Origin of the sequence: Psychrobacillus sp. FSL K6-4046 (genome assembly GCF_038624605.1) — a bacterium.
GTDB lineage: Bacteria > Bacillota > Bacilli > Bacillales_A > Planococcaceae > Psychrobacillus.
The window spans coordinates 1,843,999-1,959,341 of sequence record NZ_CP152020.1 but is presented as its reverse complement, the minus strand read 5'-3'; the positions used below and the strand labels follow the sequence as shown (position 1 = coordinate 1,959,341).

The 115,343-nt window shown below is 36.5% G+C and carries 124 protein-coding genes, 2 pseudogenes and 1 other annotated feature (1 of these 127 running past the window's edge); of the genes and pseudogenes, 34 read left to right on the top strand and 92 right to left on the bottom strand.

Translation table 11 applies throughout. The features are described from left to right. On the top strand, positions 1 to 109 hold the final stretch of the coding sequence (locus MKY09_RS09700; protein ID WP_342566587.1) for an MFS transporter. Its footprint begins 1,094 nt before the window's first position; 109 of the gene's 1,203 nt are visible here — the last part of the coding sequence; the start codon falls outside the window, past its left edge; its stop codon occupies positions 107 to 109. On the opposite strand, the gene MKY09_RS09695 is transcribed toward MKY09_RS09700, so the two are convergent. After that, entirely contained in the window at positions 91 to 315 is a 225-nt protein-coding gene (locus MKY09_RS09695) for a hypothetical protein (protein WP_251553138.1), read from the bottom strand. The genes MKY09_RS09700 and MKY09_RS09695 overlap by 19 nt on opposite strands. Positions 316 to 467: 152 nt before the next feature. Between MKY09_RS09695 and MKY09_RS09690 the strand changes: the two genes are divergently transcribed. From MKY09_RS09690 to MKY09_RS09670, 5 genes are all read left to right on the top strand, one after another. Continuing rightward, on the top strand, positions 468 to 1,004 hold the full coding sequence (locus MKY09_RS09690) for a copper resistance CopC family protein (protein WP_342566586.1): 537 nt from the start codon (positions 468 to 470) through the stop codon (positions 1,002 to 1,004). Next, positions 1,001 to 2,107 (top strand): CopD family protein, encoded by a 1,107-nt coding sequence (locus MKY09_RS09685; protein ID WP_342566585.1) that lies wholly within the window; start codon positions 1,001 to 1,003, stop codon positions 2,105 to 2,107. The genes MKY09_RS09690 and MKY09_RS09685 overlap by 4 nt, the downstream gene beginning before the upstream one ends. Before the next feature lie 124 nt (positions 2,108 to 2,231). Beyond that, entirely contained in the window at positions 2,232 to 2,738 is a 507-nt protein-coding gene (locus MKY09_RS09680; RefSeq protein ID WP_342566584.1) for an N-acetyltransferase family protein, read from the top strand. Between the two features lie 123 nt (positions 2,739 to 2,861). After that, complete coding sequence (locus MKY09_RS09675) at positions 2,862 to 2,957, top strand: putative holin-like toxin (RefSeq protein ID WP_222123056.1); 96 nt, start codon at positions 2,862 to 2,864, stop codon at positions 2,955 to 2,957. Between the two features lie 183 nt (positions 2,958 to 3,140). Next, positions 3,141 to 3,608 (top strand): GNAT family N-acetyltransferase, encoded by a 468-nt coding sequence (locus tag MKY09_RS09670; RefSeq protein WP_298467424.1) that lies wholly within the window; start codon positions 3,141 to 3,143, stop codon positions 3,606 to 3,608. Between the two features lie 13 nt (positions 3,609 to 3,621). On the opposite strand, the gene MKY09_RS09665 is transcribed toward MKY09_RS09670, so the two are convergent. Beyond that, on the bottom strand, positions 3,622 to 4,029 hold the full coding sequence (locus MKY09_RS09665; protein WP_298467426.1) for a DUF2809 domain-containing protein: 408 nt from the start codon (positions 4,027 to 4,029) through the stop codon (positions 3,622 to 3,624). Positions 4,030 to 4,187: 158 nt separating this feature from the next. Between MKY09_RS09665 and MKY09_RS09660 the strand changes: the two genes are divergently transcribed. From MKY09_RS09660 to MKY09_RS09645, 4 genes are all read left to right on the top strand, one after another. Then, a complete protein-coding gene (locus tag MKY09_RS09660) occupies positions 4,188 to 4,679 on the top strand; it encodes an RDD family protein (protein WP_342566583.1) in 492 nt (163 codons plus the stop codon). Positions 4,680 to 5,295: 616 nt separating this feature from the next. Further along, on the top strand, positions 5,296 to 6,747 hold the full coding sequence (locus MKY09_RS09655) for a carbon starvation CstA family protein (RefSeq protein ID WP_342566582.1): 1,452 nt from the start codon (positions 5,296 to 5,298) through the stop codon (positions 6,745 to 6,747). 279 nt (positions 6,748 to 7,026) lie between these two features. Next, a complete protein-coding gene (locus MKY09_RS09650; protein WP_342566581.1) occupies positions 7,027 to 7,344 on the top strand; it encodes a hypothetical protein in 318 nt (105 codons plus the stop codon). 72 nt (positions 7,345 to 7,416) lie between these two features. Next, positions 7,417 to 9,048 (top strand): UvrD-helicase domain-containing protein, encoded by a 1,632-nt coding sequence (locus MKY09_RS09645; protein ID WP_342566580.1) that lies wholly within the window; start codon positions 7,417 to 7,419, stop codon positions 9,046 to 9,048. On the opposite strand, the gene MKY09_RS09640 is transcribed toward MKY09_RS09645, so the two are convergent. Beyond that, positions 9,040 to 9,762: a MerR family transcriptional regulator gene (locus MKY09_RS09640; RefSeq protein ID WP_298467438.1), complete on the bottom strand. Its 723-nt coding sequence runs from the start codon at positions 9,760 to 9,762 to the stop codon at positions 9,040 to 9,042. The two genes, MKY09_RS09645 and MKY09_RS09640, sit on opposite strands and share 9 nt — an antisense overlap. 293 nt (positions 9,763 to 10,055) lie before the next feature. Between MKY09_RS09640 and MKY09_RS09635 the strand changes: the two genes are divergently transcribed. Both MKY09_RS09635 and MKY09_RS09630 read left to right on the top strand, forming a co-directional pair. Further along, entirely contained in the window at positions 10,056 to 10,541 is a 486-nt protein-coding gene (locus MKY09_RS09635; RefSeq protein ID WP_251553128.1) for a tetratricopeptide repeat protein, read from the top strand. 1,473 nt (positions 10,542 to 12,014) lie between these two features. Next, entirely contained in the window at positions 12,015 to 12,425 is a 411-nt protein-coding gene (locus MKY09_RS09630; protein ID WP_342566579.1) for a hypothetical protein, read from the top strand. 442 nt (positions 12,426 to 12,867) lie between these two features. Here the strand turns inward: MKY09_RS09630 and MKY09_RS09625 are convergent, their stop codons facing one another. The 6 genes from MKY09_RS09625 to MKY09_RS09600 form a co-directional block, all read right to left on the bottom strand. Beyond that, on the bottom strand, positions 12,868 to 13,740 hold the full coding sequence (locus MKY09_RS09625; RefSeq protein WP_342566578.1) for a DMT family transporter: 873 nt from the start codon (positions 13,738 to 13,740) through the stop codon (positions 12,868 to 12,870). Between the two features lie 223 nt (positions 13,741 to 13,963). Then, the gene (locus tag MKY09_RS09620) at positions 13,964 to 14,539 is read right to left on the bottom strand and encodes a lipoprotein BA_5634 family protein (RefSeq protein WP_251553122.1); all 576 of its coding nucleotides are present in this window, start codon (positions 14,537 to 14,539) and stop codon (positions 13,964 to 13,966) included. Between the two features lie 180 nt (positions 14,540 to 14,719). Beyond that, positions 14,720 to 15,952, bottom strand: coding sequence for a transglycosylase SLT domain-containing protein (locus MKY09_RS09615; RefSeq protein WP_298467447.1), 1,233 nt, complete (start codon positions 15,950 to 15,952; stop codon positions 14,720 to 14,722). A 123-nt stretch (positions 15,953 to 16,075) separates the two neighbouring features. Next, positions 16,076 to 16,588 (bottom strand): hypothetical protein, encoded by a 513-nt coding sequence (locus MKY09_RS09610; protein ID WP_342568185.1) that lies wholly within the window; start codon positions 16,586 to 16,588, stop codon positions 16,076 to 16,078. Beyond that, on the bottom strand, positions 16,581 to 18,311 hold the full coding sequence (locus tag MKY09_RS09605) for a sensor histidine kinase (protein WP_298467449.1): 1,731 nt from the start codon (positions 18,309 to 18,311) through the stop codon (positions 16,581 to 16,583). Before MKY09_RS09605 ends, MKY09_RS09610 begins: the two co-directional genes overlap by 8 nt. An 11-nt stretch (positions 18,312 to 18,322) precedes the next feature. Continuing rightward, the gene (locus tag MKY09_RS09600; RefSeq protein WP_298467451.1) at positions 18,323 to 19,003 is read right to left on the bottom strand and encodes a response regulator transcription factor; all 681 of its coding nucleotides are present in this window, start codon (positions 19,001 to 19,003) and stop codon (positions 18,323 to 18,325) included. Between the two features lie 259 nt (positions 19,004 to 19,262). Here MKY09_RS09600 and MKY09_RS09595 point away from each other — a divergent pair, with 259 nt between their 5' ends. From MKY09_RS09595 to MKY09_RS09580, 4 genes are all read left to right on the top strand, one after another. Next, on the top strand, positions 19,263 to 19,772 hold the full coding sequence (locus MKY09_RS09595; RefSeq protein ID WP_342568184.1) for a hypothetical protein: 510 nt from the start codon (positions 19,263 to 19,265) through the stop codon (positions 19,770 to 19,772). Positions 19,773 to 19,936: 164 nt separating this feature from the next. Further along, entirely contained in the window at positions 19,937 to 20,803 is an 867-nt protein-coding gene (locus tag MKY09_RS09590; RefSeq protein WP_251553207.1) for an SDR family oxidoreductase, read from the top strand. Positions 20,804 to 20,897: 94 nt separating this feature from the next. Beyond that, positions 20,898 to 21,062 carry a hypothetical protein gene (locus tag MKY09_RS09585; protein WP_251553117.1) on the top strand — a complete coding sequence of 55 codons (165 nt, stop codon included), beginning with the start codon at positions 20,898 to 20,900 and terminating at the stop codon, positions 21,060 to 21,062. A gap of 27 nt (positions 21,063 to 21,089) precedes the next feature. Further along, entirely contained in the window at positions 21,090 to 22,589 is a 1,500-nt protein-coding gene (locus tag MKY09_RS09580) for a serine hydrolase domain-containing protein (RefSeq protein WP_342568183.1), read from the top strand. 54 nt (positions 22,590 to 22,643) lie between these two features. Here MKY09_RS09580 and MKY09_RS09575 read toward each other — a convergent pair whose 3' ends face one another. The 6 genes from MKY09_RS09575 to MKY09_RS09550 form a co-directional block, all read right to left on the bottom strand. Then, on the bottom strand, positions 22,644 to 23,336 hold the full coding sequence (locus MKY09_RS09575) for an AIM24 family protein (RefSeq protein WP_251553114.1): 693 nt from the start codon (positions 23,334 to 23,336) through the stop codon (positions 22,644 to 22,646). Positions 23,337 to 23,406: 70 nt separating this feature from the next. Then, positions 23,407 to 23,826 (bottom strand): serine hydrolase domain-containing protein, encoded by a 420-nt coding sequence (locus MKY09_RS09570; protein ID WP_342568182.1) that lies wholly within the window; start codon positions 23,824 to 23,826, stop codon positions 23,407 to 23,409. Further along, positions 23,807 to 24,532: a serine hydrolase domain-containing protein gene (locus MKY09_RS09565; protein WP_342568181.1), complete on the bottom strand. Its 726-nt coding sequence runs from the start codon at positions 24,530 to 24,532 to the stop codon at positions 23,807 to 23,809. The genes MKY09_RS09570 and MKY09_RS09565 overlap by 20 nt, the downstream gene beginning before the upstream one ends. Positions 24,533 to 24,612: 80 nt before the next feature. Beyond that, a complete protein-coding gene (locus MKY09_RS09560) occupies positions 24,613 to 24,792 on the bottom strand; it encodes a hypothetical protein (protein ID WP_169359146.1) in 180 nt (59 codons plus the stop codon). Positions 24,793 to 24,898: 106 nt separating this feature from the next. Further along, a complete protein-coding gene (locus MKY09_RS09555; RefSeq protein ID WP_169359145.1) occupies positions 24,899 to 25,984 on the bottom strand; it encodes a DUF2812 domain-containing protein in 1,086 nt (361 codons plus the stop codon). Further along, positions 25,971 to 26,273: a PadR family transcriptional regulator gene (locus MKY09_RS09550; protein ID WP_342568229.1), complete on the bottom strand. Its 303-nt coding sequence runs from the start codon at positions 26,271 to 26,273 to the stop codon at positions 25,971 to 25,973. The genes MKY09_RS09555 and MKY09_RS09550 overlap by 14 nt, the downstream gene beginning before the upstream one ends. A 220-nt stretch (positions 26,274 to 26,493) precedes the next feature. Here MKY09_RS09550 and MKY09_RS09545 point away from each other — a divergent pair, with 220 nt between their 5' ends. Beyond that, positions 26,494 to 28,164: a ribonuclease J gene (locus MKY09_RS09545; RefSeq protein WP_342568180.1), complete on the top strand. Its 1,671-nt coding sequence runs from the start codon at positions 26,494 to 26,496 to the stop codon at positions 28,162 to 28,164. Positions 28,165 to 28,220: 56 nt separating this feature from the next. On the opposite strand, the gene MKY09_RS09540 is transcribed toward MKY09_RS09545, so the two are convergent. The 8 genes from MKY09_RS09540 to MKY09_RS09505 all read right to left on the bottom strand — a co-directional run bounded on the left by MKY09_RS09540 (position 28,221) and on the right by MKY09_RS09505 (position 37,847). Beyond that, a complete protein-coding gene (locus MKY09_RS09540) occupies positions 28,221 to 29,036 on the bottom strand; it encodes a ZIP family metal transporter (protein ID WP_342568179.1) in 816 nt (271 codons plus the stop codon). A 142-nt stretch (positions 29,037 to 29,178) separates the two neighbouring features. Continuing rightward, the gene (locus MKY09_RS09535; RefSeq protein WP_342568178.1) at positions 29,179 to 29,721 is read right to left on the bottom strand and encodes a GNAT family protein; all 543 of its coding nucleotides are present in this window, start codon (positions 29,719 to 29,721) and stop codon (positions 29,179 to 29,181) included. Positions 29,722 to 29,849: 128 nt separating this feature from the next. After that, positions 29,850 to 30,902 (bottom strand): LacI family DNA-binding transcriptional regulator, encoded by a 1,053-nt coding sequence (locus MKY09_RS09530; RefSeq protein WP_169359141.1) that lies wholly within the window; start codon positions 30,900 to 30,902, stop codon positions 29,850 to 29,852. A 100-nt stretch (positions 30,903 to 31,002) separates the two neighbouring features. Next, complete coding sequence (locus MKY09_RS09525; protein WP_342568177.1) at positions 31,003 to 32,667, bottom strand: alpha-glucosidase; 1,665 nt, start codon at positions 32,665 to 32,667, stop codon at positions 31,003 to 31,005. A gap of 81 nt (positions 32,668 to 32,748) precedes the next feature. After that, complete coding sequence (locus MKY09_RS09520; protein WP_342568176.1) at positions 32,749 to 34,287, bottom strand: alpha-amylase family glycosyl hydrolase; 1,539 nt, start codon at positions 34,285 to 34,287, stop codon at positions 32,749 to 32,751. Between the two features lie 28 nt (positions 34,288 to 34,315). Next, on the bottom strand, positions 34,316 to 35,158 hold the full coding sequence (locus MKY09_RS09515) for a sugar ABC transporter permease (RefSeq protein WP_169359139.1): 843 nt from the start codon (positions 35,156 to 35,158) through the stop codon (positions 34,316 to 34,318). A 1-nt stretch (position 35,159) separates the two neighbouring features. Continuing rightward, entirely contained in the window at positions 35,160 to 36,440 is a 1,281-nt protein-coding gene (locus tag MKY09_RS09510; RefSeq protein WP_169359138.1) for a sugar ABC transporter permease, read from the bottom strand. Positions 36,441 to 36,554: 114 nt separating this feature from the next. After that, complete coding sequence (locus MKY09_RS09505) at positions 36,555 to 37,847, bottom strand: extracellular solute-binding protein (RefSeq protein ID WP_342568175.1); 1,293 nt, start codon at positions 37,845 to 37,847, stop codon at positions 36,555 to 36,557. Positions 37,848 to 38,159: 312 nt separating this feature from the next. On the opposite strand from MKY09_RS09505, the gene MKY09_RS09500 reads away from it, so the two are divergent. Further along, positions 38,160 to 39,911 (top strand): glycoside hydrolase family 13 protein, encoded by a 1,752-nt coding sequence (locus tag MKY09_RS09500; RefSeq protein WP_342568174.1) that lies wholly within the window; start codon positions 38,160 to 38,162, stop codon positions 39,909 to 39,911. A gap of 161 nt (positions 39,912 to 40,072) precedes the next feature. On the opposite strand, the gene MKY09_RS09495 is transcribed toward MKY09_RS09500, so the two are convergent. The 3 genes and pseudogenes from MKY09_RS09495 to MKY09_RS09485 form a co-directional block, all read right to left on the bottom strand. Next, the gene (locus MKY09_RS09495) at positions 40,073 to 41,110 is read right to left on the bottom strand and encodes a Ger(x)C family spore germination protein (RefSeq protein WP_342568173.1); all 1,038 of its coding nucleotides are present in this window, start codon (positions 41,108 to 41,110) and stop codon (positions 40,073 to 40,075) included. Beyond that, positions 41,110 to 42,156: a GerAB/ArcD/ProY family transporter gene (locus MKY09_RS09490; RefSeq protein ID WP_342568172.1), complete on the bottom strand. Its 1,047-nt coding sequence runs from the start codon at positions 42,154 to 42,156 to the stop codon at positions 41,110 to 41,112. The genes MKY09_RS09495 and MKY09_RS09490 overlap by 1 nt, the downstream gene beginning before the upstream one ends. Beyond that, positions 42,153 to 43,691: pseudogene (locus MKY09_RS09485) on the bottom strand (spore germination protein). The gene MKY09_RS09490 and the pseudogene MKY09_RS09485 overlap by 4 nt, the downstream one beginning before the upstream one ends. Before the next feature lie 336 nt (positions 43,692 to 44,027). On the opposite strand from MKY09_RS09485, the gene MKY09_RS09480 reads away from it, so the two are divergent. Next, positions 44,028 to 44,918: a hypothetical protein gene (locus MKY09_RS09480; protein WP_342568171.1), complete on the top strand. Its 891-nt coding sequence runs from the start codon at positions 44,028 to 44,030 to the stop codon at positions 44,916 to 44,918. A 28-nt stretch (positions 44,919 to 44,946) separates the two neighbouring features. Continuing rightward, a complete protein-coding gene (locus MKY09_RS09475) occupies positions 44,947 to 45,147 on the top strand; it encodes a hypothetical protein (RefSeq protein ID WP_298467500.1) in 201 nt (66 codons plus the stop codon). 11 nt (positions 45,148 to 45,158) lie between these two features. Here MKY09_RS09475 and MKY09_RS09470 read toward each other — a convergent pair whose 3' ends face one another. The 7 genes from MKY09_RS09470 to MKY09_RS09440 all read right to left on the bottom strand — a co-directional run bounded on the left by MKY09_RS09470 (position 45,159) and on the right by MKY09_RS09440 (position 50,569). Further along, positions 45,159 to 45,347 (bottom strand): hypothetical protein, encoded by a 189-nt coding sequence (locus MKY09_RS09470; protein WP_251553101.1) that lies wholly within the window; start codon positions 45,345 to 45,347, stop codon positions 45,159 to 45,161. Between the two features lie 731 nt (positions 45,348 to 46,078). Continuing rightward, entirely contained in the window at positions 46,079 to 47,035 is a 957-nt protein-coding gene (locus MKY09_RS09465; RefSeq protein ID WP_342568170.1) for a tyrosine recombinase XerC, read from the bottom strand. A gap of 208 nt (positions 47,036 to 47,243) precedes the next feature. After that, entirely contained in the window at positions 47,244 to 47,831 is a 588-nt protein-coding gene (locus MKY09_RS09460) for a hypothetical protein (protein ID WP_169359131.1), read from the bottom strand. Positions 47,832 to 48,171: 340 nt separating this feature from the next. Beyond that, entirely contained in the window at positions 48,172 to 48,756 is a 585-nt protein-coding gene (locus MKY09_RS09455; protein ID WP_342568169.1) for a hypothetical protein, read from the bottom strand. A gap of 166 nt (positions 48,757 to 48,922) precedes the next feature. Continuing rightward, on the bottom strand, positions 48,923 to 49,054 hold the full coding sequence (locus tag MKY09_RS09450; protein ID WP_342568168.1) for a hypothetical protein: 132 nt from the start codon (positions 49,052 to 49,054) through the stop codon (positions 48,923 to 48,925). A gap of 53 nt (positions 49,055 to 49,107) precedes the next feature. Next, positions 49,108 to 49,506, bottom strand: a complete 399-nt coding sequence (locus MKY09_RS09445) for a hypothetical protein (protein WP_340883480.1) — start codon at positions 49,504 to 49,506, stop codon at positions 49,108 to 49,110. Between the two features lie 163 nt (positions 49,507 to 49,669). Then, positions 49,670 to 50,569, bottom strand: coding sequence for an aminoglycoside phosphotransferase family protein (locus MKY09_RS09440; RefSeq protein ID WP_342568167.1), 900 nt, complete (start codon positions 50,567 to 50,569; stop codon positions 49,670 to 49,672). 167 nt (positions 50,570 to 50,736) lie between these two features. Between MKY09_RS09440 and MKY09_RS09435 the strand changes: the two genes are divergently transcribed. Continuing rightward, entirely contained in the window at positions 50,737 to 51,216 is a 480-nt protein-coding gene (locus tag MKY09_RS09435; protein ID WP_342568166.1) for a GNAT family N-acetyltransferase, read from the top strand. 333 nt (positions 51,217 to 51,549) lie between these two features. Here MKY09_RS09435 and MKY09_RS09430 read toward each other — a convergent pair whose 3' ends face one another. From MKY09_RS09430 to MKY09_RS09405, 6 genes and pseudogenes are all read right to left on the bottom strand, one after another. Then, positions 51,550 to 52,335: a DUF4097 family beta strand repeat-containing protein gene (locus tag MKY09_RS09430; protein WP_342568165.1), complete on the bottom strand. Its 786-nt coding sequence runs from the start codon at positions 52,333 to 52,335 to the stop codon at positions 51,550 to 51,552. Between the two features lie 57 nt (positions 52,336 to 52,392). Beyond that, positions 52,393 to 52,812 carry a DUF5391 family protein gene (locus tag MKY09_RS09425; RefSeq protein ID WP_342568164.1) on the bottom strand — a complete coding sequence of 140 codons (420 nt, stop codon included), beginning with the start codon at positions 52,810 to 52,812 and terminating at the stop codon, positions 52,393 to 52,395. A gap of 101 nt (positions 52,813 to 52,913) precedes the next feature. Continuing rightward, entirely contained in the window at positions 52,914 to 53,507 is a 594-nt protein-coding gene (locus MKY09_RS09420; protein WP_169359125.1) for a lysophospholipid acyltransferase family protein, read from the bottom strand. Positions 53,508 to 53,683: 176 nt separating this feature from the next. After that, positions 53,684 to 54,469: pseudogene (locus MKY09_RS09415) on the bottom strand (aminoglycoside phosphotransferase family protein); the annotation flags it as partial. 175 nt (positions 54,470 to 54,644) lie between these two features. Next, the gene (locus MKY09_RS09410) at positions 54,645 to 55,142 is read right to left on the bottom strand and encodes a hypothetical protein (protein WP_342568163.1); all 498 of its coding nucleotides are present in this window, start codon (positions 55,140 to 55,142) and stop codon (positions 54,645 to 54,647) included. Positions 55,143 to 55,219: 77 nt separating this feature from the next. Continuing rightward, positions 55,220 to 56,089 carry a GNAT family N-acetyltransferase gene (locus tag MKY09_RS09405; RefSeq protein ID WP_342568162.1) on the bottom strand — a complete coding sequence of 290 codons (870 nt, stop codon included), beginning with the start codon at positions 56,087 to 56,089 and terminating at the stop codon, positions 55,220 to 55,222. Positions 56,090 to 56,358: 269 nt separating this feature from the next. Here MKY09_RS09405 and MKY09_RS09400 point away from each other — a divergent pair, with 269 nt between their 5' ends. Further along, on the top strand, positions 56,359 to 56,664 hold the full coding sequence (locus tag MKY09_RS09400) for a hypothetical protein (protein WP_342568228.1): 306 nt from the start codon (positions 56,359 to 56,361) through the stop codon (positions 56,662 to 56,664). A 139-nt stretch (positions 56,665 to 56,803) separates the two neighbouring features. Here the strand turns inward: MKY09_RS09400 and trpA are convergent, their stop codons facing one another. The 6 genes from trpA to MKY09_RS09370 form a co-directional block, all read right to left on the bottom strand. Further along, a complete protein-coding gene (trpA, locus tag MKY09_RS09395) occupies positions 56,804 to 57,592 on the bottom strand; it encodes a tryptophan synthase subunit alpha (protein ID WP_342568161.1) in 789 nt (262 codons plus the stop codon). Beyond that, positions 57,585 to 58,784, bottom strand: a complete 1,200-nt coding sequence (trpB, locus tag MKY09_RS09390; protein WP_298467542.1) for a tryptophan synthase subunit beta — start codon at positions 58,782 to 58,784, stop codon at positions 57,585 to 57,587. Before trpB ends, trpA begins: the two co-directional genes overlap by 8 nt. Beyond that, positions 58,781 to 59,395 (bottom strand): phosphoribosylanthranilate isomerase, encoded by a 615-nt coding sequence (locus MKY09_RS09385; RefSeq protein WP_342568160.1) that lies wholly within the window; start codon positions 59,393 to 59,395, stop codon positions 58,781 to 58,783. Before MKY09_RS09385 ends, trpB begins: the two co-directional genes overlap by 4 nt. After that, positions 59,392 to 60,183 carry an indole-3-glycerol phosphate synthase TrpC gene (trpC, locus tag MKY09_RS09380; protein ID WP_342568159.1) on the bottom strand — a complete coding sequence of 264 codons (792 nt, stop codon included), beginning with the start codon at positions 60,181 to 60,183 and terminating at the stop codon, positions 59,392 to 59,394. The genes MKY09_RS09385 and trpC overlap by 4 nt, the downstream gene beginning before the upstream one ends. Continuing rightward, on the bottom strand, positions 60,180 to 61,208 hold the full coding sequence (gene trpD / locus MKY09_RS09375; protein ID WP_342568158.1) for an anthranilate phosphoribosyltransferase: 1,029 nt from the start codon (positions 61,206 to 61,208) through the stop codon (positions 60,180 to 60,182). The genes trpC and trpD overlap by 4 nt, the downstream gene beginning before the upstream one ends. Positions 61,209 to 61,276: 68 nt before the next feature. Continuing rightward, positions 61,277 to 61,493: a binding site (T-box leader), on the bottom strand. 130 nt (positions 61,494 to 61,623) lie between these two features. Next, a complete protein-coding gene (locus MKY09_RS09370) occupies positions 61,624 to 63,645 on the bottom strand; it encodes a right-handed parallel beta-helix repeat-containing protein (protein ID WP_342568157.1) in 2,022 nt (673 codons plus the stop codon). A gap of 655 nt (positions 63,646 to 64,300) precedes the next feature. On the opposite strand from MKY09_RS09370, the gene MKY09_RS09365 reads away from it, so the two are divergent. Both MKY09_RS09365 and MKY09_RS09360 read left to right on the top strand, forming a co-directional pair. Next, on the top strand, positions 64,301 to 64,516 hold the full coding sequence (locus MKY09_RS09365; RefSeq protein ID WP_342568156.1) for a hypothetical protein: 216 nt from the start codon (positions 64,301 to 64,303) through the stop codon (positions 64,514 to 64,516). Continuing rightward, positions 64,516 to 64,863, top strand: a complete 348-nt coding sequence (locus tag MKY09_RS09360) for a hypothetical protein (protein WP_342568155.1) — start codon at positions 64,516 to 64,518, stop codon at positions 64,861 to 64,863. Before MKY09_RS09365 ends, MKY09_RS09360 begins: the two co-directional genes overlap by 1 nt. 118 nt (positions 64,864 to 64,981) lie before the next feature. Here the strand turns inward: MKY09_RS09360 and MKY09_RS09355 are convergent, their stop codons facing one another. Both MKY09_RS09355 and MKY09_RS09350 read right to left on the bottom strand, forming a co-directional pair. Next, positions 64,982 to 65,737 (bottom strand): class I SAM-dependent methyltransferase, encoded by a 756-nt coding sequence (locus MKY09_RS09355; RefSeq protein WP_342568154.1) that lies wholly within the window; start codon positions 65,735 to 65,737, stop codon positions 64,982 to 64,984. 52 nt (positions 65,738 to 65,789) lie between these two features. After that, entirely contained in the window at positions 65,790 to 66,626 is an 837-nt protein-coding gene (locus MKY09_RS09350) for an alpha/beta hydrolase (protein ID WP_342568153.1), read from the bottom strand. Between the two features lie 397 nt (positions 66,627 to 67,023). Between MKY09_RS09350 and MKY09_RS09345 the strand changes: the two genes are divergently transcribed. Next, positions 67,024 to 67,416, top strand: coding sequence for a hypothetical protein (locus MKY09_RS09345; RefSeq protein WP_342568152.1), 393 nt, complete (start codon positions 67,024 to 67,026; stop codon positions 67,414 to 67,416). A gap of 110 nt (positions 67,417 to 67,526) precedes the next feature. Beyond that, positions 67,527 to 67,742, top strand: coding sequence for a hypothetical protein (locus MKY09_RS09340; RefSeq protein ID WP_342568151.1), 216 nt, complete (start codon positions 67,527 to 67,529; stop codon positions 67,740 to 67,742). A 238-nt stretch (positions 67,743 to 67,980) separates the two neighbouring features. Here MKY09_RS09340 and MKY09_RS09335 read toward each other — a convergent pair whose 3' ends face one another. From MKY09_RS09335 to MKY09_RS09290, 10 genes are all read right to left on the bottom strand, one after another. Then, a complete protein-coding gene (locus MKY09_RS09335) occupies positions 67,981 to 69,177 on the bottom strand; it encodes an MFS transporter (RefSeq protein ID WP_342568150.1) in 1,197 nt (398 codons plus the stop codon). 23 nt (positions 69,178 to 69,200) lie between these two features. Then, positions 69,201 to 69,782, bottom strand: coding sequence for a TetR/AcrR family transcriptional regulator (locus tag MKY09_RS09330; protein WP_251553078.1), 582 nt, complete (start codon positions 69,780 to 69,782; stop codon positions 69,201 to 69,203). Positions 69,783 to 69,897: 115 nt separating this feature from the next. After that, on the bottom strand, positions 69,898 to 70,941 hold the full coding sequence (locus tag MKY09_RS09325; protein WP_342568149.1) for an LCP family protein: 1,044 nt from the start codon (positions 70,939 to 70,941) through the stop codon (positions 69,898 to 69,900). A 116-nt stretch (positions 70,942 to 71,057) separates the two neighbouring features. After that, positions 71,058 to 71,501 (bottom strand): NUDIX domain-containing protein, encoded by a 444-nt coding sequence (locus MKY09_RS09320; RefSeq protein ID WP_169358297.1) that lies wholly within the window; start codon positions 71,499 to 71,501, stop codon positions 71,058 to 71,060. Beyond that, positions 71,488 to 72,036 (bottom strand): histidine phosphatase family protein, encoded by a 549-nt coding sequence (locus MKY09_RS09315; RefSeq protein ID WP_342568148.1) that lies wholly within the window; start codon positions 72,034 to 72,036, stop codon positions 71,488 to 71,490. The genes MKY09_RS09320 and MKY09_RS09315 overlap by 14 nt, the downstream gene beginning before the upstream one ends. Before the next feature lie 21 nt (positions 72,037 to 72,057). After that, positions 72,058 to 72,675, bottom strand: coding sequence for an NUDIX hydrolase (locus MKY09_RS09310; protein ID WP_342568147.1), 618 nt, complete (start codon positions 72,673 to 72,675; stop codon positions 72,058 to 72,060). 227 nt (positions 72,676 to 72,902) lie between these two features. Next, entirely contained in the window at positions 72,903 to 73,976 is a 1,074-nt protein-coding gene (locus MKY09_RS09305; RefSeq protein WP_342568146.1) for a metallophosphoesterase, read from the bottom strand. A 41-nt stretch (positions 73,977 to 74,017) separates the two neighbouring features. Continuing rightward, positions 74,018 to 74,557 (bottom strand): GNAT family protein, encoded by a 540-nt coding sequence (locus MKY09_RS09300; RefSeq protein ID WP_342568145.1) that lies wholly within the window; start codon positions 74,555 to 74,557, stop codon positions 74,018 to 74,020. Positions 74,558 to 74,641: 84 nt separating this feature from the next. Beyond that, complete coding sequence (locus MKY09_RS09295; RefSeq protein WP_342568144.1) at positions 74,642 to 75,061, bottom strand: universal stress protein; 420 nt, start codon at positions 75,059 to 75,061, stop codon at positions 74,642 to 74,644. Between the two features lie 16 nt (positions 75,062 to 75,077). Next, on the bottom strand, positions 75,078 to 76,511 hold the full coding sequence (locus MKY09_RS09290) for a SulP family inorganic anion transporter (RefSeq protein WP_298467656.1): 1,434 nt from the start codon (positions 76,509 to 76,511) through the stop codon (positions 75,078 to 75,080). 578 nt (positions 76,512 to 77,089) lie between these two features. Here MKY09_RS09290 and MKY09_RS09285 point away from each other — a divergent pair. Next, the gene (locus tag MKY09_RS09285; RefSeq protein ID WP_298467595.1) at positions 77,090 to 77,548 is read left to right on the top strand and encodes a hypothetical protein; all 459 of its coding nucleotides are present in this window, start codon (positions 77,090 to 77,092) and stop codon (positions 77,546 to 77,548) included. A gap of 97 nt (positions 77,549 to 77,645) precedes the next feature. Here MKY09_RS09285 and argH read toward each other — a convergent pair whose 3' ends face one another. Further along, positions 77,646 to 79,019, bottom strand: a complete 1,374-nt coding sequence (gene argH, locus MKY09_RS09280) for an argininosuccinate lyase (RefSeq protein WP_342568143.1) — start codon at positions 79,017 to 79,019, stop codon at positions 77,646 to 77,648. Then, positions 79,016 to 80,224: an argininosuccinate synthase gene (locus tag MKY09_RS09275; protein ID WP_169358287.1), complete on the bottom strand. Its 1,209-nt coding sequence runs from the start codon at positions 80,222 to 80,224 to the stop codon at positions 79,016 to 79,018. Before MKY09_RS09275 ends, argH begins: the two co-directional genes overlap by 4 nt. Before the next feature lie 203 nt (positions 80,225 to 80,427). Between MKY09_RS09275 and MKY09_RS09270 the strand changes: the two genes are divergently transcribed. After that, on the top strand, positions 80,428 to 81,453 hold the full coding sequence (locus tag MKY09_RS09270; RefSeq protein WP_169358286.1) for an NADH:flavin oxidoreductase/NADH oxidase: 1,026 nt from the start codon (positions 80,428 to 80,430) through the stop codon (positions 81,451 to 81,453). A gap of 87 nt (positions 81,454 to 81,540) precedes the next feature. Here MKY09_RS09270 and MKY09_RS09265 read toward each other — a convergent pair whose 3' ends face one another. The 3 genes from MKY09_RS09265 to MKY09_RS09255 form a co-directional block, all read right to left on the bottom strand. Next, complete coding sequence (locus MKY09_RS09265) at positions 81,541 to 81,996, bottom strand: OsmC family protein (RefSeq protein WP_342568142.1); 456 nt, start codon at positions 81,994 to 81,996, stop codon at positions 81,541 to 81,543. Between the two features lie 81 nt (positions 81,997 to 82,077). Next, the gene (locus MKY09_RS09260; RefSeq protein WP_342568141.1) at positions 82,078 to 82,542 is read right to left on the bottom strand and encodes an SRPBCC family protein; all 465 of its coding nucleotides are present in this window, start codon (positions 82,540 to 82,542) and stop codon (positions 82,078 to 82,080) included. A gap of 23 nt (positions 82,543 to 82,565) precedes the next feature. Further along, a complete protein-coding gene (locus MKY09_RS09255) occupies positions 82,566 to 83,036 on the bottom strand; it encodes a GNAT family N-acetyltransferase (protein ID WP_342568140.1) in 471 nt (156 codons plus the stop codon). Between the two features lie 236 nt (positions 83,037 to 83,272). Here MKY09_RS09255 and MKY09_RS09250 point away from each other — a divergent pair, with 236 nt between their 5' ends. Beyond that, positions 83,273 to 83,734 carry a MerR family transcriptional regulator gene (locus MKY09_RS09250; RefSeq protein ID WP_205963948.1) on the top strand — a complete coding sequence of 154 codons (462 nt, stop codon included), beginning with the start codon at positions 83,273 to 83,275 and terminating at the stop codon, positions 83,732 to 83,734. A gap of 34 nt (positions 83,735 to 83,768) precedes the next feature. Next, on the top strand, positions 83,769 to 85,070 hold the full coding sequence (locus MKY09_RS09245) for a hemolysin family protein (RefSeq protein ID WP_169358283.1): 1,302 nt from the start codon (positions 83,769 to 83,771) through the stop codon (positions 85,068 to 85,070). A 97-nt stretch (positions 85,071 to 85,167) separates the two neighbouring features. Here MKY09_RS09245 and MKY09_RS09240 read toward each other — a convergent pair whose 3' ends face one another. Then, on the bottom strand, positions 85,168 to 85,299 hold the full coding sequence (locus tag MKY09_RS09240; protein WP_298467659.1) for a hypothetical protein: 132 nt from the start codon (positions 85,297 to 85,299) through the stop codon (positions 85,168 to 85,170). 198 nt (positions 85,300 to 85,497) lie between these two features. On the opposite strand from MKY09_RS09240, the gene MKY09_RS09235 reads away from it, so the two are divergent. After that, positions 85,498 to 86,310 (top strand): STAS domain-containing protein, encoded by an 813-nt coding sequence (locus tag MKY09_RS09235; RefSeq protein ID WP_169358282.1) that lies wholly within the window; start codon positions 85,498 to 85,500, stop codon positions 86,308 to 86,310. A 110-nt stretch (positions 86,311 to 86,420) separates the two neighbouring features. After that, positions 86,421 to 86,621: a YqaE/Pmp3 family membrane protein gene (locus tag MKY09_RS09230; RefSeq protein WP_298467623.1), complete on the top strand. Its 201-nt coding sequence runs from the start codon at positions 86,421 to 86,423 to the stop codon at positions 86,619 to 86,621. Positions 86,622 to 86,748: 127 nt separating this feature from the next. On the opposite strand, the gene MKY09_RS09225 is transcribed toward MKY09_RS09230, so the two are convergent. From MKY09_RS09225 to MKY09_RS09185, 9 genes are all read right to left on the bottom strand, one after another. Further along, entirely contained in the window at positions 86,749 to 88,704 is a 1,956-nt protein-coding gene (locus MKY09_RS09225; RefSeq protein ID WP_342568139.1) for a S9 family peptidase, read from the bottom strand. A 73-nt stretch (positions 88,705 to 88,777) separates the two neighbouring features. Continuing rightward, the gene (locus tag MKY09_RS09220) at positions 88,778 to 89,188 is read right to left on the bottom strand and encodes a GNAT family N-acetyltransferase (RefSeq protein ID WP_298467629.1); all 411 of its coding nucleotides are present in this window, start codon (positions 89,186 to 89,188) and stop codon (positions 88,778 to 88,780) included. 150 nt (positions 89,189 to 89,338) lie between these two features. After that, positions 89,339 to 89,521 carry a hypothetical protein gene (locus MKY09_RS09215; protein ID WP_169358279.1) on the bottom strand — a complete coding sequence of 61 codons (183 nt, stop codon included), beginning with the start codon at positions 89,519 to 89,521 and terminating at the stop codon, positions 89,339 to 89,341. A 29-nt stretch (positions 89,522 to 89,550) separates the two neighbouring features. Further along, the gene (locus MKY09_RS09210) at positions 89,551 to 90,255 is read right to left on the bottom strand and encodes a class I SAM-dependent methyltransferase (RefSeq protein ID WP_342568138.1); all 705 of its coding nucleotides are present in this window, start codon (positions 90,253 to 90,255) and stop codon (positions 89,551 to 89,553) included. A gap of 1 nt (position 90,256) precedes the next feature. Then, positions 90,257 to 90,823, bottom strand: a complete 567-nt coding sequence (locus MKY09_RS09205) for a DUF4825 domain-containing protein (protein ID WP_342568137.1) — start codon at positions 90,821 to 90,823, stop codon at positions 90,257 to 90,259. Further along, positions 90,801 to 91,481 carry a permease prefix domain 1-containing protein gene (locus MKY09_RS09200; protein WP_298467640.1) on the bottom strand — a complete coding sequence of 227 codons (681 nt, stop codon included), beginning with the start codon at positions 91,479 to 91,481 and terminating at the stop codon, positions 90,801 to 90,803. The genes MKY09_RS09205 and MKY09_RS09200 overlap by 23 nt, the downstream gene beginning before the upstream one ends. A gap of 1 nt (position 91,482) precedes the next feature. Then, entirely contained in the window at positions 91,483 to 91,827 is a 345-nt protein-coding gene (locus tag MKY09_RS09195; protein WP_342568136.1) for a PadR family transcriptional regulator, read from the bottom strand. 215 nt (positions 91,828 to 92,042) lie between these two features. Next, on the bottom strand, positions 92,043 to 92,276 hold the full coding sequence (locus MKY09_RS09190) for a hypothetical protein (protein WP_342568135.1): 234 nt from the start codon (positions 92,274 to 92,276) through the stop codon (positions 92,043 to 92,045). Between the two features lie 61 nt (positions 92,277 to 92,337). Then, positions 92,338 to 92,715 (bottom strand): nuclear transport factor 2 family protein, encoded by a 378-nt coding sequence (locus MKY09_RS09185; protein ID WP_342568134.1) that lies wholly within the window; start codon positions 92,713 to 92,715, stop codon positions 92,338 to 92,340. Between the two features lie 662 nt (positions 92,716 to 93,377). On the opposite strand from MKY09_RS09185, the gene MKY09_RS09180 reads away from it, so the two are divergent. Then, on the top strand, positions 93,378 to 93,506 hold the full coding sequence (locus tag MKY09_RS09180; RefSeq protein WP_277347061.1) for a hypothetical protein: 129 nt from the start codon (positions 93,378 to 93,380) through the stop codon (positions 93,504 to 93,506). A gap of 85 nt (positions 93,507 to 93,591) precedes the next feature. Here MKY09_RS09180 and MKY09_RS09175 read toward each other — a convergent pair whose 3' ends face one another. Then, on the bottom strand, positions 93,592 to 94,236 hold the full coding sequence (locus tag MKY09_RS09175) for an SDR family oxidoreductase (protein ID WP_298471044.1): 645 nt from the start codon (positions 94,234 to 94,236) through the stop codon (positions 93,592 to 93,594). A 188-nt stretch (positions 94,237 to 94,424) separates the two neighbouring features. On the opposite strand from MKY09_RS09175, the gene MKY09_RS09170 reads away from it, so the two are divergent. Beyond that, entirely contained in the window at positions 94,425 to 95,996 is a 1,572-nt protein-coding gene (locus MKY09_RS09170) for an IS1182 family transposase (RefSeq protein WP_144542062.1), read from the top strand. A 104-nt stretch (positions 95,997 to 96,100) separates the two neighbouring features. On the opposite strand, the gene MKY09_RS09165 is transcribed toward MKY09_RS09170, so the two are convergent. From MKY09_RS09165 to MKY09_RS09075, 19 genes are all read right to left on the bottom strand, one after another. Continuing rightward, entirely contained in the window at positions 96,101 to 97,720 is a 1,620-nt protein-coding gene (locus MKY09_RS09165) for a catalase (protein WP_298471045.1), read from the bottom strand. Positions 97,721 to 97,870: 150 nt separating this feature from the next. Further along, entirely contained in the window at positions 97,871 to 98,272 is a 402-nt protein-coding gene (locus tag MKY09_RS09160; protein ID WP_298471046.1) for a VOC family protein, read from the bottom strand. 307 nt (positions 98,273 to 98,579) lie between these two features. After that, entirely contained in the window at positions 98,580 to 99,563 is a 984-nt protein-coding gene (hpaD, locus tag MKY09_RS09155) for a 3,4-dihydroxyphenylacetate 2,3-dioxygenase (RefSeq protein WP_342568133.1), read from the bottom strand. Positions 99,564 to 99,580: 17 nt separating this feature from the next. Further along, a complete protein-coding gene (gene hpaE / locus MKY09_RS09150; protein WP_342568132.1) occupies positions 99,581 to 101,092 on the bottom strand; it encodes a 5-carboxymethyl-2-hydroxymuconate semialdehyde dehydrogenase in 1,512 nt (503 codons plus the stop codon). 18 nt (positions 101,093 to 101,110) lie between these two features. Beyond that, positions 101,111 to 102,037, bottom strand: a complete 927-nt coding sequence (hpaI, locus tag MKY09_RS09145) for a 2,4-dihydroxyhept-2-ene-1,7-dioic acid aldolase (protein WP_342568131.1) — start codon at positions 102,035 to 102,037, stop codon at positions 101,111 to 101,113. A gap of 40 nt (positions 102,038 to 102,077) precedes the next feature. Continuing rightward, positions 102,078 to 102,539 carry a flavin reductase family protein gene (locus tag MKY09_RS09140; protein WP_251553204.1) on the bottom strand — a complete coding sequence of 154 codons (462 nt, stop codon included), beginning with the start codon at positions 102,537 to 102,539 and terminating at the stop codon, positions 102,078 to 102,080. A 47-nt stretch (positions 102,540 to 102,586) separates the two neighbouring features. Then, positions 102,587 to 104,071 carry a 4-hydroxyphenylacetate 3-monooxygenase, oxygenase component gene (gene hpaB / locus MKY09_RS09135; RefSeq protein ID WP_251553054.1) on the bottom strand — a complete coding sequence of 495 codons (1,485 nt, stop codon included), beginning with the start codon at positions 104,069 to 104,071 and terminating at the stop codon, positions 102,587 to 102,589. An 84-nt stretch (positions 104,072 to 104,155) separates the two neighbouring features. Beyond that, positions 104,156 to 104,536 carry a 5-carboxymethyl-2-hydroxymuconate Delta-isomerase gene (locus MKY09_RS09130; RefSeq protein ID WP_251553053.1) on the bottom strand — a complete coding sequence of 127 codons (381 nt, stop codon included), beginning with the start codon at positions 104,534 to 104,536 and terminating at the stop codon, positions 104,156 to 104,158. Positions 104,537 to 104,554: 18 nt separating this feature from the next. Then, the gene (locus tag MKY09_RS09125; protein ID WP_251553203.1) at positions 104,555 to 105,313 is read right to left on the bottom strand and encodes a fumarylacetoacetate hydrolase family protein; all 759 of its coding nucleotides are present in this window, start codon (positions 105,311 to 105,313) and stop codon (positions 104,555 to 104,557) included. After that, on the bottom strand, positions 105,310 to 106,092 hold the full coding sequence (locus tag MKY09_RS09120) for a fumarylacetoacetate hydrolase family protein (RefSeq protein ID WP_342568130.1): 783 nt from the start codon (positions 106,090 to 106,092) through the stop codon (positions 105,310 to 105,312). The genes MKY09_RS09125 and MKY09_RS09120 overlap by 4 nt, the downstream gene beginning before the upstream one ends. A 12-nt stretch (positions 106,093 to 106,104) precedes the next feature. Beyond that, the gene (locus MKY09_RS09115; protein WP_342568129.1) at positions 106,105 to 106,902 is read right to left on the bottom strand and encodes an ABC transporter ATP-binding protein; all 798 of its coding nucleotides are present in this window, start codon (positions 106,900 to 106,902) and stop codon (positions 106,105 to 106,107) included. Further along, positions 106,880 to 107,929 carry an ABC transporter permease gene (locus tag MKY09_RS09110; RefSeq protein ID WP_342568128.1) on the bottom strand — a complete coding sequence of 350 codons (1,050 nt, stop codon included), beginning with the start codon at positions 107,927 to 107,929 and terminating at the stop codon, positions 106,880 to 106,882. The genes MKY09_RS09115 and MKY09_RS09110 overlap by 23 nt, the downstream gene beginning before the upstream one ends. Positions 107,930 to 107,946: 17 nt before the next feature. After that, a complete protein-coding gene (locus tag MKY09_RS09105; RefSeq protein WP_251553049.1) occupies positions 107,947 to 108,921 on the bottom strand; it encodes an ABC transporter substrate-binding protein in 975 nt (324 codons plus the stop codon). A gap of 68 nt (positions 108,922 to 108,989) precedes the next feature. Continuing rightward, positions 108,990 to 110,426 carry an FAD-dependent oxidoreductase gene (locus MKY09_RS09100; RefSeq protein ID WP_251553048.1) on the bottom strand — a complete coding sequence of 479 codons (1,437 nt, stop codon included), beginning with the start codon at positions 110,424 to 110,426 and terminating at the stop codon, positions 108,990 to 108,992. After that, a complete protein-coding gene (locus MKY09_RS09095) occupies positions 110,427 to 111,629 on the bottom strand; it encodes a dihydrolipoamide acetyltransferase family protein (protein ID WP_342568127.1) in 1,203 nt (400 codons plus the stop codon). A gap of 12 nt (positions 111,630 to 111,641) precedes the next feature. Further along, positions 111,642 to 112,658: an alpha-ketoacid dehydrogenase subunit beta gene (locus tag MKY09_RS09090; RefSeq protein ID WP_342568126.1), complete on the bottom strand. Its 1,017-nt coding sequence runs from the start codon at positions 112,656 to 112,658 to the stop codon at positions 111,642 to 111,644. A gap of 3 nt (positions 112,659 to 112,661) precedes the next feature. Then, entirely contained in the window at positions 112,662 to 113,717 is a 1,056-nt protein-coding gene (gene pdhA / locus MKY09_RS09085; RefSeq protein WP_342568125.1) for a pyruvate dehydrogenase (acetyl-transferring) E1 component subunit alpha, read from the bottom strand. A 20-nt stretch (positions 113,718 to 113,737) separates the two neighbouring features. Further along, positions 113,738 to 114,877, bottom strand: a complete 1,140-nt coding sequence (locus MKY09_RS09080) for a Glu/Leu/Phe/Val dehydrogenase (protein ID WP_298471060.1) — start codon at positions 114,875 to 114,877, stop codon at positions 113,738 to 113,740. 38 nt (positions 114,878 to 114,915) lie between these two features. After that, positions 114,916 to 115,311 carry a thioesterase gene (locus MKY09_RS09075; protein WP_169358255.1) on the bottom strand — a complete coding sequence of 132 codons (396 nt, stop codon included), beginning with the start codon at positions 115,309 to 115,311 and terminating at the stop codon, positions 114,916 to 114,918. Positions 115,312 to 115,343 lie beyond the last annotated feature (32 nt).

The following is a 115,343-nucleotide window of genomic DNA, read 5'->3' as shown; positions in this document are numbered from 1 at the left end:
TCTTCCGTACATGATGGTCATATTCGGTGTATTTAGTATAGGGTTAACAACTATTTTTCTGTTGCAAATTCAAAAAAGAAAGCTATCGTTTCAGATACCAACTGCATGAACATAATAAAAAGCATTTCCATCGGGGTATAAACCTTGTTGGAAATGCTTTTTATGTTTGTTATGAAGGTGATGCAATTTTTCCTTTTTAGTTTTAGTTTTTCTAACATGAGTGCTGAATTCAATGTCATTTCTCATCGATGATACATCTTTTCCAGTTGTTCTTAGCTGATGAAGTCTTTTTTTCTTGGCATGTGATTTAGCCATATGAATCTCTCCCTTTATAATAGTTTACATCTTCCATATTAGAGAAATTGATTGTAAAATTCAATCTTTATCGTAATTCTATAGAATGTGGTATAAGTAATAGAGAGCACTATATTTATTTAAGCATACATACTACTTTGGAGGTCAAACTTATGAAAAAAATATTAAGCTTAATTGCGATCTGTTTATTTCTATTTGGAGGGAAAGCTTTTGCTCATACAGGTTTAGAAAGCTCAAATCCTTCGGATGGAAGTACAATCACAGATCCAATAGAAGAAATAACACTTACTTTTTTAACTAAGATAGAACAAACTAGTTCTTTTAAGATAAAAGGAACAAATAATAAAGAGATTCCGGTAAAAGACATTGTTGTTGTCGATGATCTAATGACTGGAACAGTAGAAGGTATGGATAATGGAGAGTATACACTAACATGGAATATCATAGGTGCTGATGGACATCCGATTCAAGGAGACCTATCATTTACCGTAAATCTTCCTGTTGTTGAAAATCCAGCGGAGATAACTGAAGAAGCTAAGACTGATGTTGAAGAGGCTGCTCCTATCGTAGAGACAAACGAGGTGGAAAGTGACTCATCCTCCAACGGTTTCTTTACATGGATGATTATCGGTTTAGTAATTGTTTTAGCTGCTAGTTTCTGGGTGATAAATGGGCGAAATAAAAAATGATGATGCTTTTATCAACCATTAGCGAAGCCTTTCTATATGCCTGCTTTGCATTGTTAATGGGGAGCTTTATATTTTCACTCATCCCAGAAGATCTAAAGCCAACAATTGTAGTTTCTAAAAAGGCAAAGTTAATTGCAGTTGCTGGTATAGCAGTATTTTCCTTTATGCCAGTATTCAATATAATGATTTATTTGCTAGAGGAATACAGTTTTCTCTATGTATTAGAATCAGTATTATTGACGTTTGAAATAGGTAAGGCTTGGATCGTATCGATTGTGATCACCATTTTTCTAGCAGTCTTTATTTGTTTATTTGACGATAGAAATTCACCTGCCTATCCTATTTTGGGGATTGGATTACTGCTTGCGATGGTCGCAGCAATGAGCTGGACTACTCACTCACACGCTGTTTATGGTATACAAGGCTATATCACTCATTTTATCCATTTTGGGACTGTGATCGTTTGGATAGGTGTTTTAACAATGGTAGCTTGGTTTTCTATTAACAAAGAGAATTGGATGGCCTTTTTAAGTTGGTTCCATACAATGGCTGTTTTTTGCTTTGCAATTATCTTTGTGACAGGTCTTACGTTAATGTCATACTCGATGACTATCACGGAATATCCGAATTCATGGATACAGCCTTATGGTCAAAGCCTTCTGATCAAACATTTACTTATCCTTCCCTTAATAGGCTATGCATTCATTAATGGATTTTTGATGAAAAGAAAGCTACGTGTAAAAGAAAATATAGATCCGCGACCTTGGACTCGGTTAGAATCTGTTATTGTATTATTTATCTTTGCAGCAACAGGTGCTATGAGCCAGCAGGAACCACCACACAACAATGTGTTGCTAAGAAATGAAACACTTTTACAAGCCTTCGGTATCTTCCCGTCTAGTGAAGGCTCTTTAGTTCCTTTAACAGTGGAGCTTGTGGCAAATTACAAAGGTATTTCTTTTGGTATTCTAGCTATGGCCTTTTTAGCTATTAGCATCTATTCCTTTATCAAAAAAATGCCACCAATATTCTCATTTATTATGAGTATCTTATTAGTCCTATGTGCGTTGTTTGCCATCTCATTTAGCGTAATAGCGTATTAACTAAAAAAGCACTTCTTACAAGGAATTTCTCCTTTGAAGAAGTGTTTTTTATTATATTTATATATAAACTCATAATTACTTGTCGTATAATATGAGAAAACATGGAGAAATGAAGGGATTAGGCATGATTCATAAAGAGATAGCTATCAGGAAACTGATAGAGAACGATTGGGAAAAGGTGCGCGCGATTTTTAAAGAGGGTATTCAAACCGGAAACGCAACCTTTCAAACGGAGGCTCCTACATGGGAGGAATGGGATGCTAGCCATACAGCCAATTGCAGATATGTAGCGGTGTTGGAGGATCAAGTCGTAGGCTGGGTTGCCCTAAGCCCAATTTCAAGTCGAGAGGCCTTTTCTGGAGTTGCTGAAGTAAGCATTTATATATCTGGTTCCGCGACCGGCATGGGGATTGGCGGAAAGCTTTTAAAGCATTTGATCGAAGAAAGTGAAGAACAAGGATTTTGGACAGTTCAATCCATGATCTTTCCAGAAAATGAAGGAAGTATTCACTTACATAAAAAATATGGGTTTAAAACAGTCGGTACGCGCAAACAAATGGGTAAGCTAAACGGTGTCTGGAGAGACGTCGTATTATTAGAAAGAAGAAGCTCTACATTAGGAAAGGATTAAAGTTTATATATGGGAGAGTTATGAGATATAATAGAAATCAAATAGATTAGTAATCTCATGGGTGGTTGGCACAATGATCCCTTATGTCACGGCAAAGCGAGACAGGAGGGAGGTGCTGCCTTTTTGACTGTATTTGAATCCCTTGTAATTATGATTAGCTTTGGTTCGCTAATTATTGCTTTAATTACTTTGGCACTTTCAATGACACAAAAAAAGTAACCCACCTGTGAGTTAGCGCTCGGATGGGTTACTTTGCCTTAAGAGCCAATCCCCATTGAAGGGAACTAGTCTATTTTGCCGCTCGGATGCTACCAACATCTAAGCGGTTTTTTTATTTTATACATTTCTTAACACGAGTATACCAATATTTTATGCTAGTATCAATCTAAAGGGAGTGATGAAATGAATATGAAACTGGCTGAAAGAAATGATCTCGTTTCCATTATAAATATTCTAGACAAAACGACGCTGAAACTATTAAGGAAAGGAATTGAGCAATGGTCTTATCCGTGGCCATCATCCATTGTGGAAGAGGAAATAAAGCAAGGCTTAGTCTTTAAGATGGAGCTAGATAATGAGATAGTGGGAACTTTTATGATAACGCCTATCCCTCGACTAAATAGCCTTCATATTAACCCAAACAGTCTCTATGTAGGAAGAATTGCTATTCTACCTGAATATCAAGGTAAAAACCTTGGTGCCTCCATTATTAACTTTTGCCGTTCTTTTTCTAAGGAACACAAAAAAGATATGTATTTAGACTGCTGGTCCGGAAATAACAAGCTTAAGTCATTTTATATGAGCTGTGACCTAGATTATTTAGGAGACTTTCCTGAGGATGATTATCATATAAGTATATTTCAATTTTAATAAATGTATTTAGTTAGGAGGTGGTTTGTTTAGGGAACTTGTTCCATAAAGCATCAAACAAATATGCTATACCTACACCTAATGTATATCTCCAAAGATCTTCGATTAAAAATCCACTTCCAAATATTAAAGCCCCAAGCGTAGTTCCTCGAATACTATTCATCCACTGACCTTGATATAACTGACTAAATTCAATTCCAAAACAAAAGATTAAACTGATGCATAAGGAAAGAAGAGGTGGTTTAGTAACGAAAATGAATCGTGCCCCAAAGTACACCATGGCTGCCCAAAGAGCGTCACCCGCATTTTCGGCTACGATTTCTATAAGCAAGTAATCATATTTTCTAGAAGCTAGTCCAGATACGATCATGAGCAAAGTAAGTGCCAAATACGTGATACGTAAATGAATAATTGGCTTCAAAATATACACTCCTAAAAAATGTGTAATAAATATGGTAATTCCTATATTTTCTGACAAAATAATAGTTTATTTAGATTTACATAGTATAATTAATATTGTATTTGTCTGAATAAAGAGTTAAATAAAAGATTACTTGAAGAGAAGGAGAGTGAAAAACTATGGAAAGAATATTATTTAACCTAGCAAGTGCTCCCAGAAGAATTATAGCATTTTTAGTGGATAGCTTACTCTTTTTATTACTGGCTATTATCATTTCATTCATTGTCAAAGGTGATTTTGATAGAAGTTTTATAGACAGCAAATATTGGGACGCAATCTTTGCATTATATTTAACGATTCTCCCAGTCGTTTGGAGCGGCTATACCGCTAGCAAGAAAATGCTCAACATTAAAATAGTTCGTGTAGATGGAGAACTGGTAACCTTCCAAAATATGCTATTAAGAGAACTAGTCGGCAGGTACTTATTGGGGGTTGTAAGTTTTGGTATAACTACCGTCGTAAGCTTTTTTATGATCATATTTCGCAAAGACAAGCGAGGTATACACGATTTAATAGGTGGGACAATAGTAGTTCCAAGTAATAAGAAAAAAATGCATTATTCATCTGAAGAGGAATTATTAACGGGAGAGAGAGAAACTATACGTCTTTAGATTATTAATTTCTTATTCTCTTAGTATACATGCAGAGAAATGGTGGGGAGCGGATGAGCGAGCGATTTGATTTGAGTTTTAAAAACAAGGAAGTTAGGATGTGGTTTTATATTATATTGCCGACAGCTGTCGCATGCAGTATAACCTTATTATTTATTAATCCTAAATACACTTACATTCCACAAGTGATAATTTTTATTGCCTGGATCATCTATTACTTATGGAGATTTTTTCATAGACGTCATAGAGATCAACGTGATCCTAATATAGACGTTCATTAATACATTAAACGTTAATTTGTGCTGTGAAATGGAAATGCTGTCTTTTCAATAATTTGGTCACGTACATAGCCAAGAAAGTGATCTATCAATAAAGTGTATTAATCTTTTTCTGAGATTGTGTGTGCAATATAATTAATAAATTGCGGGTTCATCAGAGTTCCTCACGGGTTAGATAATAAGAAATTATAATTATATAAAAAGGAATAACTACTTTAGAAGATAAATATAAATACAAGAAAACGGTTACATAATAAAAGGATTTTTGAATAATGTTTCGACTGAGAAATATAGGTTTTAAATTTAAAATTGAAAAATAATTATAGAGGGGGAAAAACATGTTTACCTTTTTAATTGCAATTGTGATCCTTGTGATTGCTTATTTTACGTACGGGAAGTTTATTGAAAAAATATTTGGTCCCAAAGAAGACAGAATGACACCCGCCTATGCTAATCAAGACGGGGTAGATTATGTACCTATGAGCAAGAATAAAAACGCTTTAATACAATTACTAAACATAGCCGGGACAGGACCAATCTTCGGACCGATCATGGGAGCTTTATATGGACCTGTTGCCTTTATCTGGATTGTCGTAGGAGCTATTTTTGCTGGAGCAGTACATGATTATTTAACAGGCATGATTTCCATTCGGAACCGTGGAGCACATATTCCTGAACTTGCGGGGAAATTCCTAGGAAAGTTTTCCAAACACTTAGTAAATGTTTTTGCACTTTTATTGCTATTACTAGTTGGTACTGTGTTTGTTACTACACCAGCTTCCTTATTTAGCGCACTCCTGGATAATAGAATAGCACTAGGTTATATTATTGCAGCTATCTTTATTTATTATTTCTTATCCACAGTATTACCAATTGACAAAATCATTGGTCGCTTTTACCCAATCTTCGGTGCAGTTTTATTAATCGGGACACTTGGAGTTGGCGGAGCATTAATGTTCTCTGATTATACAATTCCTGAATTGACTTTAACGAATATGCACCCAGCAGGGCTACCTATATTCCCAATCCTATTCTTAACGATTACTTGTGGAGCTTTATCTGGCTTTCACGCAACACAATCTCCGATTATTTCTAGGACTACTCAAAATGAGAGTCAGGGACGGTATATTTTTTACGGAATGATGATTACCGAAGCAGTTATCGCAATGATTTGGGCTGCTGCTGCAATGAGCATGTTCGATGGGCAAGGGTTACAAGGATTAATCAATGAGGGTACTGCTTCTTTAGTAGTTAAAGAGGTATCTATGACCTTACTAGGAGCAGTAGGTGGAACAATTGCTGTATTAGGTGTAATTGTACTACCGATCACATCAGGGGACACAGCATTCCGTGCAGCCCGTTCGATTATTGCTGATTATTTAAATATCAATCAAGCAAAATTAACTAAACGTCTTGCAATCGCGATACCATTGTTTGCAATTTCATTCCTATTAACGAAAATAGATTTTAATATTTTATGGAGATATTTCTCTTTTGCAAACCAAGGAACATCTGCACTAGCTTTATGGATTGCTACGATGTATCTAATGGTAAAAGGGAAGAATTACTATGTCAGCTTAATTCCTGCACTTTTTATTACCGACATGATAGCAGTCTATATACTAAATGACGCAAAGCTTGGGTTTGGATTAGCTTACGGAACAGCACATATTGGTGCTCTAATCTTTACGGTAATTATTACTGTACTCTTCTTTATGAAGGCGAAGAAAAATAAAAAAGAAGGCTTACAAGTTGATTTAGTGGAAACAAAGGGAGTACCAGTTCCTTAAACAAACGAGATGGGTAGTTCGCTGCCCGTCTTTTTTTATGGTTTAAATTATAAAATTCTTAACCTGTAATAAATTGATGTCTAGCTCCACCGCCTTGCCCCTCGGGGTCAAATAGGAAAATACTGCGGTGGCTGAGGAACTGCCTCCTCGCATTTTCCCATTTGCCTGTCTGGGCAGTGACAGGCGCTTGCGCTTTTCTTGTGGTCAAACCCTCCATTATAACCCCAGCGAAATAATAATTGTTAGAATTGGCTTTGGTGTTTAAAGGGAGGGCAAACAATGATGGATAAAAAAGAGATAACATATTTTGAAAAGATTGAAGCTGACCTTGAAGAAGCTTATCAACGTCTATCTGAAGATATAAATAATCAGGATCAAAACTATAAAGAATTACAAAAATATACGATTGAGTATAAAAATGAGCTCGATAAATTTGAAGTGTATGATTATCAACAGACGCTAAATATGATTGATAAACAAGGGCTTGCACAAGTATTAGAAAGAGAACAAATAAAAAAGCTGATTGAGTCACCTTATTTCGGTCGATTTGATTTTGTCTATAATGGTGAAGAACAGGACGATGCGGAAACCTTTTAAATTGGGCGATTTGGTTTTAGAGATGAAGAAGGTACTTCGCTTATCTATGACTGGCGTGCCCCTATTTGTAATATGTATTATGAATTTGAGCTAGGGAAAGCTTACTACGAAGCCATGAGAAGATGTTTTGAAGGAGAACTCATAGGCAAACGTCAAATCAAAATCGAAAACTCACAGATTAAATATGTCGTAGAAAGCTCATTGACGATTCAAGATGAGGTTCTACAACAAACACTCAATCAACATGCTAGCGAGAAGATGAAAACAATCGTCACTTCCATTCAAAAAGAGCAAAACAAGATTGTGCGTAATGAATCAGCCTATAACGTCATTATACAAGGGGTTGCTGGGTCAGGGAAAACTGCAGTTGCATTACACCGTATAGCTTATTACCTTTATAAATATAGAGATACCCTACGTGCAGATCGAATTTTCATACTGTCTCCAAATAAAGTATTTGGGGACTATATCTCGTCCGTATTGCCAGAGCTAGGTGAGCAGCCTATCCGTTCCTTTACTATTGATGATCTGACGGAAAGCTTATTGCCGCCGGCTGTCACGTTCACTTCCTATGAGCAGGAAACGCGAGCAATTATAATGGACCCTTCTGGAGAGCTAGCTACACGTGCGAAAAAAAAGTCTAATTATTCATTTGTGGAACAACTAAACACATTCTTAAGCGACTTAGATACAAAGTTATTAAAGAAAGAATCCATATCGATTTCAGATACAGAATTTACAGCTGATTATTTAAATGGACGTTTCTTTCAGTATCGAAAAGAACCGGTCGCTACTCGTTTAGAGCTGCTGGCTGATGATATTCTTCAGGTATTAAAAGCTAAACGAAACGGGGAAGGGACATATCCAAGTAAGAATGAGATTGTGAAGAGATTAAAAAAACGATTGTTATACACGACTCCATTAGTTATCTATCGTCATTTCTTAGAGGAACTAGGAGAAGATTTATTTAAGTACTCAAAAAAGACGTTTGAATTCAATGACGTATATCCGTATCTATACGTTCAGTTATATTTTAAAGGCATTAAAACCTTCGAGCTGGTACAACATTTTGTGCTCGATGAAATGCAAGATTATACGCCAATTCAATATGCAGTTCTATCGAAAGTGTTTAACTGTAAGCGGACTATAATAGGTGACTTCAGCCAAGCATTACTGCCATATGAAACTATTTCCAAGGAATCCTTTGAAAACATATTCTCTAGTGTAGAATATGTAGAATTGACGACAACTTATCGATCCTCCTATGAAATAGCCATGTACGCAAAGAAATTTATGCGAACCGGTGATATTCATCCAATTGCTCGTCACGGGGAAGAGCCAGAAGAAATGATTTATGAGACTTTTGATGAGATGATAGCGATGATTCATCAAATGATTCAAAATGATTATAAAACAACTGCTATCATTTGTAAGACAGAAAACGATTTAAATAGGCTTATAAGCAGCTTAACCGTTCCATTTCATGTTTTAGATGGACAAACAGAAAAATTTGAAGCTGGCCTTCTTGTCACAACCATCCAGTATGCAAAGGGCTTAGAATTTGATGCAGTTTTGGTTCCCTTTGTAGATGAGTTTAACTACCATACGTCATATGACCAAGGCTTACTTTATATAGCCACTACAAGAGCAATGCACCAATTAACAATGTTCATCGATGCAAACAACAAATCTCCATTATTGTAGCTTTTCTAAAATCGCAATGATTAACTTAACGTTATTCATTGCTTTTTTTAGGTTTACTTCCAGTTCATCGGTTACATGGTAAAATTCATCTTTAAATTTAGCAGAGCTCAAAAGGGATTGAATATCTGTTACATGGTTTACCGATTCAATTTCTTCAAAAAGGTGAAGGATACTTGCGATAGAGAAATGGGCGCTACGTAATGTACGAATGATCAATAGCTTTTGCATATCTGAAGCCGCATACTGACGACGATTTTGTGCACTTCGAGAAACTGCAAATAAACCGTTCCGCTCCCAGTTTCGAACCGTTTCCTCTGTTAATTGCAGTTGTTTGCAAGTCTCTTTATGTGTGAAAATGGGCAAATTTGTTGTTTCCTCATGAAGCAATTTATCCACCGACTGAATAGCCTTCGTCATATAGTCGTATTCCGAATGTAAGAAGCTTAGATAGGCTTTGGCAGACAGCAAACTTTTATGAAACAATTCCTTTCCGCTAAGTAAAACAATTTCGGTAGCCTTCTTACGTAAATTATTTTGGATAAACTCTTGTTTAAAGGCAAGCCGAGCAATATATAGTTGTCGTAAATGAATCTCACTATATTCCCGGTAGCCATTTTCTTTTCTAGGAACGGGAGAGATAAACTTCCACTCCTCGTAGAGACGAACGGTATTTGGATGAATTTGCGCTTTTTTAGCAATCTCACTTGTTCTCATATAAGATCGCCCTTTCTATCTTTAGGTAGTATAAGTACGTACATCCACATTAAACGTAACATAATAATTTTAATACAGTATAGGTAAGTTGCGTACATTTTCATAGATTTATGGATAAAGAACAGCACGATCTAAAAAGGCTTTTAACGGATGAGCATTAGTAACGTATAGGAGCAGATTCTCTAGATAGCAGAGACTGAGTGAGCAGCAAGTAACCTATTGTCTGAAATTGCCAAGCTATTGTATTCTTTATATAAAGGTTAGTATCTTTTAAAAGTGGAAGGTGAGTTACGATGGAAAAAATGATAGAACAAGCATTACATTTAAGAAAAGAGGGCCAATTATTAGAATCGAACCGTATTTTTCTTCAATTGGTCAAAGAATTTCCTCAAGATGCTTATATTAACTATCAATGTGCCTGGAGCTTTGACACACTAGGAGACGAGTCACAGGCCGTTCCGTTTTATGAGACAGCAATTAGCCTAGGTTTACCTGAAAAAGACCAGGAAGGGGCATTTATTGGCCTTGGAAGCACATATAGAACTCTGGGAGAGTATGATAAGTCCCAAAAAACCTTGGAGCAGGGGCTAAAACAATTTCCAACTAATAGAGCCATGCAAGTTTTTTTAGCGATGACTCTTTACAATTTAGAGAGCCATCAGCAAGCGATGGAACTTTTACTGAAAAATATAATGGAGACGTCGAATGATGAACATATTCAAAGCTATAAAAAGGCGATTGAATTTTATTCAAACAAGTTAGATCAGACTTGGAAATGAACAAATATTTCGATGAAGAAGTAATTGGAATTATTGAGGTACTTTATAAGTATGCTTTATCTAGCTATTAGATAAAAATGAAAAATCTGTTGGAAAATAGCAGGCGTTTTTTATCCAAAATGATGAATTTTACGGGATGGAAACAAGTGTTCTGTTTATGTTTATTGGAAGTTTTGGATGAAGAATGGCGCTAGAATAAGCCCGTATAGGCTTATTTCGTAAATCTATAACGCTTATAATAGGGAATAATTCTTCTACTAAATCCCTTTAGAACAATAGGTGTCTACTGTCTACGAAGAGGGAGCATAGGCGAAATGAGTTTATTATAGTGTTCTAATAGAAAAAGTTTGCTTACTAATTACCAGTATAACTATCCGACTAGCTGACATGAATATTTGACAAAGGACACATTAACTCGTCGTATACACATATAACATTTTCCATTTAAGAGGAAGATGTTGAAAACTTCAGAAGGCAAAATTTTTTCTGTGATACAGATATAAAGAGAAAGAATATTTGTAGATCTGGATGATCAAAAATTCTAACGGAATATTGTAAGATAAATTGAACTATTAAAAGAAGGAATATATAAGAAGGAATTAAAATCGAAAGTAAGGCTAAGAATTGCAAACAAACATTAAGAAGAAAAAATATAAATTTTAATGCTACCAATAAATCTAATGTAATTTTATAAACAAACCAAAAAAAGCACGTTTTTCTCAAATATCTCACTGTTTCAAGTATACTTATGTAATGAAACGTAACTCCGTATAATTTATATTATGTAAACTAAAATATTTTTAGTAATAGCAATAACCAATCACTTACCTTCCCGTATATGTACATGAACAAGAATCTACCGTCACTTCGTACAATAATATCCAGACACTCCTTTTTCAAATATTAATTCAGTTTTTTATGTTAGAAATATTATTTTATCCCTTTTTAGTGGTGTTAATTTAAATGATTAAATATAGTTTTGCTGTTTAATTTGCGATCACTTCACTTAAAAAGTCATTCTAATCGCAGATCTTTCTTCTCCTCTACAAATAACTAATTGAGTAGTCATTAAAGCAATACTTACAGTACACAATTGAATTCACTTGCTAAATAGCTTATTAGAGCTACTGGAACTTCATCTGTTACCTTTGTTACTAATATAGTAAGATTATCTCTATAATTTGCAAACGTATCCTTTAGTCTTTCAATTTTTAATCATTTCAACAGATTTTCATTCATAAAGAATTGTAAAAAGTTCCCATGATAATTCACCAAAGAAGGAAGTCAAATTCTTCTTTGTATATTTTTAATCTAAAAGCCAGTTTTCAATATAATAAAATACTTTTTCCTAATAATGATAATATACAATTTCAGGTGTTGACACAAAAGGAGGATGGAATATTTGGAAAAACTACTGACAGTAGCACTCGTTTTTCGATTATTTTAGCCGGTTGCTCGGACGAGAAAGACAATATGGGCGCAGGTACAGACTACAAGAAGGAAATCGAGGCACTACAAAAAGAGAACCAAGAGTTAAAGGACATCATGAGTGATTACAGCTCGTTCCTACAGGAAACCGACAGAACTTCGAGACGTTTCATGGATCTACTTGCAGCTGAGGATTTCGAGACGCTAAAAGCCGAGTTCCCCGTCGAGTTCGAAGTGATAAACAAAGCGATACACCTTAAAGAACCGGAGAACAACGCACCGTTCGAAGTCGAACTGGCCAAACAATCAAAACACATCGGTTTCTTTAACAAAGACGATGAAATGACCGAGATAGGCTATTACATGTACAACCCTCAATACGACAGCAACAGTCTAGTCGTGTTCCATTACGGCAAGGACAATCAACTGGAGTACGTATACTTGGGTGCCAGATAGAATAAGAGAAGGAGTTCGGAAATCCGACACCCCTTCTTTTTTGGATTTATTATTCCGGCAATGTTTCGATATAGTTCTTGATTCGCTCAGCAACAGCCCTTCCTGCTGCCTGACTCTTAGCGAGGGTATCTAGCTTACTCACATCGGAATTGTTACTTAAAAAGCCGATTTCGCACAGAACACCTCATGCCTTCTGTTCAAACTATTTTTTTCGATTACGTATTCTCAGTTCAATTAATATACTAAAATATATAAAACGTTACTCTTTGAACGTGTTGGGTTGAAATGAGTGATGAAATTAAGCATTTCAACGACTTGATTACTTCCTTTATCAAAAAATTGTAGATCTTTTGGGTAAAAATCAGACTTGTTTATAATTAGGCTTTTACACCATAGAAACAAAAAACCAGACTCCAGATAATATGTAAGCCCAGTTTTGTTGTTAAGCGTTTATTATAGACTTTTTAAAGGATGGTTTCACTTCCGCGATAATAATAGCGGTAAATATCAAGCAGCTTCCAAAAATCATTCTCCCTGTTAAAATTTCACCTAATAATAATACCGAGAAAAATGTTCCAAATAAGGACTCTGTCGACAGAATTAACGCAGATTTTGTTGGATCTGCATACTGCATTCCAATATTTTGACATACATAAGCAATTAAAGTACAAAAAACAGCTAGATATATTATTGTTAAAACGCCCTCCACACTTGCTGAAGTAGGAATTTCTCCAAGTATAAGAACACCAATCCAACTAAAAATCGAAGCTACGAAGAATTGGACAATTGTTAATGCTAGTGCATCTTCTTTTTTTACGAAGATATTCGTATAAAAAATATCAAATGCAAACGCGAATGCACACAGAATTGATAACATATCTCCGACATTAATTGTAAATGAATCTTGTAGAGATAAAAATCCAATACCTACAATCGCGATGATAGCTGCCAAAATCTCAAAGTGGTCAAATCGACGTTTATAAATGATGTAAGCAATAATAGGTACAATGATCACATTAATAGCTGTTAAAAAGGCATTTTTTGAGGGAGTTGTATACTCAAGCCCTAGTGTTTGTAATGAAAACGCAATAAATAGAATAGCACCTAATATAGAGCCTTTCCAGAAAACACTTTTAGAAATTAGTTTTAGTTTTTTAGAGAAAATAATGGCTAATAGAACTGTTGCTAATGTAAAACGAAGCGCCATTAATTGCATTACACTCCAATGTTCTAAGCCTACTGACATTCCAACAAATCCGCTCCCCCACATAACAGCGGTAATAATCATTAATAATTCACCTTTATACTTCTTCATGCTGAACCTTCTCTCTAATACATAGCAAGAACATTAAGATATAATCTTTTTTCAATTTAATCAATATAAGAATCATATTATTACTTTTTCACAATATCAACTAGACAATAAAAATTTTTTTAATTTTTGTTATAAACTATCTCAAAGTAATTACAATAAGCGTAGATTCTCAAAATCTTAGAAAATAAAATAGGACTGCCTATAATAGACAGTCCTTACTGTATTAGTTTTCTATTCTAACTAGCTGAGTTTTTTCTACATCATATTTCAATCCATCAGCACTCGGATCTTTATCATATTTAAGTACAGCCATCGTTTTTTCCGTACCTTCTATTGCATCATAATCTGCATTAGTGACGATTAGGAACATATCTGTGTATGCTCTACCTTCACCAATGATTAAATTACCTTCATATTTTACGTTTTCCATAGCATCCAGTTTTTCCACCTTTTGCTTTGCGAAAAGTAATCCCTCACCTTCTGAAACTTTCGAAAGAGACTTAGCTACTTTTGTTTTTCCTTTTTCTTGGTTAGTTATTTCTCGGATTAATTGTTTGCTTACAAGTTCTTTTGCTGTTTCTTCCGTTAGAACCATTACCTTTTGTTGACCTTGCTCTATCATTTTAATAGTGAACTGTTCTTCTTCGATTATTTCTTTTTTATCACGCTCTACAGAATCTATAATATCTTGTTGTTCGCCATACAGAATGACCCCATTAGCTTTTGCCAAAAGATTGCACCCTGTTAATACGGTTGTTGCTATAACGGTAGTAAGAAATATAATTAGTAATTTTTTCATTTTTTTTAGCCCCTTTGTTTTTTAATCTTCCTTGCTATAACCCTATTATAGGGGAGATTTTTACAAAGAGCCTTCGCTTTAGATGACGTTCACATTACATTATTGCAACCTTGGATTTCCAATTAAACAAAAAAGAACCATTCTACTTCAAGTCGTAGAATGGTTTAAAATGAATACTTTTTATTGTCCCAGTAACGCTAGCTTGCTTTTAGATGGCGTTTCGTATTTTATATTGGAGGACTTCTGGATGTAGCTCCCCCCGCCTACGCCATATAATCCGCCATTGTTGCTCTTGTAATTATATACGCGGTATTCTTCGCCTTTTTTAAGCGTACGGACAGTCGTCAATGAACCGTTGCTATCCATTTTTACTAGGTTTGTATTCGATAGGATAGTAACTTTACCTATTTGTCCTAGTTTAAGTTCAGTTTTCCCCCACATTACCTTTTTAACAGGTTGAGTATTCGTTTTTTTGTTAATGTAAGCAGAGGATATAAAACCAACATGTTTTTTGTCTTCTGTTCTAACTGGATACCATACAAATTGATTTATGCTCGTTAGTGACTGGTCATATAAAAATGTTCCTTCAATAATTAAGGTCGTATTCTTACCTAAAGTAGTTGAAGCAGATGAAGTGCTGGGTTGCGATCTTAGCCTTACATTGTCTTGAGCTACACTAACCTTGTCTCCTTTTTGGAAATGATACGAGGAAGCATGCATAGGACTCGTAAATGTGTACTCTTTCTTCTTAAAAACTATGTTTTCGGTGCTGCTAGTATCATATTCAAAGTCCTCTGAACGGAAGTCTAGCTTTCCTAATTTAGAATTGTTCAAGTAACTGTCCTTTTCGATAAAAGAAAAGACCTTCTCCTGATATGCCTCGGTATTATTTAAACCATTGGATTTATAAACAGGGCTATTAGCTGGTTTTATACCGTTATAAGCCATGACTGGAAAATACCAGCTCTCGATAATTTCTGGTCCTGCTCCTTTTATTTTCGGTAGATCATTACGTTGATACATACTCTTAAGGATTTCCACACCAGCCTGAATATTGTAGGTGACATGGTATTTTAATCGTTCTTGGTCATAAGCTGCCTGATTAGTTATCTGCATAATACCTATCCCTTGGTCCGTTGAAACGATTGGTTGTCCATTTTCATTAAATTGTTTCCATCCACCATTTTCTTTGGACGCCACAGCTTTCACAACCTCCGGAGGAATATTAGCATCTAAAGCTGCATTTGTAAGTAGGCAATTCATATGTTGATATGATGGATTTTGATTTTGCTTAATATCTCCATATGAAGAACATTTAGCTTCCCATGTCGGCTCGGCTGAAGCTGTATCATATATTCCAACTAGTAGTACCAAACAAGTTATATGGCCCGCAATGATTCTAGATATTTTCATTAATAAATACTCCATTCATTGAATATTTTATATTTATTAGTATATTTTACCATAAAATATTAAAGATGAGCTTTATTAATTACAAAAGGTGGATTTAGAAAAAAAGATAATCAGATACAGATATTAATATAAAGTTAGAGTTTTTTCCCAAGTTAACTCATTTCCCTGGTCATCCTTGAAAATAAATTTAACCTGACCTTCCTCGCCTTTCATAGCATCAGAATAGAAGAACCCGGAATACTCGCCGTTTCCACTAATATAGAACCCTTTTTCTCCGCTAGCTCCATGTTCAATGGCTTCTTGAACAGTATTAATAACTTGACTTTTATTTGAAATCCACTGCATTTCTGTTAAGGAGAATCCCTCTGGTACTTCTTTTATGACAAAGTCAAAGCTATTCCCTTCAATTGGTTTAGCTGTTTGGTCAATAACAATTAAAATCTCCTCGTCCGTCACTTGTTTCAGTTTATTGTCTTCAGTTTTAGTTTCTTTTTCGTTATCCGATGTTCCTTTTGCTGCTGTTGATTCATTTTGACTATCTTCCGACTTGTCAGATGTAGTAGAATTTATTTGTGTTCCACAGCCGCTGGTAAAGAAAAGTACCGTTATAGCTATAATGTAAATAGATTTATTCATCTTGTTCTCCCCTATCCTCATTTAATGTAAAAGAAAATGCTACTCCTTGATTTGTATTCATCCCTCGATATTCACTTTGATGAAGCTCGAGTATATGTTTCACTATGGCTAGCCCCAAACCGGTACCACCGGATTTGCGGTTTCGTGAGTTTTCAATACGGTAGAATTGTTCCCAAATATTGCTTAGCTCTTCCTCCGCGATGAATGAGCCAACATTTTCTATTATTACTGTCACTTTACTCACCTCTGTTCGAGTAATACTAACGGTTATTATAGTATTCTCGGAAGCATGCCGAATTGCATTGCTCAAAAGATTCAAGATAACCTGTTCAATTCTTCTGTAATCTGCTTTAACTAATATTTGATCAGCTTCAAAGTCATAGCTGAGTAATAATCGCTTGCTCTCCAACTGCTGAGAAAAAGATTCAGCTACATTCTCTATTAAATCGGTTAAAGAGAAGTTTTCCATCTGTAAGCGGATAGCCTTTGCCTCATATTTCGAAAGCTCTAGCATATCTAAAATTAAGGCATTCATCCGATCTGTTTCACTAACGATCAGAGATAGATACCGTTCGCTTTTTTCTTTAGCTATATTATCCTGCAAGCCTTCAGCGAAGCCTTTTATAATTCCAAGAGGGGTTTTCAGCTCATGAGAGAGGTTTGCAATTAACTGTTTGCGAAGTTTCTCAGCCTGCTGTTTCTCTTTTATTTCCCCTTGTAGTTTCCCATTTGCAAGTGTTAAATCATTTAAAGCTGCTTGTAAATTATTCGATAAGGAATTCATGTCTCGCGCAAGCCCACCAAATTCATCCTTGGAACGGATTTCTATTTGCTCAGAAAAGTCGAGTTTAGCTAAGCGCGTTGCAGAACGGCTTAACATTCTTATCGGTCTTGAAACAATCCTAGAGTAAATCATAGACAGGATAATAACCAGAGCAATAACAATAGGAGCTATTAAGATAAAGTATTGTTGAAGTACCTCGACGGCCTCTCCAACAGGCTGTAAAGAAGCCATAACCATTAAATACCTGTCCTGATCCTCTAGTGCGGATGTTAAGACAATGTAATTTACTCCACTCCATTTGTCCTGCCATTGTCTTTGTACGACAGATCCATCTTTCAAAAGTGATAATTCTCGAGAATTAGGTATCCAATCATTTAAGACTTCATCGATGAGAGTGTCTTGATAGAGAGGGTTGTATGACCTTTGTTCTGGTAGTAGAAAATCAGTTACCTTTCCATGCACTCTTGACAGTCCCATTTGGACGTCCCTAAATTGAGGAGGGTTAATCTCAACTGGCTGTAAAATTTTATTTTTTTCATCTATGAAAATTCCATCTATAACTAATGTATTGCCAATCTCGAGTTCTTGTGGAAGTGATCCCACCTCCATCCCCTCATTGGGAATTCGAATAGAGATCAAGGTTTGGTCAACGTTTAGCTCGATATAATATGGTTCTATTGGGATGTGGTTAAAGTATTCATTTAGTATAGAAATTGTTGCATCTTTTTGATTCATTAAGGAAGCAATTTGCTCGTTTATTTGTTGTTCATTTAGTTCCTCTTTATTGATTTGATCTTTTAAATAAATCATATTCTCTTCTAATGTTTGTACCTTTGACGAATGGTAGAACTTTTCGAAAAAGAACACTTCAGCTAGCATGATAAAAGAAAAAACAATTAAAATAAGAGTAGTTGTTACAATAAACAGTTTAAAAACCACACTATTTCTTCTCATGATTCCACTTCAAATTTATAGCCAGATCGTATAACGGTATAAATATATTTCCCTTCTACTCCAAGCTTCGCTCTTAACTTTTTTATATGTGTATCTACGGTGCGTAAATCTCCCATATAGTCATACCCCCATACAGCGTTTAAAATATATTCTCGGTGTAATACCTTGCCATAATGCTTGATAAGAAAGATGAACAAATCATACTCTTTTGGTGAGAGAAGTATCTTTTCGTGAGCAACCGAAACGGTATGTGCCGATCGATTAATACGTATATTCCCGTAAATCTCCGTCTCTCCATCCTGTACGACAATACCTTCCCTTCTTTTTATCAATGCATTGGCACGGGCTACCAATACCCTTGGACTTAGAGGCTTAGTAACATACTCATCTGCACCTAGCTCAAATCCCAAGATTTGATCATCGTCTTCTGATTTTGCGGTAATAATTATGATAGGTACCTCCGATTTTTCACGAATGTACTTGCATACAGACCATCCATCCATTTTAGGCAACATGATATCTAAAATAACTAAGTCAAAGTTTGTTTGATTGAAACATTCAATCCCTGCTTTTCCGTCATCTGCTTCATAAATTTCCCAATTATCCCTTTTGAAATAGTCTGTTATAAATTCCCTCATCAACATGTCATCCTCAATCAACAATACCTTTAGTTTCATAGTTTAAGACACCCATTTCTCCCTCAATCTTAGTCATCACCCCTAAGGCTCACTATAAAGGCCTTATGTGTACTTTGTGTGTATTTTATATTATTTTTGAAAAGAATTATATAATAGTAGTTAAAATCTTCCTATTTTCCTATATTTGTAGTTCCTTAGCACAAGGTCTGTTTTCCATAATAATAACTGTCTAACTCCCTCAAAGATGCTGACATATACTAATAAAGGGTCGAATCAACTGTTATTGGAATGATTGAAAATGTGGACTGAATCACAAATAAGTGCTTGGATTGAAGCAATAGGAACTGTTTTATCTGCTATAGGAAGCACTCCTTCATCCGTTTTATCAGATGAGATACTAAACGATTTAAATGTCATTGGTTTGGCATTACAGGCTATTGGAAGTAGTCTAATCCCTCAAAATCAGGATTATTTATTCGTTGTAGGCAGCCAGCTGGAGGCGATTGGAAACTTGGTATCCTTACAAGCAGAGTTTATAGAAAATGAAAATGTTAGCTCGGTATTAAGTTCACAAGGTGATTTGATCGAGGCAGTTGGTGGAGCATTAACGATTGATTTCACAGGAAACCAATCTATACAAAATGCTTTAAATAATATAGGTGATGTTATTCAGGTCATAGGGGCTTCTTATCAAGCCTTAGCGGTTAGATATCCCCCTAATAGCCAAAAAAATCAAGAGATCAATACCGTGGGTAGCTGGATACAAGCGGTTGGTGCCGTTCTATCTGCTATTTTTGTGGAGGGGTAAGGAAACTAGTAATTGTATCCTTTATACAAAGCATTTTCGATGATCTTCCTTCCCTTTTACTTAAACCTTTTCTCCAGTCGTATATTCCCTTTTATGTTTGGTCATTATTGCTATGGGTAATTAATCATTATAATGGAAAATTACAATTAGCAATCAAGAAGGGAATGATTCTAGTGGAAAACCGAAAAAATGAAAAAATTCCAGCACAAGAACAGAAACGTCAACCAGGAATTGAAGCAGAAATGGAGCCAAGACCTGACTTCTCTCAAAACCTTGCTGGTAAATCTCAAAGACTAGCCGGAAAAATTGCTTTAATCACTGGTGGAGATAGTGGTATTGGACGAGCAGTAGCAGTAGCTTATGCTAAAGAAGGTGCAGATGTAGCAATCTCCTACTTAGATGAGCATGAGGATGCGGAAGAAACCAAAAAAATTGTAGAGAACGAAGGAAAAAAATGTTTACTACTACCTGGAGATATTGGTGAGGAGTCTGTTTGTCAGGAAATTATAAGTAAAGTAATCGGCGAATTTGGAAAGCTCGATATACTAGTTAATAACGCTGGTGAACAGCATACTCAAACATCTCTGAAAGATATAACAGCTGAACAAATGGAGAAAACTTTCCGTACAAACGTGTTTAGTATGTTCCATTTGACTAAAGCTGCGCTTGATCATTTAAAAGAAGGAAGTACGATTATTAACACTACTTCTATCACTGCATTCCAAGGTGCACCTAATTTGATTGATTATTCCGCTACAAAGGGTGCTATTTTAACGTTTACTCGTTCACTAGCAGGTTCCCTTGTAGAACAAGGAATTAGAGTAAATGCTGTAGCTCCAGGACCAATATGGACGCCGCTTATTCCTGCCTCCTTTGCTGCTGATGAGGTGGATGGTTTCGGTAGTCAGACACCTATGAAACGACCAGGTCATCCAAGCGAGTTGGCTTCGGGCTATGTATACTTAGCATCTGAAGATTCGTCTTATGTAACTGGACAAGTACTTCATATTAACGGCGGTACTCCTTTGTAATACGTTGTATATCATCCTAAAACAGGTTCCTCTTTCTTAAGATGAGGAACCTGTTTTTAGATTTTACATAAATAAGCAATGGGATGTGCTGAATATGGAGATTTTAAATCAGTATGCTTCCCCCTTCACCTCCTCTCCTCTAGTATTATTAAACAAAAGACTAGATAAGACTGCAGACTTAGACAATTTTAGCCACGAGCCTGATAACCAGTTAACACTATTACGGTATGATGAGTTAATAGATGGAATATTTCTGTAAAATAAGAAAAATACAGGAGGAAAAGTATTGAAAAAATCTATTGATACGAAGAAACTAGGCTTTGTTCTTGTATTAATATTTATCCTATTAGCTAAGTTACCCTTTCCCTTTTTAGGTGAAGTATACGCTAATCACACCTTTAAAACTGAAGACATTGATAAGTTTGTCACTAGCTATTTAAAGCAGCACGGACTACCTGGTGCTTCCATAGTAGTTGTAAAAAACGGTCAATTAATATATGAAAAAGGATATGGTCACGATTCTGAAGGGAATCCTATAACGGAAAAATCGTTAATGAGAATTGGTTCCGCATCTAAATCATTTTCTGCATTTGCTGTTTTACAGCTTGTTGAGGAAGGTAAAGTACAACTCGATGATCGAGTAATTAAGTATTTGCCAGAGGTCACACTTGATGATTCACGCTGGAAGGAAGTTACGATTCGTCAACTTTTGAGTCATACATCAGGTATACCAAATCCGATCATTGTCCCACCAGCGAATAATTTAAAAGCGGGAGTAGAACGTTTAAGTGATTGGAGGCTTCAAGCAAACCCAGGAGAGAAATATTACTATAGTAACGCAAATTACTGGATCATAGCACTTTTAGTAGAAAAAATTAGTGAACAGGAATTCTCTGAATATCTTAATCAAAAGTTATTCTCTCCGCTTGGAATGGACGATTCACTTGCTAATGTTAATTCGGGAGACTTAGTAGTTGGTCTACCTAGAGGATATGTAACCGTATATGGAAAGGCAATGCCTTGGTCAGAGCTAGAAGCGATGAATATGGGGGCTGGAAGTATTATATCTACAGCATCTGATATGGGTAAATGGCTTTCTATGCAAACAAACGAGGGTAAATCTGAAGAAGGAGAACAATTACTATCAAAAGAATTATTAGAAGAAACTTATTCTCCACAACTTGGAAGTGAAAAATATAGTCTTGGTTGGGAATTAAGCTCACCTAATGTAAAGCCAGCACGCATTTCACATAGCGGGGTGGAAACAACCTATCAAGCGCAACAAGATATAATACCGAATAGTGGTTATGCAGTTGCAGTTCTATTAAATAGCTTTACTCCTACAATTGAACACGCTTATGAGATAAGTACAGGTATTATCCAATTGACTGAGGGGCAAAAACCTGAACTAAAAGCTCCAGTATCTAAAATCATTGATTTATCACTTGGAGTTATTACAATGATCTATTTGTTATTAGGAATTAGAGGTATTCTGCGGAGTAAAAGATGGTCTAAGGAACGGAAAAAACAAACCGCTTGGAGATTTGTCCTTGGATTAATGCCTCAAATAGTTCCATCATTATTAATCGGATGGTTGTTTTTTATTGTTCCCACGTTACAAAATAATAGTTCGACCACAATGAATGTATTTGGTCTTTTTCCAGCTGCGCTGTTCTTACTAGCTATAGTTTTCATGATTGGTGTGGTTCTTACCGTTTTAAGAATCTATTATCGAATATCATTCAAGGATAAGAATTATACGAAAAAACGCTCAGAATTACTCTGAGCGTTTTGTATGCCATTTATTATGGTGAATTTTTTCGAAATATATTGCTAACACTTAACTCTGCCTTTGGAAATATACCTCTTCATAAGGTTGTACAATAACAAAGCCGTCTCCTTGGAACTTCATTTGAATCGACTCTCCACTACCTCTACCCACGAAGGTTTTAAAGGAGACGTCTGTTTGGAAATCAGGCTGAAGGTTGCCGGACCAAGCCACGGTAGCATTAGGATCTGTAAAAACAGGCTTTCCTGGAGTCACACGCAATGTAAGAGGCTCGTAATGAGATGTAATAGCCACTAAACCAGTTCCTTCACACTTTACATTAAACAAGCCCCCAGACATCATTCCTGCCACTTTTTTCATGATTTTAATATTATGCTTAATCGTAGGCTCAAAAGCTAGCAAATCATTCCCATTTACAAAGATCGCTTCATTTTGTAGATGAAGGATAATGATTTTCTTTCCACTGTCGGCAAGATATAACTTACCATGGCCATTTGCTTTCATAAGCGAGGCGCCTTCCCCTGTTAAAGCTTTTTTGAACATTGCACCCATCCCCTGCTCAAAAACGCCCTCACGCTCAAACTTAATCTTTCCATGATAAGCAACCATGGATCCTGCCTTTGCCCAAACTAGCCCCTCCAGATTAACCTCCAGTAGACGTTCTGTTTCTAATTCAAAAAAGCCTTCTCCCTTATCTTCCTGCTCCGTACTTTTTATAAATTCAGCTATTGAATATCTACTCATCAACAAACACCCCTTCTACTTATCATATACGTTGAAGATTCAAACTATGATTTAAATCGATTAATAAAATCTATAAATCTAGCATGATATCCATGATCTTGCTACTGATATCACGATGGACGCTACTATCAAAGTTTAAAAGAATGGCGATGCCAATACTTTCCTCTGGTACTAATGATATTAATGCTCTAACTGCCATTTGCCCTCCGCCATGCTCTACTATGGTATGGCCCTTATAATCCTCTATAAACCACCCTAGCCCATAAAAGCATGTATTCGTCTCGTTATCCCAGTCTTGAGAAACTCGACTCTCTCGACTTTGCATTTCCTTTTTTGAAGAAACGTCAAGTAACTGGTTAAATTCTTTGTTCAAATGAAACAACATATAGGCTGCCAAATCTGTTGCGGTAGAGTAAAGGAAGCCTATCGGAGCAGCCAATGAATTCGTTGGATAAGGTGTTTCAATTTTATCAGGTATAATATTTAGCATAATTGTCATCGTCCATTATGATACGGACATCTGCCGTAGTTCTCTTCATTTGTAATGGTGTAATAAACCGATTTTGAAGGAAGGATTCCCAGCTTTCACCTGTAACCTTCTCTATCAAATCTCCTAAAATAACATAAGCATCCGTACAATAGTTCCAAGTATGTCCAGGAGGGTAATCTAACTCAACCTTGCGAAACCATCTAGTGATATCCTCTCTACTATGGATACTAGTTACCTCTTCTTCTTTTAACCGATAATGGGCTAAAGCCTCACTCCATTCAGTTGGTGTATCTGAATAAATCTCCCTTACATTTGGCGCAACCAAATTGGCTATCCCTAAATCTGCTGGGAAACCAGAAGTGTGACTTAATACTTGCCTTACTGTGATATGATCACTCGAGCCTTTCTCTTTTGTCCGAAAGTAGGGCAGATAATGTACGATAGGCTTATCTAGATGAATCAAGTCCTCTTCGACTAATTTCATCATACATACTGAAACAAAATTTTTAGTTACACTCTGAATACTCATATACGTATTTTCATCAATTAATTTAGGGGTAGGTTCCAGCTGAGCGTATCCATAGCCTTTAGCAAAAATTAGTTTCCCATTTTTAACAATAGAGACACTAATTCCAACTCCTTGTTCTTCTATAACTCCATTTATTAAAGCGTCTATTTCTTCTAGTTTAGTATTTATTGTTTTCATATTTTCTCCTAAACTTTTACTTTATTAACCGGTTTAGTTCTCGTTTACATAAAAGCAGACTTCTTATCTTTTTTCTTCTTTTAAAATGACTGATTGTTATATCGATCTACTTCTCTATCTGAGTTGGCTTGGGCAGCTACCTGATTCATTGTTTTCTTATGCTCCAGATTATATTTTCTACTACCTAAACGATCCACAAGATAGGCAGCTAGTATGATACCTAAAAAAAAGCCCCAAAAAACCCACATAATCCAGTGCATGACACCCTCTCCTTCTACACGCTAGTATACATACGTTTGAATATTTGGAAAGTTTCAATTATTATAACTGAAATTAAGAAAAGAACCCTATCGCTAGGATTCTTTTTTAAAACTCCTTCAGTAAGTTCATCTCTTTTTTATATCCAATAATAACTTTGATGGTTAAAATAATCCAGAAAAACGTCATAAATGTTATAAGGTACTTTAATACAATAGTAAATGTAGACGAAGGCATATCTAATACCCACTGCATATACAAGGATTGGCCTAAAACTAGTAATAGGAATAGAGTGATTGTTATATTCATTTTAAATGCTTTTTTTATTTGCTGTCGTTTTTCTGCTATATCATAAGTGAACGAAGGTTTAGGTGCTTGCTCACTATAAGGCATTGACCAGATAGAGTAATTCAGCACGGACATATTGGACGTATACTTAAGCTTCCATCCGATTTCCTTGTGAAGCGTATAATAATCGGATTTCAGCTTAGGCTCAAAAGTAACCTCATATGCTATTTTTTCATGCTTAGAAGGAACAAAAGTAAATATGGCAGCATATACGCGATCAAGCTCATAGCCTTTCCTGTGCATTTCATCTAACCACTTTTTAGTTTGAAGCGGTTGATACATCCATGCTAAACGGATTTTCCTTATTCTCTTTCTACTATTTTTGACCTCTTCGTTAAGATTAAACATATATTTTTCATATGCTCTATAGGATATAAAGACAAAAATCGTAACACTTGCTAATAGTAATAATATAAGTAACGGAATAATAATAGATGCAAAGTTAGGATTATTATCATCAAATGATTTTAAAATCAAGAAATTTACGGGACTTGTGGATAAATAAAAGATGGATATGATCAAAAATAAATATGCATGTAATCGAATCCGTTTAAACAAGCTATCGCTAGATGGATAAAACGGAACATGAGATGCTTCATTTTTGAGAATACTCCATTTACCCGCCTTTAATGGATCTCGCCAGCCGGCTTTTTGTAACCGATCGGGTAAACTGCAAGATTTGAATTGTATCGAATAGGTTACTTTGCTAGGTGTTGTTTTATTAAATGTAAATATACGTGTGAATCTATTGAAATCTTTTAACATAAAACCTTTCAAAGCCATGCTTTCTAGCCATTTCTCGGTCGATTGTATACGGTAGCTCCAAAACCATCTAAATCTCTTCATCAAACTCCCCCTTATAAACCGAAATATTGTTTTGCACTTCTTGTAACCTCTCCATTTCCTTTCGCATAATCAGTTTACCTATTCCTGTAATTTCATAAATTGTTTTTCTTTTTTCATCTGAAAAGACAGTGATCATTTCATCTTTTTGCATTTTAGTGAGCGTTCCATAAATCGTTCCCGAACCTAGATGAAGCCTTCCATTTGTCAGCTCTTCTACTCTTTTAATAATTCCGTATCCATGACGTGGTTCTGTCAAAGAAAAGAGGATATAAAATGCGGTCTCCGTCATCGGTATGTATTTCTTAATTAATTTCTCCAAGCTGCTCCACCCTCTTTATAATATGTCACATCATGACTATATCACAACGTGACATATTAGCCAATATATTTTTAACTGATTATTTGTTTATTTTCCAAAGTAGTAAATATTACCTTTTCCGATATTTCTCTCATAAATAATTGTTTAAAGTTCATACTTAAAATAGTTTATTGAATCGGGAGGTATCTTTTTGACTACTAAAAATTCGTCCGTATCTGTATTTGCACTTGGTGGTATAAATGAAATTGGAAAGAATATGTATGTGATTGAATCATACGATGATATTGTGATTATTGACTGTGGTGGTAAATTTCCAGATGAAAGTCTTCCAGGTGTTGATTTAATTATTCCTGATATTACATATCTGCAGGAAAATGAAAGCAAAATACGTGGATTGATCGTCACCCATGGACATGAGGACCATATTGGAGCAATCCCTTACTTTCTAAAGCAGCTGAATGTGCCAGTCTATGCAACAAACCTCACACTTGGTCTAATTGAGATTAAGTTAAAGGAGCATGGGATTCTTAGGGATAGTAAGCTATTTTTGATAGATGAGGATAGTGTTTTAAGGCTCGGTACCATACGGACAACCTTCTTCCGAACAAGCCATAGTATACCAGATTGCTTAGGAATTACTTTTCAAACTCCATTAGGCACAATCGTTCATACGGGAGACTTTAAGTTTGACTGGACTCCCGTGGATAAACAAGCTGCAGACATTCATCGAATGGCGGCAATCGGTCAAGAAGGTGTGCTGTTGCTTCTTTCTGAAAGTACGAATGCAGAGAGACCTGGCTCCTCCCCTTCTGAGAAGCTTATAGAAGAGCATTTAGATGAAACCTTTAGGAAGGCAACGCGTAAAATTTTTATTACGACCTTTGCTTCCAATGTTCATCGTGTACAGCAAATAGTAGACGTTTGCATTAGAAACAATAGAAAGATCCTCTTACTCGGTAGAAGTATGGTGAATGTCGTTCGAGTTGCTATGCAGCGTGGGTATTTGAGAATACCGGAAGGAATGTTACTGGAGGAAAGTGAGGTGCCAACCATGTCTCCCGAGGAAGTGACGATTCTTTGTACTGGTGGACAGGGTGAGCCTATGGCTGCTCTTTCAAGACTGGCAAGCTCTAGGTTTCGTAAACTCGAGGTTCATCCTGAGGATACCGTAATCTTTTCATCTAGCCCCATCCCTGGTAATGAAACGAATGTCACAAGGGTAGTCGATAATCTGTTAAGATTAGGAGCTAACGTGATTTATGGCTCTGGAAGCAAGACTGGTATGCACGTTTCAGGTCATGCTTACCAGGAAGAGCTGAAGCTCATGCTAACATTGATGAAGCCAAAGTACTTTGTCCCGATCCATGGAGAATATCGCATGCTCCATATACATCGCGAGCTAGCACATTCCGTGGGTGTTAAACGATCTAATATTTTTCTACTGAACAATGGAGATGTTGTGGATATTGTAGATACTAATGAGGTCATACAAACACGGTCCGTAGAAGCAGGTGACGTCTTTGTAGATGGATCAGGCATTGGAGATGTTGGAGAGATTATTCTACGTGATCGAAGAGTTCTTGCTGGAGACGGGATGGTTGTGATCGTCATTAGTTTACAAAAAGGATTGAAAAAAGTATTAAATGGACCTGATACTCTAACTCGAGGCTTTGTATATGGTCCAGACTCTGAAGAGCTAATCAATTTAATCAATCAAACCGTTCGTACAACAGTAGAAAAATGGGATAACAATAAGAATCAGCGTACACTCAAAAAGAATATTAAAAACTCGGTAGAAAACCTAATATATGCTCGTACAAAGAAAAAACCCATGATTCTGCCAATCCTTATTGAAATATAAACACACTAGCGCATCCTAACTTATAGTAGGATGCGCTTTTTGAAAAGAATTTTGGTCTACCCAAAAGCAACATCTAGAATCATCATGATTGTAAATCCGATCATCAAGCACACCGTTGCTAAATCACCATTCCCATACTCCTGGGAGCCGGGAATTACCTCCTCCACCACAACAAAAATCATTGCTCCAGCTGCGAATGCGAGTGCAAAAGGTAGAATAGGGGACATAAAGGAGACTGCAAGGACACCGACTACCGCAGCTATCGGCTCGACCATTCCGGAAAATTGCCCATAAAAGAAGCTCTTTCTACGAGACATGCCATCTCTTCTCAAAGGTAATGCAACCGCTGCACCCTCCGGTAGATTCTGAATACCAATGCCTATTGCTAATGCTAGTGCTGCAGTAAGAGATGAGGCATCTAGCCCTACCGCGACTGCTCCAAAAGCAACGCCTACTGCAAGACCCTCTGGGATATTATGAAGGGTGATCGCAAACACAAGCAACGTACTTCTTCTTTTGCCTTTAGGTTTTATCCCTTCTGTTTGGTTCGAGTTTGAGGAAGGATGCATATGTGGAATGAGTTTATCGGCGAGCCACAAGAAGAATCCACCTAGTAAAAATCCGGTAGCTGCTGGAAACCAGGCAGGGAATGCCCCTTCCTTTGACATTTCAATAGCAGGAGCAAGAAGCGACCAAAAGCTTGCCGCTATCATGATTCCTCCAGCCGAGCCAAGCATGCCGTCCATTAACTTTTGATTTACTGATTTTGTAGTGAAAACTAGAGCTGCACCTAATGCTGTCATGCCCCAAGTAAATATAGTCGCTAACAATGCCTGCAATACCGGACTGAGCGTAGATATGTAAGCAATCATAAGACCTGTCCCTTCTTCATGTTCTTCTACTATCGTATGATTGACTATACATTTTTATCTTTAAACAAGTCCGTTGTTTGTTACTAAATATTTGAATACAAAAACGCCGAGCAGGTATTAAACTGCTCGGCGCTTGTTCAATCTATTTCTTCCAGTCACTTGCTAGCATACCGTAGACCTCATGATCCACATAATGATCGTATAGCCATTCCGATTGACGAATGGTGCCTTCATGGGTAAAACCAAGCCTTTCAGGAATTGCTCTGCTTTTCTTGTTCTCTACTGCAGCGCGAATTTCTACTCGATTCAATCCTAAATCGATTAAAGCATAATCTACAAATGCTTTTACGGACTTCGTCATGAGTCCATTACCCACATAATCTTCGCCCAACCAATACCCGATGCTTGTGGATTTGTTATTCCAGTCTATTTTATGAAATCCGATAACACCTGCAAGATTGCCTTCATACCATATTCCTGCTTGGATTCCATTGTTTTCGCTGAACTGCTTCATCGTCGATTGGATGAAGTTCTCCGTATCAGCAACCGTTTTTGTATAATCGATAAACGGTAGCCATTCTCTTAAAGAATTCTTAGACCCTACAGTTAAAGAGAACAATTGTACGGAGTCTCGTAAATCTAGCATTTTTAATGTAATTTTGTCATCAATTGCATATGTAAACATAATATATCCCTCCTTATAAAGAGTATAAAATATTTTTAGAATAATAGAAATAGTTTTTGGTTTACATAATAAAATTATAATAAAAAATGGTTACCCATATTTCATGGATAACCACCATTTAGTTTAACTTAAACTGTACTATCTTTTATAATTGCTTTTTGTGAGATTGCACAAGAGTTACGAACCACAAGCTGATGTGGAATGATAATGCGCTTTACAGGTTCGTTCTCATTCTCCAGTATTTGAATTAAGCTTCTGGCTGCCTGATAACCTAACTCCACAATATTGATATTAATGGATGTCAACGGTGGTCGAGACATTTCTGCAAACAACGCATTGTTGAAGCTTATGATAGAGACCTGGTTTGGAATGTCGATTGCCATTTTCGTAAGCGTGTTAACTACACCTAAGGCCATCAAATCATCCGTTACGATTAAAGCGGTTGGAGAAACACTTGCTGAGAATAGTTTGTTGACCGCTTGCTGGCCACCTTCTCTCAAGAAGTATTCAGAATGAATGATATAGTCCTCTAATAATGGCAGATCTTCCTCGCTCAAAGCATTCTTATAACCTTGAAGTCGGTCCAATGTAACGGTTAGGCTTGGGCTACCTCCAATGAAACCAATATGCTTATGTCCAAGTCCTATCAGATACTCAGTCGCCTCTTTAGCTGCTAGAAAGTTGTCATTATCTACATGAGTTATTTTTTCTACATGCTCAAAAGGCTTACCGATCATCACAAATGGGAAATGGCGTGTTCTTAAATAACTTAAAATCTCATCATTAACACGAGAGTAAAGAAGTATAATTCCATCCACTCTGCCGCCTTGGACCATCTGTACTACTCCATCAAATAGTTCTTCTTCTGTCGTTCCAGTAGTCATTTGAAGGGCATAATGTTTTTCATGCACACCATCGCTTAGTCCGTGCATAACCTCTGCAAAGAAAGGGTTTTGAAAGAAAGCACCTGAAGAAGGCGGTAATACCAGGCCAATTACTTTCGTGGATTGATTTGCTAGACTTCGAGCAATGAAATTAGGATGATAACCTAGCTGCTCCATCGCCTCTCTTACACGCTTCTTAGTTTTGTCACTAATGCGGGGATTATTGGCAATTACCCGAGAGACCGTCGAGGGAGCTACATCTGCTAATTTTGCTACATCTTTAATCGTAACCGCCAAAGGAATTCACCACTCTTTTTCTGTTTTCTTCAATATTCTTTAGAATATCATTATATAGATAAGGAAAGTTATTAACTAGTCTCTATAGAAGTTAAACCTATTATTTAGACAGATATACTCTGGTCTCATAGGGCTTTAAAGTCGCCTTTTTGGTTAATGTATGAGGTGCCCCCTCAAAATTACTTAGCACGAGGCGATAATCCTTTTGCTCCACCTCATGAAGGTCCAGTTCTACTGTCTTGTTACGGAAATTGCATAGGACAACCGCAAATACATTATCTAAGTATCTTGTATAGACATATACATCTGGATCAGTTTCTAAAAGAAGATTATATGCCCCATAAACAAACACTTCATGTTCCTTGCGAAGCTTAATCATACTCTTAAAAAAGTGGTAAATAGAATGTTCGTCCTCTAATTGAGCCTCTACATTAATAGAGGAATAGTTCGGATTCACTTTCATCCAAGGTGTACCTGTAGTAAACCCGGCATTATCTGTGTTATCCCACTGCATTGGAGTTCGTGAATTATCTCTTCCACTAGTCCAAATAGTTTCCATCACTTCAAGATGTGGACGACCCTTTGCTATTTCTATCTCATAGAAGTTACGCATACCAATATCATCGTAATCATCTATAGAAGGTAGTTGGACATTTGTCATACCAATTTCTTGCCCCTGGTAGATGAAAGGTGTGCCCTGCATAAGGAAATAGCAGGCCCCAAGCATTTTAGCACTCTCATTCCAATATTCCTGGTCATTTCCCCAGCTAGAAACACTTCTTGTTTGATCATGATTTTCTAAAAATAGCGCATTCCAGCCTCTTTCATGGAGTCCCTTTTGCCATTTTGTTAGCGTCTTTTTTAGACCAATGACATCCACAGATTTATTGGCATCCTTGTTCCAAAGCCCTAAATGTTCAAATTGGAAGATCATACTAAATTTCCCGTTTGACTCACCAACCCATTCATCTGCCTCTTCTATACCAACACCATTAGCTTCTCCAACCGTCATGATGTCATATTTAGAGAACGTTTCTTCCTTTAATTCACTTAGGAATGTTTGAATGCCTGGTTGGTTTGTATGCATATCAAAAGAGGAAACAAACTGCTGTCCCTCCGGATTTGGCATGTCTGGAAAGCCTTCTCGTTTTTTAATATGACTGATCGCATCTACACGGAAACCATCTATCCCCTTATCCAGCCACCAATTAACCATCTTATATAATTCCGTTCTTACTTCTTCGTTTTCCCAATTTAAATCTGGTTGTTTGATCGCAAAAAGGTGCATGTAATATTGTTCCGTTGCCGTATCATATTCCCATGCGCTCCCAGAAAAAATACTTTCCCAATTGTTTGGTGGCTCCGTTCCTTTGCCATCACGCCAAATATACCAGTCTCTCTTTGGGTTATCTTTAGAGGACCGTGACTCTATAAACCATGGATGCTCATCACTTGTATGATTGATAACAAGGTCTAAAATAAGCTTCATACCTCGTGCATGCGTTTCTGTTAATAATTCATCAAAATCCTTCATATCTCCAAATTGCTCTGAAATCCCTTGATAGTCGCTAATATCGTAGCCATTATCCGCATTTGGGGATTTAAAAAAGGGAGATACCCAAATGACATCTATTCCTAAATCTTTTAAGTAATCAAGCTTTGTTATGATTCCACGCAAATCTCCTATGCCATCACCATTGCTATCCATAAAGCTTCTAGGATAAACCTGATAGCTGACCGCTTCTTTCCACCAATTTCGATTCATATAAAAAATACTCCCTTCGTTATGAGTTGTGTACATCTATCCCATAACTTTTAGACTTTCTTTTAAAGCTTCTTTCAGTCCTTACAATCTAGACCGTTTGTTCACTTCTTTAATTCCTAGTATAAGAATAATGATGAATGACACAATTACTGCAGATGAAAGAACTATAAATAACCAGTTAGGTCCTGGCTTCTCAGCTAGCTCGAAGATTTCTGCTTGACCACTCTCTAATTTAATCGAGTATTCATTCCCATTCGACTTAACGATAGCTTCAGTGAGCTGGCTAACTAACCGTTTCCCATTTTCAAGCTTATCCTTAAGCACAATGGTTTGATCACTCGACATGTTGTTTATGGCAACAACAATTGTCTCTCCATCTAGTTTTCTAGAATAAACTGCGGTCCCTTCTTCTTCATATAGCAGCTCCATCTCACCATTGGTCAAAGCTGGATGCTCTTTTCTTATTGCTCCAAGCTTTGATATGTAGTCAACTACATTTTTTTCTGTATTAAAATCCAGCATACGACGATTATCCGGGTCATTTCCTCCATCCATCGCCATCTCCGTACCATAATAAATGATAGGCACTCCAGGAGCGGTATATAGAAAGGTGAGACTTTGCTTAAGCTGAGTCAAAGGATTTTCTTTTTGATTGATCACCAGATGACTAAACCTTGTCATATCGTGGTTATCGACAAACTGTCCAAGCAAATGGGACCGATCAAAAACCTTCTCGTTTCTTTCAGCATTTGAGAACAGCCAGCCAAGTGATTGATTTGATCTCTCGAAAGCAGTGCGCAGACTACCATTTTGGGAAAAGTCAAAAAAGCTATCTATTCCTGTCTCCTCATAGCTGGCAACGACATTTGAATTGTCATGCCACACTTCCCCTATCAAATATAAGTCTTCCTTTTCAGCCTTTACAGCAGAAACGAATTCTTTCCAATAATCCTTTGATACATGTTTGACTGTATCTAAACGGAAACCATCTATATCTGTTTCTTCTATCCACCATTTCGCTGCATCTATTAAATAGGCAGCTACCTCTGGATTGCTTTGATCTAAGTCTGGTAAATCATATAGCCAGCCATTTTCTACTTCCTGCTGGTCATTCCAATTAGTTATGGGTTGTTGGGGATGAAACCAGTCTTCCTTAGAAGGGTCACTTAGCCAGTCATGATTTGGTCCCACATGATTGACAACAAAATCTAAGATAATTTTTATATCTCTTTTATGTGCTTCATCAACAAGGGTCTTAAATTCATCCATTGTTCCGAAATATTCGTTTGTTTTATAGTAATCCTTTGTCCAATAGCCATGGTACCCTTTTGGCATATTTTCAAAGATCGGGGTCAGCCATATAGCTGTGAAACCCATTTCTTCTATATGATCTAGCTTATCCGTAATTCCTTTAAAATCGCCACCATGATAAGCATAAGGGTCATCAGGGTTAGCATCCTTATCATTGGACGGATCACCATTATGAAAACGATCTACCATGATCATATATATAATCTCATCCTGCATCGTACGCTCTCCACTGGCAAAGACTGAAAGTGGCTGGAAGCTAACTAAAAGTATAAGAATGAAAAGTAAATGTCTACCCCTTTTTATAGTCATACACCCCCGATAGTTTCTTTGAACATTATTATCCCTTTGTTCCCCCAGCAGTTAGTCCGGAAACAAAATACTTTTGGAACGCTAAGAACAAAATAGTTATCGGAATTGCGATTAATACGGAGCCCGCAGCAAAAGTGGTGAACTCATTCCCAAATTGCTTAGATACTAGCTCATACAGCCCCACGCCCATCGTAAATTTTTCCTCTGAGCGAAGCATTACGCGAGCCAATATAAAGTCTCCGAATGGAGCGATAAAAGAAAACAACGCAACTACTGAAATAATAGGCTTTGCTAGCGGCATAATGATCTGCCAAAAAATACGAAGGTGTCCAGCACCGTCCATCCTTGCAGATTCATCAAGCTCTTTTGGAATGGTATCGAGATACCCTTTCATTAGCCACGTATTCATCGGTATTTGGCCGCCTGTATAGATTAAAATTAATCCTAAATGAGTGTCTAAAAGACCAGTTCTTTGAGCTAAAACAAAGATTGCAATTAGCGCTGCAAAGTTAGGAATCATTTGTAGCACTAAAAACGTTAGTAGGCCATTTTTGCGTCCGACAAAGCGATAACGTGAGAAGGCATATGCGGTTAGTGATACACTGATGACCGATAAAGCCATCGTGATCAAGCTAATCTTCATTGAGTTGATATACCATAAAACATAATTAGAGTTTTCCATATCAAACAACTCTAAGTAATGCTTAAAAGTCGGGTTTTCAGGAAACATAGTAGACCCGGAAAGACTCTGACCTGGATTTAGTGATGACCCAATTACCCAAAGAAGCGGATAGATAACGACTAGAGCAGCTACTAAGAGAATAAAGTACGAAAGTGTCAGTCTAATAATTTTCTCTGTTTTCGTATTCATATCACATCATATCCTCCTCTTTGAATGAATTTGTACGTTTGAACTGCCATAAAGCTACTGCTACTACAACTAATGATAAAAGCATCGTAATTGCTGCAGCCTTACCATATTGAGCAGAAGTCATCGTTAGCTTGTAAATCCAAGAGATTAAAATATCTGTTCCTCCGGCATTTTGACCAGGTAATGCAGGGCCACCACCGTTGAATAAGAAAATAACATTGAAGTTGTTAAAGTTAAACGTATATTGCGTGATTATAATAGGTGCAGTTGCATATAAAACCATCGGCAAAGTAATGCTTTTGAACTTTTGCCAAATAGATGCTCCATCTACGTTAGCTGCCTCGTATAGTTCATCAGGGATCGATTGCAGAACACCTGTAGTCATTGCAAAAACAAATGGGAATCCAAGCCAGGATTGTATTCCTATTAATGCAATACGGGTCCACATTTCAGAAGTCATCCACGGTACAGGGTCTATACCAAGAAAGCTTAAAATTCCATCGTTAATAACCCCGAATGATTCATTGAACATACCAGAAAATATTAAGATAGATATAAATGCTGGAACTGCCCAAGGAAGTATTAAAATCGTACGGAAAACCGCTTTTCCTTTTAAATCTTTTTGATTAATGACAACTGCAAGGAATATACCAACTGCAACCTGGAGTGTTGTAGCTCCAAAAGTCCAAACAATCGTCCATCCGAGCACGCTGAAGAATGTAGAGCGCCACAATTCTAATTTAAAAATGTCTATATAGTTTTGTATACCAACCCAGTCCACTAGCTTTGCAGGTGGCGTATGATACAGGTCATAGTTTGTAAATGAAAGAAGGATAACGAAAAAGATTGGGAAAATAACTACAAAGATTAACAGTAAAAATCCAGGGGAAATCATTAAATATGGAAAACCATTATCTAATAAGTTATGGTACTGCTCTCTTACGCTATTTAACTCAAAGCCTTCATCTCTCTTTTTTCCATTGTTATAGGCATCATAAATATTAAAAGCATATATACCTAACCCGATTGCTGCTACGAGTAAGGCAATAACTCCATCAACTAAAAGGAACACGGAATGATCTAAACCTGGAATTTCTCCAAGCGTAATTAGTCCCCAAAAGCCCCAGTTAAGGGTTTGATAGAAGCTACTGAAAAAAGCTACTGTTAAAACTAAGAAAATGATTCCTTTAACATACTGTTTATTATAAAGCTGACCCATACCTGGAATAATCGATAAAAGCCCAGCAGTTTTTCTATGTTTGTTTGTGACATTATTGTCCATCGCTAAAGCGGCCTCCCTCTTTCCTTTGAAAGGAGAATTTCTTTTCAAAATTATATTATATATAAGCAAAGCCATGTTCCCATGATAGGAAACATGCCTTTGCAATTTAAATCATCAGTTAGGGTGATTTGTTTCAATATTTGTTTTGATGTTTTTAACTGCATCATCCATTGCTGCTTGTGGCTCTGCTTTTCCTGTTGCAATAGTTTGTAGTGCTGATGCTGCAGGACCCCATACCTCTGACATTTCTGGAATGTTTGGCATTGGTACTGCATATTGAGATTGAAGTGCTACTGCTTTCGCCCCTTCGTTGTCTGCAATAATCGGATCGTCGATTAATGTTTTAACTGGAGGAATTTCTTGTGTTGTTTCAAAGCGAATTTTTGCATTTTCTTCATTTGTTAACCACTCTACTAATTTTGTAGACCAATATTTATGTTCAGTGAATGCTGTTACATGCCACCCTTTAACTCCCATGAACGTTTTCATAGGTTCACCATTAGGAAGCTTAGGAATTGCAGAAATACCGATGTCAATTCCAGCATCCTTCATGCTTTGGAAAGACCAAGGACCATTCATAACGGAAGCAATTTTACCTTCGTTAAATAGTCCATCTCTTGTAGAACCACCGCTTTCCCCAATAATCCCTTTAGGGAAAAGACCTTCTGAATACCATTTTTGGATATAAGAAGCTCCTTCAACTGCTCCTTCGTTGTTTAAACCAATGTCGTCTCTATCAAGAGCGCCATCATTTTCTTTGAAAACGTATCCGCCCATACCAGCAATTACACCATGTGCAAAATAGAAGTCATCCCAAGTTGCAATGAAGCCAAACTTTTTACCATCTGTAAAGCCTTTAGAAAACTCATATACTTCATCCATTGTTTCTGGTGCTTCTGTCATAAGAGCTTTGTTATAAATAAATACAGGTGTTTCCGTTGCTTTTGGAAGCCCGTAAAGTTTTCCATCATATTTTTGTGCATTTACAGAAGACTCACTAAATGTAGAAAGTACTTCGTCACTTACTTCAATTTCTTGAAGAAGCCCTTCTGTAACTACCTGACCAATTTGGTCATGCGGCAAAGTAACAACGTCAGCACCAGTTCCCGATGGACCATCCATACGTAGCTGGTCGCGCATCTTATCTGCCATTCCTAATTCTTTAAATTCTACTTTAATCCCATATTCCTTTTCAAAAGACTCAATTGCAGGTTTTAAGGCTACAGATTTATCTGTATCTTCCCATACAACAAGTTTTTCAGGCTTTGCTGGTTCTTCCGTGTTGCCTTCACTTTCTTTATCACCTGTGTTAGATGACCCCGTGCTTGTTTCTCGATCTGGTCCGCATGCAGCTAACATAGCCATCAATAAAACTAGAATCGATAAGAATGATAGTGTTTTTTTCATTTCTTTTAACCCTCCCAATTGTTTATCTCTTTTCCTAAAGTTGTACAACCGTTTGCACAAATGTATAAATGAAAACGCTCACATAAAATTAGAATATGAACATGCTAATCTACTTATTCTAGTTATTTCTAGTATATTAAGATAAATAGAATCATAATGTTTCAATAAAATGTTATGAAAGCGATTGCACAACTTATGGTTTTATTATACATTTAAAGTAAGTTTGCACAATACTTTTTTTAATATTTATAAAAAATATTTTATTTCATAATATGAAGTGTGCTGTTCTCACTTCTAAAAAGGAGCAATCATATGGAAAAGTCCGCTGTATTTCATAGACCAGTAGATAACCTAGCTTATTTACTCGATAACAAAACGTTACACATACGATTAAAAACGAAAGCAAATGACCTTCAAGAAGTTTTACTGATTCATGGAGACCCATACATTTGGGCAGATGGTGAATGGATGCATGATATGGAAAGGATGTACTTAGCTGGCACAGACGGCGTACATGATTATTGGGAGATTAAGATTTTCTCAGAAACAAATAGAATCCGATATGGCTTTAAGTTAATTTCTAGTAATGAAGAAGTAATTTATACAGAAAAAGGGTTTTACTCTACTCCCCCTAAAGATTCAGACTACTATTTTTGTTTTCCTTATTTGCACAATACTGACCTTTTTGACGCACCAGCCTGGGTAAAGGACACCATTTGGTATCAAATTTTCCCAGAACGCTTTGCTAACGGTGATCCTTCTATAGATCCTCCAACGGCTAAAGCCTGGGGCAGCGAGCCCCCCGCTATAAACAATTTCTTTGGTGGGGATTTCGCAGGTGTCATTCAGCATTTAGACTATTTGAGTGATTTAGGTGTAAACGGTATTTACTTCACTCCTGTGTTCAAGGCAAGCTCCAATCATAAATACGATACAATTGATTATTTGGAAATAGACCCACAGTTTGGAGACAAAGAATCGTTGAAGCGACTTGTAAAAGAGTGTCATAAGCGTGGCATTAAAGTGATGTTAGACGCTGTTTTTAATCATAGTGGCTACTACTTCCCACCGTTCCAAGATGTTTTAGTTAATGGGGAAAGTTCACGATATAAGGATTGGTTTCATATCCATAGTTATCCTGTTCGGGGTGGTGAAAGACCCAACTATGAGGCATTTGGTTTTGTCGAGTCTATGCCGAAGCTAAATACTGCCAATCCGGAAGTGAAAAAGTATTTAATGGATGTAGGTGCATTTTGGATAGAGGAATATGACATCGATGGTTGGAGATTAGATGTGGCAAATGAAGTGGACCATAAATTCTGGCGTGAGTTTAGGGAAACTGTTAAAGCAATTAAGCCTGACGTATATATTCTAGGTGAAATTTGGCATGACTCCATGCCGTGGCTTCGTGGAGATCAGTTCGATGCAGTAATGAACTATCCGTTCAAAACAAATCTATTTAATCTTTTAGTAAATGAAAGCATTAATTCTACACAGTTTGTAGAAAATATCACAAGGGTTTACTATAACTATCCTAAAAATGTTTTTGACTATACATTTAATTTAGTTGGTAGCCATGACACTGCTAGATTATTAACAGAATGTGACGTCAATATAGGTAAAGTGAAGCAAATATTTACCCTTCTACTAACTTTCATGGGGACGCCATGTATATACTACGGAGATGAGATTGGCTTAACTGGTGGTCAGGACCCTGGTTGTAGAAAATGTATGGATTGGGATGAGTCGACACATAACCTTGATTTAAAAAACCACATTAAAGAACTTATTAGTATACGTAAGCAAGAAAGGCTGCTTGCCAACGAAGGCTCAGTTAGGTTTATCCTTCCTACTACTGAAAATGGGATTTTTGGTTATGAAAAATTCAATGAAAAATATTCTATCACAGTGTTATTTAACCCAGAACAATATGAGCAGTCAATAGTGTTAAGCGAAGCAAGCGAGCATGAGATAATTTATAGCGATTCAGCGCGTATCGATGGTAGTACGATTACCCTTGGAGAAAATGGTTACGTTATTATTAAAGCTCCGAGATATTCATGACAAGCTAAATTTAAAAAAACACCTTGAAAAGTATGGGTAGGATAAAGTAAAGTTTTTTATATTTGCTCCGCTTTCGACTTATAAACTTTGAACTACAGTACCCTACAAGTATGCTTTTTAAGAGCCTACTTGTAGGGTTATTTGATTTATCAGAATTTTTTCTAGTACAATATTCCAGTTTTCACTAATTCAACATTGACTTTTACGGGTATATTTAATGTTGAAAAATGTTCGTTCCAATCTTCATTGTACAAACTAGGATGATATGCTCGGACAATTCGGCCAAGTCCAATTGCATCACTTTTTGCTTTTTGTAATTTTTCCATTACTTCATTCATATCTTTTTCTACGTTATCCGTAAGAAATTGTTGAAGCTTATTTCGAATTTGTTTATCTTTTAAATGATCTTGCGGAAATTCTGTCACGACAACTTCAATTTTTTGATCGATTTTTATTTCAGTTTCTAAAACAGTTATATTTCTCTTTGATTTATTGATACGGATTGACACCGGACTCCCTTCATATAAGTAAGTAATCCGAGTGGAATGTCCAAGTGTCTCATTTAAAATATTTAATAGAACCCCTTGCTCTGGATTTAAGGTTTCGCCGGAAAACGAACGACCTGAAAATAACGCTACACCGTCTGCTATCGGTCTACCTTCCTTATCCATTTTGATATATGGAAGTGCTAAATCTTGCGCCTTTTCAAAAAGGATTGACCCTGCTGTTTGCAAAGTATAGGGAATGACCATTGAGTTTTCTTCCAAACTAGTAATAAAACGATTATAAAATTCTCCCGATGTACTTTGCTTTTGTTCATTCAGTTCAAAAAAGGGCTTCATCTCACCTTCTATAATGGCTACTTTTGAAGTAATCGGATTGGCCGCATCTCGAAAATAAATATCTAAATACTCATAAATATCATTTTTTGCAGTATCTTTAGAAATAAGGATTGTTGACAGTACAGATAAATCCAATGTTTGCTCTACTTTTATCTCAGCACTTTGTCGGACAGCTCGTGGTGATACGCCCTCGCCAGTAATTACTATTGTCTTCATTTCCTCCGTTGTTGCTTCCGGATATGCATAATACCCCTTAACATCGCCCATTTTCCCTTCAAATCCAGTCAGTGAGACTACTGATGAGTTTTTATAAAGCCGCTCATCCCAACAACCTACTAGTATTAGCGGTACTAACACTAAGATGAAGAATCGAATTTGGATAAAGATCGCCTCCTTATTATATTGACTACGATGATAAGAATAGGTAATAAAAATGAAAATGTGATATTTACATAAACTAAGTAATTTTTAAAAATGTCAAGTACAGCAAAACGGGTAAGAACGCTAGCAATCACGCCAATACTAATAAAAAAAATAAGTTGCTGGAGGACTGGAGCTTTTCGTTTGTTTTCGAAATAAACGAGTCGCATTACAAGTACGTAATTCACTATTGCTACTAACGACCAAGATAACCAAATATAAATAAAAAATAAATCGAGACGCTTAACAAATGTAACCTCTAATGAATGAAGTATATATAAAATCGGTTCAGGGATTAAAATAATTTCATCAAGTGAAAAGAACATCAGTGTAAATAAAATCGACATAAAATAAAAGCCTGTCAAAACAATGACATACGTGGCCAACACTTTACTTTTAATCTTTTTGTTCTCTAGTACATACTTCCGTAGCAGAACAAACATTTCTGCCCCCCCAAAAGCATACGTCGAATAAATTAACCCCAACATCCACTTATCCTTTCCCTCGTGAAACAGTGGTAGCAAATTCGTAATATGTAGATTTGGAACCGCTAGAAACATAAAGATGAGAAATAAGAAAAGCATTGGCAGTAACACTACCCCAATGTTGACGGCTGTTTCAGGTCTGCTAACACTCGCGTAAAAACATACAGATAAAAAAATGGCTATTAGAACAATATTGGGGGTATTTGGAAATACCCACGTAGTTAACACATAGGTAATATAAACGATGAATACAATAATGTAAAACGACCAATACGCAAGATATAATATTTTTGTAAAACGATTCAAAAAGAAAAACATATGCATTCGCTCATAAAACAGTAATAGTAAAAAGAACAAAATGGCTACTATGATGAATTGAATCGTAGAGTCCCGTTTACCATGCTGGATTAAAACATTTTGAAAAGAGGTATACACGAAACCGGTTTGCATAACGAACATTAAAAGGAATAATTGTACTTTCGTTAATTCTATCTTCACGCCTCATCATCCTTTTTCGGCGAAAAACTTGTAACCTGATTTTTAGCTTTATAATAGGGCTCTCGGAAGAAAATCTTATGCAGTTCTTTTGGTTCAAATGGAATAATTGGTGAAAAATATGGTCTTTTTAATGAACTTAAATTCAATAAATGTATGACTAATATAAAGGTCCCAATCATAATACCAAAAAAGCCAAACAGCGAAGCCAAGATCATAAATGGAAAGCGTAAAACCCGAATAGATGTGTTAAGCTCCACAGATGGTGCCACAAAACTCGAAATGGCTGTAAATGCAACGACAATTACCATTAAGTTCGATACTAAGCCTGCACTCACAATCGATTCGCCTATGACTAGTCCCCCAACGATACCAATAGTCTGTCCAATCGATTTCGGTAGACGAACACTCGCCTCTCGAATTAATTCAATAGTAACTTCCATGATTAGTGCTTCAATAAGTGGGCGATATGGAATTTGATTAATATCTGACTTTACTTTGTTTGCTAATTCAAGCGGTAATACTTCAAAATGAAAACTGACAATCGCAATATAGAATGCCGGTAAAAAGATAGCTGTTAAGAAGCTTAATATCCGCATTACCCGGTAAAACGTTCCTACTAAAACGCGTGAGTTAAAATCATCCGGAGATTGATAAAATGAGAAAAATGTTACAGGACCTATGAGAGCGGTTGGTGTAATATCTGTCATTATAGCTATTTTGCCTTCTAGTATATTAGCAACGACTCGGTCTGGTCACTCTGTATTTAAAAGTTGTGGGAACGGGGACCAAACTTGATCATCTAAATAATCGCTAAGCTGCCCCCCACTATAAAACATATCAATATCAATTCCGTTTAAACGTTCCTCTACCGTTTTTAGTGCCTCCTGATCCACTACATCTTCCATATAAAAATAATAAACAAGAGTATTAGTCTCTTTTCCAATTACAATCTTTTTAACAATAAGCTTATTATTTTTTATACGTTTTCTAATTAGAGAAACATTTGAATCATAATTCTCTACAAATCCTTCGTGTGATCCTCGTAAAACTTCTTCATTGGCGGGTTCATCTGGTGTTCGGTATACAAAGTTAGGGCTATTAAGTCTAATCATTTCATTTGTATCTAGCAGTATTACAATTGATTCACCATTGCAAACATATTCGATTAGTTTTTGATTATTATATGGCTCCGTTGTAATGGTTACTGAATCGTCTAGTATTGGTGTCGTTAAAGGCAATTGTTCGCTTAGCTCTAACTGAGCATTATTTTCTACCTGATCAGAATGAATGTTTTCAATCAGCTTGGATTTGTTTTGTGCTGTATATGACTCAGAGCCTGAGACCGTTTTTCTTGATGCTCTTAGTAAGTAAAGTAGGTGATCTATTTCACTTTTTTTCACAAGGGAAGAATAAAAACAAAGAATAACACGCTCATTTGGTCCCAAAGGGATTTCTTTTGATATGAAATCAGATGAGTGGAGGAATTGTTTATTAAGTCGTTGGATTTCTTTGTGTATTTCTGTTTTCTGTTGCAATACGACTCCCCCTTTGTGATGAAGTATGGGAAGATTTTTAGTTAATTATTCAATTCAAGTAGTATTACAGCTAGTTATATACCCTTCCTATAGAAGTCTTTTTTTAACACAGGAAATCATTTAAAATATCCCTCTCCAATTAGGACTCGCCGTCATTACGGTTCGGATTTCTCCTATGTTTTTGATTCATTTCTCTCATTGGTTTGATAGTATTTATTTTATGAACAGCTTATATATATGTTTAATAGAAAAGGTCATAATTTGGGCTCTGTCACATAAAATCAAATGATAGACAAATATAAAAACGTTAAGTATGTCTGGAGGCTTAGTCCAAAGATGAGATTCCTATTCCAAGAAAGACGTACTCTTTTTCAATGGATAAATATGATCATCCCTTACATTTATACTATTGGAATTCTAATCATTGTCGCATGGATGGCCACCTCCTCCCTGCTTATTGGCATTTCTACATGGCAAGAGAACCCCAAGGCATTTTTCCTTCAAAATGCCGAGATTAAAGAAATAGAAGCCGAGCAAGTGATCCAAGACACTGCTTTTTCGATTATCATAAAACCCTTTGTACAATCTAATTTTCATCAGGTCATATTTAGAGGCATCTTTTTGCTTTTTATATGGTTTTTGCTTTTTCTATTGATTCCAGTTGCCTTTAAGAGATTGAAAAGGTTTAAGTTTATGAATTTAGAATTTGAAGTGGATAATATTGAGCAGGCGGCTATTGAAACTGTGGAAATTAGTGGAACAAAGGCAAAGCTCATGGCATATTTTACAGGAGACGATGCCTCAGGTAGGACATTAGAATTTTTGTTCAGATCAGCAATCGATTTTAAAGAGGTCTTGGAGTACTTTTTAGAGGAAACACAAATAGGATACAAAAATTATCCGATTCATGGAGCGTTCTCTTTTCAGGTCTATACAAGAGATACCCCAGAAAAGCTGATTGATTTAATAGAGGAATCGAAGGAAACCGGCGAGGCTGTCGTGTTTAATAAGACAGATGAGTTAAATATATGGAAGAAAAATTATTTAGTTTATCATTTCACGTATGACGACCTAGAATTTATAACCGTGATTGAAAGCTTTACCTATTCATTTGATATTATTGACAAATATCTCTTTGAGCTGCTTCATAAAACTATTGCAAAAAATATTGAAAACATCGAGTACATGGTAGCTTTAACTAACTCGGAACAAATGGAAAACCAATAAATATTTTATTTCTTAAGGAGTGTTGAGTATGCTAAGTGAAAAGGTTCCTATTTGCACGGAAGATGTGAGGAGTCGGGCAGCAAAAAAGCTAAGTGGATTCAATGCATCCAAAAAAAGCACCAAACATGTTAAGACGGTAGCGATTACGGGAGACCTAGTTAAACCAATCCACGTAAAAAAAACAGAGCCATTAGTGAAGAGAATAACTTATTTTCAAAACAACAGTTAGTACCCACTATTTTAAAGTGGGTACTTTCTATTTTTTTCTTTGAAATGCTTCGAGTGCTTTTCAGCCATTTCCTGCATAATTGGCGATGGTCCAACCAAGTCTGCTGGATGCTTCACGGGTAATTGGTTTAGCTTTATTTCACTGACGTCTTTGAACTTCTCACCCTTTAGTAAACGATTATATATGTCCCTTATTTTCATTGCTTCCCCTCATCTTTTCATATTCCTGTTGTAGTATATTCGTCCATGAAAAAATGACTTAAGTTATCGGTAAAAAAGGATGAACAATTAGTTTACATAATAATATTATAAGTAAATAAAATGAAAACAACCATTATTTTGTACCACTTTTGTTGAACAAGCACTTGTAATCCTTTCTCTTATATTGTCCACAAGACCGATGCCTTTTAAATGTAGTAGAAGAAAAATAAGGATCTTCGCTTTAATCGAATCCTTATGTAATCGGACTCGACTTTTTCTGTGTTGATTCTAATGCATTACACTACTCCATTACGATCTAAAGGATAAGAAGTTAACAGAATCCAGTGTTTGTCTTTTAGGCTATGTTAAAGGTTAGGCTTGATATAAGATGTACTCTAATTCGGGAAGTAAAATTGATTTCCGCGCCAACCGGACGCTTACGCGCGTGGTTGTACTGTCCTTATCTGTCTCCCTCATCCCTGCTTATGTCTCCGTTTAGCACTCCAAACAATAAATGGAGAACGGCTTACATTTATAAAGTCTATTTATAAACCATACGTATAAACTAAGCCGTAAAAATGACTCCAACACACACTTCATAAACTTTTTATTTCTTAATAGTAATTTAAATTGTACTCGGAATAAAAAGAAATGTTAAGTTAAAATCTACCAATAACCTTAACATAGCTTTCTTAAAACGAGTTTAGTTTACATAATAAAGTTATATGTAACTAATTGATTTGATTGAATGGATTGTTCTCTAAAACTTGTTGTATTTCTTTGTCTTCCACATGCGTATAGATTTGAGTAGTAGAAACGCTCGTATGACCTAAAATATGCTGTAGACTTCTTATATCTGCTCCATGCTTGTACATAATAGTTGCAGCTGAATGCCGTAGCTTATGTGGAGTAATTTTATCATTTTTAAGTCCAGAGTCTACGTTGATCTGCTTCACTATTTTAGCAACGGTTTGTCTTGTTAGACGTGTTCCTTTTTGAGATAAAAATAAGGCATTATTTTCTTTTGCCCCTTGTATCGTTGGTCTTTCCTTCTCAAAATACATTTGAATAGAATTCATACAGGCGTTATTTAAGTATACCGTGCGCTCCTTGTTCCCTTTTCCGACGATTCGAAGGGTTCGATCATGTATCGAATTAAGATCTAAGCTACATAGCTCAGAGACACGAAGTCCTAAATTCAAAAACAGCATAATCATGCAGTAGTTTCTATAGTAATGATTGTTACGCTTGATACCTGCTATAAATTGTTCTGCCTCTACTTGGTTCATGTAAATAGGAGACTTTTTCCCGATTTTAGGGCTTTCCAGCTCATCTGCAGGATTATCCTCCAATAATTTTCGTTTCCCCTTTAAATATTTGAAAAAAGATTTCAGTGTTGCAACCTTTCTCGCTCTAGTTGCTGCACTATTATTTCTCTGTACCTCACAAAATTCAATAAACATATAAAGATCCTCTAATGTGACTTCTCTTATTCGATCTATCTGAATATCTTTTATATTTACTTCTTCTATTTTGTTTGCTGGAATGTCCTCGTCCATAGATTTTATAAAACGTAAGAACAGACTAATATCATATTCGTACTCTTTTCTAGTTCGAGGAGATTTCCCTTTAATAGTTGTCAAATATACTAAAAAGTCCTTTAATAATCTCGGAATTTCTTGTTGCATTTCGCTCACCTCATAACATCCATTTTATCACAAAAAAAGGTTCCCAAATATGAATTTGGGAACCTTTTTAAAATTTATAGTTTTATATTACTTTTACTGGAAAGTTTGCTATCTATTAGGGCGCTTTAGATTAGCTCTGAGAGCGTTTTTAAATTATTATTTACGTATAGTAACCCCTAACTGTTCTCTTATTGGAAATTCAGAAAAACTAAGTTGAAAGTTGTAGATATTCCTTTATAGAGTCAAAATCCTTTGAAATATACTGCGCGTTTTGTATAGTTTGGTTATACCAAGTAACTATTTGCTCCTTATCTTTCTGCAAGATCTCTTCTCCTTCTGATTCTTTTTGAACTACGAAATTAACTAAAGCTACTCTATCTCTGTAATACAAAATATGTTGCATGAAACGATCTTTTACTTCTGGATTAAATAACTCCCCCATTTGTATAATTCCATTATTTATATGCTCTTCGGCATAAATTGCTGATGCAGTCACTGCAAGTTCTTCCTTAAACGAGTTACTTTTTACCATTTCATTTTTATATTCCTCACATAATTCTTCTGCTATATGGGCGATTTCTAACAAGCTATTCTTGTTAGGCTCATCTAAACTTTTTTTACTATTAAAAACTTCTGCTATTTCTAGTACTTTTTTTAATTGTTGAGTAATGATATCTATTTTTTCAACATTAAAAGCACCATTATTCAGAATACCTTTTGTTTTTTCAAAAACATATAGTCTTTGAAGATAACCATTTAATAATACTAAACCGTTATATTGTGTAGCGGCATTCATTGGTACACCCCTTTTCTATATTTATTTAGACGCTTCCCTTTATAAGAACCTTGTAAACGAGTATATTCCAAAAAGTGGATTTCAGAATCTATTTACTAATTTTTACGCTAAATAAATAGAGAACTATGACATTTATATGCTTTCTAAGGGAGTTAATTCACTTCGGTTCAAGATCCATTTGTGGAATCCTTTCTCATTCATCCGTAGCTGATAAGAGTCTTCTTTTTATGAACAGAAGTTAATTAAAAAATGAGCTCGGATGTTTTCTCCTGGCTCATTATAGTTTGATTTTGTTTTTTACTAAAGTACCTTAGTGCAAGAAGAACGTTTGATAAATCCATTACTCAAGTTTAAAATTCAATATACTTCTTCCCTCAACCACTTCTCCATCTTTCCATATGAATTCGAAAGCATATTGATTTCCAATCATTTCTTCATCAACTGTAATTGTTAACGGTGCATTTTCAGGAGACTTTTGTTTTCTCCTCAGTTCTTTTAAGTCATCTTCATCGCTATTATTAACGTGTATTAAATGAATTTCTGTTGGTTGTGGTTTTAACGAACTCCAATCAAATTGAAGTCGATTACCAACTTCAACGTCTCCGCTATGGATATTAGGGTAATTGAAATGAATGAATTCATCACAATTATTCCAACATACTTCTCCATACGAGGAATCAAACAGATATTGCACGTTCCCCTCAGCAGACAAAAGGGTAATTTCAGGGGTGACAAGAGCCTTAAAAGCTGGAAGGGAATTTTCTTCATTTTCAACAGTATTTTTTTCAGTCTGTATTTTTTTAGTACTCTCTTGAGATACTTGACTAGGCTCTTCCTTCTTTTGAGACTCCTGGTTATCATTGTTACACGCGATTAAAACTACTGATAATAACAGAAAAATTAAAAGTAATAGTGTTTTTTTCATTTCGCACCCCTTCTTGAAGTAAAGCTACCTGTTAGTTGAAGATACTAATCAGTAATTTTGAATAGAAATATAGTGTCTCCATCTTCATTTTTGGTTTCTTTATAATTACCATTTGAATATTTACAGATTACTTTTTTCCAAAATATTTGAGCATAATTGTTTTCTTTTATGACAGATAATTCCCACGTTTCTTTATATTTTCAAATAAATTTATAGCAGCTATTCTCCCTACACCCATTTTTCTATACTTTTTCATAACAAAGAATTCCTGTCCATTTATGTTGAATTGTTCCACCATTCTCACTCCCCCTCTTTCTTGAAGTAGCGCCCGTTAGTTGAATAAAACAAGACTTAGTAATCTTCATAACAACTTACCTGTAAAGCAATACCTAGTTCACCAATTAATTTTATTGCTTCTGGTTCAAATGCAAGATTGCATTGTTCTTCAAACCAAACACCAATAACTAAATCGATATTATCTGCACCACATTCACGTAAAATATCAATATGTTTTGATAAGGTTAAAGCAATCCAATAAAGACCAAAATCTTCTTTACCTTTGAATTCCTTTGGAGGACATAGTTCACCATTGCCGTAATCCGATGGTTTACCTTTGTTTCCTCCCCTCTTTGTAATATCACCAACTTCTATTTTATTTTCTAATCTAATCCCACTTTGTTTTTCAACCACTTTGGGAGAAAATTTCTCACCATAAAAATGACATCGAATATCCATTTCCTTTATCATCATCAAAACCCACTTTTCATTTGTACTAATACAACCTATTTCTTCAATATGAACAGAAAATCCTTGTTCAACTAACCTGCTGAGTTAGTTTAAGTGTAACATTTAACAAACAAAACCACTTCCCTAAAAATCAACCCGAGCTTTTAACATAACCAAGCTAAATAACTTACTCAACTAGGAAGCTACGAAAATGTTGAGTGCTTATGAAAGATATCTCCCAGTTCGGATCCTTATCTTCGATTGCCCAGCAAGCACTCAAAGTTCCCATTATAAAACTAGCTTTAATTAGTTTTTGTTTATCTAAATGTAATAAAGCAGAAATTTTATTTATTCTGTTGTGTATTACTTGTTTCACATCTTGATTTCTCGGAAGATGATTGACCATAAAGGAAGTAAAGTCAAAATATAGATGACCTATCACTCCTTTTGGATCTATAGCTGTCCAACCATGTAAGTCGGAACATAGGATGTTTTCATGATGCAAATCTCCATGCAAAAGAAATATCTCATCTTTGTTGTTTATAAAGTCGCTAACAAAAGATTTGGCTTCTAATACAAATTCCTTCAAAGGATACTTGTCTGCATACTCACTCCTCAAAAAACGGTCAAAACCTGAGAACCATGTAATGATTTCTGTCATTGAGTATGTTGGATTTACTGTTCTTGGTAGTTTGCTCCATACCTCAACATATGTCTCGATTGCCTCTTCCTCCGGCAAATCAGAAAGCATATTGCCTGGAGATAGTTTTTCGAGTAACATAATCCCATCCTTGGAATCAAATCGAAGTAATTTTACACATCCTGTTCCGTTATATGTAATAAGCGTGTTAATTTCATTAGAAAAATCCCAGTTAGGAACTCCTATTTTGAGAATTGCTTGTGTTCCATCTTGCTGCGTTACGTTTATTACATAGTTATAAGACAAGTTGTCTACTGGTTCCTCTATCGACAACTCCCATTTTTCTTTATATTCTTCTATTACTAGATGTAATCGATTGAGCCATTGCTTTCCTTCTTCTTGGAAAGCTCCTGTTATTTTATCTACAAATGTTGCTGGATACTTCATTTTGCCTTCATCCTTTATTGTTATTTGACCTATACTTGAAAAACTAGTTTTCTCTATTATATTCCTTGTTTATTTAATAAAGTAAGAAAATTTGAATTTTAGAGTTGCAAAAACATAGCACTCTAGTAAAATAAATTAAAATATAAAGTATAAGTAGGAGACATAGAATGGAAATTTTAATAGAAAGTGCAACTTTAGATGATTTTAATTCGATAAATTTATTAGTTAAAGAAGGGCATGACAAACATTCCCTTGCCTTACCAAATATTTTTAGACAGGTCGACCAAGTAATGCCGGATGAATACTTCCATTCGTTGTTAACAAATCCATCCAGTGAAATATTAATAGCGAGGCTTGCTAATGAGGTAGTTGGGTTTGCGGTATTAGAGGTTAAAGATGCTCCTCTGTTCGACTCATTAATTCCAAGAAAATTTGCATATATCAATGACTTTGGAGTGGCAGGCAAGCATAACAGAAAGGGTGTTGGCAAAAAAATATTCCATGCATGCCTGGATTGGACAAGAAGCCAAGGAGCAACTACATTGGAATTGAACGTGTGGGAATTCAATAATGGCGCCATTTCCTTTTACGAAAGTCTTGGAATGGAAACAGTTAGCAGGAAGATGGCAGTTCGTATAGATGAATAATTTTTAATTCGAGTAGTCTGATATCAAGGTGGATGTAATCAAATATTATGACCTTTCTGGTAAGAACATACAACTATTGATTTGCAAGTATCTATTTGATGTGAAGCGCTTCTTGCTTGCACTTTGCAAGGTTCTGGTTCATTTCCGCAAGGTTTGAGTTCATCTCTGCAATGTTGTTACCCATCTCTGCAAGATTCTCTTTCGTCTCCGCAAGATTTATTTACGTCTGTGCAAGGTTTTTATACTCTAGTAGGTTTGATCAAAACCTTACCCATTAAAAAAGAATGAACTATAAAAGTCCATTCTCACTCGTATTATATCTTCTATAAAAATTTATTTAACAGATATACTGCCTAAATCCGTATCTAACTCAATTTGATACTTGCCTTTGCCATATGTGATGGTTTTATCAGAGGATCCGTAGATATTAATACCACCGAAATCATTGCTTGCTGTAATGGTTGCGTTTGTAGGCTCCTGATCAGAGTTCACTTCAATGCTACCATTATCCGTGCTTAGGCTGATATGCTGATCTAGTGTTTTTGTATTCAACGTGATGGATCCATTGTCTGAATCTGCCTCGATTTTTCCTTCGACATTTTTCATGAAAACTTTACCGTTATTCGTTTCGGCATAGACATCTTTGCCAATAATGTCTTCTAATTCTACTGAACCATTATCAGATTCAAATATAAATTGATTTGCCTTAATCTCCTTCCCTTCCACACTGCCATTCGATGTAGACACCATTATTTCTTCATATTCTTTTTCAGGTAAATAAATGATTAGCTTATTACTGCTCGTGTTTATTACAAATCTAAAATTATTCCACCACTTTTGCTTTAGCTCTACTAATAGAGTATTGTCCTTCACTTTAACCGAAAGATTTTTTCTGTTTTGTTTGGATGAATATTCAACTGACGCATCCGAACTAGACGTAGGTAATACACTAATAGATGCATTGTCAGAAGTGACTTCCACATGATCAAACTGCTCAGTTATGGTTGTTACCTTAGCAGCGTCTACTTGATAAAATCCTCTTACATTAAAGGCAATATTAATAACAACTCCAACCAATAAAATGGTTATACAAACGTATACTATTCTTTTTAAATTCATATACTTTCCCTCCATCCCTTCTATGTCAAAGGGGCTGTGTTTTGAAACAAATATTAATTAAGCGTAATCGCTCTGCGTTATAGGCTTTGAAATAAATGCAAGGTACATCCAACGGCTGTTTACGATCAGCAATAAAATACTAATTCCTATTGCTATAAATAGCTGTATTCCTATCGAATAGATCGCACCAATAATCACAAATGCAATGATTAAAAAGAATATGCTAATTGCACCTAATGCACATGCAACAGCCATAATATATTTCATAAAAGAAATACCGACGGAATATAAAAGTAAGGGCACTAGATAGCAAACTAATAAGAATGCTAAACCTAGCCACATGCCCGTTGTTCCAAACTTATTTGAGTTTTCACCAATATCAGCCATTGGAGATAAAGAAGTCACAACTAAGAGGCTACTAAATAAAATTGCGGAAAAAATTGTACAAATAATTAACTTCTTTTTATTGTTTTTCACGAACTCACCACCTTTTTAGACCTTTCCTAAATTATAGTAAATGTAGGAATGACCTAAAATAGACCTAAGGCTTTTGTTTACTAAGCCTTAGGTCTGATTATTTATGGATGTTTAGTTTTTTGAAATTTTTCTGCCAATAATTGTGTCTGGTCATTTAACAGCTCGGTATATAAGGCAAATTCATCTTTGTTTTTTACTTGTATAAAAATGGGTTCCCCAAATATGATGGTAGCTTTTTTCATTTGCTTTAATTCCTTTAAAGTACGAGGTCCCTCATAATAAGCTGGAATAATTGGAGTTTTAGATAGGTTTGCAATCGTCACTGCCCCTCTTTTTAATGGAGCTCCTTCGGAATTGCGTGTTCCACTTGGGAAAATACCTACTACTTCCTTGCTTTTTAATAATTTAACTGGAATTTTTATAGTACTCGGTGAAGGATTGTCACGATCTACTGGAAACGCATTGATTTTACGTAACAGAAAACCGATAATTCTATTATTGAATAGCTCTTTTTTTGCCATAAAATGAACTGGTCTTGGAACTGCAATTCCTAATATAACTATTTCCAGCCACCCTCTATGAGTACATGTGACAATATACCCCTCTTCTTTTGGCAAACGATCCTGGTGCAATACCTCTACTTTACCAAAAGATCTTACAATAATTTTAGCTATACCTAATACAAACTTATACATATTAACCACCTTGTCATCTACAATTAGTACCTAGTGCCAATTGTAGATGAGTATATAAAAAAATACTAGACATTTTTATATTTACTAGAAGAATAGTTGCTCACTATGTGGTCAGGCACTAGCAAAATTCCTTTTCGATATTTAAATGACAGGAGCTGTCTTCTTCTACACTTTAGTTATTGATCGGTATACCATTTAGGTATTAAAAGCTGGAAATTATTAAATTGGTCTAACGTAAATCGGGTAAATGCTTGGAACTTTTCTTTTTGTTTGATTGCAACTTGATGTCCCCATACCTCAGCTGAAATTAGATGAACTGCAGCATAAAACCGATGTAACTCCCAAAAGCTAGAAGGTATTTCCCCTTGCTTATGATATCCATCTAATACTCCCTTTGAGTAAAATTTACTAACCTGTACATTAAAATATTCAAGCTTATAAAATTCATTGACTGGATCGGCATATCTAATTTTTTGCATATCGATTAAACCACTAAACTTGTCATCATCAATTAAAATATTACCAGTATGAAAGTCATAATGCTGAATACAGCTTGGTCTTCCTTTTAATAGGTGAATTTGACTGTCTATAAAAGGAAGTATGCATTTATAATCAGGATTTGCCTCTACTATAGGTAGAAATTGTGGTGTCAATTTTATAATACGCTTTGTCCATACTTCCTCCCAACAAGGAGTATTAGGTGGAGCTGTGATACTATGCATTTTACGGAGTGTTTCTCCAACCTGTATACCTACTTGATATTGAACCTTTTTTGATAGAGTAGGAAGTTTCGTTTCTCCATTTTCGCCTTTTATGTAATCTAAAATTACGTAACTTCTATCCTTTAAAACCCCAACCTCATAGACATATGGGATATGGTGATCTAATTTATGTACTTTATTTGTGAGCTCAGCTTGATTTTTTAATTGTTGAAGATCTGTATTACTGGATAAACGGAGTAAATATTTTTGATCTACACACCATTTCTCGTCCTCTTCTTCCTTCCTCTATTAGTTGGAAGGAAGAAGAGTTTTGAAAGAATTGTATTTTGATAAATTCCATCCTTATTCATCCTTTTCTAAAGCGATTATAAATTGGAAAGACACTAACTAAAGCTAGTGTCTCTAAAAATATTACCTATTCAATAAACTCCAGGATTCCCGGTGGAACCGTCCTAAAAATTAGGATTTCTGCATTTTCATATGGCTTATTTGCTAAATAATCCTCGATAGTGATCATGCTTTCCCAGTATTGTTTTACTAGTGCTTCCTTAGAAGGAAGTCCCTTAGTAAAATAACCTCCCCCTGTTTCTTCTTTCATATAATCGTCCTCTATGTAAGCAAACAAATCACTTGAGATTTCTCTATTAAAAATGAGGATTTTGTTAGTGAAAATAGTAAACTTGAAATAAGGCTTAGAAGGTTTCGTAAATTCTGCTCCTATTGCTTGACCAAAATCAATCCATGTAGGAGCACTTAATGGTCTATACTTTTCTGTTACTTTTGAAAATAATCGTCCTCCGTTTGTATATGAACCTGTTTTTGTAGAAATATTTAACCCTTGTTTCATTGCTTGCTCTGGATTGATGTATTCATTACTATCTTGCTGGTATCCTACATAATGGTATAATTCCATTTGTTATTCCCCCTTGCTATATGTTCATAATTAGGTAAGTTATTTTGTATGATTAGCAAAAATATAAAGTCACAAAATCACTTCCTATAAGCGACTAGCTCACTTTTTAAATCAAAACCACATGACTTATAAAGACCTAACGCTTGGTCGTTACCAGAACTGACGCTTAAAGTAATTTCCGTAATACTCTCGTAGGAAAATAAGTATTGTAAGGCAGCTTGCAGAAGCTGGGCCCCCACTCCTTGTTTCTGATAATCAGTAGAAACTGCTATATACTCTATTGTCCCGTCGTTAAAACTAGGCTCTGCCTCTACATATACATAACCTTTAATATTTTTAGTCCCATCTGCTACTAACATTAGTTTGTTTTGTTTGTCCAGCCTACTTAATATTTCTGAACTATTATAGTAGGTCTCTGGAAAAATAGCAGTGTGAAGGGCTTCAAATGATTCTTTAAAAGAATGGTCGTATTCAACAACCTCTGTACTTTTTGCAAAAAAGCTCCCTTTTTTAGCTGTTAGGATCAAATGCTGACCGGTTTCCACTCCGCCAGTTTCACGAATATATTCTCTTGTACGAAAGTTTTCCTTACCGACAAAGAATTCGAAGGTTTTAATTTCAAAAGGCAGCTTTGAAACCAGGTGTTTCCACATGGCATCTGCTGTTTCCTTATATTGCTCTGCCTCTAAAACAAATGGTCCCCATACCTCAACGGTTCTCTCTTCCTCATCTATGTCAAAGCCAAGAGCACCTTTAATCGTGTCTAGCTCAGAGGCTACAGCAAAGGAATGCTCTAAATCCAAATCAGAAAACTCGTGAAGTATTGTATATTTTATTTCCTCCGCGTCTAGTCCACAATAGCCGATATGGTATATGGATTGATTATTAAGTGTTTCAAGAAATGTTGAAAGCTTTGTTAGGTTCGTTGGCTTATTAATTTCTAACATGTTATTGCCTCTATTCTAGTTATAATATAGTGCTTACTAAAGAAGCTTGGTTCAAAGGGGTTATTAGTTTCTCCTGCTCCTATTATGAGCCTAATACAGTAATTCTATATATCGGCTAGAAATCCTCTCTATTTTAGAGGAGTAGACAATGTTATAATCAGTAATTTCCAAGGTGTAAAATGTGGATGATTAGAGAATTGATAAATATTGTGCTAAAATTGGAATAAATTAGACATCTCAAGAAGGGGGCTTAAAGTATGTATATAGCATTGGACATGATTAATACATTATTTCCTCTTGTAATAGTCGGAGGAATTGTAGTATTTGTTATACTCCGAATGAAGAAAAAGTATGAAAACGGTACCCTTGGTAAGAAAAAATCAAAAAGTGATCAAATTTTATTAGATAGTTTAATACCATTTGGATTGATGAGTGGACTTGCAATTGCTGTACTTTTAAACATATTCTTCCCAATCTCCTTACTAACTGCAATCAATTGGGCAACTGGGTTCGGTTTCTTACTTGGATACTTTGCTTATGAAGCCTATAGTAAAAAAGAAGACAGCTATTCATAAAAAAGGCAAGTTGAATACAGATTTTAAACAATCCAATCCAGTGATATATATTAAGAAGTAACTTCCACAAACCATTTTAGAAAGAAATAGCAATCCGATGTCTTTTTTATCGGATTGCTAAGCTTAAATGGTACGTTTTTCAAGAAATTATTTTACTTTTGGAAGCGTTTATTAAATTTTTTATTTGCTCAGAATCTCCTTCATTAAACGCCTCTACAATTGCACTACCAACAATAACCCCGTCTGCTATTTCGGTCATTTTTTCTACTTGATCGGGAGTAGATATCCCAAACCCCACCATCACTGGTAAATCACTTATTTCTTTAATAGAAGAGAGGTACTCACCTAAATTATTATTCATTTCAGTCCGAGCCCCAGTTATGCCATTGATGCTGACTGCATATATAAATCCTTCACCAGCATCTACGATTTTCTTGATACGTTCTTTAGGACTTGTCAAAGACACAAGTGGCACTAATGCTACGTCCGTTTCACTAAGTGCTGTCCGTAAAGACTCACTTTCCTCGTAAGGCACATCAGGGACGATTAAGCCACCAATACCAAGATGATGACAATCCTTTGCAAAATTACTTAATCCATAGCTTAGTATAGGATTATAATATGTCATTAGAATCAAAGGTATAGTCACCTCATGAAAGAAATCCTCTAATTCCCTCATGATATTTTTTAAGGTAGCTCCGTTTTGAAGAGCTCTTTCGCCCGCTTGTTGAATAGTTGGTCCATCCGCTACCGGATCTGAAAATGGAATTCCTAATTCAATAGCAGTAGCTCCTGCCTTTTGAAGAAATAGAATTCTATCCTTCAACTTATCTAGACCCCCATCCCCTGCCATAATGTAAGGTACGAAAGCTTTTTGTCCATTATTTAAGCAGCTTACTATTGCCTGTTCAAGTTTCCTTTTAGTCATGATTCAACCCTCCTAAAGCATCTCTGACTGTATGGACATCCTTATCCCCACGACCAGATAGACAGATAACTAGTGTTTCTTCAGGACTCATTTCTTTAGCCAGGTTGGCTGCATAATAGATAGCATGGGCACTTTCTAAGGCTGGGATAATGCCTTCTGTTCTGGCGAGTAATTGTAATCCTTCTAATGCTTCAGAATCTCTTACTGCATCATACTTCACTCTTCCAATATCGTTTAAATAACTATGCTCTGGCCCAGCTGCCGGATAATCTAACCCAGCTGAAATAGAATGTGCCTCCTGTATAAATCCATCATCATCCTGGAGGATATACATATACGCACCATGTAGTACACCTTCTTTAGCGCCTGCAATGGCTGCAGCATGCTTTCCAGTTTCGATACCTTCTCCCGCTGCCTCAACTCCGTATAAAGCAACGTTTATATCGTCTATAAATGGATGAAACATTCCAATGGCGTTACTTCCTCCGCCAACACAGGCTACGATGGCATCCGGTAGCTTCCCTTCCTTTTCAACTATTTGCTTCCTAGTTTCAACACCAATGACACGTTGAAAGTCGCGAACTATTCTAGGAAATGGATGAGGACCAAGGGCAGATCCTAATATATAATGGGTGTCCTCTACATTGGCTACCCAGTATCTAAGTGCTTCATTGACTGCATCCTTTAAGGTTCCAGACCCTTGATCTACTGACACTACCTTGGCACCTAGTAGCTCCATTCGAAAAACATTCAGTTGCTGTCTGCGTACATCCTCTTTCCCCATAAAAACGATACATTCGAGGTTGAATAGGGCACAAACAGTAGCGGTTGCGACTCCATGCTGACCTGCACCTGTTTCAGCTACAATCTTTTTCTTTCCCATTCTAACAGCGAGTAATGCCTGCCCAATCGTATTATTAATTTTGTGTGCACCAGTATGATTTAAATCTTCGCGTTTCAATAAAATTCTTGCCCCACCTATTTCCTTGGTGAGTCTTTCTGCAAAATATAAAGGTGTCTCTCTTCCAACATAATCCTTTAGGTAATAGTTCACTTCCTCTAAAAAGGAGGCATCTTGGATTGCTAATTCATAGGCAGCCTCTAATTCCCCTAATGCAGTCATTAATGTTTCCGGGACATACTGCCCACCAAAACGTCCATATCGTCCAGCCTTCGTTTGTACCATGCTCATCTCTCCTCATCCTTGACCGTTAGTATAAATTCACGTATCAATTGCTCATCTTTTTTTCCATCTATCTCAACTCCACTAGATACATCCACCATAAAAGGCTTTACTCGTTCAATAGCCTCTTTTACGTTAGATACATTCAGCCCACCGGCCAAAATTACTCGATTAGGGGATATTCGGTGTCCATTTAAAAGCTTCCAATCAAAGGTCATACCACTACCGCCCATATAATTCGTGCCTGGGGCATCAAAAAGCATATATTCTGTATCAAAATTACTCGCTTTCTCAACGTCCTGTTCTTCTCTAATAGCAATTGCTTTAATAGTGGGAAACTTAACAGCCTCTATTAAGTCGGATTCCTCATTACCATGTAATTGTATATAATCCAGAGGGACTTCACGGATTGCTTGTTCCAGTTCCTCTACCTCCGGATTAACAAACACTCCTATTTTTAACAACTCTGCTGGAACTAGTTTTGCTAGCTCATGCGCCCGGTCTATTGTGATTCTCCTTTTGCTAGGTGCAAAGACAAAGCCTATGGCATCGGCGCCGGCTTCTACTGCTGCAAGCACGTGATTTTTCTCCATCAATCCACATATCTTCACCTTCGTCATAGGACAACCACTTCCCGTTCGACCTGTAAGCTACGGATAGACTGCTGCACCTCACCGCTTCTCATTAAGGCTTCTCCTACTAATACTGCGCTGGCACCATAGCCCGCAACTCTTTTGGCATCCTCGGTAGTCCATATACCGCTTTCACTAATTAACACCCGTCTCTCTTGAAATGGAAAATGCTTTGCCAATTCAGCGGTATTAGTTAAATGAACTTCAAATGAATGTAAGTCTCTGTTATTCACTCCAATAAGTTTTGCATCTAATTGAAGTGCTACATCAAGCTCTTGGGCGTTATGAACTTCCACTAGCACCTCTAGACCATTTGACACTGCATATGCATATAAATCTTTTAACTTTTGCCTTGAAAGTGCTGCGACAATGAGAAGAATGACAGATGCTCCAGCACTTTTAGCAAAATCAATTTGTATTTCGTGTATGATAAAGTCCTTGCACAAAATCGGTATGTCTACTGTATCTGCTACAGTCATTAAATCTTCAAAACTACCTTGAAAGAAAGGAGTATCGGTTAAAACGGATATGCAAGCAGCCCCGGAATGTTGGTAGAGAAAAGCTTGATGTGCAGGGTCAACTATGCCTTGAATTACCCCCCTGGAAGGGGATGCTCGTTTAATCTCTGCAATAACTTGGAGCTGCTTGTTCTTATATAAAAGCTCAAAAAGAGAAGACCTTTTACTATCTTTTTTAGATATCGGTAGCTTTTTTTGCATCAACTGATTAACATAGCTCTCTTTTTCTTTAAGAATTTTTTCGAGAATCGTAGTCATAGTATTACCTCCTGTGCTACAGAGGAGCTATAGGCGATAACCGCCTCCAATTTATTAAGAGCTTTGCCAGAGAGAATGCTGTCTTTAGCTAGTTTTACACCCTCAGGTATATTATTAACCGCTCCATTGGCAAAAAGACCGATACCTGCGTTAAATATAACGCTATCAAAATAAGCATCTTGCTTACCGTTAAGCAAGTTCCGCATGATCATGGCATTTTCTTGAGCAGTTCCTCCTTGTACAGCTGAGGCTGGATATGTGGGTAAGCCAACATCCTCAGGAGAAAGGGTGAAAGGAATCAAGTCACCCTTTTCTACTAACACGAAAGAATTACTGCCTGCAAGGGAAGCCTCATCCATACCTCCTGTCCCGCATACTACAATGGCTCGTTCTCTTCCAAGCATATGTAGCACCTTTCCATATTCCATCGTAAAATCTGACCGGTTAATGCCGGTATATTGACTGATGAGTGGAACTGGGTTTGTAAGTGGACCAACGAGATTAAAGATAGTTGGTTTACCTATTTGCTGCCTCACTAGTCCGATTCTTCTTAGTTTCGGATGTACAATTGGGGCATATAAAAACGTAATGCCTTCATTTTTTAAAATATTTAAAGAACCTTGTATATCAATCATAGATTCTATTCCAAGTGCCTCTAATACATCTGTACTCCCAGATGCACTGGAGATTTTTCGATTCCCGTGCTTAGCTACCTTTACACCCGCACCTGCCATAACAAACGCTGAGGCTGTACTAATATTAAAGCTATTAGATCCGTCACCACCCGTTCCGCAATTATCCATATAATTTCCGGAAGGTATATCAAGCTTGACGGCTAAAGATTTAATTACCGTAGCAAGAGCTGCTACTTCGTTTGCCGTTTCTCCTTTTTTAGATAAAGCAATCAAAAATTCCTGTATCAAGTTTAAATCTGTGCTTTCCTCAAAAATAATTCTGGAAGCTTCCTTCATTTCCTCGAATGATAAATGCTCTTTCTTATTAACCTTTTCAATATACTCTCTCATCTAATCTCTCCTCGTCTCATCTCAGCTAAATAAAAAAATCCTCTCCATAGGAATATAAAAATTCCCATGAAGAGGACGATGTTAACCGCGTTGCCACCTCTAGTTGGAGTATATATACTCCCCCTTTGTTCCTTATAACGTAGGAAATACGTCTACCTCTAAAACAAAAATGTTATCAAGGTAGCTCTGATAAGTCCATTCACATCAGTTGCAAATCAGTTCACACCTACCACTGACTCTCTTGATTGCATCACTGATGCTACTTCTCTTATTTAAACAATTTCTCAGCTATACTCATCTCGACTCGTCTGTTCTATTGGCGACATTGCTCTCAATGCCTTCTGCCTTTACCCGAACATAAAAGTTATTGTCTATGTTAATAGGAATACTTTAAATTGTCAAACTATTTTTGTTCCTAAATAATAATTTCAATTTCAAGACCACCATGTGTCATACTTGCAAAAGGTATATGATCAGACTCTTTGTCAGGCTTTATGCCAATAATGATACTTTGTGCAGATATTTGATGGCTGTAAATGTAATTGATGAATTGCTCGGAAGCAGTTAACCCCTTTTCTCCTGTTTGGGAAACCTTCACCATTGGCTGAATCCCAGGAGAAGTATTTCGAAGCTTAACCTCTAGTCCCTTTTCATTGCTTTCTATGATTGAAATATAAGATTGTCCACTTTTAAATTGCACGGCACCATTCCCATTATTTGCATTGATAGTAAAGACAACTGAATGACCCTGAAGTGGCTGAAATGCAGCATTTCCTCCATACAAGGTGTTGTGCGCTACTACCCCTGTTGTTTCCGCATCCAAAGGTATTCCTTCTGGACCCATTTTGACCGTATTTCCAACTGCTCCTACGTCCTTACAGTTCCATAATCTTAAGCCGTAAAGAGTCAATGGATTCTGTGTTTTAATCGTGTTACCTAGAACAGAGCCTTCCTCCAAATTTCGAACTAAAATCCCCCCAGCTATTTGTGGATGATTTACATCGATCACGTTATTAGAAATATTACCAGCAAAGTTTGGCTGTGTAGCAATCGAATATCCAACATACATTACATATGGCTCAAAAGTGGTGTTAGCTACGTCTAATTCTTGTGGTGTTCCATGAACGATATTTCCCTCGATAATCAGTCGATCAAATGCCCCAGCAAAAATCACACCTTCTGTACCAAAACAATTCTTTATATGATTATTTGAGATTATCGTATTCATTTCTTGGTTTTCTCTTGATTCTCTTTGTACACCTCCAACATATATCGCTCCAAGAGGATTTTTAGCATATCCGCAATCTTCAATTTTATTATTTGCAACAATACAATCTTTCGTAAACTGATCGACATTTGTCCATTTATAGAACACACCACCGACCATGGAGTCCGAGATTAAATTATCAGTTGCGATTAAGCCACCTGCTGCATGTCCATCAATCGCTTTACGTTTATTTCCTCTTAAGGTGCATCCGGTCACTAAAAGGTCGTTTGCCTTAGGAAACATAGTCCCAAGAGCATTTATTCCATAACCCGGGTCGACATACGTATGCAGCTTAGAGGCATTCGGATGCCCTGCTCGATCGCTTATACAATTGATCACTCGTGGTCTCTCCACAGCAGAAAAAACAAAATTACTTGAGTAATTGTCATGGGCATTACATTCTAGGAAAGTAATGTCTTTATTATCCTCGTATTGTAAATCGGTTGGTAAGTAGTCTCCCAGATGACCAACTGCAAAACCTGAAAAGTTAAATCCACTGCTCTCACACGATTTAAAAAGAACGTTTTTGCAGCCACGATGCACTAATACTCCGCTGCCGACATTCCCGATGAACCCACCACCAAATATTCCAAAAGGTTTTCCATCATTTCTTGCGCGCTCGCTTGTATCAAAGCTATTATTTTTACGATAGTTCCAAAAACCAGACGTGGGATACCCTCCAGCTTTCGTTCCTTTTTCCCCATATCCTGTTACTGGATCTATGCCAGGGAATTCCCCATACCCTTCAAATGTGATTCCCTCGATTACACAATCCTCACATTGCTGAAGCTCTAAAATTCCTTGGGCATGTGTCCTTGTAAACAACACTGCACCGTAGCCAACTAAATGCACTCTTTTTTTCCCTCTAAGGAGCAGGCATGGCTGGTCATTATTGGGAAAATCCTTTAGTTTGTTGTTTTTTTCTAGCCAATAACGCCCTGGTGGGAGAATTAAAGTGTCTCCATCTCTAGCGTGATCAAAAGCAAGCTGGATTAATTCTTGAATCATTGTCCGTCCGGTTGTGTCGGCCTTAATCGTCTTAGCTGTACCACCATCCATTTCATCTAACATTTCAAAATTACGTGTTATTCCTTGAACGAAATCCTTTGAAAGTTTGTCTTCAATGTTAGTTGGAATATAATATTTTTTCTTGGGTGTATAATTAGTCATTTTTATATCTCCCCTTTTAAATTATTTTTTACAGGCTAATTCCTTATCAATGTTCTTTTCCTTCCCCCCTTATGTTCTTATAAAACGATTAACCCCCTACACACGGGATTAGTATTTTACTAATTCGATGTGTTGGGGGTTATTTCCTTTACTATGTAAGGCAGAAACTATATTTCAGTAAAAAAGGCCAGTCAAGGACATGCTAAACTACCTACTGGCTATACACTGAATCAGGATTTATTTCTGTCTAATCTTTATTTTATGTTTTTTTATTCCTAACAATATTGTAAGAGATTAATTCTTAAAAATTATGTCGAGAACAAAGTAAAAATAAACAAATAGAAAACCTATCATTTTGATAAACTAGTAAGTTAAAAATTATAAATGAGTATGAAAGATCTTAGGTATCATAAACAATAGGGATTACGTATTCCCTAATTTGTTTTGCTTTCTCCTATGTATGGATTACAATATTTAAATGTAGTATGTGGATTTTCATATATACAGTGCTTGACGTTTTTCCAAAGATTAACTATTTATCTCGAGATTGGGTAATATATAAGTAAGAAAAGGTTATTTTAAATTCTTTCAGCATATACTACGTATATTAAATATGAAGAATGTGCTGTAATTGAAGAGAAGGAGTGAAAAGAAGATGATTAAATTAGCGAGAGTTCCATCTTCGAGAAGAGTTAAATTAGGTCGTAAAAAAAGAAAAATAAGTTTAGAAATGAAAAATGAATTACTTTCTAATCAAATAGCTCAAATAAAATTTAAAAAATGTACAGAAGTACTTAAAGTAAATAAAGCAGGAGTAGTTACTAATATTGACTATAATAATCCGAATCATAAGAGGTGGCTAGAAGACTAATGAAAGCAGGGGATATCTACGATGTTGTTTTTCCATTTAAACCATCACTTCATGCAGACGGTTCTTTTGCTAAAGGTCGACCGGCATTAATTATTTCAGTTTCTCAAGATGGTACTGCTTTAGCCCTTATGGTAAAGATTACTGGTACTGCTCCATATAACAGATATCCTAACCGCGTTAAAATTACGTATTGGCAAGAGGCAAAGCTCGACAAATTATCCTATGCAGAAATAGATTCTGAAGAACATTTTAATCTTGAAGATGCTGAAACATATCGCGGAACATTAAATCCATTCTATTTAAATAATATTTTAATAGCTTATATAAATTTAAACGCTGGTAGATGATTTGCTAGATGATCATATACATATATAGAAAGAAAGAGAGAAATAATGTATTCGTTCAGCGTTATTTTTTTATTAACCAGGTATAAACTTATGACAAAATAATACAAAGTTTTCAGATTCAATTGTTTTTCGCCACTAATATAAAGCGATGTTGCTGACTTTCTATATATCCTTGACTTTCCTTCATTTTCTCTAATTCTATTAATCGTTCCAGACAGGAGTCGACTGTAAATCCTGGAAATTCCCAATCTATAATTTTTGCATAGTACACAATTGCTCCGACATCCCTAAATTTCAACGAAGGATATGATTCGTTTTTATATAGAAGAGAAAATCCTTCAGCTATAAACTTTTGGGCTTCGTTCTCGAGAGAAAAATTAGGATATAGAGACTTGAAGTTAGGTATTAAATTGTTAGAAAGCCGCTCATTATCCCTTCCCCCTACCTGCTGGGTTATAAAGATGCCGCCTTTTTTAAGAATTCTTCGAACTTCCTTCAAATTATAGGATTCATGGCGATTAATAATAACATCAAAGGTTTGGTCCTCAAAAGGTAATAGATTGTCATCAAACACCTGCTTAACACGTATCCCTAATGGCTCCAAAGTCTCTCTGCATAAATTTATATTGGGCTCCCACCCTTCTGTAATGGAAGTATTTTCATAGGGGTGACCTAAGGTGAGCAGGAACTCACCTCCACCTGTTCCCATATCTAGAAGAGTATGCTCATTAGATAGGTATTGATCTATTATTTTTCGATAATCCCAAGGTGTCGCTTGCTCTTCCCAACGGTTTTTTAAATGAGAAAAATCCCATCCTTTAAAGCTTTTCGCTTCTTCCATTAGCCACTCTTCTTTTAGTCTTAGTATATTCATCTAGACCATACTCCTAAAATTTATTTGTTAATTAAAACGTCTTATGATTTTTCTAATCAAGTGTTTTGACAACAAATTCATGAAATTTTTCTGCTTCCTCTGAATAAGGAAAGTGATTACTTTCATTAAAAGAAACAAACGTTGAATTAGGCAATAATCGAGCTATCTCTTCTCCATACTTATACGGACATTGTGTATCAAATCTGCCAGCATATATGTACGCAGGTATATAGACACTTTTCAATTCTTCTCGAATATCATATGTAGCACATTCTACTTTTCTAAAATAATCAAGCCTTGGTCCCACTGTCTTTCCACTGTTAGGTGTCCTTAAGGCTTCCTTTAAGTTCTCCTCTTTATGATAAGACATCAAAGTCCATTCATAGCTTATGTTTTGGCGAATTTCGATTGGAGTTTGTACATCGTTTAGTAAATCCATTATTTCTATTATTCTTTTAAAATTAGGGTTTTGTTGATTATAAATACTTTCTTCATCCTGACTATAAGCAACACTAGCAGAAGCTCCACCTGCTACTATTTTGTCTAATGACTTCTGAGCTAATGTAGCATATTTTAAAGCAAGCATGCCCCCTGTGGAATGTCCACAAAATGCCCATGTATCTATATTCAAGGCTATCCGTATTGCCTCTAAATCTAATACCGATTCATCCATGCTATATTCCGATTCCTCTTTAGCCTGTACGGAATTTCCGGCACCTCTAAGGTTTATCAAATAGACATGGTAATGGTCTGTGAAAGGATTTGCAAAATGATATCCTCGACTATCAAACGCACTATAAAGGTGAGTAATAGCCATAGGTGGTCCAGATCCTTTCTCAAATAATTCAAATGTACCTCTAGTCGTCTCAATAAAACCTTGCGTCCACATACAATGCCCCCTATTTTCGATACTGCTAATATCCTACTTTTGTAAATCATACATTTCAGCCTTCTACCAAAGCTATATAAGAATAGCCATAAAAAGAAATATCAAAATGACTACGATGCAAAATTAATTCAAGGTAGACACCCTTATGGAAGATCCTATATTAGTATTCCATATCAGAATAGTTAACTCCTTTAAATTGAAATAACTACTCCTGATATTTTGTAAAAACATGAACAATAACAGAGAGAATAATATTTCTTTGAATTGTAAAGTAGAATTAATAGGCTATGTTATAACAAGTGGACTAATTTTCGATAGAACGCTTAACCATATATGTTGATTAGGCGGCGACGCTGGTTAGTTTAATAACAATAAATGAAACTTTAACTGAAAATTAATGACTTATTGGGAAAAGGAGGAAAAGCGTATTAGAATAAAATACTTTTTCTTTTCATTAATAGCTATTGCTATCTTATCGGGTTGCACTAACGATTCATCAGCTATTAGTAACAATTCATCGGAGAAAGAAACTTCTGAAGAGCCTGAAATTAGCGAACCTACTCCACTGCAATGGATAAATTATGGTGGTGAGAAGTATGTTTTTAAAAGGATTATTCCTAAAGATGAAGTGGATATGAGTCAAATTGTCTCAACAAACACATTAACAGCATTAGGAGATGGTGCTGAATCTGGGAATGAAATTTTTCTTTATAAGAAAGACGGTAGTTTATTCATAATAGATAACACAGGACCTACTGACCAATGGGTTAATTTCACTAAAAATAATTAAAAGGAGCTACGTTTCTTGTTGAAATAACGGTGTGCTTTACTTCGAGAAGGAAATATTTATTTGGAATCTATTCATGTTGACTTTCGTATATAGTCCGAGGGGGAATTTCTTTGAAAAATACAAAGTTAAGAATCGCATGGATTATTCCTAATGTATTTTGTTACTTAATGCTATTTGGATTATCCATTTGGACAGTGGCAAACGGCGAAGGCTTACTAGAAATCAATAGACTTTCGCTTTATGTTATAATTATGCTTTTACTTTTCTTAGCATCAGTGTTCGGAAGTTACCAAATTCGGACATGGATAAAAGAAGGTAAAATATAAAAAGGTCTTATCACGCTAGAGGGTTCGTTAATCAAAAATAATATTAAAGTAAAATGAGCCTAGAAAAAATATCCTAGTTCATTTTTTATGTGTATTTAAAATCAACCTTTACCTTTAACCTAGTCAATTGATATTAGCACAGGTTCCGGTCTCTTCCCGTTCTATGAAATACATCCCTGCAAAAAAGAAGTATTGCTAAACGTTTCCGTTGCAATACTTCTTAATAGTTTTAAATTATTTATAAACTAGTCTCCCATTGCTTATCCTTCCAATACACAGTGATCACAAGCCCCACCAACATAACAAGTCCGGCAAACAGGTAAGGATAATGAATATTCACATCGAAAAGAATACCTCCGAGTGCTGGTCCTACTATATTACCTAGGCTCGTATAAGTGGAATTCATGCCCGCAACAAATCCCTGCTCTTTTCCTCCCGCTCTTGATAAAAATGTCGTTAAAGCAGGACGCAGTAAATCAAATGCTAGAAAAATAAAACTTGTGACTAATAGTACCATGAGGAAGCTTGTAACCATTGTAGAAACAAACGCTAATAAGACCCCAACTATTAAACAGATTTGTATTAACTTTTTTTCTCCTAGCCAATCAACAAGCTTGCCAAACATAAATATTTGCACGACTACACCGAATATCGAGCTGATAGTTATAATGAGAGCAATGTCCTTTGGAGTGAAGCCAAATTTATGATCAGAAAATAAACTGAACACAGTTTCGTAAGCAGATAATCCGAATGCTAACACAAATATAATAATAAAGGCTATGAAGTACATTGGTTTAAATGATTTTTTCAAGTCGCCTATAAAATTGGTTTGCTTACTATTAGTGGATATTTCTGCAAGCTCTTCTTTAGAGAGTGGTTCCTTTAGGATAAATAAAGAGGTGATACAAGCAATAAATGCTATACCTGCTGCAAAGTAAAAAGGTACTCTTATGCCAAATTCAGCTAAAAACCCTCCGATTCCTGGTCCAATGATAAAACCAGTACTAATAGCTGCTGAAATATAGCCCATCGCTTTTGGACGTTCCTTTATCGTAGTTATATCTGCAATATAAGCAGTTACACCAGGCATTATAAAGGCTGCACTAATCCCACCCAATGCTCTTGATAAGTAAAGCACCCAAACATTTGTTCCAGCTCCAAAAATAAGCTCGGAAATAGCAAACAATAATAGTCCTAGAGTAATCATTTTCTTACGGCCGATTTGATCAACCCATCGACCTGCAAAGGGGGAGGTTATCAATTGGGCAACTGCAAATACCGCAACTAGATACCCCATTGTACTTCCTGTAAGATTCATGATATTCATAAATGATGGCATAACAGGTATTACTAAGCCTACTCCTAAAAAAGCAATGAATATATTGCTAAGAAGTATAATAACTACGGATTTTTGTTCTTTTAATGGTTTGTTCATCCTACGCACTTCTTTCTTTAACTTTAATGATTAGATATACCACGACAAAATACCTTCCAGGAGGCATCTAATCTCTCTGATAAACGCTTCTCATCGTTGTTATAGACAAGTTCAAGCATCATCGAATCTATCATGCTTAAAAAAGCATATGTCAAAATCAATGCTGACTCACCGTCAACTAGCTTTGCATCTATCCATTGTTGAAATTTTTCTTCTAATACAGCTTGCACTTGTTTCTCTATATCAAGTACATCTTCTTCGATATCTTTAGCTAAGTGCGCTGGAGGAAAAAATGACATCCTTAGCCAAAATTTTAAATGCTCGTCTTTTTGAAAAAGATTAATAACCATTTTTAAGAAGCCATATAAATCCTTTAAAGGATCTTCAGCATCAAGAGGACGAAAATAATGAAGCTTTGTGTTCAGCTCGATTTGCTTGGCATCTCTTAAGACTTGAAGAAAAAGGTCATCTTTTCCTTTAAAGTGTGCATATATGGACTGTTTTTTCATACCCACTTCTTCAGCTATTTGAGATAATGAGGCTCCTTCATATCCATGAATCGTAAAATACTTGAGAGCAGCTTCTTTTAATTCTATATGTTTCACACCTATCGCTCCTTTTAACGAACGTTCGTCAGTTATAATATCAAATGTTCACTTAGGAAGCAAACAATTTATCTCAAAATAAAAAACGTGTCCGGGGATGGTACCCGGACACGTTTTATTTACCTATTGACAAATCCTTTACTTCTTCTACATCTGCTTTATATGTAGTACTAACTAGGTTGGATTTTAGCTGCTCCCCGACTTTACTAAGTGAGTCTTCTTCTGGAAGAAAATACCAAAGGTCCAGTCCTGCTTCTTTACTGTAGATCATTTTACCACTGCCATCTAACTGTAAATGCTCAATAGGACTGTTTTTAAATTTTTGATACATTTTGGCTAGTTTTAAATAATCTGAAGACGGGATATTCGTTTTGACATTATCCCCTACATCCTCTATTAAATCATCAATTTTAGTAATCATGCCCACATTGGTCATCTTGTTTAATAATGATTCGATAACTTGCTGTTGCCGTTCATTACGGCCCTTATCTCCCTCAGGATCTTTTTTTCGCATTCGTACATACGCCAGTGCCTCGTCACCTTCTAAAAACATAGGACCTTCCGTAAAAGTTTTCCACTCAAAGTTAGCGAGTTGAATTTTAAATGTAAAAGGTACATCTACCTCAACGCCTCCTATGGTATCGACTATATCTTGGAAGCCCTGAAAGTCAGTGGAGACATAATAATCGATAGGTATACCTAGCATGGTCTCTATTGCTTCTGATACCCAATCAATTCCCCCGTTTGCATAAGCATGGTTAATCTTATCTTCCCTGTCTAATCCTTCGATATGAACTAACGTATCTCTAGGGATGCTTACCATAGAAATTTTGTTTGTAGACGGATTAACAGTTGCTACAATTAGCATATCTGAACGACCATATTTTTCCGTCTTTCCTCGCTCAACGCCTGTTAAAAGAATAGTAAAAGGTGAGTCATCCGCCTTTGCTACTAGCTCATTCTTAATCGAAGTGTCTTTTAGGTCTTTTTCCAATGGCACAAACATTTTATTGTTTGCATGCTTGGCTTCCCAGGATAAATTAATCGCGAAGAAAATAATAGCCGAAGTCAATGCCATTAAACCAATTAATACTATATTTTTAATCTTTCTCTTTTTAGAAGAAGATTTCTTCTTCAACCTGCTTTGAGAATTTCCCATCCGTTCTTTTCTCCCTTGAACAACAATATATGTATTTGCTTTATTATAAAATCGCTCACTTTTTCTAAATTATACCATTTTGGATTGAAATTACAAGTTGAGGTAACTTCTATATTTTAACCTACTTTAATTTGTTCTGTTAGTGTTCTTAACTGTTCTGCTTGAGTAATATTCCGTTTAAGGTAATCTGGAAACTCTTCCCCATTTAAGATTTCTTCCGTGGTCATCCATATTACTTCGTCTAATTCTTCTTTGCATTTCACGTATGGTTCCCCAAAGAAGTGGTCACAAACGAAGACAATATCTACAACAGGTTTTCCTGTATCTGATATAAAGGTCGAGCTATTCACATATTGAAGATTTGTTACTTCAATGCCTACCTCTTCATCAATCTCTCGAATTAGCGTTCTTTCGAAAATATCACTTGAATTCCCTTCTTGATCTACCTGACCACCAACAAGAGCCAGGCCTCCCGCACCATGCTCCTCCTGCTCACTTCGTTTCACTAGAAGCCACTTTCCTTCTTTATATATAGCACCCTCCACATTAACGATGAACATGTAACTCCTCCTTAAAGGTATAGACTTTGAACTCTCCATTATTTGAGGAATAGCGTAAGATATTTTTATCTTTCGGTATACCTTCAAAATAAGCACCTATACAACCTGTCGTACAACGGTGCCCAGAGATGAGTATATTTCCTTGAAACTTGTTGTATGTCTTTTCTAGGTGAAACATGAAATCAAATACTCGTGTAACATATATAGTGATATCTTCCACATCCTTATAAATAGTTGGATCAGGTATCGCACCTGCCAGCTTCACTTCTTCTTTTTTTACTCTGTCTGCCCCACCCAAATCAAAAACATCTAGCCTGGAATCTATGGTAGCTGTTCTACCCGTTACAATTTCTGCAGTTTGTATTGCTCTTTCCTGAGGGGAAGAAAAAACTAAGTGAAAAGGAACTTCTTTTAAAAGTTTTCTTACGTATTCAGCTTGCTGTTTTCCTTTTTCATTTAATGGGAGGCCGTTTCTACCTTGTAAGCGACCTTCCTTATTTAAATCTGTTTCTCCGTGTCGTACTACATATATCATCGGCTCATGTACCTCCATACGTTAATCGAAGATCGTTTCTTTATCTGGATTAATGAGAAATTCAAACATAGTCTTAATCTGAGATTCTGTATTTCTGTTAGTAGATAGTGTAGGTAAGTTAGTTGGAGAAAAGAATTGAACATGATTTGTCTCCACTCCGCTAGCAGGTGCCCCTCCAGTAATTTCACAACGAATAAAAATTTTATAGTAATGGTAAGCCTCAGGTGGATGGGGATGCTTGTCCTTATCCATTAATGCAAGCAATTTTACTGGCCTTACTTCATAACCAGATTCCTCTTTTATTTCCTTTACGATATTTTCCGCTGCGGATAATCCGATATCACAAAAACCACCCGGTAATGACCATTTGTTGTCCAGGCTTTCACGAACCATTAAAATTTGATTGTCCTTAAAAACTACCCCACGCACGTCTACTTTTGGTGTTTGATATCCCTTATCTGTAGCAAATAAATCACTTACCTTTTGAAATTCTAAACCCGTATGCTCCGCCAAAATTTCAACACTTATAGCTCTTAACTCTTCATATCGCTCGATATCGTATATATCCTTTGAAAAAGCCAATCCAGATTGTGATAATGCTTGTATTCGTTTGGCCCACTCCAACCATTTTTGGCTCACTATAAAACACTCCTATGTATGGACTCGTAATGGATAATTTTTAAAAATTTCTATATGTACTAAGTGCTGCTTTCTTTTGCCGAAATGAATGGTAAACAAATATTCAAAAAACTTATAATTAATATATCATCTAACTAGATTAAAATATATATTAATTCAAAAAACTACCAACAATTCGGATGATTGTGGTAGTTGGATAAAATTACAAAACAGTCATTAAGCATCTCTCAACGTTCAATCCATCCTATTTCTCCATTTTCATTTTTAACAAGGATATATCCTTCACATGTGTCATCAACTACCCAAACCTTTTCTCCTCGCTTTACCGGAAGGAAGGTAGTGCTTACATCTGTTTTACATAGGATGGAATCATTTTTTTCTATAATATATTCATTTTTAATCCATTGTTCTGTTCTTAGGAGTACATTTTGACATCGTGTAAAAAATGCCCCCCTTTTCATTATTTTTAATTCGTAATTAGGATAAGTGACTGTACCAGTTCTGTTTAAGTCAGCCATATGATCATGTTCTATTATTATGTAATGATTAAGACTGTCCACAAATGTATAGGAATATGTCCCGTCCTGAATGATTAAAGCATTCAACTGACCGTCTTGTTTCAGTTGGTTTCCACCATCAATGGCTATTATATTCTTCTCTAAATCTACCAAAGGGTTATGGGAGCTTACATCGGTTGCTCTGTAGTTAATCACTGGCCAATGACCAACAATTACTGGCTTACCTGCCTGATGAGATTTATCTAGAAAAGAGGAGGTATATAAAGCAATTTTTTCGTCCGTTTGCTTCCAATCTGTTTTAGGATCAATTCCTGCATGAATGATGATAAAATCATCGGTTTCATAAGCGACCGGTAGAGCTTCTAGCCAATCAATTATGTCTTGAAAATGTGCTTTATAATACGTTGACAAGTGTTTTACGCTATTAAATTCCTCAACACGCTTGTTATTCTTTGCAAGCATCTCATTTAAAATAGATTTTCGACTTTTCATGTAAGGAATTATTCCTTCACTTTCTTGAAAAACGTACCGATGAACAACGTCACAATTACCTTTGACAATAAAAACGTTGCTTGAGCTCTTTTGAAGCGAGCGGACAAATTCCACAACCTCTAAGCTGTTATCTCCTTTTTCGCATAAGTCCCCATTAATAAATAGATAATCATCCAGCTGGTAATTGACTCTGTCTAATAACTTTTTAAATAGCTGTAAGTTTGCATGTATATCCGAGATCACTATTACTCTTTTGCCAGGCTCTAAACTAATTCTTTTCATATCTATCATTTTCTTTGTCTCCTATAAAACTCTAATTACTTAAAGCCCTCTTAATTTTCTTGATTAATAATACCTAAGATGAGATGGTCTTGCCATTTACCGTTTATTTGTACATTTTCTTTAGCAATCCCTTCTTTATGAAAGCCTGCTTTTTCCAACACTTTTATTGAAGGTGTATTGTGGGGCATAACTCCAGCCTCGATTCTATGTAATTTTAATGTTTCAAAGCCATAAGCAACGGCCATCTTAACTGCTTCCGTCATGTATCCCTTCCCATTTTGCTGTTCGTCTAAGGTGTAACCAATCATACAACTTTGAGCTGGACCTCGAGAGATGTGTGATAGGGCAACATTGCCAATTAATTCATCTGTTTTGGATAAAAAGATGCCGAACGCATACAATGTATCATTTGTTGCACCTGTTATCCCATTTTCAATGCGTTCCTTTATTTTTTCATATGTGTAAAAATCCGGCTCTCTTAAAACTGAATAGTGCTTGAAAAATTCCTTGTTTCTTATTTCTAAGTCCAGTGCCGCTTCTGTATCTTTCATTTGAAGAAGACGAATATATATTCCTTCTTGAGTGCCCATTAGTAACCTCCTCTAGTTTATTAAATTATATGAAAATTCCACCAAAAATAAAAGCCCTGTTATAAACAGGACTTTAACATGAATTTACTTAACTACTAAAGCTGGGCATTGAACTTGTTTTATTACCTTATGACTGACGCTTCCTAAAACCATTTCCTGTAGGGAATTTAAGCCTCTGCTCCCAATGACTAAAAGATCTACCTTATTTTCATTGGCGAATTTAACAATCTCAGGACCAGGGATACCATGCAGTATATTGATTTTATAGCTAATTTCCGATTCCTTTAAAAGTAGCTCAACATTTTGTATTTTCTTTCGACGTTCTAATTCTAACACCTCTGTAGAGCCTGCATGCAGTACCTCTGTCCTTGCTTTTTCAAAATCTGCTACATAAACTATTTCCACCAAACATTGCTTATTTAAAGAAGCAATTTTGATTGTCTCCTTCGCTGCTCGAACAGCATTTTCAGAGCCATCTGCTGCTAAAACAATATGGTTATACATGGTGCGGATTCCCCCTTTAATGAGTGGATAGAGCATCTATTTGAGCAATCATTTTTTTACTATATGAATCTAAGCCGATTAATTCTACTTGAAGTCCTCGCTCACTTAGTAAATCCTTCACTTTAAATAATGCTCCTACCCCGGAATCATCCCAGATCCTACTATTAGTAAAATCAATTTGTATAGTATCCGATAGTGTAGTCGACTTTTTAAAGTAATCTACAAAGCTATCAGTAGAGGCAAAAAATAGCTGCCCTTCTATAATGTATCGCTGATCCTGTTCTATAACTTTTAGGGTAGAAATTTTTACAACAAAGAAAACCGCGCTTAATATAACTCCTGCGATAACTCCCTTTGACAGGTCGTGTGTATACACTACAATTATTACAGTAGTCAGCATGACCAGTGCATCTGTTCTTGGTGCTTTTACTAAATACTTAAATGAGTTCCAGTCAAATGTACCGATACATACCATAATCATGATTCCAACTAAGACTGGCATTGGAATTTTAACGACCAAGTCACCTAAAACAATGATTAGGAATATAAGGAACAAACCTGCTACTAGAGTAGAAAGTCGACCTCTTCCTCCTGATTTAACGTTAATCACTGATTGTCCAATCATCGCACATCCTGCCATACCACCAAAGAATCCTGTTACGAAGTTAGCAATACCTTGACCTCTAGCCTCTTTATTTTTATCACTTTCGGTTGCAGTCATATCATCTAAAATTTGAGATGTAAGTAACGACTCTACTAATCCCACTATTGCAAGTGCTATAGAAAATGGGAAAATTATCTGTAGCGTTTCTAAATTTAGAGGAACATTTGGAAGCAAAAAGGATGGTAAGGTTTGTGAAATATTTCCTAAATCACCTATCGTTTTTAATTCAAATCCACTGTAAATAGCAACGATAGTTAATGTGACGATCGCTATTAACGGTGCCGGTATTACTTTGATGAAACGTGGTAATGTATAAACAAGAATAAGTGTAATTCCTACAAAAATATACGTCATCGTTGAGATCCCAATGAAATGTGGTACTTGAGCCATGAATATTAGTATTGCTAACGAATTGACGAACCCAATCATCACAGCATTAGGAATATACTTCATCAGCTTAGCAATCTTAAATACACCAAATAGTAGTTGAATAATCCCTGTCAAGATGGTTGCTGCTAATAAATAATCTAATCCGTATTCTTTAACAAGAGGCACCATAACTAGAGCCATTGCTCCAGTCGCTGCAGATATCATACCTGGTCGTCCGCCTACAAAGGCAATAATGACTGCTATACAAAAAGAAGCATATAGCCCTACCATCGGATCGACACCAGCTATGATTGAAAAAGCAATGGCTTCAGGAATAAGGGCAAGAGCAACTACTATTCCGGATAAGATATCGCCCCGTATATTTCCAAACCATTGTTGTTTTAAACTTTCCATGATAATCTCCTTTGAAAAAAATTCTTCGATTATCATATCATCTTCTTTCCGTTAAGGGAACCTTTGCTCTTAAAGACGCTAGTTACTTGCTGAAGAGTACAAGCATATTGTAGTTAAAGCTATAAGACCTATCCAAAATATTTATATCTAGATATAGATATAAAAGAATGAGAGAGTAACATACGAATATGAGTGAAATTTTGTTTTATATGTTAATATTTAACTGAAACTAAATATTAACAAGTTAATGGTGGTGGCTTCTTGCACAAAAATAATCTTCTTTATTTTTCCTTGTTTTTCTATTTAGCATCTACTATACCCTTTGCTTTGATAATATTTCTTAACTCTTCAGACTATTTTACTTACGGAATTGATGGAAACTTAGGATTTTTTATGCCAATACTTTTGGTGCTTGTAGCCCTATTACTTGCAGCATTGGGTAAAAGGAATACCTTTAGAAATTATTTAGTTTTTATCATAATATTTAGTTTGATAAATTATTCAATGATAATATTTGCTGGACTCTATGGTTTTAAAAACCCCTAAATAGAGTATTATTAAACAACTCAGGAAGTGATTAATTGAATCTTAAAGATACTCAAGATACTTCGAGTAAACAATTACGTAACCTCAGTATTCTTATTTTTGGATTCTTGGCCTTTTTGTTAATACTATCTATTTTTAATGTTTATCCTGGTGGATACTCCATTGAAAATGAGACGACTGAATCATTTTCTATTGAAAAAACCAGTTTTCTAAAAAAAGAAAACATAGAAATTACAATCACTCATGATAACGAGCTAAGGGCTATCTTACTAAAAAGTGAAATTACCAGTTTGAAAATACTTTGGATTGTAAGCTGTATGGTCATTCTAGGATTTATATTTGATATCGTTTCATATATAAGCAAAAATAAAAAGAATATGTTATTTTATATAACCATAGTTTTATTAATAATAATTATACCTTTGAATGTGTATTTATATTTATCTAAACTAAATAATATAGAATCTTATCTCTCTTTACTTAACTTGAGTTAATGTCATAGCCCTTAACAATCAATCAATAAACTACCTTCCTAGTTGGTAAAAAGCAAAACCGTGTTAAAGGGTTTATTCCTTTAACACGGTCTATAAGTTACCTTAATTTACTTTTAGCTTCTTCTATTTGTATTTTAACTTGATCGAAACCTGTACCGCCTAATGAATTTCTTCTTCTAACTGCAGCTAATGGGGACAAGACATCATAAATGTCTGCTTCTATTAAGCTACTAGCTTCTTGTAAATCACTTAATGGAAGATCCAGAAGGAAATATCCTCGTTGTATACAAAGGAAAACTAGTTTACCTGTTACTTCATGAGCTTCACGGAAAGGAAGTCCCTTTGCAGCTAAGTAGTCTGCAAGCTCCGTTGCATTAGAGAAGTCATTGTGTACTGTTTCATGCAAACGCTCTGTATGCACGGACATTGTTCGAACCATTCCCTCAAAGATTTTAAGGGACCCAACAATTGTCTCTACCGTGTCAAACATCCCTTCCTTATCCTCTTGCATATCCTTATTATACGCTAGAGGCAATCCTTTTAATGTTGTTAAAAGACCCATTAAATTCCCATAGACACGACCCGTCTTACCACGTATTAACTCTGCCATGTCAGGATTTTTCTTTTGTGGCATGATGCTTGAGCCTGTTGAAAAGGAATCATCCAATTCAATAAAGTTAAACTCTGAGCTAGACCATAAAATTATTTCCTCCGCAAAACGAGAAAGGTGCGTCATAAGTAAGGATGAGTTGCTTAAAAATTCAACGATAAAGTCGCGATCACTTACAGCATCCATACTATTTGCATATACGTTAGTAAACCCTAGATAATCTGCAGACAGCTTGCGATCTATTGGAAATGTTGTTCCTGCAAGTGCCCCAGACCCAAGAGGAGAAATATCTATACGTTTCATGGAATCTAAAAAGCGTTCCTTGTCTCTCTCTAGCATCCAGAAATAAGCCATTAAATGATGGGCAAAGGAAATGGGTTGTGCTCGTTGTAAATGTGTATAACCAGGCGCCAATGTTTCTATATGCTTCTCTGCTTGGTTAACTACTGTTTCTTGAAAAACTCTTATCAATTCAATGATTTCGTTTACTCGGTTCTTTAAAAACAAGTGCATATCTGTTGCAATTTGGTCATTACGGCTTCGTCCTGTGTGGAGCTTTCCACCAACCGGACCTATTAGATCAATGAGCATTTTTTCTAAATTTAAGTGAATATCCTCATTAGCAACAGAGAATTCAAGCTTGTGTTCAGTAGCAAGCTGCTTTAGCTGGAGTAAGCCACCAAGAATATCCCTTACATCTTCATGGGGTAAAATATTGCAATCGAAAAGCATTTTAACATGTGCCATACTACCCTCGATATCTTCCATTACTAGTTTTTGGTCGAATTCAATAGAAGCTCCGAATTCATCCACCCATTGTTCGGCAGATTTCTGAAATCTTCCACCCCATAGCTTACTCATACTTGCACCTTCTTTTCTCCTTTGTTTACCATTGCATGTACTTTTGTCGGAAGTCCCCACAGTTCAATGAACCCAACAGCAGAAGAATGGTTAAATTCGTCATCTGCAGTGTACGTTGCAAGTTTTTCATTATATAAAGAGTTTGGAGATTTACGCCCTTCCACAATTGCATGACCCTTAAATAGTTTCACACGTACAGTACCATTTACATATTGCTGTGTTTCCTTTAAAAATGCCACAAGAGCAGTTTTTAATGGAGAGAACCAAAGACCCTCATAAATAAGTTCTGTCAATTTCTTTTCCATTACTGGCTTAAAGTGAGCTAGCTCTTTCACTAACGTAATGTCTTCAAGCTCCTTATGTGCCAGAAGCAGTGTGTGTGCGCCAGGTATCTCATAGACTTCACGCGATTTTATACCAACTAGGCGATTTTCTACATGATCGATACGACCAACCCCATGCTTACCAGCAATATCGTTTAACTTAAGAATAAGTTCATGTAATGGATATTTAACTCCGTCTATAGCTACAGGAACCCCTTGTAAAAATTCAATTTCAATAATATCTGCAACGTCTGGTGCATTTTCTAAAGAAACTGTTAAATCGTATGCATCCTCTGGTGGTGCTGCCCATGGATCCTCTAAAATGCCACATTCATTCGCACGTCCCCAAAGGTTTTGGTCTATAGAAAATGGACTGTCTAGGTTAATTGGAATTGGAATGTTTTTCTCTTTGGCATAAGCGATTTCTTCTTCACGGCTCCAGCTCCACTCACGAACAGGGGCAATTACTTCTAACTCCGGATTTAAAGCATTGATAGAAACTTCGAAACGAACTTGGTCATTTCCTTTACCAGTACAACCATGTGCAACAGCAGTAGCACCAGTTTTCTCTGCAATTTCTACTAGTTTCTGAGAAATTAGCGGTCTTGATAGCGCAGATACTAAAGGATATTTATTTTCGTACCATGTGTGAGCTTGCAAAGAAATCAATGCATATTCATTTGCAAATTCTTCTCTTGCATCAATCATATAGCTTTCAATAGCTCCAACCTCTAGGGCTTTGTTTTTCACAAATTCTAAATCTTTTCCTTCTCCTACATCTAAACAAACAGCTACTACATCATAGCCCTCATCCTTAAGCCAAGTAATTGCTACAGAAGTATCTAATCCACCTGAGTATGCTAAAACAACTTTTTTGTTCATTAAATATTCCTCCAATGTATTTATATACGGTTATTTTGTATTAATATACATAATGTAACACTCAAAATGCATAAATACAACTATAAATTTATTAATTATACAAATATATTAATTATTTATAAAAACTATTACTCTCTTAACGCGCATTATTTGAATCAACGGACAAAACAAGCGATAATATGAAAAAGGAGTGATTCAAAGAAATGTCCAAATTATTTACACCATATAGCGTAAAAGGCTTAAGCTTAAAAAATAGAATAGTAATGGCTCCTATGTGCCAATACTCTGTCGAGGCCAAGGATGGAACTCCTAATGACTGGCACTTCGTCCATTATGTATCTCGCGCAGTAGGCGGGACCGGCTTAATCATTGTAGAAATGACAGACGTAGAGCCTGATGGAAGAATTACCGATTATGATCTAGGCTTATGGTCAGATGAACAGATTCCTGCTTATGCAAGAATAGTTGAGGAAGTACATAAACACGATGCCAAAATAGGTATACAAATTGCTCATGCTGGAAGAAAAGCAACAGATGCTAAACAACCAGTTAGTTCTTCCAACATTCCTGTTGAATCTGATGGTACATGGAAGGAACCAAGACCCTTAACAATTGATGAGATAAACGAAATGGTTAATAAATATAAAGAAGCGGCTCGCCGTGCAGTAGAGGCCGGGTTCGATACAATAGAATTACACGGAGCCCATGGTTATTTAATACACCAGTTCCACTCACCTTCTATTAATAACCGAACTGATGAATACGGAAAAGATTATGCTAAGTTTGGTGTGGAAGTTATAAGAGCAGTGAAAAGCGTGATACCAGAAGATATGCCTCTCTTGTTCCGTATATCCGCAATTGAGTATATCGATGGTGGCTATGGCTTGGAGCACTCACTGGAAATAGCAAAACAGTACAAAGAAGCAGGAGTGGACGTTTTCCATGTTTCCAGCGGTGGTGAAGCAAATCCAGGGAAAGTGAAGCCGGCAAATACACCTGGTTATCAAGTTCCATTTGCAAGAGCTTATAAACAAGCTTTAGATTTACCGGTCATTGCTGTAGGAATTTTAGAAGAGCCAGTTTTAGCTGAAAAGACTTTGGCAGAAGAGGATATAGAATTGATAGCCATCGGCCGAGGTATGTTAAAAGACCCTTATTGGGCATTGCATACGGAGGAAGTATTAGACGGAAAAGCAAATGTTCCAAAGGCATATAAAAGAGGATTCTAAAGCCTTAAAAGCAGAACCAAAATTGAAAACAAATATAAAAAAGCTATGGAAATTTTACGACTGTAAAATCTCCATAGCTTTTTTGCATTATATCTTGTCTGTTTGTTGAATCTCTATACCTTGAGAAACAACCTTAACACCATTAATTAAAGAGTCGAGTGCGGGACAATGATCCTCTACATATGTAATGAATTCTTCAATTTTCTCAGGCGATTCATTAGATTGAATATTAACTTTATATCTTACCTCTAAAAAACCAGGACGAATATCTGAAAGTCCAAGGAAACCATCCGTATCAATATCGCCTTCTAAATCAACAGATATATGATCGTACTGAATGCCAAATTTCTTTGCTGACATTTGCGCAACAATTGTTTGACAGGCTCCTAGCGATGAAAGTAATAATTCTAAAGGATTCATACCTTCGTCTGTACCACCTAATCGTTCCGGTTCGTCGATGATAACTTGATGTCCGCGTGTTCCAACCTCCACTTGAAGCTTACCCACTAAATTTGCAGTTGAACTCATAGTAGTAATTGCCAATTATATCCTCTCCATTTCTAATGATATTAGATTACAAAACTATTAAAATAGAACATTAAGCAACAAATTTAAAATTCCGTTTTAGCTTTTACTTTCTATGCTCTCCGCTATCCTTTTTAATTCCAGAGAACGACGTTTAATGAAATTTGTCATGTATTTTTCGAGGAATAATAAATCTGCCAACCTCCCCAGAATTCCCAAAGGGGAACGATACACAAACTCATCCCTTACCAATGTACCATTTTCTTGTCTGCTAAATTGATGGGTGTGTGTAAATGAATGGAAGGCTCCGCTTACCATAACGTCTCTAAAAGTATGAGGCTTGTCCATCTCAATAATTTTTGCAGTTAACCTTTGCCGAACACCGAAGTGTGTAGCTTCCAATGTTACACTATCTCCTTTTTCTAATAACCCTTTTACTTTACCACCAACAGCCTTTTCCTTTGTTTTTCCAGTCGTTTGAGTGTGTATGGCTACATCCCGTGATAAATCAAAGCAAAGATCTATTGGAGCATCTATTAAAATCTCATATATAATAGTTGGCATTATTTTTCCCTTTCGTAAATAGGTTAACTCTTAATTGAAGGCGTAAATGTCATTGCTTCATTACAGCTGATATAACCTTTACGTTTATAAAACTCAATACTATCATCACTTGGCCAAACGATAACAAACTCGTACTCGTTCGATTCCACCCATTTATTCACTACTGTAAGAAGATTAGAGCCAATTCCTTTGTTTCGTTCCGCGGGAATAGTGTAAACATTGGTCATATATACAAATGGATGAGTAATTCTACCTGGACGAGGAACCTTATGAATAAGCTCCATATAAATATGAGATACTACCTGTTCATTTATTTCTGCAATCCATATAACCCATGAATTACTTTCGATTGCTCGTTCCAAAAATTGTCTACATTCCATTTGAAATTCCTCTAGATTATGATCAGCCGCTTTTTCATTATGTTCTATTGTAAAATCCCAACGCATTTGAATTAACTGAGCTATATCTTTTTTCTGCGCAAGCCTGATATTCATAGCATCCTCCATTTATGCATAATGCATTTTCCAGAAAACTACCTTTAATAAGTTACATGTAGTTTCTCCTACTCTACAATTATAACAAGAACATCGTATTCATTGATTCGATTTCTTAGATAAACTATAGGTCATGTAAGAAAAAGTTATTATTTAATAATAACTTTTCGTTCAAATTAGAATCAAGAAATTGCTTTAATCCTCAACTTCTCACAGCTTGTAATCCTTCATGTTCCTTGCATTTACCTCAAATTCATACTATACTAAACCCTAACGTTACGGTTAGGAGTGATACTATTGGGACAGAGAAACTAAGAATTGGCGAGTTAGCTGAAAAAAGTGGCATTACTAAGCGTACCATCGATTATTATACTACTCTAGGGCTATTAGATGCTGAACGTTCTAGTTCCAACTATCGTTACTACCCTTATGAGGCTATTGAAAGACTAAGAGTTATAGAAGAGAAAAAGTTAAAAGGTATGTCACTTGAAGAAATAAAAAGAGAGCTTGCCAAAGATAGTATAGAAGAGATTGATATCCAGGAAATACGATTACAGATGCAATATTTAGAAAAAGAAGTTTCTCACTTATTGGAACAAATAAATGAGAAGGAAGATAACACAAAGCATTCCATCAAACAGAAAGTTTCATCAGAAAGTGTTGCTCTTATGCAATCCTTATTATTATTAATCACTTAGGAGGTGAAGTCTTACTTTCGAGTAAGACAACTTATTGACCGCATTGAATTTAACTATTTTTGTCATATTAATCGCTTTAACCGCATTCTTCGTAGCTACGGAGTTTGCTATCGTAAAGGTACGTCATTCCAGAATAGATCAGTTAGTAGCAGAAGGTCGTAAAGGTTCTAAGGCTGCAAAACAAGTTACATCACGCTTAGATGAATACCTGTCTGCCTGTCAGCTTGGTATTACTGTAACTGCTTTAGGAATAGGGATGGTTGGTGAATCGACATTCGAATTTATCCTACATCCATTGTTTGAAACAATTGGAATTAGTACGGACAACATTCATTACTTTACGATTGGTGCTGCATTTTTAATCGCTACTTTTTTACATGTCGTGGTCGGTGAGTTGGCTCCAAAAACAATAGCTATCCAAAAAGCAGAAGCAGTTACCCTTGTTTTTGCTAAACCGATTATGATTTTCTATAAAATCCTATATCCATTCATTTGGTTCCTAAATGGATCTGCTCGCTTGCTCGTTGGGCTTTTTGGTATGAGACCAGCATCAGAACATGAACTATCTCACACAGAAGAAGAGCTTCGATTATTACTTGCGGAGAGTTATAAGAGCGGGGAAATTAACCAAAATGAATTGAAGTATGTAAATAATGTATTTGAATTCGATGACCGCATTGCTCGTGAAATCATGGTACCTCGTACTCAAATTATTGGTTTTGAAAGAAAAGCTACCTTTAATGAGGTATTAACTACGATTTCAGAGGAACGTTATACACGCTACCCTGTTTATGAAGAAGATAGAGATAATATCATTGGATTTATTAATATTAAAGATTTCTTAACTCTAGGTATTAATAATCGTATAACATTGGAAAACTTCAATATAGAGGATTTTGTTAATCCTGTGATTAATACTATAGAAACTACTCCGATTAATAGTCTGTTATTAAAAATGCAAAAAGAGCGTATTCATATGGCTATATTGTTAGATGAATATGGTGGTACGTCTGGACTTGTAACCGTTGAAGATATCTTGGAGGAAATTGTAGGAGAAATCCGAGATGAATTTGATGACGACGAAATAGCAGATGTTCGGAAAGTCAAAGAAGACCACTATATCATTCACACAAATGTGTTACTTGATGATGTCGCGAAATTGTTGAAAATAGATCTTTATAATCCTGATGTAGATACAATTGGTGGATGGTATTACACTCAGGACATAGAGTTACACATGGATGAACAAATTGAGTATGGAGGTTATATATTCTCCATCAATGAAAAACAAGACAATCATATCCAATTTATCGAAGTACAAAAATTTAATGCTTAATTTAATATATAAAACCCATTTTGATATTTCAAAATGGGTTTTATTTATATTGGCTCAATCATTGTTACATGACTTACTTAGCATATTTTCTTAATAATTAATTTATTAATAGGTTTAATGCCTTCTCAACTATAAGTTCAGCACTATTCTCTTCAGGTGGCATCCATAAGCCAGTAACAGGTCCATATATAATGGGATTCACCTCAACTTCGTAACCCCCTGCTAACATTAGTTATTCGACTCTTTAGCATCTTTTCAATTTTCTAATGTAATACTATGTTCTATCATATTAACGTTTTTACCTGCTTGAAATCATAATTTTAATCTCTCTTGGTTATAGAATATTCTACTTTAACAAGAGAAAGCTTGACTTAAAAGAAATGAATTTTTATGATGAGTAAGAAGGCAAAAAAAAGGGAGAAGAAATATGAGCCCACTTATTAGTATTTCAGATTATATCTTTAATAATAAAGAATTGTTGGCTAGTAATATCGTTGATGAGGTAATCAATTCTCTTGATATGGATATACCTCGTTGGGAACAGGAACAAGCTAAAAATATGTATATTGAGTTTGTTACCTTTATAGGAGAGTATATTTTAAGTGGTGAGGAGAAAATCCCTGAATCCTTATTAATATGGAGTAAAAAGAATGCAGCAATGGTTTCTCTTGATGGTAATCTATCTACCCTAGTAGTCAGATATCTCCCTACTCGCAATGTAATTACTGACATACTGACTAATTTAGCAATCACATTCGATCTTAATTTGAAAGAGCTAAGTAAATTGATTAAACAGGTTAACAGAATGTTAGATATGAGCCTTAACGAAACGGTTGCCAATTATGAGTATCTAGCAAGCGAATACCAAAAGATGTCCCAAATGGAATTAGCAAAGGTCGGAGCACCAATAGTTCCTGTTAAAGAAGGAATTATAGTTTTGCCATTGGTAGGACACATTGATACATATCGGATAGACTATATGATAGAAAATTTAACTCCTAAAATAGCAAGTGCTGGTGTGTTTTACGTTATAATTGACTTTTCAGGGGTATATAAAATCGATAAAGGAAACGTTCAATATATAAACGAATTGGTTCAAATGATTCGTATAATGGGAATTAGTGTTATGGCAACAGGGATTTGCCCTGATTTAGCTAAAATGACCATTAATGAAGGAATAGATGTGGCTGCAGATGTCATTTACCCTAATTTAAAGATTGCATTAGAAAGCATTAATTAATATTATTACTTCAGGAAAAGTACCCATTATATACCACTATGTTATAGTTTGCTAATCCTACAAGTTGTTCTGTATGATTGTGTACAAATCCTTGTAAGGAGCTAGTAACTATGATGTATCTTTTAGCTATTGTGTTACCACCAGTAGCAGTTTTATTCTCCGGGAAGCCATTTCAAGCTTTTCTTAATTTACTACTATGTTTTTTAGGTTACGTACCTGGAATTATTCATGCTATCCTTGTAGTACATGACCATAAAGCAAATAAACGAATGCTTAAACAAACAGAGCTAATAAAAAGGAATAATAAATAATCGAATATTTGCAGGGAATAAAATTGCCCCTCTAAAAAGCTCCAAAAATTTTGCAAAAAGCAAAATTTCTGGAGCTTTATTTTGAATTAGACACTTATAGCTTTATGGGATTCATTTATTATTACTCCTAAAAGTCCTTCATACTTTCTCCAAGAATATAATGTGAAAACCACATTAAATTCTGTTTCATAATAGCCACATTCATTCCCGGTTGATCGGGACTATACGCCATCCCTTTAAATATAACTAACTCTGTATCAACTTCCATATCCTTTAATCCCTGATATAGCTCATATGCATTTGGAATGGGTACTCTTGCATCCATTTCGCCGTGTTGTATTAAAGTCGGAGTAGAGGCGGATGTAATATAATGCATTGGTGACGTTTTTGAATATATCTCTGGGTCATTCCATGGATTATTTCCTAAACACATCCGAATAAAGTATGGTATATCTGTATTAACATAATGGGTTCTCCAATTAGTAATACCACCTCCAACGGAAGCAGCTTTAAATCTATTACTAAAAGTAGAACAAAATGCGGATAAATATCCTCCATTGCTCCATCCCATAACTCCTACCCTATCATTATCCGCAATCCCTACGTCAACCAGTTTATCTACTCCAGCTATAATATCATCATAGTTAGCAATTCCAAGTTTTCTGTAGTTTGCTTTTAAGAATTCATTACCATAACCAGAACTTCCCTTGTAGTTAGGTTCTAAAACTATAAATCCTTTTTCTATAAACTGCTCTATAGGATACTTCTCATTAAAGCAGTCCGAAAATATTGGGAATGCTGCCCAAGCAGGACCACCATGGATTACCATTAATAAAGGATATTTTTTATTCGGGTCTAAATCTACTGGTGTTGATAAAACCCCTTCTATATCAACCCCATCCTTACTTTTCCATGAGGTTACTTCCCTGTTACTTTTAAGCTTTCCTTTAAAAAAGCTGTTTTCATTCGTAATCTTTTTATCGTTTAAATAGATTTCAAAGGTTTCATTTATTTTAGCCTTAGTATAGGATATATGATTTCCATCTTTCGTTATGTAAGCATTCATTATAAAACTATCTACTTTTTCACTTAGCATTTCTAGCGTTCCATACTCAGATAACAATCCCATAAGGTAATTAGTTTTGTCCTGCCATTTGATTAAAATCCCTTTAGTTGTCCACCGTATAGGAACTACCGTACTATCAAAATCAGTTAACGGATGAATTACCTTTCCACTATTCATATCATAAATTTCTAACGTGCTGTCTTCTATATGAGTTTCATAGTAATCTTTCTCCCTAATACTTGCTTGGTAACAAATTTTGTTGCCAGCTGGAGAGAAGCAAACGCAGCCACCCAATAGCCTATCTATATTCAGCTTTTGAAGCTCGACAGCTTGAATATCCAATATGTATAAGTCACTCTTCATATAATCACCCATATCAGGGCTAGGTGTAGCCAAAATTACTGCCTTTTTTCCGTCTAATGAAATATCAAATTCTTGAACATGAAAATCTTTCCCATTGGTAAGTTGAACTACTTTATGTTGTTTTTCTGGATTGTCATTTTGTACCTCTTTATCAAGATTTATATAATATAAACAATTATTTTGGTATTCCTTACCTATATGAAGATAATCTCCATATAATTCCTTTCGTTTATTTAGTACCTCAGATTCTTTTGACTGTGCAAGATAATATATACCCTTGCCAGTTGGCTCCCATTTGAATTTACTGACTCCTTCTTTTTCATCAGTAATTTGAACTGAGCTATTTCCTTCTTTCAATTTAACAAAGATTTGATTCTTTTTATCAGCCTGTTCACCAACTGGACTAAGGTATGCAATATCTTTAGAATTTGGAGCCCATAACGGATATGTACTTTCTATATCTCTAGTTGTTAATGGGTTACAGTCCTCTTTATCTTTTCCATATATCCATATATGATTTTTGTATTTATTGTGTTGCCAGCTGGCTGTCTTCTTAACAAACGCTACTTTTTTACCATCCTCACTAATATGGATATCCGATAAAGTTGGTAATGAAATAATCTCTTCTATACTTAGATATTTCCTTTCAATCATTTTGTTTCCCCCCTTGTAAAGGTAATCAATCTATAAAAGCCATATTTCCCCCTGTTCCTTGTCCTTTCCGTTATCATTTTAACCTCATTAATGTACTACCATTCACATCGGTAGAAAATCCAAATTGCTCATAGTAGGAAACTAATCTTTCAGGACAATAAAGCTCGACTCGCTCTACATCCTGAATGACTGAGTGATTTAACAGACTGTTCATTAGAGTTAACCCATATCCTTGCTTCCGACCGTTTTCTTTTACAATTACATCAAAAATAAACGCCCTGTATACCCCATCTGAAATTGCTCTTGCGAAACCCACTAGATCACCTGAGTCCTGATCAACTAAGCCTATCGTTACATGACTCAAATCAATCATTGTTTTTATATCAGCTAAGCTACGCTCTTTTGTCCACCATTCATTTTGAAATAATTGATACAAGTCTGTTAAATGCTTTTCAGTGTAATGATGGATTACTTTTATAGACATTTTAACTCCTCCAAGATAAGTAAATATAAAATTTATTATAAAGTGTAATCATTTTAGTAGGATAAAAGGACTTAGCTTACTCAAACAAACTAAGTCCTTTTATAAATCATATGGTTGTTTAGATATTCAACAAGAACCCAGTTACCTATCCTAGAACGGCAGGCTTTGAAAAAGGGAAATGGTTAACCCTAATACCAATACGGTTCCTACAGAAAGTAAGCTTATCATTTTCCACCAATTTATCTCTTTTGAGGGTTTTACAGCCTCTTGGGAAACTACCATCCAGATCACTACAGAAACTATTGATATTATGGCAATAAACTCTTTAGACATATTTAATCCCCCCTTAACCCTTATGTCCCTCAGTTTCTAGCGTTAATTATCAAAAAATGTGGTGTTGTCATCAGCTTGTGATAACCTTTAGGATCTATCTTCTTAAATTCTTCCGTAGGCTGTGGCTCTATAAGACGCTCTAATTTAAAATATTTTAAAGTTTCGTTTAAGATGGCTTGCATAGGTCTCCTATAAAAAGGCACTTCAATTATTTTCCCATCGCGCTTCCACTGATCTATTATAAATTCATGTGAAAAATAATCTCCTTCCTTAGCCAATCTTATATCCATAGATGGGTGGTGTACCGAAAATATGAATTGACCGCCTGGCTTTAAGATTCTTTGAAACTCTCTAAATGTCAATTCCCAATCATTGATATAATGAAGGACTAATGAGCTAATAATGAGATCAAAACTATTGTCTTCAAAGGGAAGTTCTTCTTCTAGGCTTAAGCAAAGAACATTAGCTTTGTCCCTTACTCTTCTTTTCGTTGCCTCTACCATTTTAGTACTGATATCGATTGCTGTAACCGTTGCCCCTTCACGTATAAGCTGGGAGGTATACCATCCTGCAGCACAACCCGCATCCAAAACGCTTAAATTATTTAAATTAGAAGGCATTTGTTTGACCATTTCTGGTCTCTCATACTCCGTGTTATATATACTTCTTTGATCGACGTTAAATTCATAATCATCGGCGAGCTGGTTATACGCCTGAATGACACGATCCTTCATGTTAGCCCTCCTTGCTGACTTGTAAATACTGGTCAAACCAATCCTTTATCTCTTCCGTTTTTAATCGCTGTTGCACTTCTTTTTCAAATAACAGAGGATCTAAAAGCTCATCTAAATTCCCTAGAACACTCTCTACATTGCTTCTGTTAACGAGAAAAGTTTCATTTGGAAGTCTTAACTCTATTTGTTCCAAATTCTTAATAAGTACAAAAGCAGCTGTAGTATTATAAATGACCGATTGTTGTACTTGACGAGGAGAAACGTCACTTAAATCTTTATAATTCACGATTAACAAAAAACGATCAGGGTCCTGTTCAAAGCCATTCAAATAATTTTGTAAAGGAAGTGATTGAAACAAATGTGCATTATTTGAGTTGTTTCCCATATATAGATTTTCATATACTAGCACCTTGCTAAAATCATGGGTCTCTGGATCAAGCTGCCGTAGCATTTCTTCCGCTTGTAAATTTTCTTTTTCTGGTAGGTAAAAAAGGTTCATCCATCCAAAAAGTATAAGCCCAGTAATGAATAATCCAATTATTAACTTATTCTTCATAGTTCGCTTCATTACCTCCTCTGATAACTATGTTTTTAAATCTGTTAATTAATAAAGGTACAATGATGGAGAAAAATGGAGCCAAATAGGCTGCTATAGTCTGACCGAATTGATAAGGACCTTCAATAGAGATATTACGGCCAAACCATAGATCACTACCAAAATGGATGGCAGTAATCATTCCCCACTGCGCTACCATAAACAATGCCCAAATAATCCAAATCCATTTTTGCCATCTATTCATAAAAGCTAATTGGATTGTTCTTTCATTCGTTAAAGAACCTGCTATGATTTTTAACACGATATAAAATACGCCAATTATTAATATGATTATTAACAACAGCCAGCTCGTAGCCCTTAAGGAACTAAAAACATTAAACGGAATAGAGATGATCCATGCTATCAATAAATAAATCAGCGACCATTGCGTAAGCTCGACCAACACTTTGCTTAATTGAACTGTTTGTAAGCCTTCTATTACACTATCCAGTTTAGGCATTTTCTCGGTACTAATCCTAAAAGCTTGTTTTGCAGTTAAACCCTTATTCGCAACTAAGTCTTCAATTTCTGCCTCTAAATTTCCGATGACTTCTTCTTTCAACTCTAATGTTTCTTCATTTTTTGGGTATCCAGTGAACATCTTATTAACATACTTTCGAACCTCATTCATCTTAATCACTTCCTCCTAACACTAATCGATCAATGAGCACCTTTGCGCGATTCCATGCTCTTACATTTACTTCGTAGGCCGCTAAGCCTTCTTTTGTAATCGTATAATATTTTCGTCGGCCACCTTGTGACTGATCACCCCAGTAGGCATGGATAAATCCAAACTTTTCTAATCGTTTCAGACTGCTATATAAACTCGGCTCTTTCAATATATACTCTCCATTGCTACCGACTGAGATAGCCTTCATAATTTCATATCCATAATTATCTCCTGCCTTTAAAACCTTTAAAATAATGGTATCGATATGACCCCTTATTAAATCAGCACTTACTTCATTTTCTGACAAGCCTATCACCTCTTATTACAATGTATATCAAATTACTATGTCTGTCAAAGTACTATGTCATAAATAAAAAAATAATTGCTTCCCCGCCCTCTCATCATGACAAATCAAGAAAAGCAGGAAAGAAATAGGGGCTTTCCTAAAAGGAAATCAAATAAAAAAATAAACAGCTTATGATTTTAAAATCAATAAGCTGTTTATTATAAACTGAACTTAAATTATTTGTTATCCTTTTCATTTCCATGCTTAAAATTTCCGGTCGCTTTGGCCATTAGCAATTGTGCTTCCTTGAAGTCTGCAGAATGGATCTTGCTCAAAAATTTTTCGCTAGCTGTTCCCACGAGCGTGGTAACATGTCTTCCTTGAAAAGAGATAAATACTTTTTTATCTTTCGTAATTCTATACGTAAAGACTTCCTCGCCCAATCGATTCCGTTTATCAATGTTATCCATTAATTCACCTCTTTACATTGCCACTAAACTGCTTATCTTTAAGCACTCACAATTACTCATTTCAAGTAAAGGTATTTTGATCATGAACCAACAACCATTTTTCATTATTTTTTTTAAATATTAATGTAAGGTAATAAATTTTGTTATATGGATTCCCATTCTGATCCACGTCCTTATACTCAATCTCCACAACAGCGTAGCCCATCTCGTCTGTACACTCTTCTTTAATGATTTGATAACTTAAACTCCAATCGATATCAGCAAACCAATCTTTATTAAATTCAGCGACATCTTTATACCCGCTAATCAAGCGACCGTTAGGCATTATTACACTTATATCTTCTTGTTCAGAAATAGTTTGTAGAAAAGGAATAATATCTTTATTTTGCATTAAATCTAAGTGCTTAATCAGCACAGTGTGAAAACTCTCTATATTCATGGTTTTTCTCCTTATTAGTTAATACGTCAGGTTTTGACCTTCACTTTCTCTTTGCCAGTAATGTTCCCTTATCAATAGTGGTCTTGTGTTTTGCCTTACTTGATAGAGAATGCTTATTCTTCTTTAAGAAAAACAGGTATGGGGAAACAATTAAGACCTACTAGACAACCCTTTTTCCCCTTCACCTTTAAAACAATCTTCATTCATAAAATCAACCCCCTAAAATACAAAATATTCACACTATTATAATTTAATATTATATCCCTTTTATTTCAATGCAGGTATTAATAATATATGATATATTAACTCCCCTTCTTTACAAGATGAGATGGTACTCGTCCGATGAACGTATACAGTATTTATACGACCTTATACAATAACCTTTCGAACTTCAATCAATTAATGGATATGTTAATAACGGTTTATTCTAAACTAGTAAGAGGACTGTAAATAAAACCATTAAATTCCATTTTTAAAGTGCAGGCAATCACTAAAGTATGCATTTTTCCCCAAACGTCCGACAGCTTTATGATTCATTTAAGTGGTTAGTCAATGATTTCTTTTCTTCCCTTGTAAATATTCAAAAATAAATGTTTATGACCACTTAAAAGTAGGTATAATAGAATAGATACTTTTGACTAATGAAGAAGGAGGCTTTTATAATGAACCTCATTTATATAGAACTAGTTAGACTAGTGGATGATTACTATAGATGTGAAAATGACGCTTTTAAACAAGAAATTCTCTATGATATACAGTTATTAACTAAGGCTGTTTGCCTTACCGAGTAGTTTTAATTAATAACTTAAGAGAATAAGAAAAGTCCTATAAAAAAAGACTCCACAATATGGAGTCCGTTTAATATATATATTTTTACTATATATTCTTAATAGCTTCTTTAATGGATCGTGTCCCATTCACGACATTAAAACTTTTTTGATAGGTGCCTGATTCTTCTAAAGATGCTACCAGTATCTCCGCTACATCCTCGCGAGTAATTGTACTCGGCTCTGCATCTACCCCAACTGTCACTTTTCCTAATGCTTTTTCATTTATTAAGCCGCCAGGTCGGACGATTGTATAGTTTAGTTTACTTTGCTCGAGCATTCGATCTGCATAGTGCTTAGCAACATAATAAGGTCTCATTTCAGCATTCCAGTTTTCTCGTTTGTCAGCGTCATAAGCACTTACCAGGATATAACGTTCTACACCTGCATCTTCAGCAGCCTCCATTGTTTTTACTGCTCCGTCTAAGTCAATCAGTAATGTCTTATCAGGACCTGTATGTCCTCCTGAGCCTGCTGCGAAAATGATTGCATCAGCTCCAGTAAATGCTTCGGTTAATAAGTCTACCTTACCCTCTAAATCAAGTAATACTGCTTCTATCCCTTTTTCTTTAAAATCATTAACCTGCTCCTGTTTTCGAACTACTGCTGTCACCGTATGATCACTATGATCTTGTAATTTTTCCACGACCTGTTTACCAATCTGACCATTCGCTCCTACTACTATTACTTTCATTTATATACACTCCTTTTGATAATTGAAATAAAGAGAGACTGGGACAAAACCATCCTCTTAAATGAAAAAGCCGATGAAATTTTACAATAAGTAAAATTTCACCGGCTTTATATTTTTTGTCATAAACAAAGGACACTTTCTGATAAAATTAAGTTACCACACCAAATCCAACAGAAAGAAGTGTCCTTATGTTTAAAGATTATAACATGAATCAAGTGGTATTGCCTTTAGATTTAGAAGTAAAATTACAAGAAAACGATATTGCCTTCCATATTCACCATTTAGTTGAAAGCATCCCTGACGAAGCGTTTAAAGTATTTCTTCGAAATACGGGTTGCCCTGCCTATCATCCCCGCATGATGATGAAAATCATCCTTTGTGCTTACTCCCAGTCTGTTTTTTCAGGTCGAAAAATTGAAGGACTCTTATACGATAGTGTCCGGATAATGTGGCTGGCCCAGGGCTATCAACCAAGCTACCGCACAATCAATCGATTTCGTGTGCAGCCAGAGGTGAGCGAATTAATCCGTCAATGTTTCGTACAATTCCGCTGTCAGTTGGTCCAAGAAAAACTCATTGACCAAGAGGCAATCTTTATTGATGGTACAAAGATTGAAGCAAACGCTAACAAGTTCACGTTTGTCTGGAGAAAATCCGTAGAGAAATATAACAAAGGATTGATAGAAAAATCGAACCAGCTATATAACGAACTGCTTGAAAAGGAGATCATCCCTCAAATGGAACGAGAAGATGAAGAGCACCTGTCACTGGAAGAACTAACTCAAATGGTTCAAAAAGTAGAGGATGTCATCACCGAATATGACCAACAAATAGAAGCGTCGTCAGACGCTTTGGAACGAAAGAGCTTGAGGAGAGAACGAAAATATCCAAAGCAGGTACGTAAAGAGTTGATTGATTATATCTACCGTAAACAGAAATATCAACGGGACTTTGAAATCTTTGGAACCCGGAACAGCTATTCAAAGACTGACCATGATGCAACCTTTATGAGGATGAAAGACGACTACATGAAAAATGGTCAATTGAAGGCTGGTTATAATGTACAAATCGCAACAGAGGGTCAATACACGCTTGCCTATAGTTTGTTTTCTAATCCAACAGACACCAAAACCTTGATCCCCTTCCTGGATGAGATTGAGAAAAATTACTTTAAGCTACCGAAGCATATCGTGGCAGATGCAGGCTATGGAAGCGAACAGAATTATGACGATATACTATCTAATCGTAAACGCGAAGCTCTGATCACCTATAACATGTACATCAAAGAGCAAAAGAAGAAACAGAAACAAAATAAGTTCAATACTGCAAATTGGAAGTACGACGAAGAGAACGATACGTACACCTGCCCGAACCAGAAACAGCTGTCCTTTAAATATCATTCCATACGCGAGGACAAGACAGGATACAAACGGGAGTTTAAGATCTATGAATGTGAGGACTGTTCAGGTTGTCCGTTCCGCTCCTCCTGTACGAAAGCAAAAGAAGGTAATAATAGAAAGTTGATGGTGAACGAAAAGTGGGAGCAACAAAAAGAATATGTGAGCGCGAAGCTTTCAGAGGAAAAGACAGGTTCTATCTATCGTCAAAGAAAAATTGATGTGGAACCAGTTTTTGGATTCTTGAAGGCTAATTTGCGTTTCTCACGATTTTCTGTACGTGGGAAACCGAAGGTTGAAAATGAAATGGGTCTTGCGTTAATGGCCGTGAACTTACGTAAGTTCACGGTAAAAACTAGATAGAAGAATAAAAAATACATAAAAATAAGGAAAAAGAGAAATTGAGTGAGCTCAATTTCTCTTTTTCCAATATTAGAAGCTAGTTTTGTCCCAGCCTCTTGAAATTCTTAGTAAGGTTTAGATTCTCGACCAACATCTTCTGCTTTATCCGCAGCAGCATTGGCACCCGGAGAGCTCTCTTGTTTTTGTTGTTTTTTTAAGTCTTCCATTTCTTTCATCTTCATCTCGATACCTTCTTTTACACGACGACCATAATCTTCGTCTGCCTGTGTAAAGTGGTAGACCATAGCCTCTTGGATACGAGGATCACAAATCGAAAGTGCGGTAGACAGGTTGTTTATCAATTCATCGCGCTCCCAATCTTCAAAGCTACGATAAGTCTCGCCTGCTTGTCCATAGTTATTCTCTCGATCTATTGGTGCACTTGTAGCCTTAGCATTATATTGTGGCTCGTGCTTAATTCGTTCCGTTTTTTCTGCTTCCTGCAATCCACCTATCATGGATGGTTCATAATTGATATGTGGATTTCCACCAGCTTCCTCTGGTCTATGCACATCCATTTGACCACGATGCTGATTTGTTCTTACAGGAACCTTAGGCGCATTAACTGGAAGCTTCAAATAGTTTGCTCCTACGCGGTAACGTTGTGTATCAGAATAAGAAAAAGTACGACCTTGAAGCATTTTATCATCTGAAAAGTCTAATCCATCTACTAATACGCCTGTACCAAATGCAGCCTGCTCTATTTCAGCGTGGTAATCGACCGGATTACGGTTTAATACCATCTTACCTACTGGTAGGAACGGGAATTGTTCAGGTGGCCATAGCTTTGTATCGTCTAATGGGTCAAAATCTAACTCAGGATGCTCATCATCGCTCATAATTTGAACAAATAACTCCCACTCTGGATATTCTCCTCGCTCAATGGATTCATATAAGTCCTGTGTGGCATGAGCAACATTTTTTGCCTGAATGGCATCAGCTTCATCTTGAGTTAGGTTGCGAATACCTTGCTTTGGTTCCCAATGATATTTTACTAATACTGCTTCGCCTTTATCATTTACCCACTTATACGTATTTACACCAGATCCCTGCATATGGCGATATGTAGCCGGAATTCCCCATGGGGAGAATAGGAAAGTAATCATATGTGTCGCTTCAGGTGATTTAGAAACAAAGTCAAACATACGCTCTGGGTTAGGGATATTAGAAGCAGGGTCTGCCTTAAATGCATGAATCATATCTGGAAATTTCATCGCATCACGAATAAAAAATATTTTTAAGTTGTTTCCTACTAAGTCCCAATTACCATCTTCCGTATACATTTTAACTGCAAAACCTCGTGGATCACGAGCAGTCTCTGGAGAATCCTTAGAACCTGCAACTGTTGAAAAGCGCACCATCAAAGGTGTTTGTTTTCCAGCACCTGAAAATACTTTTGCACGAGTATACTTTTCTACGGGCTCGTCCCCTACTTTTCCGTAAGTTTCAAAATAGCCAAAAGCACCAGCTCCACGAGCATGAACTACTCGCTCAGGAACTTCTTCTCGGTCAAAGTGTGAAATTTTTTCAATGAAATGATAGTTTTCAAGAGTAGCAGGACCGCGATTTCCTACAGTTCGAATATTTTGGTTATCCGTTACAGGATGACCTTGTCGAGTTGTAAGCGTCTCTTTTCCTTGGTTACTTTCGGTTGAACCATTTCTCATTTCTTTTTCTTCTGCCATTATGAAATCCTCCTTCGAAATAGTGCATTCCTTATTTGTAATTCCCTGATATATCACCTTAAAACCTATTTATCACTTGTTTATCGAAAAATAAACCAGTTAAACAAAATAAAAAAGAGACATAGGTAGTCTCTTAATTATCAGTTCCTATTATTTTTTAAAAGAAGGGCTTAATTCGCTCCATACATCAAATTTGTTTTCATCAAGATCCTGAAATACAAAATTTCTACCAGCATGTCCTCTATCTTCTATTTCCCCTACCCGCAATCCTTTTTCTTTGAATTCTTTGTGTAATAATAGAAGATTATCTATCCCATCTACTTCAAATGTTAAAACAAAATGCTCTCTCCCATGGAAATCTTTAAAGTTCAGACTTTCTTCTTTTTTACTTTTAATCAAAAAGACACTTTGATTGGCTAGGTCCAAAATCGCCTTTTCCTCGTCCTTATAGTTCTCGACAGCGCCGAGTTGCTGCTGGTACCAATCGCTAGCGAGAGAAACATTTGAAACTGGGATATAAATAGTTCCAACTCTTATTAATTTCTCATTCAAAGCCTTTCTCCCTCCTTACTCAAATAAATGTGAGATTAACACTGCATCCCGTTTGCGTGACCAGAAAGTCTTTTGGAACCAACTCTTATGGTTAGCATCTCCAACGCAAATAGCCGGAGCTAAAGACCTTGAACTATTCGCAGCGATTGAAGCTTCCCACGGTAAGGGTCCGTTTGCAGTGAAATTCAACATTTCTAACTTTATCTTTATTTTAATAGAAAATAGACTATAGGCAAACACCAATATTCAGGGTGTCTGTCTACAGTCTAAAAATTCACATCTGCACTAATCTCAGATGAATCCATAATTATACTAAAATTTTCGGTTTTCGTTGCTCAAGCTTTGGCTCTTCGCTATTTATTTCTTCGCCGGTCTCAATATCAATAAATGTGCTAGTTTCATTGAACCATTTGTCTGGTGCCTGATGCCCCCAGAATGTTTGACGTAGAGGATCATTTAAATCCCAACGCTTTGGCTTCATATCTGGGTCGCAAGTCAAATAGTCTCCGGTATATAACTCTATACGATGACCATCTGGATCTCTTAAATATAGAAAGAATGCGTTAGATAATCCATGTCGACCTGGTCCGCGCTCGATACAATCCGCATAGCCCATACTAGCCAACACATCACAGCAGTCGAGCACGCTCAGCCTGTCAGATAAAGTATACGCAAAATGATGAAGCTTAGGACCTGGCCCACTCATGAACGCTTGATCATGAACTGTAGGCTTTCGGAATAACCAGGCAGCCCATAAGTCACCTTCTTCCGTTTCTGTGTATTCGGAACAAGAAAATCCTAAACTCTTCACATAAAAATCATAGGCTTTTTGCACATTTGGTACAGCACAATTGACGTGGTCTATTCGCTGAATTTTTGCTCCGCGATATAGATCGTATTTTTGAAGCATCCGATCCACGGTAGGCATTTCTGCAAAAAATTCTAGCGGAATACCCGAAATGTCGTGAACTCTAAGCGTTCTACCGATAGCATACTGATTTCCTTTAGGAATCCACTTCGTTTTAAGTCCTTTAGCAATAAATAACTTTTCAATGTGCTCTAAATCTTCTTCCTTCATCACCTTGTAACTTAACACTTCCACAACTGATTTCTCGGCTTTTTTTAGTAATAGACTGTGATGACAATGCTCTTCTAGTCCTCTTAGATAGACATGCCTATCATCTCTCTCGGTTTCTATCATCCCCAATCCATCTACATAGAATTTACGAGATAGCTCTAAATCCTTAACATGTAGCACTGTGCGAGCGATACGTATAATGGAAAAATCCAATAGCCTTCTCCCCCTTTCTATTGTTTTCCAAATTGCTGGATATGATGATCATCAATGGATACGTGAATAATTTTATGCTCCGTATAAAAATCAAAGCTGTAATGCCCACCTTCTCTGCCTATACCAGAATACTTCGTCCCTCCAAAAGGAGTTCTAAGATCTCGAACGTTTTGAGCATTTACCCATAGCATTCCTGCATCCACTTTATGCGCTACGCGATGTCCACGTTTAATATCGTTCGTCCACACATAACCTGCCAACCCATAAATAGTGTCATTCGCAAGCTTAATGACTTCCTCTTCATCTTGGAACGACATAGCAATTAGAACAGGGCCGAATATTTCTTCTTTAGCAACCCGCATTTGGTTATGAGCATTTAAAATTAATGTTGGTGGCACAAAATTTCCTTTGGAAAATTCAGCTGGAATATGTCCTGAGATTACCTCAGTACCTTCTTCACGTGCTATGTCTATATAGCCACGTACCTTGTTATAGTGACCCTGGTCAATTAGAGGGCCAACCTCCGTCAGGTCATTTAAAGGGTCTCCCACTTTGATATTTGCAACTCTCGTCTTTAATGCATCTATAAACCTGTCTTTAATGCTTTCTTGGACGAATAGCCGGGAATTAGCTGTACAGCGTTCCCCATTAAAGGAAAAGATACCCCATACACAGGCGTCTAGTGCTCGCTCGAAATCAGCATCCTCAAAAACAATTATTGGAGATTTGCCGCCTAGCTCCATGGAACAGCTCTTCAAGGTGTCTGCACTATTTTTTATAATAGTAGATCCAGTTGTAGTCTCCCCGGTAAATGAAATGAGCTGTACATCAGGGTGCTTAACTAAAGCATCACCAGCTACTTCTCCCTTACCGTGAACCACATTAAAGACTCCTTTTGGTAGATCTGCCTTATGAATCACCTCTGCTAATAGATTTGCCGATAGAGGAGAAAGCTCTGCTGGCTTTAGGACTACTGTATTTCCTGTAGCAAGTGCTGGAGCAATCTTCCATGTCTCAAGCATGAAAGGTGCATTCCATGGAGTTATTAAACCGGCTACGCCTACAGGGGCATGAATCGTATAATTGACAAATTCGTCATCCACCTGATAGACATCCCCTACCAGACGACTCTCAACCATTCTTGCATAAAAGCGAAAGTTTTCAGAGGCACGGTTTACCATTTTTCTTGTTTGGCTTATTGGCAAACCGGTGTCTAAAGCCTCTAAATATGCGATTCGTTCTACTTCCTCGTCAATAAGGTCTGCAATACGATAAATATAAGACAGCCTTTTACTTAACTTCATTGTTTTCCATGGACCATTGTCAAAAGCATCACGAGCTGCTGCAACAGCTTTATCTATATCTTCCTTTTGGCCTTCCGAGACTGTATTGATTTGCTCGTTCGTAAAAGGATTCATGTTGTTGAAAGTTGCACCACTAGCTGCAGGCGTAAACTCACCATTTATATAGAGGGAAATGCTTTGTTGGGTTTCATGCTTGAGTGAAATTAACTCATGAGAAGACACCATGTTCATCACCTTCTTTCATTAAAATTGTGGGGCAGTTTCTTTCGGCAGAATATCTAAGCTTATTAGAGTCTGTCGCACTTCATCCTTTACTGCTTGTGATGGTGGACCTAATGGAAGTCGCAGTTTAGGGTTTATCTTCCCCATCATCCCTAGGGCCACCTTTGCCGGAGCAGGATTCGTATCTCTAAATAACGCATCATTCAAAGGCATTAGTTCGAAATGTAGATCCTGAGCCCTCTCCACATCTCCAGCTGTCCAAGCATTGTAAAGCTCCGCTACTTTAGCAGGTTCTACATTAGCCGTCGCGCTAATAAAGCCTGCACCGCCAATAGCTAGCATTGGATAACATAGAAGCTCTATTCCTGAATAAAGAAGAAAATCTCTTCCACAATTAAGTAGGACACGATTAACATGCTCAAAATCCTTATTGGCCTCCTTTACTCCAACAATGTTTGGACACGCTTCAACTAGTCTCTTCATCGTACCGACTTCCATATTTACTGCAGATCTGCCTGGAATGTTATAGATGATAATTGGGATTTTCACAGAGTCTGCAACTACTTTGAAGTGTGTATATAAGGCTTCCTGATTTGGTTTATTATAGTAGGGAACAATTACCATAGCAGCATCAGCGCCTAGTTCCTCTGCATACTTAGTAAGCTCCATTGTTTCGTCGTGGTTGGTTGAACCTGTACCAGGTGCAAAAAATACTCGCCCAGCAATTGTTTCACTGGCTAGCTTCATTACTCTTTTACGCTCATTAATCGTTAACGAGCTTGGTTCCCCACTTGTACCCGTCACAGATATACCGTGACTCCCACTTTCTATTTGCCAATGGATAAGGTTCTTAAAGGATTCCTCATCTATTTCTCCATTTTCTGTAAAGGGAGTAACTACAGGACAAATAGAACCTCTTAGCTTCTTTTTTTCTTCTTCATACGCCATTTTATTCGACTCCTTTCAACCCTTTATTTTCTTCCTCCAGCTATTTGTTTAACTCTTGGTATTTACCTCCAAAAAACAAGAGAGGCTCACTTGGTTCGTGCTTTACCCCTATTACTTTTCCGATGAAAATAGTATGATCGCCTGCGTCTATTTGGTTAAACAACTCACATGTGATAACTGCAAGTGAGTTCTTTAAAATAGGGTGCTCCTGATAGTAATCAAATGCTACTTCCAGGTTTGAATTCAACTGCCCGGCAAACTGCTTAGAAAGCTCCAGTTGGTTAGCAGCCAAAATATTGATGGCAAATCGTTTAGATGAGTTTATATAAGAATGCATTTTAGCTTGGTCTCCTATGCTTATAGCCACTAGCTTAGGCTCTAGAGAAACTGACATGAATGCATTCGCTGTCATGCCATAAACTTCGTTCTCTACTTTTGTAGTAATTACCGTAACTCCAGTTGCAAAGGTGCCCATTATCGTTCGGAATAACTGATTATCTATTTCATTTTTAAGCTGTTGCATGGATACACTCCTTTAGAAAATCTTTACTATGAAAGTATGCCTGCTTCCTTTTTGGCTCTATTTAGAAAGCTAGTCACCATATCCTTATACGGTTGTTTATTGAAGCTATCATAATAAGCATTGGACATACGAACCGGATCTCCAAAGAAATAATATTCATATAGAGCTTGTCGATTTCCAAATGCACTGATGGATATATCCCAGCCTAAACGGAAAAGCTGCACACGTTCTTCCCCATTTATATTTGCACCCTGAGTATAGCGATGTACTAAAGAACCTACATCATCGTTGCTAAAGTCTGCTTCAGTTGGCAATGCCATTAATCCTGAGGCACCTAAAATTTTGATAATTTCATTCATACGCTGGTACATTTTAGGGAACCAGTTTCTTGCTGCATTTAATGGCTCGAAGTCTGGAGTCATATTGCCATATTGGTCTATCTTCGCATTATGCTCTGCTCGGTATAAATGAGAGCGCATCACCTCTAGAATCACCATGATTTCACTGGCCTTTTCCTTTACATGCATGAACTTATCGATACCAATGGCCTCCATCATGCTAATAACTACACCTAGGATAAATTCAGTTTTCACAACGTTTTTAGAGATTACTTGATGCGTCATATGGATAACAGCATTCGTTTCTGCATACGTACGATTACAAATATCAGTGCTTTCACAAACGAAGACTCTCTCCCAAGGCACTAACACATCCTCGAACGATATAATCGCATCACTTTCATCAAATCTGGCACCTAGGGGATGGTCCCATTTACTCTTTCCATAATCAAAAGATTCGCGAGAGAGAAATTTTAAGCCTGGCGTGTTGTTCGGAATAGCAAATGCAAAGGCAAATGGATCGTCCACTGTACCGGGAGTTCGATTTATAGTAGATGGAAAGACGACTAATTCATCCGTTATTCCCCCTAAGGTAGCTAGAAGGCGACAACCGTTTATGATAATTCCATCTGTCGTCTTTTTAGTAATACGGGCAGATAAGAAAGGGTCCTTTTGTTCCGATTGTGTTAGCATGGATCGGTTCACCTGCGGATGAATAAGTGTATGCGTAAGACTGATGTCGTTCTCTCTCGCATATTCATAATAATCTTCTGCATTTTTAGCAAATTGCTTACTCCCGCCGCCCTCCTGTGCAAAGAACTTACTTGCTGTTCCAAACGCCATAATGCTTGTGTTTAAATAGTCAGGTGAACGACCCATCATTCCACCCGAAAAAGCTGCCCATTCACTATGCATTTCTCTTCTTTTAAACAAATCTTCCTTTGTTTTCGGTGCGATAAAGGAAAGCCCCACCTTATCTCCGGTAGTTGGTGATTTGTATAACATTTTTTCTGGCTTTTCATGCTGGAGATCATATAAACCCGCTACACTTTCTATCACGTTTTTAAAAGCTGGATGGGTAGTCACATCCTCTACTTTTTCTCCGTGAATCCACACCTCTGTTTGACGATCCTTCACACCTTGGATGTATTCCTTCCCTGTTCGAGCACCCATATTTACTACCTCCTAAATCCGAATTTTCTGAACAAATTAAACAAGAATATATGAAATAATATATGATTTAAAGCATGATGATATTTAAAAACGAGAATGAATATTGTTCTGCTTGTACGTTCCTGAATCACTAAATTCAACCAATTCCATAGACAGTGCTAAGTATCTTTTATTCATCGTTTCATCGAAGTGAGCTTTAATAACCTCGAATATAGTGTCACATACTTCTGCCTTGATTTCTTCAGACCTACCTGCAGCAATCTTTAATGTGGCATGTACAAAGGCATCATCCTCTAACCCATCAGCTACTCGATAATCTGTTAGCTCGATTGCTCTCGATCGAATTCCTCCAATTGGGAATGTATCGTTTCTAGCTATAAGTATTTGATGAACATCTTTTAAAAGCTGCTCCACGTTAATGTCTTCCTTTAAGTTGTCTGTATACTCTACAATAAAATGAGGCAAATCAATTCCCCTTCCGTATTAACTCTTAATGAATTTTTCATCGCCTATAATAGTATTTGCTAGACGACCAACTCCTTCAATTTCAGTCACAATATGATCGCCCACTTTAGTGTCCACCGAGCCTTTAGGTGTCCCGGTTAAAATGACATCATTTTCACTTAAGGTCATAAAGCTACTGATATATTCAATAAGTGTTGGAATATCAAATATCATATCTTTCGTATTACCCTTTTGAACGAGCTTATCATTAACATACGTATATAATGGAAGATTCATTGGATCTGGAATATACTCCTTATCCACTAACCATGGTCCAAGCGGAGTACAGCCATCTCTATTTTTCACACGAAGATTTGGTCGGTAATAGTTCTCGAGGTAATCTCTAAAAGCATAGTCATTTGCTATACTATAGCCTTTAACATAATCGTAAGCGTCTTCTTTTTTTACATGTTTGCCTTTTTTACCGATTACAACAGCAAGCTCGCATTCGTAATGCATGTAAGTTATATCTGATGGTCGTCTGGTAAACCCATTATGACCTACAAATGTATTAGGTCCCTTTAAAAAGATAAGAGGTTCAGAAGGAGCATCAAAAGCTAATTCTGCAGCATGATCGGCATAGTTAAGACCTAAAGCAAAGGTAGTTCGCGGGTTAAGGGGTGTTAACCATGTAACCTCATCCTGGTTCACAATCCTACCATCCTCAAGCTGAAGCCTAGTGTCATATTCATTTGCATTATAAATAGCTCCACCATATGCAACTCTAGCTCTTTTTATAGGAAACACCCCTCTTCCTCATCCATCATATAGTTTTCTAATGATCCTATTTCGCTTATATCAATTCTGATCTGATCTCCTACGTGTACTTTAGGAGAAGCTGTAGGAATTCCGACCAGTAGGAGGTCCCCAACATCTAACGTCATAAACTCCGTTATTTCTTCTAGCAATCTAGCAATTGGACGCACTAGAGTAGACGTGTTTTTTTCTAACTGGAGTTCATTGTTAATATAGACCTTTATCGTAAAGGAATTTGGATCCATAATATTTTTGGCATCTATGATCCAAGGTCCAATGGCACAAAAACCATCCCTTGCCTTGTATGGCACCGCTGGTCGGAAAATACTATCGTGTGGAATACTGACATCATTTACAATTGTGTAACCAGCAATATAAGAAAATGCATCCTCTTCTTTTATAGCAATTGCCTTCTTACCGATAACTACTCCTAACGATGCTCCAACTTCTAGTGTAGAGACCCCCTTTGGCATAGGAATAGGAGCACCATGAAAATTGATTGTATTTGCCGGTTTTATATACAAGATAGGTGCGTTAGGAGGAGCAGCATAAGGTTTTTGATGAAGCTGCTCTTCTATGGCTGTGAGATCTTCTTTATAGTTAAGTATAGTTCCGTACACTGTCCCACAAACGGGTGAAGCAACAGGGTAATCCTTTAGCCCATTTCTTTGTCCATTTAAGTAAAACGAATTAGTTAGAGGATCCACCTCAACTGTTTTTAACGCGTTTAGATGACGAAGCTTTATGCTTGCTGAACTCATCTGCATACCTCCTTAGACCGATAACAAAGCTTTATCGCTTGTTAACTTCTCTCCCCGGATTCGTTGGAATTCATCCATAAGCTTATTAATTGTTAAAGTTCTTTTCTCCTCGGCATCTATTTGTAAAATGATTTGACCTTTATCCATCATTATTAATCGATTGCCTAAGTCTAAAGCCTGCTGCATATTATGCGTGATCATCAACGTCGTCAACTTATCCTTTTCCACCAGTTCCTTTGTTAAACTCGTAATGAGTTCTGCCCTCGAAGGATCGAGTGCTGCTGTATGCTCATCTAAAAGTAAAATGGCCGGCTTTGTAAAGGTTGCCATTAATAAGGAAAGTGCCTGCCTTTCTCCACCAGACAGCAACCCGACTTTTGCATTTAGTCGATTTTCTAAGTTGAGATGTAACGTTTCAAGAGAGGACCGAAAAAATTCACGCCTTTTCTTATCGACACCAATTTTGAGACTTCTTTTTTTATTTCTTGAATAGGCCATCGCAAGATTTTCCTCAATAGTCATCGTCGGAGCGGTACCAGCCATCGGGTCCTGAAAAACTCGACCAATCATTTGAGAGCGTTTATATTCAGGCATCTTAGTAACATCTTTTTTTTCAATCTCTATTGTTCCGAAATCTGGAGATAAAGCACCCGATATCATGTTAAGCATAGTTGATTTACCTGCTCCGTTACTGCCTATAACTGTCATAAAGTCACCCGGACGGAGCTCAAGGTTAATTTGGTCTAATGCTACCTTTTCATCTGGTGTTGCTTCATTAAAAAGCTTATTAATCTGATTGAGCTTTAACAATAGCTGGCCCCTCCTTCATCAATAAGGATTGGTTTTCTCGAAGTCTTTCAGAATGTCGCTTTGCCTTTCTATTTTTCTCTCTTTTCTTTTCTAAAAACTGTGGTAGCACTAATGCTCCTATAACAATTACCGCGGTGATAAGCTTCATATCACCTGTATCCAAAAAGTTTAAACGGAGAGCCAGTGCAAGCACGATACGATAAATTATCGCTCCAGCTATTACGGCTAATGTTGTACGGACAATCGTTTTTGTTCCAAAAATAGCTTCCCCAATAATCACAGAAGCAAGACCAATGACAATCATCCCAATCCCAAGGCCAATATCTGCAAATTTAGCGTACTGCGCGATTAAGGCCCCTGAGAAAGCAACAAGGGCATTAGAAAAACCAAGACCTATAATGATTAAAGTATCTGTATTGGCTGATAGACTGCGGATCATTTTCTTATTGTCACCAGTAGCTCTGATCGCTAAGCCTATCTCGGTCTTTAAAAACCAATCTACGATGATTTTAATAAGGATTACTACTAAAGCCATTAGAAAAAATGTTCCCCATGTAGATGGAACTCTTTCTACTCCAAGCATTTGCAAAAAGCTATTGAGAGCGGAATCTATCCCAAGCCCACTCCAAAATGATTGGAACTGAACAAAAAGAGTTTCCGCATTCAACAGGGGAATATTAGGACGACCTATAGAGTTTTCAGAGGTGAGTCCCATAATTCTCAAATTAATCGAGTACAGTGCAATCATCATTAATATCCCAGATAGAAGGGGATTTATCTTTCCCTTCGTATGCAGTAACCCAGTCATACAGCCTGCTATAAAGCCTGCTAATATAGCCATGCTTGTTGCCAATACGGGATGATACCCAAGTATAATCATCGTAGCGGCAGTCCCTGCCCCTGTTACAAAGCTACCGTCAACCGTCAAATCTGGAAAATCTAGCACTCGGAATGAGATATACACTCCAAGTGCCATAATTGCATAAATGATTCCTTGTTCCATTGAGCCGAATACTGCTGAAAACATAAAGAATCACCTCCTCGTTATTCGCTCATTTCAGCTTTCCACTCGTCTTTAATATCCACACCAATTGTATCTGCAGTTTCTTTGTTCATAATTAGTTTTAGCTTTTGAGGCACCTGTACTGGGATATCAGCAGGCTTACTTTCCCCTTTTAATATTTTGACTGCCATCTGACCAGCCTCATAACCAATATCAAAGTATTCAAATCCATAAGCTCCTAAGCCACCACGTTTAACCGAATCAAATTCTCCTACCATAACTGGAATTTTATTTTCATTTGCTACCGAGATTACCGACTCCAGAGCGGATACAACTGTGTTATCTGTAATGATATACATAGAATCGACTTTCCCTATAAGTGATTCCGTTGCTTGCTTGACGTCAGCTGTTGTAGCTACAGATGCTTCTACAACTGTCATATCCATGTCTTCCAATAACTCCTTTACGGAATCTACTTGAGAGCGTGAATTTTGTTCTCCGGAGTTAAATACCATTCCTACTTTCGTTGCACCAAGCTCTTCTTTTAAAAATTTCATTGTATTAGCAATAGCGTCCGGGTGGGAATCAATAGTACCCGTGACATTACCACCTGGCTTTTCCATCGATTCGACTAGCTCTGCACCAACTGCATCTGTAACAGATGTAAATACAATCGGAATGTCCTGCGTTGCACTAAGTGCAGCCTGAGCACTTCCTGTTGAGTTTGCAAAGATCAAATCTACATTGGAGCTAACTAAGTTTGTAGCTATAGTTGTGTTATTATTACCGTCTCCTTGCGCATTTTGAAACTCGTATTCTGCCTCGATCCCTGCATCCTCTAAAGCCTTTTTAAAGCCGTCATAAGCTGCATTTAAGGATGGATGCTCCGCAATTTGAGTAACTCCAATATTATAGGTTTTGGACGAAGAAGCTTCATCTCCCTCATCTCCACAGGCAGCAAGTAACAAGGATGCACTAGCTAATACAGTTAAAAGACTCTTCCATCTCTTCTTCACGTTTATTTCCCCCTCCGACTCTTTTAGTTATATAACAAGCTTCTGGTAAAATAGTTTACAGCCGTAATTTAACCAATTACCACTTCCTTCTTTACTGGAGCTAGATGAATCGCTTGTCCAAGCAATCCTTCCACAGATTCCAGTAGTGCCTCATTTATGCCTGGGTGCACGTAATTTGGAAATTTTATATCCTCCTCCTTCGCAGCCATCTCTAATAGTTGTAAAAAGGAGCCTGACAATTCGATAGCGCCATCCCCAATCATATGAATTCCTTGAATTACTTCGGTCGTAGATTCAGAGATTACCTTTATAAATCCATCTCTTTTCCCAGTAATTGTGGAATAACCATTGCTGCCAAGCGGAAATTTACTTGTACGTACAGAAAGTCCTAGGTTATTTGCCTGTTGTTCCGTTAAACCAACAGTTACTACCGGAGGGATTGTATGAGCACAAGTGGGTGCGATCGTTATGTCCACCTCTGGTCTTTCTCCAGCAATGAAAGATACTGCCGCTTTTCCTTGTTTGATAGCCTTCCAAGCAAGCAGGGGACCACCTGTTACATCTCCAACTGCATATATGTTGGGGATTGAAGTTTCTAAACGATTATTTACTTGGATAAAACCATTTCCACCTAACTCCATGCCCAGCCGCTTCAACCCAAGCTCTTCTACGTTTGAGACCCTAAGCTCAGGAACCACTAAACAAGAAGCCCCCATTTTCATTTCTTTATGCTGATTGGTTAACACCGTAACAGAGACACCGTTTAAATCCTCATGAGTCCCAATAATTTCTTTTTTCTCTACTACTTTTATTTTTCTCTTTTTAAATATTCTTAATAACTCCTTATTGACCGATTCATCAAAAGGTAGCCCAGTATCGGATTCTATTAATAAGGTTACTTGTGTGCCAAGTGCTGCCAAGCTTGAGGCCGCTTCTAGGGCAATATAATCTTGACCATCAATGATTACATCTTCAGGCAGCTTGCTTAGTTGAAACAGTTCAAACGGATATAGCACATGAGGACTCTTAGATGTTATATAGCTAGGAAGTATATTTTTACTACCTGTAGCGATAATTACTTGGTCAAACTCATACATATCGAATTGGTGACCATTTTCCACACCAATTTTATGCTTTGCTATAAACGTAGCTTTCCCTTGAACGATTTCTACCTTATTCGCCTGGCAAAGTCTTTCTACACCTGACCTCAGCTGTCCGATTACTTCCTTTTGATATTCAAGTAATCTCTGGATATCTATATCTCTTCCAGCCGCATCAATACCAATCTTAGCTAGCTGATCCAACTCGGAACGTTTCGAGCTTGCAAAAGTATAAACCTTTGAAGGTATACAGCCTTCGTTTAAGCACACTCCTCCCAGGTTTTTTTGCTCAATTAAAGTAACGGAAAGGCCAAGCTGAGCACCTCGAATAGCCGCGCTGTATCCTCCTGGTCCACCCCCAATAATGATCAGATTTCGTTTATGGCTTATTTCTCCTACAACCATCTAAATCATCTCCAAAATTAGTTTATGTGGATGTTCGATTAAACTTGAAAAACGATTCGTGAATGCAATTGCAGTTGCACCGTCTGCTACGCGGTGATCAAATGACATGGATAGATTCATGATGTGTCCAATAACAATCTCATCCTGCGCATTAACGATTGGCTGTTTTTTGGTTTTATGAAAAGCGATTAATGCAGTCTCGGGATAATTGATAATAGGAGTGGCGGCTATGCTGCCTAAAGGTCCTACATTACTAACTGTAAATGTGCTGTTTTGCATTTCTGATGGTTGAAGCTTTCCTGCTATGGCCTTTTGTGTTAATTCTTTTATTTCTTGATTTATTTGTATGAGAGATTTTTTATCGGTATCGTGGAGTACAGGGACAATCAGTCCGTTTTCTGTGTTGGTGGCTATGCCTATGTGATAGCTTTTCTTGAGGAGTATCCGACTATTTTCTTCGTCAAGCTCGGCATTGAATATCGGAAAATCCTTTAAGGAAATGACAAGTGCTTTCAAGAGAAAGGCTGGAATACTTATGGAATGACCAGTGGCTTTCAACTGTGCCTTCATTTCTAATAGATTAGTCATATTCACTTCGTCAAAATGGGTTACATGTGGGATGGTAAAGAGTGATTTCTTCATATTTTCAGCAATCTTTTTTCTAATTCCTTTATAGGGTATTTCATCTGGTTGCGTCTGGACAACAATCTTCTCAGGTATAATCTTCTTCTCTGTTTTATTATCTATAAACCTCATAACGTCCTCTTCTGTAATTCTTCCTGAAGGATCTGAAGGGGTCACATCCTCTAAATTGATGTTATGTTCCCTAGCTATTTTTCTTGTGTAAGGCGTAGCTAGTATTCTCTTATAAGTAAACTCTAAGGATTTATCTTCTTTTAAGGGCTGGTTACTGCTAGTCTCTACTGATATATCCTTTGAATACTGCTCGGTTGAGGAACCCCCTCCGCCCTCACTTTCTAAGGAAAGAAGACTGGTACCTACTTTTACCATTTCTCCAGCAGCAATTCGAATCTCTTTGACAATACCAGTACAAGGAGAGGTAAGTTCAGCAACCATTTTATCTGTTTGGACTTCAACTAAAGGCTGGTCCGTTTGCACCCTATCACCCACTTTAACTAAATAGTGGATAACCTCTCCTTCAGTCATTCCTTCTCCTATATCATGTAATTTCACATCAATCATTCAAAACCCTCCTTAAAAATGAATTACTTTATCAATCCCCTCCATCACTCTAGCGGGAGTAGGTAGATAATGCTCTTCTAAAGTAAAGAATGGAACAGGAACATCAAAACCTGTAATTCGCTCAACAGGTGCTCGCAAATATAAGAATGAGGTATCGTTAATAATAGATACGATGTCATTACCTAACCCACCTGTAGGATGAGCTTCATGAATGATTACTGCTCTAGTTGTTTTTTGCACAGATTTGGCGATTGTTTCCCTATCTAATGGATAAAGCGTACGTAAATCTATTACTTCGCAATGTATTCCTTTTTTTCCTGCAAGCTCTGCAGCTTTTTGAGCGATTGAAACCATTGCTCCCCAAGCAATAAGGGTTACATCTGCCCCTTCCTGGACTACCTTCGCCTTTCCGATTTCCACTTTATATTTATTTATTGGTACATCCTCTCTCACTGATCGATAGTTCTTCATCGGCTCTAAGACAAGAACTGGGTCAGGATCTTCCATTGCAGCTATTAACAATCCCTTTGCATCATATGGACTGGAAGGACAGACTACCTTAATACCTGGCATATGAGTAAATAAGATTTCGGTGCTGTCCGAATGTATTTCGGGTGCACGTATCCCTGCTCCATAAGGGGCACGAATAACCATTGGCACTGTAAAACGAGACATAGACCTCATCCGAATTCTCGAAGCATGTGTCATGATTTGCTCATATGCTGGATAAATAAACCCTAAAAACTGAATTTCAGCTATTGGTCTAAATCCATTAACAGCTAATCCAATAGAAGTACCTATTATTCCTGATTCAGAAAGAGGAGTGTCGATTACTCGATCAGCACCGAACCTTTCTTGGAGTCCCTCAGTAGCTCGAAAAACCCCACCATTTTTACCCACGTCTTCACCAAGCACAAGTGTAGATTCGTCCTCCTCTAGTAGAACCCGCATCCCATCGTTTATCGCCTGGATTAATGTCATTTGCTTTGTTGTCTCTTGTGAAGCACTTGATTGTTTTAACTGGGTCATTGATCATTGCCTCCCTAAATATGCAAGATACGCATCTTTTTGTTCGGTTAGCTGAGCAGGCATATCAGCAAATACATGGTTGAAAACATCCTCTACGTTAGGAGGTGGGAAATTTTCCATTTCTTCTACAGCTGCATCTATTTCATTACTAATCTCCTCAGTAGTAGCTTGCAACCATTCTTCATTCCAGTAACCGTAGTTTTTCATAAATAACTCTAGTCTTAAAAGGGGATCCACAATATGGTCTCCCATGGTAGCAGCTCTATATTTGGATGGGTCATCTGCAGTCGTATGGGCACCTTTTCTCCATGTGACAGCCTCTATTAAGGTAGGACCATCCCCTGCTCTTGCTTTCTCTACTGCTTTAAGCGTTTCAAAATATACAGCAAGGCTATCATTTCCATCTACTCTAACACCTGTCATTCCATAAGCCACTGCTTTTTGCGCAATGGTTTCTGAATTCATCTGCTTTTCGGTAGGAACAGAAATTGCAAAGCCATTGTTTTGATTGAAAAAGATAGCAGGTACTTTAAAGACGCTAGCAAAGTTTAAGCCCTCATGGAAATCTCCCTCGGATGTAGCACCATCACCAAAATAAGCGATTGCTATATTTTTTGTGCCCTTTCTTTTTTCTGCCCAGGCTGCTCCAGCTGCATGGGGAAGCTGAGTAGCTATTGGTACAGCAGGAGGGAATATGTTTCTATTCTTTGGGGATAAGCATCCCTCTATTCTTCCGTTCCAGTATAAAAAGGTTCTCGCCATACTCTTACCAAAAGTTAAAGTTGCCCCATGATCGCGATAGGTCGGAAAAACCCAGTCATCTTCCGTTAATGCAAGCGCGCTACCAACCTGAGCTGCCTCTTGCCCCTCAAATGGTGCATAGGTTCCTAATCGACCTTGTCTCTGTAGGTTAATAGCCTTCCGGTCGAACGTTCGAATGCGGAGCATGTGAAAATAAAGTTCCTTGACTAAGCTTTCCTCAATTTGTTCTTTGAATTGTTCATCTATTAGTGTACCTTCATCATCCATTATTCTTTTTAGAGGATAATTATGCTTCACTTAGCTTCCCTCCAAACGACTTATTTGCGAATACTCCACTTTGGCTTTAATGGTGCTGAATAGAAGTTATTGCGAGCTTTTCTGTTCTTAATACGCTTTTCACACATCGTATTTGCTGCTTCTTCCGTTGTATTTCCGGTTAGGGAAGCCTCCTTATATACCTCTAATAAGGTATGATATATCTGCTTCGTTTTAGCTAGAACTCGCTCATGGTTAAAGCCATATAGCTCATCAGCTACTTGAATCAGACCGCCTGCATTGACGATATAGTCCGGTGCGTATAGTATTCCTTTTTCTCTGAGCATTCTTCCATGTCGATCTGCTAGTAATTGATTGTTGGCAGAACCTACTATAGCCTTTACTCTCAACTTAGGAATCGTCATATCATTTATAATTCCTCCATGTGCACAAGGAATAAAAACGTCGGCATCAGTAGAGTAAATTTCATCATTCGATACAATCTTTACGTTTCCCTTTAAATTTGCTGAAATCTGCTGAATGGAATGAAGGCTTTCGTCATTTATATCAGCTACAAAAAGGTTCGCGCCAGCTTCTAGTAAACTAACAGCAACTTTATATCCTACTTTTCCTAGTCCTTGAATTGCATAGCTTTTCGTTCCGAGTTCTTCATCTCCAAACAGTGTTTGATTTGTAGCTTTTAATCCATTTATAACTCCAGCTGCTGTTGGGATCGATGAATCCCCTCCACCGCCATAAGCCTCAGGTAGTCCATTAATGAAATTAGTTTCCTTCATCGCATGTATGAAATCTTCCATCGTCGTGCCCATGTCTGTACCTGTGTAAAAACGGCCGCCAAGTGAATTGACAAATTGACCAAATGCTCTGAATAGCTCCGGTGATTTATCCTTTTTAGGATCACCAATAATGACTGCTTTTCCTCCCCCAAAGTCCACATCTGCTGCTGCACACTTATACGTCATACCTTTTGAAAGCCTTAGAACATCCTCGAGCGCATCTTCCACACTATTATAAGGTTGCATTCGACATCCACCGAGAGCTGGACCAAGGGTCGTATTATGGATAGCGATAATCGCTCGTAGGCCAGTAGTGGGATCATTACAAAATACAACCTGCTCATGAGAAGCCATTCGATCGAAAAGCTCAAATTCTTTTGTCATTGATAATCTTTCAGCTAGCATTAGATCAATTCCTCCTTAGGAAATTTCAGTGTACATTCTTACGCTGTAGCCTCGTTCCATTTTGTTTTTATTGTAGCCTTTGGCAAAATAACCTGAGTTACCTCACCCAGACCGATAACTCCAGCTTGACTCTCAGCTACCACTTTTGTTATTACTTTATTGTCTCGAAGCTCTGTAACAGTAGCAGTTAAAGTAACCAGACTTCCATAAGGAGCGGGTGAAACATGCTTGATCTTAACTGCAGCTCCCATTCCCTCTTGTTCAGCGCTTAAAAAAGGTAAAATTATTTTCCTAGAAACCCATTCCATATGATATGTCATACTCACCGTCGAATAGACAGGGTGTACTACTTCTCCTTCAAATGCAGCAAACATCAATTCTGTAACTGTGATTTGAATGGTCTCTTTACTCCCAATCTCTAAGCCTTCTAACATATAACTCACCTACTTTAATCATTTAGTTTTTA

Coding starts and splice junctions, on each gene's coding strand:
- MKY09_RS09695 (WP_251553138.1), bottom strand. CDS start 315: ATGGCTAAATCACATGCCAAGAAAAAAAGACTTCATCAGCTAAGAACA.
- MKY09_RS09690 (WP_342566586.1), top strand. CDS start 468: ATGAAAAAAATATTAAGCTTAATTGCGATCTGTTTATTTCTATTTGGA.
- MKY09_RS09685 (WP_342566585.1), top strand. CDS start 1,001: ATGATGATGCTTTTATCAACCATTAGCGAAGCCTTTCTATATGCCTGC.
- MKY09_RS09680 (WP_342566584.1), top strand. CDS start 2,232: ATGATTCATAAAGAGATAGCTATCAGGAAACTGATAGAGAACGATTGG.
- MKY09_RS09670 (WP_298467424.1), top strand. CDS start 3,141: ATGAATATGAAACTGGCTGAAAGAAATGATCTCGTTTCCATTATAAAT.
- MKY09_RS09660 (WP_342566583.1), top strand. CDS start 4,188: ATGGAAAGAATATTATTTAACCTAGCAAGTGCTCCCAGAAGAATTATA.
- MKY09_RS09655 (WP_342566582.1), top strand. CDS start 5,296: ATGTTTACCTTTTTAATTGCAATTGTGATCCTTGTGATTGCTTATTTT.
- MKY09_RS09650 (WP_342566581.1), top strand. CDS start 7,027: ATGATGGATAAAAAAGAGATAACATATTTTGAAAAGATTGAAGCTGAC.
- MKY09_RS09645 (WP_342566580.1), top strand. CDS start 7,417: ATGTATTATGAATTTGAGCTAGGGAAAGCTTACTACGAAGCCATGAGA.
- MKY09_RS09640 (WP_298467438.1), bottom strand. CDS start 9,762: ATGAGAACAAGTGAGATTGCTAAAAAAGCGCAAATTCATCCAAATACC.
- MKY09_RS09635 (WP_251553128.1), top strand. CDS start 10,056: ATGGAAAAAATGATAGAACAAGCATTACATTTAAGAAAAGAGGGCCAA.
- MKY09_RS09630 (WP_342566579.1), top strand. CDS start 12,015: ATGGGCGCAGGTACAGACTACAAGAAGGAAATCGAGGCACTACAAAAA.
- MKY09_RS09625 (WP_342566578.1), bottom strand. CDS start 13,740: ATGAAGAAGTATAAAGGTGAATTATTAATGATTATTACCGCTGTTATG.
- MKY09_RS09620 (WP_251553122.1), bottom strand. CDS start 14,539: ATGAAAAAATTACTAATTATATTTCTTACTACCGTTATAGCAACAACC.
- MKY09_RS09615 (WP_298467447.1), bottom strand. CDS start 15,952: ATGAAAATATCTAGAATCATTGCGGGCCATATAACTTGTTTGGTACTA.
- MKY09_RS09610 (WP_342568185.1), bottom strand. CDS start 16,588: ATGAATAAATCTATTTACATTATAGCTATAACGGTACTTTTCTTTACC.
- MKY09_RS09600 (WP_298467451.1), bottom strand. CDS start 19,003: ATGAAACTAAAGGTATTGTTGATTGAGGATGACATGTTGATGAGGGAA.
- MKY09_RS09595 (WP_342568184.1), top strand. CDS start 19,263: ATGTGGACTGAATCACAAATAAGTGCTTGGATTGAAGCAATAGGAACT.
- MKY09_RS09590 (WP_251553207.1), top strand. CDS start 19,937: ATGATTCTAGTGGAAAACCGAAAAAATGAAAAAATTCCAGCACAAGAA.
- MKY09_RS09585 (WP_251553117.1), top strand. CDS start 20,898: ATGGAGATTTTAAATCAGTATGCTTCCCCCTTCACCTCCTCTCCTCTA.
- MKY09_RS09575 (WP_251553114.1), bottom strand. CDS start 23,336: ATGAGTAGATATTCAATAGCTGAATTTATAAAAAGTACGGAGCAGGAA.
- MKY09_RS09570 (WP_342568182.1), bottom strand. CDS start 23,826: ATGCTAAATATTATACCTGATAAAATTGAAACACCTTATCCAACGAAT.
- MKY09_RS09565 (WP_342568181.1), bottom strand. CDS start 24,532: ATGAAAACAATAAATACTAAACTAGAAGAAATAGACGCTTTAATAAAT.
- MKY09_RS09560 (WP_169359146.1), bottom strand. CDS start 24,792: ATGCACTGGATTATGTGGGTTTTTTGGGGCTTTTTTTTAGGTATCATA.
- MKY09_RS09555 (WP_169359145.1), bottom strand. CDS start 25,984: ATGAAGAGATTTAGATGGTTTTGGAGCTACCGTATACAATCGACCGAG.
- MKY09_RS09550 (WP_342568229.1), bottom strand. CDS start 26,273: ATGACGGAGACCGCATTTTATATCCTCTTTTCTTTGACAGAACCACGT.
- MKY09_RS09540 (WP_342568179.1), bottom strand. CDS start 29,036: ATGATTGCTTACATATCTACGCTCAGTCCGGTATTGCAGGCATTGTTA.
- MKY09_RS09535 (WP_342568178.1), bottom strand. CDS start 29,721: ATGTTTACATATGCAATTGATGACAAAATTACATTAAAAATGCTAGAT.
- MKY09_RS09525 (WP_342568177.1), bottom strand. CDS start 32,667: ATGAATCGAAATTGGTGGAAAGAAGCGGTCAGCTATCAGGTTTATCCT.
- MKY09_RS09520 (WP_342568176.1), bottom strand. CDS start 34,287: ATGACTATAAAAAGGGGTAGACATTTACTTTTCATTCTTATACTTTTA.
- MKY09_RS09515 (WP_169359139.1), bottom strand. CDS start 35,158: ATGAATACGAAAACAGAGAAAATTATTAGACTGACACTTTCGTACTTT.
- MKY09_RS09510 (WP_169359138.1), bottom strand. CDS start 36,440: ATGGACAATAATGTCACAAACAAACATAGAAAAACTGCTGGGCTTTTA.
- MKY09_RS09505 (WP_342568175.1), bottom strand. CDS start 37,847: ATGAAAAAAACACTATCATTCTTATCGATTCTAGTTTTATTGATGGCT.
- MKY09_RS09500 (WP_342568174.1), top strand. CDS start 38,160: ATGGAAAAGTCCGCTGTATTTCATAGACCAGTAGATAACCTAGCTTAT.
- MKY09_RS09480 (WP_342568171.1), top strand. CDS start 44,028: ATGAGATTCCTATTCCAAGAAAGACGTACTCTTTTTCAATGGATAAAT.
- MKY09_RS09475 (WP_298467500.1), top strand. CDS start 44,947: ATGCTAAGTGAAAAGGTTCCTATTTGCACGGAAGATGTGAGGAGTCGG.
- MKY09_RS09470 (WP_251553101.1), bottom strand. CDS start 45,347: ATGAAAATAAGGGACATATATAATCGTTTACTAAAGGGTGAGAAGTTC.
- MKY09_RS09465 (WP_342568170.1), bottom strand. CDS start 47,035: ATGCAACAAGAAATTCCGAGATTATTAAAGGACTTTTTAGTATATTTG.
- MKY09_RS09460 (WP_169359131.1), bottom strand. CDS start 47,831: ATGAATGCCGCTACACAATATAACGGTTTAGTATTATTAAATGGTTAT.
- MKY09_RS09455 (WP_342568169.1), bottom strand. CDS start 48,756: ATGAAAAAAACACTATTACTTTTAATTTTTCTGTTATTATCAGTAGTT.
- MKY09_RS09450 (WP_342568168.1), bottom strand. CDS start 49,054: ATGGTGGAACAATTCAACATAAATGGACAGGAATTCTTTGTTATGAAA.
- MKY09_RS09445 (WP_340883480.1), bottom strand. CDS start 49,506: ATGATGATAAAGGAAATGGATATTCGATGTCATTTTTATGGTGAGAAA.
- MKY09_RS09440 (WP_342568167.1), bottom strand. CDS start 50,569: ATGAAGTATCCAGCAACATTTGTAGATAAAATAACAGGAGCTTTCCAA.
- MKY09_RS09435 (WP_342568166.1), top strand. CDS start 50,737: ATGGAAATTTTAATAGAAAGTGCAACTTTAGATGATTTTAATTCGATA.
- MKY09_RS09430 (WP_342568165.1), bottom strand. CDS start 52,335: ATGAATTTAAAAAGAATAGTATACGTTTGTATAACCATTTTATTGGTT.
- MKY09_RS09420 (WP_169359125.1), bottom strand. CDS start 53,507: ATGTATAAGTTTGTATTAGGTATAGCTAAAATTATTGTAAGATCTTTT.
- MKY09_RS09410 (WP_342568163.1), bottom strand. CDS start 55,142: ATGGAATTATACCATTATGTAGGATACCAGCAAGATAGTAATGAATAC.
- MKY09_RS09405 (WP_342568162.1), bottom strand. CDS start 56,089: ATGTTAGAAATTAATAAGCCAACGAACCTAACAAAGCTTTCAACATTT.
- trpA (WP_342568161.1), bottom strand. CDS start 57,592: ATGACTAAAAGGAAACTTGAACAGGCAATAGTAAGCTGCTTAAATAAT.
- trpB (WP_298467542.1), bottom strand. CDS start 58,784: ATGAGCATGGTACAAACGAAGGCTGGACGATATGGACGTTTTGGTGGG.
- MKY09_RS09385 (WP_342568160.1), bottom strand. CDS start 59,395: ATGACGAAGGTGAAGATATGTGGATTGATGGAGAAAAATCACGTGCTT.
- trpC (WP_342568159.1), bottom strand. CDS start 60,183: ATGACTACGATTCTCGAAAAAATTCTTAAAGAAAAAGAGAGCTATGTT.
- trpD (WP_342568158.1), bottom strand. CDS start 61,208: ATGAGAGAGTATATTGAAAAGGTTAATAAGAAAGAGCATTTATCATTC.
- MKY09_RS09370 (WP_342568157.1), bottom strand. CDS start 63,645: ATGACTAATTATACACCCAAGAAAAAATATTATATTCCAACTAACATT.
- MKY09_RS09365 (WP_342568156.1), top strand. CDS start 64,301: ATGATTAAATTAGCGAGAGTTCCATCTTCGAGAAGAGTTAAATTAGGT.
- MKY09_RS09360 (WP_342568155.1), top strand. CDS start 64,516: ATGAAAGCAGGGGATATCTACGATGTTGTTTTTCCATTTAAACCATCA.
- MKY09_RS09355 (WP_342568154.1), bottom strand. CDS start 65,737: ATGAATATACTAAGACTAAAAGAAGAGTGGCTAATGGAAGAAGCGAAA.
- MKY09_RS09350 (WP_342568153.1), bottom strand. CDS start 66,626: ATGTGGACGCAAGGTTTTATTGAGACGACTAGAGGTACATTTGAATTA.
- MKY09_RS09345 (WP_342568152.1), top strand. CDS start 67,024: ATGACTTATTGGGAAAAGGAGGAAAAGCGTATTAGAATAAAATACTTT.
- MKY09_RS09335 (WP_342568150.1), bottom strand. CDS start 69,177: ATGAACAAACCATTAAAAGAACAAAAATCCGTAGTTATTATACTTCTT.
- MKY09_RS09325 (WP_342568149.1), bottom strand. CDS start 70,941: ATGGGAAATTCTCAAAGCAGGTTGAAGAAGAAATCTTCTTCTAAAAAG.
- MKY09_RS09320 (WP_169358297.1), bottom strand. CDS start 71,501: ATGTTCATCGTTAATGTGGAGGGTGCTATATATAAAGAAGGAAAGTGG.
- MKY09_RS09315 (WP_342568148.1), bottom strand. CDS start 72,036: ATGATATATGTAGTACGACACGGAGAAACAGATTTAAATAAGGAAGGT.
- MKY09_RS09305 (WP_342568146.1), bottom strand. CDS start 73,976: ATGATAGATATGAAAAGAATTAGTTTAGAGCCTGGCAAAAGAGTAATA.
- MKY09_RS09300 (WP_342568145.1), bottom strand. CDS start 74,557: ATGGGCACTCAAGAAGGAATATATATTCGTCTTCTTCAAATGAAAGAT.
- MKY09_RS09295 (WP_342568144.1), bottom strand. CDS start 75,061: ATGTATAACCATATTGTTTTAGCAGCAGATGGCTCTGAAAATGCTGTT.
- argH (WP_342568143.1), bottom strand. CDS start 79,019: ATGAGTAAGCTATGGGGTGGAAGATTTCAGAAATCTGCCGAACAATGG.
- MKY09_RS09275 (WP_169358287.1), bottom strand. CDS start 80,224: ATGAACAAAAAAGTTGTTTTAGCATACTCAGGTGGATTAGATACTTCT.
- MKY09_RS09270 (WP_169358286.1), top strand. CDS start 80,428: ATGTCCAAATTATTTACACCATATAGCGTAAAAGGCTTAAGCTTAAAA.
- MKY09_RS09260 (WP_342568141.1), bottom strand. CDS start 82,542: ATGCCAACTATTATATATGAGATTTTAATAGATGCTCCAATAGATCTT.
- MKY09_RS09255 (WP_342568140.1), bottom strand. CDS start 83,036: ATGAATATCAGGCTTGCGCAGAAAAAAGATATAGCTCAGTTAATTCAA.
- MKY09_RS09240 (WP_298467659.1), bottom strand. CDS start 85,299: ATGTTAGCAGGGGGTTACGAAGTTGAGGTGAATCCCATTATATATGGA.
- MKY09_RS09235 (WP_169358282.1), top strand. CDS start 85,498: ATGAGCCCACTTATTAGTATTTCAGATTATATCTTTAATAATAAAGAA.
- MKY09_RS09230 (WP_298467623.1), top strand. CDS start 86,421: ATGATGTATCTTTTAGCTATTGTGTTACCACCAGTAGCAGTTTTATTC.
- MKY09_RS09225 (WP_342568139.1), bottom strand. CDS start 88,704: ATGATTGAAAGGAAATATCTAAGTATAGAAGAGATTATTTCATTACCA.
- MKY09_RS09220 (WP_298467629.1), bottom strand. CDS start 89,188: ATGTCTATAAAAGTAATCCATCATTACACTGAAAAGCATTTAACAGAC.
- MKY09_RS09215 (WP_169358279.1), bottom strand. CDS start 89,521: ATGTCTAAAGAGTTTATTGCCATAATATCAATAGTTTCTGTAGTGATC.
- MKY09_RS09210 (WP_342568138.1), bottom strand. CDS start 90,255: ATGAAGGATCGTGTCATTCAGGCGTATAACCAGCTCGCCGATGATTAT.
- MKY09_RS09205 (WP_342568137.1), bottom strand. CDS start 90,823: ATGAAGCGAACTATGAAGAATAAGTTAATAATTGGATTATTCATTACT.
- MKY09_RS09200 (WP_298467640.1), bottom strand. CDS start 91,481: ATGAATGAGGTTCGAAAGTATGTTAATAAGATGTTCACTGGATACCCA.
- MKY09_RS09190 (WP_342568135.1), bottom strand. CDS start 92,276: ATGGATAACATTGATAAACGGAATCGATTGGGCGAGGAAGTCTTTACG.
- MKY09_RS09185 (WP_342568134.1), bottom strand. CDS start 92,715: ATGAATATAGAGAGTTTTCACACTGTGCTGATTAAGCACTTAGATTTA.
- MKY09_RS09180 (WP_277347061.1), top strand. CDS start 93,378: ATGAACCTCATTTATATAGAACTAGTTAGACTAGTGGATGATTACTAT.
- MKY09_RS09175 (WP_298471044.1), bottom strand. CDS start 94,236: ATGAAAGTAATAGTAGTAGGAGCGAATGGTCAGATTGGTAAACAGGTC.
- MKY09_RS09170 (WP_144542062.1), top strand. CDS start 94,425: ATGTTTAAAGATTATAACATGAATCAAGTGGTATTGCCTTTAGATTTA.
- MKY09_RS09165 (WP_298471045.1), bottom strand. CDS start 97,720: ATGGCAGAAGAAAAAGAAATGAGAAATGGTTCAACCGAAAGTAACCAA.
- hpaE (WP_342568132.1), bottom strand. CDS start 101,092: ATGGTGTCTTCTCATGAGTTAATTTCACTCAAGCATGAAACCCAACAA.
- hpaI (WP_342568131.1), bottom strand. CDS start 102,037: ATGGCGTATGAAGAAGAAAAAAAGAAGCTAAGAGGTTCTATTTGTCCT.
- hpaB (WP_251553054.1), bottom strand. CDS start 104,071: ATGGGTGCTCGAACAGGGAAGGAATACATCCAAGGTGTGAAGGATCGT.
- MKY09_RS09120 (WP_342568130.1), bottom strand. CDS start 106,092: ATGAGTTCAGCAAGCATAAAGCTTCGTCATCTAAACGCGTTAAAAACA.
- MKY09_RS09110 (WP_342568128.1), bottom strand. CDS start 107,929: ATGTTTTCAGCAGTATTCGGCTCAATGGAACAAGGAATCATTTATGCA.
- MKY09_RS09100 (WP_251553048.1), bottom strand. CDS start 110,426: ATGGTTGTAGGAGAAATAAGCCATAAACGAAATCTGATCATTATTGGG.
- MKY09_RS09095 (WP_342568127.1), bottom strand. CDS start 111,629: ATGATTGATGTGAAATTACATGATATAGGAGAAGGAATGACTGAAGGA.
- MKY09_RS09090 (WP_342568126.1), bottom strand. CDS start 112,658: ATGACCCAGTTAAAACAATCAAGTGCTTCACAAGAGACAACAAAGCAA.
- MKY09_RS09080 (WP_298471060.1), bottom strand. CDS start 114,877: ATGCTAGCTGAAAGATTATCAATGACAAAAGAATTTGAGCTTTTCGAT.
- MKY09_RS09075 (WP_169358255.1), bottom strand. CDS start 115,311: ATGTTAGAAGGCTTAGAGATTGGGAGTAAAGAGACCATTCAAATCACA.